Here is a 98,045-nt window from a genome sequence, read left to right as displayed (position 1 = left end):
GTCGCGCCGCCGCCCGCCATCGCGGATGCGCCTGCCGGCCCGGCGCGCGATCAGGCGATCCGCGACGCCTTGGACAAGCAGGCGCCCGACGACCGCCGCCTGGACGCGGTCGTCTTCCTGACCCGCGCGGACGGCAAGCCCGCCGCCCAGGTCTGGACCAGCCGGACCAATGACGACAACGTCGCCGGCTTCGTCCGCGACGCGCTGGGCGACGCTTATCGCGAGGACACGCTGGGCGCCGCCGGCGTGCCGTCGTCCGTCATCGCCGAGGTCGAGGCCTTCCGGCCCGAGGTGAAGGCCTTCTCCCCCAATGCGGCCAGCGGCGGCGAGGTGTCGCTGCGCGACCGGCTGCCGTCCTTCATCGGCCTGGGGGCCGGCTTCATCCTGTGGTCGCTGATCCTGACCGGCGCCTCCATCCTGCTGAACAGCGTGATGGAGGAGAAGTCGAATCGCATCCTGGAGATCCTGCTGTCCTCGGCGTCGGCCACGGAAATCCTGACGGGCAAGGTGCTGGGCGTGGCGCTTCTGACGCTGACGGTGCTGGGGGTCTGGGGCGGCATCGGCGCCTTCAGCCTGCTGTCCGCCGCGCCCGACGTCGCCGTGGACGTGGGCCAGGCCCTGTTGCGCGACGGCATGGTCTTCTACTTCGTCGCCTATATGGTCGGCGGCTATCTGATGTACGCGGTGCTCTTCGCGGCCGTCGGCGCCTTCTGCGAGACGCCGCGCGACGCCCAGACCCTGATGGGCCCGATCATGATGGTGCTGGTCGTGCCCATCCTGGTCATGCAGATGGCCCTGCGCACGCCCGACGCCATCGTGGTCAAGGTGCTGTCGTGGATCCCCTTCTTCACGCCCTTCCTGATGAGCGCGCGCGCGCCGGCCCATCCGCCCTTGATCGAGATCGTGCTGACGCTGATCGGCATGTTCGCTACCGCCGCCGTGATGGTGTGGATCGCGGGCCGCGCCTTCCGCGCGGGCGCCCTGTCGGACGTGAAGCTGAGCTGGAAGACTTTCGGCCGCGCCATCACGGGCCGGGCGTAGGCGACGAAAAAGGCCGCCTCCTTGCGGAGGCGGCCTTCAAATCCTGCGGCTTTCGCCTGGGCCTTTACCGGCCGCCGGGAACCCGGGGCTTCGGCGCGGGCAGCAGACCCTCGCGCTGGGCGCGCTTGCGGGCCAGCTTGCGAGCGCGACGGACAGCCTCGGCCTTTTGACGGGCGCGCTTTTCCGACGGCTTCTCATAGTGCACGTGGCGCTTCATTTCACGGAAGCTGCCTTCGCGCTGCATCTTCTTCTTGAGGGCTTTCAGCGCTTGATCGACGTTATTATCGCGAACGAAAATCTGTACCAGGTTGAACTCTCCTTTGGCCGCCCGCCGCGTCCTGTGAGGGAGACGGGCGAACAAAATAAAATCGTATTCCGCAAGCCGGGCTCTCGGATGAAGGCGCGCTGATACACGAGCCGCCCTGTCCTGTCCAGATCGTCGCGACCATTCTTGAAGGCTCGAAACGCCCGCGCCACAGGCGTATGGTCGGGCCATGACCGACAGCACCGACTGGGCCGAACAGACCGAACACGCCGTTCTGGACGCCGCGATCGCCCGCGCGCCCGGCCTGGGCTGGAACGCCCGGCTGGTCCGCGAAGCGTGCGAGGCGTGCGGCCTGTCGCTTGGCGACGAGGAGCTTTTGCTGCCCAATGGCGCACGCGACCTGGCCGCGCTGCTATCGCGCCGCCACGACGCCCGCGCGCTTGAGGCCCTGGGCGGGATCGACGCCAAGTCCCTGAAGATTCGCGAGCGAATCGCCCGCGCCGTGTCCGAACGGATGGAGGCGGGCGCCGCCGACCTGGAGGCCACGCGTCGCTGCGCCGCCTTCCTGGCGCTGCCGACCAACGCCGACCTGGGGCTGAAACTGGCGTGGGAGACCGCCGACCACCTCTGGCGCTGGGCCGGAGACGAAGCGACGGACTGGAACCACTATTCGAAGCGGACCATCCTGTCGGGCATACTCATCCCCGCCCTGACCATGCGCTGGTTCGAAGGCCGCGAGGCGGCGGAGGCCTTTGTCGCTCGCCGCATCGAGAACGTCATGGCCTTCGAGAAGTGGAAGGCGGGCAAGGACTTCGAGGCGCCGTTCCGGAAGGTCTTGGACACGCTGAGCCGGATGCGATACGGGCCGCGGGTCTAGACCGCCCCCAACACCCGGTTCACATGGGCCATCTTGCGACCCGGCCGCGCCTCGGCCTTGCCGTAGAGGTGGAGGCGTTCGTCGGCCTGGGCGGACAGGGCGCGCCACTGTTCGACTTCGTCGCCCAGCAGGTTCTTCATTTCGATCCGGGCGTGGGCCGACGTCGGTCCCAGCGGCCAGCCGGCGACGGCGCGGATATGCTGTTCGAACTGGTCGCAGACGCAGCCGTCCTGGGTCCAGTGGCCTGTGTTGTGGACGCGCGGCGCGATCTCGTTGACCAGAAGCACGTCGTCCCCCAGGTCGAACAGTTCGACCCCGATCACCCCCACGTAGTCCAGTCCGTCCAGAATGGCCTCGGCTATGGCGCGGGCGCGCACCTGCGTCTTTTCGTCGACGGGCGCGGGGGCCAGCGTGGTGCGCAGGACGCCGCCCTCATGCCGGTTCTCGCCGAGGGGATAGACCGCCATATGGCCGTCCCAGCCGCGCGCGGCGATGACCGACAACTCGCGCACGAAGGTCGCCTTGGCCTCCAGGATAGCCGCGCGACCGCCCAGGCTTTCCAGCGCGGCAGGGGCGTCCTCTATGGCGTGGATCCACACCTGGCCCTTGCCGTCATAGCCTTCGCGCCGGGTCTTCAACAGCGCCGGCAGACCCAGCGCCGTCAGGCCGACGACCAGGTCGTCCAAAGTGTCGACCACCGCGAAGTCCACCGTCGGGGCGCCGACGGCGTTCAGGAAGGTCTTCTCGTCCACCCGATCCTGCGACACCCGCAGCGCCGTCGGCCCCGGCGCGACCAGGGCGCCGGCCTCGGCCAGTCGCTCGATGGAGGCGGCGGGGACGTTCTCGAATTCGAACGTCACGACGTCCGCCGCGCGGCCCAGGGCGGTCAACGCCTCCGGGTCGTCATAGGCGGCGACGATCTGGCGCGCCGAAACCCGGCCAGCGGGGCTGTCGGCCTCGGGATCCAGGATCACTACGTCGAATCCCAGGCGCGAGGCGGCCTGGCTCAGCATGCGGCCCAGTTGGCCACCGCCCAAGATGCCGATGGTCGAACCGGGGGGAAGCGGCAGATCGGGCACTCAGTCCTCGACGGTTTCAGCGATGGAATCGGTCTGGGCGGCGCGGAAGGCGGCTAGGCGTTCGGCCAGGGCGGCGTCCGACAGCGCCAGAATCTGCGCCGCCAGTATCCCGGCGTTGGCGGCCCCCGCCTCGCCGATGGCCAGGGTGGCGACCGGAATTCCGGCGGGCATCTGGACGATCGACAGCAGGCTGTCCATGCCCTTGAGCGCCTTGGACTGAACCGGCACGCCCAGAACCGGCAGTTCCGTCATGGACGCGGCCATGCCCGGCAGGTGGGCGGCCCCCCCTGCCCCGGCGATGATGACCTTGAAGCCCTCGGCCTTGGCGCCCGTCGCGAACTGGACCAGCCGTTGGGGCGTCCGGTGCGCGCTGACGACCCGGGCCTGCCAACCGACGCCCAGTTGGTCCAGCCGATCGGCGGCCAGTTTCATCGTGGGCCAGTCGGACCGGCTGCCCATTATGATCGCCACCGGGGTTTCGGAAGTCGCCATGCGTTCGGGCCCCTCACGGAAAGGCGCCCGTTACAGCACGCGCGTTGCGCCCGCAACCAACGGCGTTAGCATTGCCTTGTCGCGCGACCGACTGAGTCGCGCTCCCCGGAGCCTTGCCGCCCCTTGACCGACGTGGCCGATATCGACCTGAACGCCGAGATCGAGCGCCTGCGCGCCGAGGTCGATCTGCTGCGCCGCCGCGCCGAGGCGGCGGAGGCGGCGGCCGATCATGACGTGCTGACGCCGGCGCTGAACCGGCGCGGATTCGTCGCGGTGATGCAGCGGACCATCGCCTATTGCCGCCGCCACCGCGTTCCGGCCGTGCTGCTCTATCTGGATCTGGACGGCTTCAAGGGCGTCAACGACCGTCTGGGTCACGCCGCCGGCGACGCAGCGCTGGTCCGCGTCGCCGAGCTGATGCTGGCCAACCTGCGGGAATCGGATGCGGTGGGCCGGCTCGGCGGTGACGAGTTCGCGCTCCTGATGCTGAACGCCGGCCTGGAGGAAGGACGCGCCAAGGCCCGCCAGTTGGCGGCAAGGCTGGAAGCCGAGCCGTTTGTCTGGAACGGCGACAGCGCGCCTTTGGGCGGCTCGTTCGGCGTGCGCGCCTGGGACGGCCACGCAGATCCCGAGGTCTGGCTGGCCGAGGCCGACGCCGCCATGTGGGTGCGAAAGAAGGGGCGCTGAGGCCCCTTCCGCGTCCGGCCTAAAGCGGCAGCCGCAGCTGAATTCCGCCCAGGTGGCTGTCGGCGTGGTCGCCGAAGCGGCCGCGATAGCCCACCGTCACCCGGACAGGCCCGACGTCGCCCTCGAAGCCCGCCGAGGCCAGGAACTGGCCGCCGAAGGGCTCCTCGATCTCCCGCTCCAGCACCTGGGCCGGATTGTTGCGAATACCGATGCGCATCGGGTCGGAACTGTCATCCAGCGCGTCTCGATAGCCGCCTTCGGCGAACAGGCCGAAGCCGCCCATTTCCGCCTCGGCGCGCAGGACGACTTCGCCGCTCAGGGCCTTCACCTCGCGGTCCTCATACTCATATTGCGCGGCCAGGCCCTGCTCGTAATAGCCGTCCACCTTGCTGGAGGTCCACGTGACCGCCGCGCGCGGGGAAAGCGCGACGCCGCCCAGATCGAACCAGGTTCCCGCCTGCACTCGCGCGCCGGTGCTGGTCGCCGTGGTTTCGGCGTTCTGCACGATCGGGCCCAGGCCGGTGATGCGCTTCATGTCGTCGATGTTGTCGCGCGCGGCCCCGACCACGCCGTTGACGAAGACGCCCGACGGCGACCGCCAGCCCGCGTACAGATCCAGGCCGAAGGTCTCGACTTCGAAGTTCAGGGCCTGGCTTTCCACATCCGTGACGCGCGCCGTGCCGGCCACGCCGAAGCGCCAGGCCTCGGACGGCCCCGCTTCCAGCGCGATCCGCCCGCCCCAGCCGTCGGACGAGGCGTCCGTCACCGCGCCGCGCGCGTCATAGTCGGCGCTGTCGACCATGGCCGAGCCCGTCAGGGACACGCCCGCGGTCCGGGCCTGACGGCCCGAGAACGCCGCGCTCGCCGCATCCAGCGCGTCCCCGCGATGGCGGAAGGTGGTTTCACCCGCCAGCGTCGCCTGCGAGCCGATGTCGGCATAGAACAGATAGTCGTTGGCCAGCCTCGCAATCAGTTGATGCCCGGTCGCGGTCGGATGCACGCCATCGAAGTAGAAATAGCTGGACGGGTTCGCGCAGACGGTTCGCGTCACCTCGTTGAAGCACGCCTCGGTGACGTTGCTGACGCCGAAGGCCTGCGGGTCCGCGGCGATCGCGTCGCCGATCCTGAACAGGTCCATCAGGATGATGTTGCTGCCCGGCCGGGCCGCAGCGGTCGCGGTCAGCTTGGTCATCAGCGTCGCGTTGAAGTTGCCGGCGGCGGCGTCCGCCAGACCGGCGGCGGGCGCGCCGGCGGGCGAACGGAACTGCGGCGTCAGGCTGAGCTTCGGCAGATTGGCCACCAGGATCGTGCCCGCCCCGGCCCCGGCCACCGTATTGACCAGGGTGTTGACGTTGGTGGAGGCGGTGTTGGTGACGGTGTTCATAAAGGCCAGAGGCGCGGTGGACGCGCCGGCCAGCGCCAGGGTCTGGAAGATGTCGTTGGCGCCGCCCAGCACGGTGACCAGGTCGCCCTCGCCGAAGCGTCCGCCCCGGCCGGTATAGGCGCCCAGTTGCGCTAGCATCCCCGGCGGGGGCGTGGTCGAGGCGTCGGTCCGCGAGCCGCCGAACGCATAGTTGATGCTGCCCGTGACCGGCCCGGTGAAGTTCGCGGCGTTGAAACCCAGCAGTTCGGTCCAGACCGGACCGCTGGAGAAGCGGCCCTGGAAGTATGGCGGCGAGGCGGGCGTCGTCCTTCCGGTCGCCAGATACAGGTTTCCGTTGTCGCTGAGGCTGTCGCCGAAGACGACCAGACGATCATAGGATTGCGCCGAGGCCGCGCCGGCGAAGGCGCAGGCGGCGAGCGCGAGGGCGGCGACGGCGCCGCCGGTGACGAAGCGTGGCATTTATTCCTCCCGCGGCCGTCATGATCGCGGCCGTTGCGGTCACTCTGCGCCTGTTCGCGCCAAGCGCAAGATGCCGCAAGGGAAGGTTTAATGCAGAGTACGGAACTTTAACGTGCCCGGCACCGTCCTCAGCACCCGCAACGCTTCGGGGTCGTAGTCGCGGTCCACGTCGGTGATGACGTAGCCGGTGCGTTCGTCGGTCTTCAGATGCTGACCCAGGATGTTGAGGCCGGCGGCGGCTAGCGCGCGGTTCAGCTCGGCCAGCACGCCCGGCTGGTTGCGGTGGATGTGCAGCAGTCGGTGCGCACCCGAAACCTCGGCCAGTTGGACGTTCGGCAGATTGACGCTGAAGGTGGTGTCGCCCCGGTTCAGATAGCCCAGCAGGCGTTCGGCCGCGAACTCGGCGATGGCCTCCTGCGCCTCCTCGGTCGAGCCGCCGATGTGCGGCGTAAGGATCATGTTCTTCAGGCCCTGCAGCGGGCTTTCGAACGGATCCGCATTGGTGCGGGGCTCCTCCGGGAACACGTCCACGGCCGCGCCCGCGACACGCCCCGCGCCCATGGCCTGGGCCAGGGCGCCGACGTCGACGACATGGCCGCGCGACAGATTGAGGAACAGCGCGCCTTCCTTCATCTGGGCGAACTGGGCCGCGCCGAAAATGGCGTTGTTCTCGCGCCGGCCGTCGACGTGCAGGGTCACCACGTCGCTCTCGGCCAAGAGCGCGTCCAGCGATCGCATCCGCCGCGCATTGCCCAGGGCCAGTCGCTCCGACAGGTCGTAAAACACCACCCTCATGCCCAGGTTTTCGGCCAGGACCGAAAGTTGGCTGCCGATGGCCCCATAGCCGACGATGCCCAGCGTCTTGCCGCGCAACTCCTTCGATCCTGTGGCGGACTTGTTCCACCGCCCCTGGTGCATGGCCGCCGACTTGTCGGGCACGTCGCGCATCAGCACGATCATCAGGCCGATGGCCAGTTCGACAACCGAGCGGGTGTTTGAATAAGGGGCGTTGAACACGGCCACGCCGTGGTCGGACGCCGCCTCCAGATCAATCTGATTGGTGCCGATGCAGAAGGCCGCGACGGCCATCAGGCGGTCCGCCGCCTCCAGCACGCGGCGGCTGACCGTGGTCTTGGAGCGAATGCCCAGGACGTGGACGCCCCGGATCGCCGCGATGAGATCGTCCTCGTCCAGGGCACCCTTGGCGGTTTCCACGGCATAGCCCGCCTCTTCCAGCCGTTCGACGGCGGCAGGGTGGATGTTCTCCAGCAGCAGCATCTTCATGCGGCTGCGTGGAAACGACCAGCGGCCCGCCAGCCCTTCGGCGTGCAGCACCTCGTCCAGCGAGGCGGCTTCGGCATCGGCAGCCTGGACCACCGCGGGGCGCCGCGCCACCTCGGTGAAGGCGTAGAAGACGTCGGCGGCGCCGGCGATCTTGACCTCTGCGTCATTCCACCCGTCGCCGACCATCACCACGCGTCCGGACAGCTTCAAGGCGTGAATCGCCGCCGGCTTGCCGTTGGCGTGCGACAGCGGATTGGCGTCGTCGACGCCCGTCACGCGACCCATATCGTCATAGGTCAGATCGTTGCACAGTACGCGATCGGGTTTGACGCCCAGGGCCTCCGCCACCGGCGCGATCACCTCGCGAAAGCCGCCCGAAATGATGATGACGCGGCCGGCGTTGGCCTGAAAGAACGCTTGGTTCCGGCGCACCGAGGCCGTCAGATGATCCAGCGCCCTCGCCGCCAGCGCCTTAACATGTTCGCGCGTCAACGGCAGCAGCGCCAGTCGCTGGCGCAGGGCGTCGCCGAAGGCGATCTCCCCCGCCATGGCCTGGTTCGTCAGGGTGGCGATCCGCGCGGCGACGGCCTGGCGATCCGACGCGTCCGCCAGGGCGATATCGGCCAGCGCCTCCAGCGTCTCGAAGTCCACCAGGGTCGAATCGAAGTCGAAGATCAGGGTCGGGCGCGCGCTCATGGCGCCCTCTTAGCCGCCTTCGCAGGCGCGGCAAAGCCGAGCGCTGCTGAGAGCGCTCGGCAGCGGAGCTGATTCATGCCGCCGATCGCCAGGATCAGGCGAAGGGCGGCATGGAAATATCAGAATCGCGCGATCCGGCGCACTTGGCTGTCAGGGCGGCGGCTTTCCAGCACGGCCGCGCCGACGACGGCGGCGATGGTGGCGACCGCCAGCAGGGCGCCCCCCTCCCGGCGATGGTCGCGAGCGTAGGCGCCCGCCTCGTCCACATGGCGGCGGGCGGCCTTGCCATGCTTCTTCAGCGCCTTCTTCGAACCCGACCGCGCCGAACGGAACCAGTCGTCGGCATGGTCGCGCGCATCGGCGGCGACGTCGGCGACCCGATGGCGGGCGCCGCGGGTGTAATCCCCGGCGCGCTCACCGAAATCCTCGGCCCCATGACGGAAGGCGTCGAGCGCGTCGTGGAAACGGCCGCGCAGTTCGGCGGTGTCGATCCATCCGCGCGGATCGACGCGGCTCTTCAGGCGCTGGTACCGTGTCGGGCCCGAACGTTGGGTCAGATAGACGGCGGCGGCCGTGCCGAGGATGATCAGCGCCAGCCCTCCGGCGGTGACGCCAGGGTGTTTGCGGGCTTCGGCGAGAGCGCTGAAATTTCGAACCATGGGGTAATGAACCTCTTCATCGAGGCCGTCCTCGGTCGGGTCGTAAAGCCCGTCGTCATACGGCTGGTACGCGGAACGACGGTCCCGCATGAGCGAAGGAGCGAACCGCGCGAAAAGAGGTTCCGCGATCCCCGGCAAAGCTGAGTAGAAAGACGCTATGACGCGCCCCCCGCCGCCCACGGTGATCTCGCGTATCGGGTGGCTGGCGCAGTACAGAATGGTGTCGGCGACCAGATGGGTGGCGTAAACCGGCTGGGGGTTCTGCACCGCCTGCCCCGTCAGGTTTCGGGCGTGGCGATTGTACGGCGTGTCGATCGCCGACGGCTTGACCAGGCTCAGGGCGATCGGGGACCGCTCGCGGATCAGCTCCATCCGCAAGGCGTTGGTGAACCCTTTCACGGCGTGCTTGGACGCGGAATAGACGCCTTGGACCGGCATCGGTGCGTCGGACAGGATGGAGCCGACGTTGATGATCGCACCGCCGCCGGGCCGCCCCCTGAGATGCTCGACCGCCACCATCGAGCCGTTCACCACGCCCCAGTAGTTGGTCTCGAACAGGCGTCTCTGGTCCTCCAGGGTCGTCTCGCGGATGGGACCGAATATCGACACGCCCGCATTGTTCACCCAGGTGTCGAAGCCGCCGAACAGGCGCTGGCACTTGTCCGCCGCAGCGGCCAGCGACTCATAGTCCGCCACGTCGGCGACGGACCAGGCGACCCGCGCGCCTTCGGCCTGAAGCTCCTCGCACAGGGCGCGCAGATCCTGTTCGCCTCGCGCGATCAGGAAGACGCAGGCCCCGGCGCGCGCCGCGCGTCGCGCTGTCGCCAGGCCGATGCCGGACGTTGCGCCGGTGACCACAACGGCCTGCTTGTTCAGCGGCTTCATGGTGGGTTTCACGCGCATCTCCTGCTGGGCTCGTTTCCACGCCGCCTCTGTGCCGAGGCGGATCTATCGGCGCTTTGTGCAGCCGATGGTGCAGCCTTGTCCAATCCGCAACGGGACGCCGCAGCCAGACGTTCCCTGCAGGACGACAGGGTCTTATCATCGCCGCTCCGGGCGCCTAAATAGCCGCGATCCCGAAATGACGACCAGCAAGGACGCCGCCGTGACTGATCACGCGCCCAATTTTTCCATTTCCGACGACCTGGCGGCCGCCTTCCAGATCGAGGGCTGGCCCGTGCGCGGCCGCCTGGTTCGCCTGGGCGCCGCCATCAACACGATCCTGGCCGCCCACGCCTATCCGGAGCCGGTGGCCGCCCTGCTGGGCGAGGCCTGCGCCCTCGCCGCCCTGATCGGCTCCAGCCTCAAGTTCGAAGGACGTCTGCTGGTCCAGGCCCAGGGTGACGGCCCGGTCCGCTATGTGGTCGCTGATTACGGCACGGACGGTTCGCTGCGCGGCTACTGCCGCTATGATCCGCAGGAGGTCGAGGCCGCCTCCGGGGGCTTCGCGCGGCCCGGCGCCCAGACCTTGCTGGGCAAGGGCGTGTTCATCATGACGCTGGACCGCGGCCCGGACTTCGAGCGCACGCAGGGCATCACCCCGATCGAGGGCGAAAGCCTGTCGCTGTGCGCCGAGCATTATTTCGAACAGTCCGAGCAGGTCCCCACCAAGGTCCGCCTGGCAGTCGGGTCGGTTCTGACCGAGGAAGGCGCACAGTGGCGCGCTGGCGGCGCCATGATCCAGGTCATCGCCGGCGACGCCGCGCGCGGCTCCACGGAAGAGGTCTGGGAACGGACCCGGGCGCTGTTCCACACCCTGGGCGACGACGAGCTGATCGACCCGACGATCAGTCCCGAGACCCTGCTGTTCCGCCTGTTCCACGAAGACGGCGTGCGGCTGGAGGACCCCCGCGCCCTGGCGGCGATCTGCCGCTGCTCCAAGGACCGCATCGCTTCGGTGCTGGCGTCGTTCGACCCGAAAGAGCGCCAGGACATGGTCGAGGACGACGGAAAGATTCGCGTCACCTGCGAATACTGCTCCACCGTCTATGCGCTGGAGCCCGACGAAGTGGTGGCGGCGCAGATCTGAGGCGTCGCCGCTCCGTCGTCAGACCAGCATGAAGACGACATTGCCGAAGATGTGCCTGGCCCCTGTCATGAGGCAGGGTAACGCCAGGCTCGCGCGTGCGGCTGGAACTCAGCCTTCCAGATCCAGCGAATAGCCGGCCGAGCGGACGGTGCGGATCGGATTGGCGCTGTCGTCGCCGATGGTCAACGCCTTGCGCAGACGTCCGACGTGGACGTCCACGGTGCGCGCCTCGACATAGACGTCAGAGCCCCACACGGCGTCCAGCAGCTGCTCGCGGCTGAACACCCGGCCCGGATGCTGCATGAAGTGGTCCAGCAGGCGGAACTCGGTCGGCCCCAGGTGCACCTCCTGGCCGGAGCGCTTCACCCGGTGCGACACGCGGTCGATGACGATGTCGCCGTGGTTCAACCGGTCGTCGGCCAGGCCGGGCCGGATGCGGCGCAGGACCGCGCGGATGCGCGCGATCAGCTCGACCATCGAGAAAGGCTTGGTCAGATAGTCGTCCGCGCCAGTGTCCAGGCCACGCACGCGGTCGCTCTCCTCGCCCCGCGCCGTCAGCATGATGATCGGCAGATTGCGCGTCTCGGCCTTGCCGCGGATGCGGCGGCAGACCTCAATGCCTGACAGCTTGGGCAGCATCCAATCCAGCAGCACCAGGTCGGGCAGCCGCTCCTCGACCTGGAGCATCCCCTCCTCGCCGTCGGAGGCGACGGTGACGTCGTAGCCTTCCTTCTCGAGATTGTACTGAAGCAGGGTCGCCAGCGCGTCCTCGTCTTCCATCACAAGGATATAGGGCTGCACGTCGGTTCTCCGGGCTCGGCTCAGTGCGTATCGGTTGACAGGTTGGGGGTCGGGGATTCGTCCTCGGCCGTCGGCATGGCGCGCGGACGGTCGCCGACGATCTCGTCGCCGGTGATCTCATAGTGGACCGTCTCGGCGATGTTGGTGGCGTGGTCGCCGATCCGTTCCAGGTTCTTGGCCATGAACAGCAGATGGGTGCAGGCGCCGATCGTGCGCGGGTCGCCCATCATGTAGGTCAGCAGTTCGCGGAACAGGGCGTTGTAGTGCTCGTCCACCTCGTCGTCGGTCTGCCAGACGGCGACGGCGCGGTCGATCTCGGAGGCGGTGTAGGCGTCCAGGACGTCGCGCAGGCGGTTCGACACCAGCCGGCCCATTCGCTCGATCGAGCGGGTCAGCGGTTGCATCGGCTCCACCTCGGCCAGGATCAACGCCCGCTTGGCGATGTTCTTGGCCAGATCGCCGGTGCGTTCCAGGTCCGAGGCCATCTTGATGGCGCCCAGCGTCTTGCGCAGGTCGCTGGCGACCGGCTGGCGCAGCGCGATCAGCCGGATCGCCTTCTTCTCGATATCGCGATGCAGCGCGTCCAGCTTCAGGTCGCGATCGACGACCGCGCGCGCCAGGGCGATGTCGCGTCGGGCGACGGAGTCGATGGCGTCCGCGACCTGGGCCTCGGCCAGGCCGCCCATGCGGGCGACCTCGGCCGTGATCTGGTTCAGTTCGTCGCCGTAGGCCTTGACCGTGTGCTGGTTCATCGGATTAGCCGAAGCGTCCCGTGATGTAATCGAGCGTGCGCCGCTCGCGCGGATTCTGAAAGATGGTCTCGGTGTCGCCGGTCTCGACCAGGCGGCCCATGTGGAAGAAGGCGGTGCGCTGCGACACCCGCGCGGCCTGGGCCATCGAGTGGGTGACGATGACGATGCAGAAGCGCTCGCGCAGTTCGTCGATCAGCTCCTCGATCCGCGCCGTGGCGATGGGGTCCAGGGCCGAGCACGGCTCATCCATCAGGATGACTTCCGGGTTCACGGCGATGGCCCGGGCGATCACCAGGCGCTGCTGCTGGCCGCCCGACAGCCCCATGGCCGAGGACTGCAGGCGGTCGGCGACCTCGTCCCACAGACCGGCGCGCTTCAGGGCGCTTTCGACGACGCCGTCCATCTCGGACTTGGCGCTGACGAGACCGTGGATCTTGGGCCCGTAGGCGACGTTTTCGTAGATCGACTTCGGGAAGGGGTTGGGACGCTGGAACACCATGCCGACGCGCGCGCGCAGCAGCACGGGGTCGATCGAACGATCGTTGATGTCCTCGTCGTCCATGGCGATCCGGCCGGTGACCTTGGCGCCGGCGATGGTGTCGTTCATGCGGTTCATGGTCCGCAGGAAGGTGGACTTGCCGCAGCCTGACGGGCCTATCAGGGCCGTGACAGTCTTGTCCGGAATGTCCAGCGAGACGTCGTACAGCGCCTGCTTGCCGTCATAGAAGACCGACACGTCACGCGCGGCGATCTTGATCGGCCCCTCGGGCGGGCTGTCGACCACGGTCGGCCCCGTGACGGGCTCGGCGTCTTCCAGACGCTGCTCGGTGCGGCCCTCGTTGCGGGCGGGGGTCGCCTGCGGCAGGACCTGTCCGCCCATGCGCGGCGCCTCGGTCGGATCGCCACCGTCGTTCTGGCCGTCGGGCGCGCGGAAAATACGGAATTTCATTCTCTTACCACCGACGCTCGAAGCGCCGCCTCAGGATGATGGCCGCAGCGTTCATCACGATCATGAAGGCCAGAAGCACCATGATCGCGGCGGCGGTGCGTTCGTGGAACGCTCGCTCCGACGCGTTCTCCCAGATGTAGATCAGCGACGGCAGGGCGCCGACGGGCTGGTCGATGGCGTGCGGCACGCCGGGCACGAAGCTGACCATGCCGATCAGCAGCAGCGGCGCGGTCTCGCCCAGGGCGTGGGCCATGGAGATGATGGCGCCGGTCATGACGCCGGGCATCGCCAGCGGCAGGACGTGGCTGAACACGGTCTGGGTCTTGGACGCGCCCATGGCCAGAGCCGCCTCGCGGATCGACGGGGGCACCGCCTTCAGCGCCGAGCGCGTGGCGATGATCAGGGTCGGCAGGGCCATCAGCGCCAGCACCAGACCGCCGACGATGGGGCTGGCGCGCGGCAGGTGCATCCAGTTGATGAACAACGCCAGACCCAGCAGGCCGTAGACGATCGAAGGCACGGCCGCGAGGTTGTTGATGTTGACCTCGATGATGTCGGTCCAGCGGTTCTTGGGCGCAAACTCTTCCAACCAGACGGCGGCGCCGACGCCCAGCGGGATGGCGATCAGGGCGGTGACCATCAGCATCAGGGCCGAACCGACGACGGCGCCCAGGACGCCGGCGACCTCGGGCTGGGTCGAATCGCCGTTGGTGAACAGGGCGGTGTTGAAGTGCGAACCGACCACGCCTTCGGCCTGCATCCGGTCCAGCCAGGCGATCTGGCGGTCGTTCAGGCGGCGCTGCTCCTGCGGCACGTCGCGGGAGATCTCGCCCTTGAGGTAGAGGTCGGCGTCGTCGGACAGCGGCGCGGCCAGCGGCACCGTCTCGCCAATGACGTCGGAACGGCTGGCGACCAGGTCGGCGGCGACGAACTTGAGCTCGGACGAGAACAGGTTGCGCATGTCGCGCGACACGTCCCCCCGCGCATCGTCGGCGATTCCCCAACGCGCCAGTTGCTGTTCGGCGGCCAACTGCTCGAAGTTGGTGCCTTGCGGATAGGCGCGATCGACCCGCGCGGGGTCCATGTAGACCGGCACCGTCACCGTGTGGGTGTAGAAGGCCGTATGACCCTGCTCGAAGATCCGTCCCAGCAGGATGACCAGGAAGACCACGGCCGCGCCGATGGCCAGTTGGCCGTACAGCTTGAACCGCTTCTCGCGTGCATGGCGCCGCTTCAGGCCGGAGCGCAGGCGCGCAAGGCGCTTGTCCGCGGCCGCGCCGATCTGTTCGGGGCTCGCGTCAGTCATACTGCTCTCGGTAGGTCTGGACGATGCGCTGGGCGACGATGTTCAGCATCAGGGTGACCAGGAACAGGGTCAGGCCCAGTCCAAAGGCCGACAGGGTCTTGGCGCTGTTGAACTCCTGGTCGCCGGTCAGAAGAGTGACGATCTGCACCGTCACGGTCGTGACCGTGTTCAGCGGATTGAGCGTCAGATTAGCGGCCAAGCCGGCCGCCATGGTCACGATCATGGTCTCGCCGACCGCGCGCGACACCGCCAGCAGCAGGGCGCCGGCGATGCCCGGCAGGGCGGCCGGCAGCAGCACGCGCTTAACCGTTTCGGACTTGGTGGCGCCCATCGCAAAGGATCCGTCGCGCAGGCTTTGCGGCACAGCGTTCAGAATATCGTCCGACAGGGACGACACGAACGGGATCAGCATGATGCCCATCACGGCGCCGGCGGTCAGCGCCATCTGGTTCTGGACCAGCGCCAGATACTGGCCCAGCCCGTCAAGCGGGCCGCCGATCAGGAACAGGCCGATCTCGTTGAAGAACACCCGCAGGGCCGGCCCGACGGTCAGGGCCGCGAAGAAGCCGTAGACCACCGTCGGCACGCCGGCCAGGATCTCCAGCACCGGCTTGATCACGGCGCGCGAGGTGCGCCCGGCGTATTCCGACAGATAGATGGCCGACAGCAGGCCGATCGGGGCGGCGACCAACATGGCGATCAGCATGATCAGGAAGGTGCCCGCGAACAGCGGAACGGCCCCGAACGCCCCGGTCGACCCAACCTGGTCGGCGCGGATCGCCACCTGCGGGCTCCACTGCGTGCCGAACAGGAACTCGCCGACCGGAACGTACTGAAAGAAGCGGAAGGCGTCGAACGCCAGCGAGGCGATGATGCCGACCGTGGTCAGCACCGCGACGGCGGAACAGACGAACAGCGCGCCCCAGACCCAGCCCTCGACCCGATTGCGGGCGCGGACCTGAGGGCGGATCTGGGTGTAGGCGAACAGGCCGCCGATGAGCGCGGCCAGCACAGCGGCGATGGCGCCGCCCCACTGAAGCGTTCTTTCCACGCGCACCATACGGCGCGCCTCGACCGGCAGCTGTTCGGCCAGGGGGCGTTCCCAGATCTGCAGGGCGGGCTCGCCGCGGCCCAGCCGGTGGGCGTCGGCGAAGAAGGCCTCACGACGGAAAGGCTCCAGCGCGGCGACGCTGTCCGGCGTTCCTGCGGTGGTCAGCTGCCGCTCCAGCGGCGCGGCGAAAACGCCGGCAAGCAGCAGCACCAGCAGCGCAGGCGCGGCGACCCAGATCAGGGCGTAGGCGCCGTGCTGGCCGGGGCGCGAATGCGCGCGGACGCCCTGGAATCGCCTCTGCGCAAGGGCGCGCGCGCCGATGAAGGCGGCCGCGCCGAGCGCCACAAGGATCAGCAGGGAAAACCAGATCATTCGGGGTCCGGGACGGGCATGCGCGAATCGTCGAGGCGCCCGGAAAATCCGGGTTCAACGTGGCGCGTCTTCTGCCCGCGAATGGTCAGCGGATTAAGACGGCTTCGTGACAGTTCGGTTACAGCGCCAGCGGGTCGAGGTCGGCCGGTCGAGGCGACGCGACGTCGGTCCGCCGTTCGCTCGCCATCGGAAACCATGCGGTGAAGGCGGCCCCCAGGCCGGGCGCGCTTTCGACCACCAGCCCGCCCTGGTGGCGGTTCATGATGTGCTTGACGATCGCCAGCCCCAGGCCCGTGCCCTGGCGATCGCCGCTCTTCTGGCCTTCGACGCGGTAGAACCGCTCCGTCAGGCGGGGCAGGTGCTCGCGCGCCATGCCGGGGCCATGGTCCCGCACCGTCACGGCGGCGTAATGAACGCCGCCGGCGCGATCGGGGGTCACCAGCGGCAGTCGCGTGGCGCCCGGCATCCGTGAGGCCCAGGCCTCTTCGAACGACAGATCGGCGCGCACCGTGATCTCGACCGTTCCGCCCACGGGCGAGTATTTCACCGCATTGTCGAGCAGGTTCTGGACCACCTGAACGATCTCGTCGCGATCGCCGCTGACCGACGCCCTCGCCTCTCCCTGATCCAGGGCGATGGCGACCTCCTTGGCCTGGACGATCACACTGACGGCGTCGACGACGTCACCGGCGGCGCGGTCCAGATCGACGCGGCCCGACGGCGGAATGTGCTCGTTGAGCTCGATCCGGCTGAGCGAGAGCAGGTCCGCGACCAGCCGGCTCATCCGGTCCGCCTGGGCCGCCATGATGTCCAGGAACCGATCCCGCGCGACGACATCATCGCGCGCATGGCCTTTCAGCGTTTCGATGAAGCCGCTGAGCGAGGCCAGCGGCGTGCGCAGCTCGTGGCTGGCGTTGGCGAGGAAATCGACTCGCATCATCTCCATGCGCCGCACGTCGGTCTCGTCACGCAGCACGACCAGCGCCAGGCCGTCGGCGCCCTGTCCCCCCAGCGGCCGGGTCCAGGCGCGCCAGCGCCGGTCCCTCTGCCCGCCCGTCGTATAGTCGGTCGCCCGAGCCACCCCGCCGAACAGGGCTTCGTCCACCGCCTCCAGCACGCCGGGCTCCCGGATCACCTGGACCAGCAAACCGCCCTGCCGCTGGATGCGCAGCAGGTCGCGAGCGGCCTGGTTGGCGATCACGATGCGCCGACCGGCGATGTCGTCGGGTTCTCCGCCGCTGACGATCAGAACGGGATCTTCCAGGGCCTCGAAAACCCGGTCGAGCAGGTCGGCGGACGCCACGGCGGGGGCGGCGTCCATCGCTTCGTCCAGACGAACCGGCTCGATCTCGGCCAGCCGCACCGGCGTATTGAGCAACCACGCTGAGCCCGTCACCACGACCGCACCGCCAATCAGCCACGGCGCCAGCGGGGGGTGCAGCACCGCCAGACTGAGCATCACGGCGACGGCGATCGCCACGGTGGCGCCGATCGTCCACAGGCGCGAAGTGGACGTCGGCGCGACCGGCGATGGCGAAACCTCATAGGGCATGGCAGGCGCGAATCCGAAGAGCAGCGGTTGAGCGGTCATCCTTGCACGGATTTCATGACGGCGCGCCGACAGTGGGAAGGCCGTAAACCTCAGCGCCGCACCTTTTCTTTAGGACTTTCGGCGAAGCTGTCATTCTGGGAAGGGGGCGCCGTGGATAGGGTTCTGCAAAGCCTGACCGAAAGTCATGACTGGCGCCTGATCGCGCTGGCCGCGACCGTGTGCGTCGTGGGGCTCAGCACCGCCTTCTGGTTGATGAACCGGGCGTGGACCTGGGGCGGCGCACGGGGCCGGCGCCCGGGCCGTCTGGCGGCCGTGACCGCCGCCGCTTCGGTCTGGTCCACGCACTGTCTGGTGATGCAGAGCTATGTCGCCGGTCTCGACGAGGCCGTGACCTATGACTTGGCGCTGACCCTGACCTCTTTCGTGCTCTGCATCGGCGCGGTGGCGCTGGGCATCGGCGTGTCCTTCCTGGAGGACAGCCGCCGCATGAAGGCCGCGGGCGGCACGGTGGGCATCGTCGGCGTCGGCGTCATGCATTACGTCGGCCTTGCCGGATTGCGCGCGCCCGCGACGCTGGAGTGGAACCCCTGGGTGATCGCGCTGTCGGTGGTCGTCGCCGTCGCCATCTCCGCCACGGCCGGATACCTCTACCGCCGGGGGGCCGCCCGCCGCCTGGCGGCGCTTGCGCTGGCCAACGCCGGCGCGATCCTGGTGCTGCATCTGCTGGCCCTGTCCGCCGTGACGCTGACGCCGGACGCCGGACGGCCTTACTCGCCTGGCCTTTCGCCCGAAATCGTCAACACCCTGACCCTGGTCGCCGTGATCGGCATAGGCTGGGCCGTCGGGCTGGCCGCCTGGATGAACCACCTTTCGCGCACGGGCGCGCTTCGTCAGCTGCGCGAGGCGGTCGACGCCATGCCCGACGGGCTGGCCTTCTACGATTCGAATGATCGGCTCGTGCTGTGGAACGCGCGCTACGCCGAGGTGAATAGCGAACTGGAAACCCAGCTGTCCGTCGGGCTGTCCTTCCGCGACATCCTGCAAATCGGCCTGGACGAAGGCCGCTACGACGAAGCCGTCGGGCGTGAGGCGGAATGGATGGCCGAGCGGCTGGCCCAGCGCCGCAAGCCGTCCGCCACCCTGGAACAACGTGTACTGGGCGATCGCTGGCTGAGGGTGCAGGATCGCCGTACGGCCGAGGGCGGCGTGGTCACGGTCTGCACCGACATCACGGACCTGAAGCGCGATGCAGCCGCCCTGGTCGAGGCCCGTGACGCCGCCCAGACCGCGAATGTCGCCAAGAGCCAGTTCCTGGCCAATATGAGCCACGAGATCCGCACGCCGCTGAACGGCGTGATCGGCCTGACCCAGGCCTTGGCCAAGACGGAACTCGACGCCGAGCAACGCGAGATGCTGGACCTGATCCAGTCGTCGGGCCGCAGCCTGCAGACCCTGCTGAGCGACATTCTGGATCTGGCGCGCGTCGAATCCGGGAAGCTGGAGTTGACGGAAGACGCCTTCCACCTGGCCGGCGCCGTGCGCGAAGCCGCGCAGCTCTACGCCGAGAACGCCCGCGAGAAGCACCTCGACTTCAATGTCGACATCGACGTGGACGAAGGGATGTGGGTGCGTGGCGACGCAGTCCGCCTGAAGCAGGTGCTCACCAACCTGATCTCCAACGCCGTGAAGTTCACCACGCGCGGCTTCGTCAGCGTGACCGTCCAGATGGGGCCCGAGCGGCATGGCGTCCCCACCTTGCGCTTCGCGGTGGAAGACACAGGCCTTGGGTTTGACGCGGCGACGCGCGCCCGTCTGTTCAAGCGGTTCGAGCAGGCCGACGGCGGCATCACGCGCAAGTTCGGCGGATCGGGCCTGGGCCTGTCGATCTGCCGTCAGTTGGCGGACATGATGGGCGGCGACCTGGATTGCGAGAGCGAGCCCGGCGGCGGGTCCTCGTTCATACTGACGCTGCCGCTGAACCGCTGTGACGCGCCCGAGGCGTCGGCCTCGCCGGTAGCGGCGGCCGTACCGGTGATCTCGCGCATTACGAAGGTGCTCGTGGCGGACGATCATCCGACCAACCGCCGCGTCATCGAACTGATCCTGGCCCAGGCTCCGGTTCAGATCGTGATTGCCGAGAACGGCGCCGAGGCGGTCGAGGCCTTCCGTCGCCACGACTTCGACCTAGTCCTGATGGACATGCAGATGCCTGTGATGGACGGTCTGACCGCCACCCACGAGATTCGCCTGCACGAAGCGGCCATGGGGGCCCCGCGCACGCCGATCGTGATGCTGACGGCCAACGCCATGCCCGAGCATATCGCCGCCGGCCGCGCGGCCGGGGCCGACCGCCACCTGGCCAAGCCTTTCAATGCCGCAGAACTGCTGGCGATGGTCGCCGATCCGGCCGCAGTGGTCCAGGATCAGGCGCAGGCCGCCTGAAACGCGGCCATAGGCGGTTGCGCGCCCGACGCGATGCGTGTAATAGCCCGCGCTCTTGAATTCGAGGGTTCACACCCCCCGCCGCGCGGGCCCTTCCGTCAGCGCGGCGTTACCGTTGTTTGTTGAGGCAGCCAGATGGCCGAGATCATTCTGAACGTGGACGTCCGCGAAGGCGTCGGCACCGGCGGCGCCCGCGCCACGCGTCGCAGCGGCGCCGTGCCGGGCATCCTGTACGGCGGCGACAAGGCCCCCGTCGCCATCTCCGTGAACGAAAAGGACTTCCGCAAGTCCCTCTACACCGGAAAGCTGCTGGGCCACCTGGTGACGCTGAAGTACGGCGACGAGACCCAGCCGGTCATCGCCAAGGACGTGCAGTTCGACCCGGTGTCGGACCGTCCGGTGCACTTCGACCTGATGCGCGTCGACGCCAAGGGCGACATCAAGATCGCGGTTCCGGTCCACTTCAAGAACGCCGATGAAGCGCCGTTCTCGCGTCAGGGCGGTTCGCTGGAAGTCGTGCGCCACGAAGTCGAGATCTCGGTCCGCGCCGACCAGATCCCGGAAGAACTGGTCGTCGACCTGGCGAAGGCTCAGATGGGCGACACCATCCGCATGTCGGACATCACGCTGCCCAAGGGCGCTTCGGCCACCATCACCGACCGCGACTTCGTGATCGCCACGATTAAGGTTTCGTCCGCTGCTCTGTCGGCCGCCGCCGATGAGGCCGCCGAGGCCGCGCCGTCCGAGACGACCGAAGACTGAGCCTTTGGTTCAATCGACAAGGTCAGGCCCCGCCCGGTTCGTCCTGGCGGGGCTTTTCTTTGCCCGACGCAAGCGGCATGAGGACGCCATGATCATCATCGCGGGGCTCGGCAATCCGGGCGCGAAGTACGAAAAGAACCGGCACAACATCGGCTTCATGGCGGCCGACGAGATCGCGCGGCGCTGGCGCTTCGGTCCCGAGCGGGCCAAGTTCCAGTCGATCGTTTCGGAGGGCGAGGTCGACAGCGCCGAGGGGCCGGTGAAGGTCCTGCTGATGAAGCCCCAGACCTATATGAACGAAAGCGGCCGCGCGGTGGGCGAAGCGGCGCGGTTCTACAAGATCAAGCCGTCCGAAGTGATCATCTTCCATGACGAGATCGACCTGGCCCCGGGCCGGTTCCGCATGAAGACCGGCGGCGGCGCGGCAGGCCAGAACGGCGTCCGCTCGCTGATCAGCCATCTGGGCGCCGACTTTCGCCGCGCGCGCATGGGCATCGGCCATCCCGGCGACAAGGCGATGGTCATGCCGCACGTGCTGGGCGACTTCCATAAGGCCGAGCAGCCTTGGCTGAACGCCCTGCTTCAGGCCTGCGCCGACGCCCTGCCCTTTGCAGCGGCGGGCGACGACGAGCGCTATCAGGGCGAGGTGATGCGTCTGGCTCCGGCGCCGAAATTCAGCCCCCGCCAGGCCGCACGCGGCGAACTCTAGGCCGGCCCATGACCGTCGACTGGACCTAGCTCCCGGCCCGGATCGGTTCGGCCGGGGGCTTGCGGGTCAAGGGCACGCCCTTCAGCCACAGCTTCAGCGCCTCCCAGTGTATGGCGGCCACCACCTTGATCGTCAGCAGCGGCATGGCGGCCATGGCGGCCAGAAGCGCGCGATCGCTAAGCGCCCGCCGACGCCCGCGCATCGCCGTGGCGATCAGCAGGCCTTGGCTGTCCAGCCCGTCGATGGCCAGGTCCAGACGTTCGTCGGGGACAGACCCCTTGAACGCATAGCGCATGTCCATGTCCATGAACGGCGAGACGTACAGGCCCTTGCCCGTCGCCTGATCGATCCGCCCTACCCGGCCGTCCTCCGGCGCCACCGGCAAGACATAGGCGCGGCGTTCGCGAAAGGTGCTGGTCACCTCGTAGATCATGGCCGCCAGGGCGCCGTCCGGGCGGTGGCAGTAGTACAGGCTGATCGGGTTGAAGACGTAGCCGAGCACGCGCGGCATGGTCAGCAGGCGGATCGCGCCCGAACCGATGTCCACGCCCCGCCGTTCCAGCAGCCGCGTCGCCTGCACGCGCAAGGGCGTCTCCGACCCATCGCCATGATCGGCGTCATGGAATCCCATCAGGTTGAACCGATTGCGCGAGAAGAACCGAAGACTGCGGCTCATCTGGTCCAGTTCGTCCAAATCAAGCAGCATCCAGAAGACGCGATAGCGCAGCGTGTGCTCTCGCGGCCGGAGACGGTGATGCATCACCTGACCGCTATAGAGCGCCGAGTTCACGCCGCTCTCGCCAACGGCCGGGTTGCCGGCGTCAGATGAATGCGGCCGCTCTCGTTCTCAACAGTCCAGGGACGACGGACGCCGCCCAGCTGCTCGGCGACGGCCAGGCCGGACTGGAGCCCGTCCTCGTGAAAGCCCGCCCCGAAATGGGCGCCGCAGAACCAGACGCCGCCTTGCCCCTGAAGCGTCCACAACGCCTTCTGGGCCTGAACGGCGGCAGGGTTGAAGATGGGGTGATCGTAGGCCTCGGTCCTGAGCAGCGTCTCGGGACGGGGCGGGCGCGGCGGGTTCAGGGTGACAAACAGGTCTCGCCCGGGCAGCCCCTGAAGCCGGTTCATCCAGTAGGTGACGCAAAGTCCGTCATCCGCGCCGATGTAATTCCAGGCGGCCCAGGCGCGACGGCGACGCGGCATCAGGCTGGCGTCAGAATGGAGGACCGTCAGATTTCGGCTGTAGCGGAAGGCGCCGAGCAGGGCCTGCTCTTCGGGCAGGGGCTGATCCAGCATCGCAAGAGCCTGATCCGCGTGCGTTCCGATGACCACATGGTCAAAATGTTCGACGCCCCCCGCCCGATCCTGAACGTCCACGCCCTCGCGGGTGCGTTGCACCCGCGTCGCCTCGCACGCCAGACGCACGCCGTCGCCCAGCGCCGCCGCCAGCTTCGCCACATAGGTTCGGCTGCCGCCGCGGACCGTGCGCCACTGAGGCCGACCGACCAGCTTCAGCAGGCCATGGTTGCCGCAGAAGCGGATGAAGGATTCGGCCGGATAATCCATCAGGGTATGGGCGGGCGAAGACCAGATGGCGGCGGCCATCGGGAGCAGATGGTCATCCCGGAACGCCTCGCTGAAACCCTCGCGCTTGAGATAGTCGCCCAGCGTCAGCGTCGGGTCGGCCAGCCCGGACAGATGGATCGGCGCCTCGCGATAGAAGCGCAGGATTTCCGACAGCATGCCCCAGAATCGCGGACGGAAGGCGTTGCGCCTCTGCGCGAACAGGGCCGGAGCCGCGTACTCGAACGCGCCCCTGTCCAGAGAGACGGCGAAGGACATGTCCGTCGCCTTGGTCTCGACGCCCAGATGTTCGAACAGGGCGATCAGGTTGGGATAGGTGGCGTCATTGAACACGATAAAGCCGGTGTCGACGGGCGTCGCCGCCTCGCCCGGCTGTCGGACGTCGACCGTGTTGGAGTGGCCGCCCAGCCGATCGTCGCGCTCATAGACAACGACATCATGCCGCTGCGACAGCAGCCAGGCGCAGGACAGGGCGGAGATTCCGGAGCCTATGACCGCGATCCTGAGACGACGACCGGGTTCGACTTCACGGGGGAAGGCAGGCATGGAGACTCCAACGAAAACTTCGGCTTCGATACGCGACTATTTCTCGTTCGGATGCTCGCGATCCGTTCAGCCTCGCCGTGCGTAGGAGCAGCATGCATGAACAGGTCGTCGCGTTTCAGAAGGCTCGCCCAGGCATGACCCCGGGCGCAGAGCAGTACGGCCTGCTGATCCAGGCCGTGGCGAGCCGCCGCGATCGCGAGGCGTTCGCCCAGCTGTTCGAATATTTCGCACCCCGCCTGAAGGCCTATCTGATGAAGGCCGGAGCCCCCGCCGGGGCCGCAGAGGATTTCGCCCAGGACGCCATGCTGACGGTCTGGCGCAAGGCTGACCTGTTCGATCCCACGCGCGCCAGCGCCGCGACCTGGATATTCACCATCGCCCGAAACCGTCGCCTGGACGTGCTGCGGCGCGAGTCGCGCGCCCTCCCCGTCCCCGAGATCGCCTTGGCGGCGGAGGAGCCGGAACGCCCCGACGATCATCTGTCCAACATCGAGCAGGCCGGGCTGCTCCGCGAAGCCATGCAGCATCTTTCGCCGGACCAGATCGAAGTTCTGCGTCTCGCCTTCTTCCTCGACAATCCGCACTCCGAGATCGCACGCCAGCTGGACTTGCCGCTGGGAACCGTGAAATCCCGCATCCGAAAGGCCATGATCAAACTGCGTACCTTGCTTGAGCCGTCCAGCGTGGGAGATTTCTCATGACGGCGCATCGCCTGTCCGAAGAGCGTCTTCTCGCCTACGCCGCCGGCGCGATGAGCGCGCCCGAGGCCGTCGTGGTCGCGACGCACCTGGCCATGCGGCCCGAAAGCGCCGCCTGGGTGCATCGCCTGCAGGCCGTGGGCGGCCGGATGCTGGAAGACCTCGATCCCGCGCCCATGGATGATCACGCCCTGGCCCAGGTGCTGGCCCGCGCCGAGGTTGATGGGGGTGAGGCCGAGGCTTCTGCTCCGCTGAACGACATGCCCGAGTTGCCGGAGCCCTTGCGCCGGTACGCCTTGGGCAAATGGCGCTGGATGGGACCGGGCGTGCGCGTCCGCGACGTCCATGCCCCGCGCGAAGGCGAATGCCGCGTCATCTTGCTGGAAATCCAGCCCGGGCGCGAGACGCCGCGCCACACGCACGGGGGCGTGGAGCTGACGTGCGTCCTGTCGGGCGCCTACGCCGTCGGCGACCGCCGTTTCGATGTCGGCGATCTGGAAGAGGCGGACGAAGCCACGCTTCACCAGCCGCGCGTGGTGTCGGAAGAGGCCTGTCTGTGCGTCGCCGCGCTGGATGGCCAGATCCTGCTCGACGGCTGGATGGGCCGGTTGTTCCAGCCCTTCATTCGTCTCTGACCTGCAGGACGCGGGAAAGCATCCGTCGCTTCCGGTCGTTCGTACCTCTGCAAAGGTTGGAGCGGCCATGCTTGTTTTGCTTATCGCGGCCTTCGCGGCGGTCATCGCCATGTCGATCGCCTGGGGCGTTGTCCGGGTGACCGGAGATGGCGGCTGGACCGATGTGGTCTGGCCCCTGTCCATCGGCGCGATCGGCGCCGCGGCGGCGCTCTGGCCCGCGCCGGCCGCCGAGGACGCCCGGCAATTGCTGGTCGCCGTTCTGATCGGTGTCTGGGCGCTTCGACTGGGCGGCTACATCGCCATGCGCACCGCGCGCGCCGAGGCGCCGGACCCCCGGTATGAGCAGTTCAAGAAGGAATGGGGCGGTTGGGGCCTGAAGGCCTGGGCCTTCCTGATGATCCAGGCGGCGACCATCGTCGTGCTGGTCGTCTCTCTCCGCGCCGCCGCGGTCCGGCCTGACGCCGACCTGGGCTGGCGCGACGGCCTGGCCGTGCTGATCGTCGTCGTCGCCGTCGCGGGCGAGGCGTTGGCGGACCGTCAGATGGCGGCGTTCCGAAGCGACAAGTCGAACCGCGGCAAGGTTGCGGACGTCGGTCTGTGGGGCTGGTCGCGGCATCCCAACTATTTCTTCGAATGGATGGCCTGGCTGGCGTGGCCGATCATGGCTCTGGACCCCGGATATCCGTTCGGCTGGCTGTCGCTGCTGGCGCCGACCCTGATGTGGTGGCTGCTGAACCACGTGAGCGGGGCGCCGATGCTGGAGGCCCAGATGCTCAAATCCCGGCCGGACGCCTATCGCGACTATCAGCAGCGCGTGTCCCGCTTTTTCCCCCTTCCGCCGAAGTCACGCTGAACGGAACGCCCATGCCCATCGCCGCCCTTCTCCGATCCATCCAGGATGCACCCGCGCCCGATTTCGTCACCCGCCCCGCCATCGCGGCCATGGTCGCCGGCGCGCGCAAGCGCCTTGTGGACGAACCCGGCCTCGACGCCCGCTTCGCCGAAGAGATGGCCCGGCGCGCCATCGCCGAGCATGCCGACGCGGCCAATGCCCAGCACTACGAACTGCCGCCGGAGTTTTTCCAGATCTGCCTGGGCCCGCGGCTGAAGTATTCGTGCTGCCTGTATCCGTCCGGTGGAGAGACGCTGGCGCAGGCTGAAGAGGCGGCGCTCGCCGAGACATGCGCGCATGCCGATCTGAGCGACGGCCAGAAGATACTCGAGCTTGGGTGCGGATGGGGCTCGCTGTCCCTCTGGATGGCCGAACGGTATCCGGCCGCGGAGATCGTCGCCGTGTCCAACTCCAGCGGCCAGCGCGCCTATATAGAAGGTCAGGCGGCCCATCGCGGTCTGAACAATCTGACCGTCATCACGCAGGACATGAACGTCTTCGACACCGACCGCCGGTTCGACCGCATCGTGTCGGTGGAGATGTTCGAGCACATGGCCAACTGGCGCGCTCTGCTGACCAAGGCCCGCACCTGGCTGACGCCCGAGGGGCGGATGTTCATCCACGTCTTTTCGCACCGGACGACGCCGTATCGCTTCGAGGTTTCCGACACGTCGGACTTCATCGCCCAGCACTTCTTCACCGGCGGGGTGATGCCCAGCCACAACCTGATGCGCCAGTATGCGGACCTGTTCGTCGTCGAGCAGGAATGGCGGTGGAGCGGCGCCCACTACGAAAAGACCGCCCGGCAATGGCTGGCCAACATGGACGCCGAGCCCGAGAGCGTCGGTCGCATCATGCGGGATGTCTATGGCGATGACGCGGCCCTGTGGACGCGGCGCTGGCGACGTTTCTACCTGGCGACGGCGGGCCTGTTCGGGGACAGCGGCGGGCGCGAATGGGGCGTCAGTCATTACCGCCTGCAGGCGGCTTGAAGGAGGAGAAGACCGATGAAGTATCTGATCGCCTACCTCGGGACCGGCCTGGTCATGGGCGTTCTGGACGCCATCTGGCTGGTTCTCGCCGGACCGCGTCTCTATCGCCCCGCGATCGGTTCGCTGCTGGCCGACAAGCCGGACATGCGCGCCGCCGTGGCCTTCTATCTCATCTATGTCTTCGGCATCGTCATGCTGGCCGTGCTGCCCGCGCTGCGCGAAGGCGCCATGAGCCGCGCGGCTCTTTCCGGGGCGGTGCTGGGCCTGGTCGCCTACGCCACCTATGACCTGACCAATCAGGCGACGCTGAAGATCTGGCCCGTGCACGTCACCCTGATCGATCTGGCCTGGGGCACGATCGTCACCACCGCGGCGGCGGTGGGCGGCTACTGGCTGACGCAGCGGTTCGGCTGACCGAAAGATGTGAACCTTGGCCGCACGCGGACCGTTGGGACAGGACACCTGTCTGGAGTCGCGTCATGTCCTTCCGCAAAGATCGCCTGTCCCGTCCGATCTATCACTGGGCCAAGTCCGTCCTGCCCGAGATGTCCGCGACGGAAGCCGAGGCGATCGATGCGGGCGACGTCTGGTGGGACGCCGAACTGTTCACAGGCGCGCCGGACTGGGAGGTCTTCCTCGACATCCCGCCGGCCGAGCTGACGGACGAGGAGCGCGCCTTCCTGGACGGCCCCGTCGACCGGCTGTGCGCCATGCTGGACGACTGGAAGATCACCTGGGAGGACCAGGACCTTTCGCCGGAAGTCTGGGCCTTCCTGAAGCGCGAGCGCTTCTTCGGCATGATCATTCCGAAGCGTTACGGCGGGCTGGAGTTCTCGGCCTACGCCCACTCGGAGGTCGTGCGAAAAATCTCGACCCGGTCGACCTCCGCCGCCGTGACGGTGATGGTGCCGAACTCGCTTGGGCCGGGCGAGTTGCTGATGCAGTTCGGCACGGACGAACAGCGGGATTACTGGCTGCCGCGACTGGCTGACGGTCGTGAAATCCCCGCCTTTGGCCTGACCAGCCCCGAGGCCGGGTCCGACGCCGCCTCAATGACCGACGAGGGCGTGATCTGCGAGGGCGAATACCAGGGCCGCAAGGTTCTGGGCATGCGGCTGAACTGGAAGAAGCGATACATCACCTTGGGGCCGATCTCGACCGTGCTGGGGCTGGCGTTCAAGATGCGCGATCCGGATGGCCTGCTGGGCGGCGAGGAGAACCTTGGCATCACCGTCGCCCTGGTTCCGACCGACACGCCGGGCGTGACCATCGGCCGTCGCCACCTGCCCTCGATGCAGGCCTTCATCAACGGACCCAACGAGGGTCATGACGTCTTCTTGCCGCTTGACGCCGTGCTGGGCGGTCAGGAGCGTATCGGCCAGGGCTGGATGATGCTGAACGCCGCGCTGGCGGCCGGGCGCGGCATCTCCCTGCCTTCGCTGTCGGCGGCCGGCGCGGCGCTGGCCGCGCGCACCACCGGCGCCTACGCCCGCGTGCGTCAGCAGTTCCGCATTCCGATCGGCGAGTTCGAAGGCGTGCAGGAGCGCCTGGCCCGCATCGCCGCCAACGCCTATCTGCTGGACGCCGCGCGGCGCTTCACCTGCTCAGGGCTGGCGCTGGGCCATCACCCGTCCGTCGTCTCGGCCATCATGAAACACGGCGCCACCGAGCGGATGCGCACCGCCGCCAACGACGCCATGGACGTTCACGCCGGCAAGGCCGTCATCGACGGGCCCAGCAACTATCTGGGCAACTTCTATCGCGCCGTGCCCGTGGGCATCACGGTCGAGGGCGCCAACATCCTGACGCGCAGCCTGATCGTGTTCGGCCAGGGCGCCATCCGGGCCCACCCCTACATCCTCAAGGAGATGCAGGCGCTAGCCGACCAGGACGTCGAGAAGGGCCTTGCCCAGTTCGATGCGGTGTTCTGGACCCACGTCGTCCACACGCTGAGGACCGCGCGACGCGCCTTCGCGAGCGCCTGGACCGACGGCCTGTTCGGCGAGTCCCCCGTGGGAGGGCCGACACGGCGCTATTATCGTCGCATGGGTCGCTACGCCGCCGCCTTCGCCCTGGCGTCGGACATGGCGCTGCTGACCATGGGCGGCGAACTGAAACGGCGCGAGATGCTGTCGGCGCGGTTCGGCGACATCCTGTCCGAGCTTTACATGATGAGCGCCGCCCTTAAGCGGTGGGAGGACGAAGGCCGCGAGGTCGAGGATCTGCCCCTGCTGGACTACGTCATGCAGGACGGTTTCCTGACCATCGAGCGGCGGCTCAAGGAAATCCTCGACAACTTCCCGAACCGCCCTGCCGCCTGGCTGCTCAAGGTCTTCGTGCTGCCGTTCGGCGTGATCCGCACCGGTCCGCGCGACGCGACGGTCCGTGCCTGCGCCCGCCTGATCATGGAGCCGTCGGCCACGCGCGATCGGCTGACCGAGGGGGTCTATATCGGCGATGAAGCCGTGGGACGCCTGGATCGCGCCTTCGACCTGGTGGTGCGCAGCCAGCCGATCCACGACCGGCTGAAGGCGCGCCGTATCCGCCACTGGCGCGTCGCCGCCGAGCAGGACTTGCTGACAGGCGACGAACTGGCGCTGCTGGAAGAGGCCGAGGCGGCCATCGCGGGGGTCGTCGCCGTGGACGACTTCGCCCCGGAAGGGCTGGCGCGCGTCGCGTCGGGCCGATCCGCGCCCCGGGCCGCCGAGTAGCGGGCGTCCCAGCAGCGGGCGGTCGGGAGCGCCGGCCGCGACCTCAGATCGGCGCGCGCGCCTGTTGACCCAGACGCGCCGCCTGGGCCTCCATCTCGTCGGCCTGGGCAGGCAGGCTGACGCCGAGCGCCTGCAAGTCCGCATCGGTCACCATGCTCCCTGGCGTGCGGATGAACTTGGCGACAGGGTCGCCATCGCGGTTCAAGCGTGCGAAGCAACCGCCTGAAGACACGGGAGACGACATGACGGGCTGGCGCTTCTGGATCGATCGCGGCGGCACCTTCACCGATGTCGTCGCGCGTGCGCCGGACGGCGCGCTACGGACGATGAAGCTGTTGTCGGTGAACCCGGAGCAGTACGTCGACGCGGCCGTAGAGGGCGTCAGACGCATTCTGGGCGCATCCGCCGGGCCTCTGCCGGCGGGCTTGGTCGACGAAGTGCGTATGGGCACCACCGTGGCGACGAACGCCTTGCTCGAACGCAAGGGCCAGCCCACGGTGCTCGCCATCACCGCCGGCTTCGGCGACGCGCTGCGCATCGGATGGCAGAGCCGGCCTGCGCTGTTCGCGCGCAACATCGTGCTGACGGACCAGCTGTACGATCACGTGGTCCAGATCGACGAGCGGATCACGGCCGACGGCGCGATCGATCGCCCCCTGGATGAGGGCAAGGCCCACGCAGATCTGGCTGCGGCGTATGCGGCGGGTTTCCGGTCAGTCGCTGTGGTTCTGGTGCACGGCTGGCGCTTCGTCGGTCACGAGGTGCGGCTGGCGGAGATCGCGCGCGAGATCGGCTTCGAACAGGTCTCGGTCAGCCATGAGGTCGGGGCGCTGATCAAGCTGGTTGGGCGCGGGGACACCACGGTGGCGGACGCCTATCTGTCGCCGATCCTGCGAGCCTATGTCGATCGGGTCGGCGCCGACCTGGGCGGGGCGACGCCTCTGCAGTTCATGAAGTCGTCCGGCGGTCTGACGGCGGCCAGCGCCTTCCGGGGCAAGGACGCCATCCTGTCCGGCCCGGCGGGCGGTGTCGTCGGCATGGCCGAGACCGCGGCGGCGGCGGGGTTCGACCGCGTCATCGGCTTCGACATGGGCGGCACCTCGACCGATGTGTCGCATTTCGCCGGAGATTACGAGCGCACCTCAGACGCCGTGGTGGCCGGGGTGCGGCTGCGGGCGCCGATGCTGGCGATCCACACCGTCGCGGCCGGCGGCGGGTCGATTTGCCGCTTCGACGGCGGCCGCCTCCGGGTCGGGCCGGAATCGGCGGGCGCGGTTCCGGGACCAGCGGCCTACCGGCGCGGCGGACCGCTGACCGTGACCGACTGCAACGTCATGCTGGGCAAGCTGGACCCGGCCTTCTTCCCCGCCGTCTTTGGCCCGGACGGCGACCAGCCCCTGGACGCCGATGCGGTGCGAGCGCGGTTCCAGACCCTGTCGTTTGAGGTGGCCGAGGCGACCGGCCGGGCCGGCGCGCCGGCCCAGCTGGCCGAGGGCTTCGTCACCATCGCCGTGCAGAACATGGCCGAGGCCATTCGCTCGATATCGATCCAGCGCGGCTATGACGTGACCCGCTATGTGCTGAACTGCTTCGGCGGCGCCGGCGGCCAGCACGCCTGCCTGGTGGCGGACGCCCTGGGCATCACCCGCGTGATGCTGCATCCGTTCGCCGGCGTGCTTTCGGCCTACGGCATGGGTCTGGCCGAGGTGCGCGCCATTCGCCAGGCGACCGAGGCCGCGCCTCTGGCCGGGGAGCGGGACGGGGTTCTGGCCGAAAGGGTCGCCGCGCTGGAAATCGCCGCGCGCGACGACCTGGCGGCGCAGGGGATTGCGCGCGAGGCCGTGACGACCATCGCGCGCGCCGAGATCAAATTCGCAGGTTCGGACACGCCCCTGGTCGTGCCGTTCGGGCCGGCCGAGGCCATGGCCGAAGCCTTCGAGGCCCTGCACAGGCGACGTTTCGGCTTCTTCGCCGAGGACAAGGCGCTGGTGGTCGAGGCGCTGGAGGTCGAGGCCGTCGGGCGATCCCGCGCCTCCTCCGCGCCATCTCTTGCAAGCGGCGAAGGCTCCCCTCTGTCAACCGTCACGCGCCTAACGGTTCGCATGGCGGGCGAAGACCGCGACACGCCGGTCTATCGCCGCGAGGCGCTGACGCCCGGCGTCGCGGTCGACGGCCCCGCGATCCTGCTGGAAGAGACCGGAACGACCGTGGTCGAGCCCGGCTGGCGCGCCTGCGTCGACGCCGCGGCGAACCTGCTGCTGGAGCGGGTCATACCCTTGCCGGCGCGCGTCGCAATCGGCGCCGCGGTGGATCCGATCATGCTGGAGGTGTTCAACAGCCGCTTCATGGCCTGCGCCGAACAGATGGGCGAGGCCCTGCGCGCCACGGCCTATTCGGTGAACATCAAGGAACGACTGGACTTCTCCTGCGCCGTCTTCGACGCGACCGGGGCCCTGATCGCCAATTCACCGCACATCCCGGTCCACCTCGGCTCGATGGGCGAAAGCATCCGCACGGTCATCGCCTCCCGCGGCGAAGGGGCGGACGGACGCGGCATGCGGCGCGGGGACGTCTATATGCTGAACGCGCCCTATAACGGGGGCACGCATCTGCCGGACATCACCGTGATCATGCCGGTCTTCCTGGAGGCGGATCAGACGCCCGCCTTCTTCGTGGCCGCGCGAGGCCATCATGCCGATGTCGGCGGCCTGACCCCGGGATCGATGCCCGCCTCCTCGCGCACCGTGGAAGACGAGGGCGTGCTGATCGACGACTTCCTGCTGGTGGACGCCGGCCGGTTGCGCGAGACGGAAACGCGGGCCTTGTTCGCCTCGGGCCGCCACCCCTCGCGCAATGTCGATCAGAACATGGCGGACCTGAAGGCCCAGGTCGCCTCGTGCGCGCGCGGAGCCGACGAGCTGATCCGCATGACCGGCGAGTTCGGCCGCGACGTCGTCGCCGCCTATATGGGCCACGTCCAGGACAATGCCGAAGAGGCGGTCCGCCGCGCCGTCGCCGCCCTGAAACCGGGCGCCTTCGCCTATGAGATGGACGACGGAGCCGTCATCCGAGTGCGCATCGACGTGGACGTCCAGGCCCGAAGCGCCGTGGTGGATTTCACCGGCACCAGCGCGCAGCGGCCGACGAACTTCAACGCGCCGCTGTCGATCACGCGGGCGGCCACCCTCTATGTCTTCCGCACCCTGGTGGAAGACGCCATCCCGCTGAACGAGGGCTGCCTGAAGCCGATCCGGCTGATCGTGCCGGAAGGGTCGATGTTGAACCCGCGCTATCCCGCGGCCGTCGTCGCCGGCAATGTCGAGACCAGCCAGGCGGTGGTGGACACGCTGTACGGCGCGCTGGGCGTGCTGGCCGCCAGCCAGGGCACGATGAACAACTTCACCTTCGGCGACGACGTGCGGCAGTATTACGAGACCATCGCCGGCGGCTCGGGCGCGGGGCCGGGCTTTGACGGAACCAGCGCGGTGCAGACGCACATGACCAACAGCCGACTGACGGATCCGGAGGTGCTGGAGACTCGCTTCCCGGTTCTGCTGGAGGAATTTTCGATCCGGCGGGGCTCAGGCGGCGCGGGGCGCTGGCGCGGCGGCGATGGGACGGTGCGCCGCGTGCGTTTCCTGCAGCCGATGACGGCCGCCATTCTGTCCAATCATCGCAGGGTTCCGCCTTCTGGGGCGGACGGCGGCGAGCCTGGCGCGACGGGCGTGAACCGGGTGGAACGGAAGGACGGCGCCGTGGACGTTCTGGACGCGACCGCCGAGGTCGCCATGGCGACCGGCGACGTCTTTGTGATCGAAACGCCGGGCGGCGGCGGCTTCGGCGCAAAAGGCGCTTCCTGAGGACGCCGAACCGCGCGACCATCCATCGGGGGAGAATGAACCATGCTGGTGCTCTTGGGGATCGCGGTCGTGGTCGTGGGCTTCGTCGCCCGGATCAATCCGCTGGTGGTCATTCTGGTCGCGGCCCTGACCACCGGAGTGCTGGCGGCCGTCGGTCCGGGCGTCGATGGGCGCGCCCTGCTGGCGGCCGGAATAGACACGATCAGCCGTTTCGGAGAGGCCTTCAACGACAACCGCTACTTCCACATCACCTGGCTGGTGCTGCCCGTCATCGGCCTGCTGGAGCGCGCGGGCCTGCAGGAGCGCGCGCGCGAACTGGTCACGCGGTTCAAGGCCGCGACCGCCGGTCGACTGATGCTGGCCTATCTTCTGGTGCGGCAGGCGACGTCGGCGTTGGGCCTGACGTCGCTGGGCGGTCATCCGCAGATGGTGCGCCCCCTGATCGCGCCGATGGCCGAGGGCGCGGCGGAGGCGGAGCATGGACCGCTGACCGACAAGGCGCGTTTCCGCATACGCGGCATGGCGGCGGGCACGGACAACATCGGCCTGTTCTTCGGCGAGGACATCTTCATCGCCATCGGTTCGATCGTCCTGATCGTAGGCTTTCTCGAACAGGCCGGCGTGCGGGTGGAGGCGCTGCACGTCTCGCTGTGGGCCATCCCGACCGCCGTCGTCGCCTTCCTGGTCCACGGGGCGCGGCTGGCGATGTTCGACCGGGCGGTGAGGAAGGATATGACCGCCTCCGAAACGGCGGACCAGGCAGAGGCCGGCCGATGATCACGCTGGAGCACGCCTACGTCGCGACCGGGCTGATGTTCGCCGCTTTCTCGATCCTCAGCCTGCGCGACCCGTTGAACCCGACGCGGTTCCGCAGCGCCGTGTTCTGGGGCCTGGTCGCCCTGTCGATGCTGTTCGGATCGTGGCTGGGCGGCCTCGGCAATGGTCTTCTGGTCATCGCCCTTGTCGCCATCGGCGCGACGGGCAAGCTGGGCGTCGGCCGGCCCGCCACCACCACGTCGGAGCAGCGTCAGGCGAGCGCGGCGCGGTGGGGCGACGCCCTGTTCGTTCCGGCGCTGATGGTGCCGCTCGTCGCGGTGGGCGGCACGCTGCTGGCGAAATACACGCCCGCCGGCGCCTGGTTGATCTCGCCGGTTCAGACCACGCTGATCTCCTTGGGGCTGGGCTGCGTGATCGCGCTGGCGGTCGCCATGGCCTGGTTCCGGCCGCCCGTCATGGCGCCTGTGCAGGAGGGGCGTCGGCTGATGGACTCCATCGGCTGGGCCGCCCTGCTGCCGCAGATGCTGGCGTCGCTGGGCGCGATCTTTCTGGCCGCCGATGTGGGGCAGGTGGTGGGCGACCTGATCGCGCGGGTGATCCCGCTGACCTCGGCCTTCCTCGCCGTCTTCGCCTATTGCGCGGGGATGGCGCTGTTCACCATCGTCATGGGCAACGCCTTCGCCGCCTTTCCGGTGATGACCGCCGCCATAGGTCTGCCGATCGTGGTGCGTCAGTTCGGCGGCGACCCCGCCATCGTCTGCGCCATCGGCATGCTGGCCGGCTTCTGCGGAACGCTGATGACGCCGATGGCGGCCAACTTCAACGTGGTGCCGGCCAATCTGCTGGAACTGCCCGACCGCAACGCGCCCTTGAACGGCGTCATCCGCGCCCAGCTGCCCACCGCCGCGATCATGCTCGTGGCCAACATGCTGCTGATGTATTTCCTGGCCTTCCGGTTCTGATCATGACCCAGCTCGATGCCGCCCTCGCCTCCCGTTTCGCCGCGACGGCCCTGGGCCATGTGACGCGGGAGTATCCGAACCACATCATGCATGTGCTGACCGGACCGCAGGACGCCCTGACGCCGCGCGAGATGCACCCGATCTTCTTCGGCAGCTTCGACTGGCATTCCTGCGTCCACGGCTGGTGGACCCTGTTCACCCTCTATCGCCTGTACCCCGACATGCCCGAGGCAGCGGCTATCCGCGCCCTGGCCGACGATCTGTTCACCGCCGAGAAGGCGGCCGACGAGGCGGCCTATCTGTCACGCCCGGAAAGCCGCGGCTTTGAGCGTCCTTACGGCTGGGCGTGGCTGTTGATGCTGGCCGCCGAGCTGGCCCGACACCATACCGAGGAAGGCCGGCGCTGGTCCGCCACGCTGGCGCCCTTGGCCACGATCTTCGCCGAACGCTTCAAGGCGTTCCTGCCGCTGGCGGACTATCCGGTGCGGGTGGGCACGCACTACAATACGGCCTTCGCCCTGCGCCTGACGCTGGACTATGCGGACGTGTTCGATCCGGAACTGGCGGCCGCCTGTCGCGCCGCCGCCGCCCGCTGGCACGAGGGCGACCGGGACTGCCAAGCCTGGGAGCCCTCGCAGGACGAGTTTCTGTCGCCGACGCTGATGGAGGCCGCGCTGATGCGACGCGCCCTGCCGCCCGCCGATTTCGCCGCCTGGTTCCACGCCTTCCTGCCGCGCCTGAGCGACGGTCAGCCGGCCACGCTGCTGTCCCCTGCACGGGTCAGCGATCGGACCGATGGCAAGATCGCGCATCTGGATGGTCTGAACCTCAGCCGCGCCTGGTGCTGGCGCGAAATCCTCGACGGACTTCCCGACGCGGACGAGCGGCGCGCCGTCATGGCTCAGGCGGCCGAAGTCCACCTGGACGCCGCCTTACCCCATGTGACGGGCGACTACATGGGCGAGCACTGGCTGGCCAGTTTCGCTCTACTGGCGCTTATGGACGGCGCCCCGGTCCCTTCGTCCTGAGGGACGTCACGACCGGACGACCCCGAAGGCGTTCGTCCGGTCGTGATGCAGGCCCTGACCTCAGGCGATCAGGCCGACGGACAGACGGCGTCGCCGTTGTTCGGCGCCAACCGCACGTTCTCCACCGTGATGGCGAAGGGCGCGGCCGTACGCAGGCCCCAGGGTTGGTCGACGGCGCTCAGATTGGCGCCCGCTTGGGCCAGGCACGACAACCGCACCTTGGCCTCGCGCCACTCGCCGACGCCGCCCGTCAGCAAGGCGGTGATGTCGACCGCGCCCGCGCCGCTGGTCAGGAACACCGGAGCCTGCGGCGCAGCGCCGACACGATACCGGAAGGAGATCGCCATTTCGCCGTTCGACTGGCGGGTCAGATCGACCGCGCCCCCGCTGATCAGGGCGTCGCCACCGTTCGCGCCGAACGTCAGGGTGCGAGCCGATTCCTGCGCCACGCCGTCCGCCGGCCGGACCGACACGCCGCCGCGGGGGCTGGCGCCGGACGTCTCAAGACCCAGCCGCACTTCTCCGCCCGCATCGCGCAGCGCCAGGCCCCACGGAGCGATGAAGCGGCCATCGACGAAATAGCGGTCCAGGCTGCCGGCGGCGCCGACCACCCCGCTTTCCTCGGACAGGGCGGCGACCGTGGCCGGGCGCGCATAGCTGAGGCCGTAGCCATAGGCGAACTGCGGGTCGTAGCCGGGCTGACCGACGTTCAGCGGCACGCCCTTGGCGTCCTTGGGCCAGCTGAACGACAGCTTGCCGGTGAAGTCGTGGCGGGGCTGGCCCGAAGCGTCGGCGACCAGAACGTCGGCGACGCCGCCGCCCTCCGTGCCCGGCAGCCAGGCGGCGACGAAGGCGTCGGAGGCGTTGATCTCCGGATTGGTCCACATCGGCCGCCCCGACAGGAAGACCGACACGGTCGGGATGCCCGCCGCCTTGAGGCGCTTCAGGGTTTCGAGCGGTTCGGTCGGCAGGAAGTCCAACGTCTCGACGTCGCCCTGGAACTCGGCATAGGGCGTCTCGCCGAAGACGACGATGGCCACGTCAGGTTTTTCGGTGAAGGCGCCGTCGGCGCTGAGGGTCGCGGTTCCGCCGCCGGCGCGCACGGCCTCCTCCACGCCGGCCCAGATCGACTGGCTGTTGGGGAAGTCGCTGTTCTTGTTGCCGGTGCCCTGCCAGCTGATCGTCCAGCCGCCGGCCGCCTGACCGATATCGTCGGCTGCCGTTCCCGCCACCAGCACGCGGGCGTTGGCGCGGATCGGCAGGACGCCTTCGTTCTTCAACAGGACCAGTGACTTGCGCACCGCCTCGCGCGCCAGGGCGCGGTGTGCTGGCGAGCCCAGCTCACCCAGGCGCCCCTCGAGCGGACGCTGGTCCTCGAACAGCCCGGTCTTGACCTTGACGCGCAGGATGCGGCGCACCGCCTCGTCCAGCCGCGCCATCGGGATCTCGCCCGAGCGGACCTGCGCCAGGGTGCTCTCGTACAGCGGCTTCCAGCTGTCGGGCGCCATGAACATGTCGATGCCGGCGTTGAACGCCAGGGCGCAGCTCTCGTTGGTGCAGCCCGGCAGCTGGCCATGGGCGTTCCAGTCTGACACGACGAAGCCGTCGAAGCCCAGCGGTCCGCGCAACACGTCCGTCAGTATGGTCTCGTTGCCCGAATGTTTGGCGCCGTTCCAGCTGGAGAAGCTGGCCATGATCGACAACACGCCGGCGTCGATCGCCTGAGTGTAGCCCGACAGGTGGACGTCGATCAGCTCCCGTTCGGTCCCCCTGAAGTCGCCCTGGTCCTGACCGCCGGCCGTGCCGCCGTCAGCCAGGAAGTGTTTGGCGGATCCGGCGATATGGCCGGCCCCCAGCGGACCGTCCGCCGACAGCGGCCCCTGCAGGCCCAGGGTCATCGGCCCGGCGTAGCTCTGCGCCACTTCAGGGTGTTCGGCGTAGCCCTCGTAGGCGCGGCCCCAGCGGTCGTCGCGGGGCACGGCCAGGGTCGGGCCGAAGGTCCAGTCGGCGCCGGTCACGGCCACCTCGACCGCCGTCGCCTGGCCGATCCGACGGATCAGGTCGGGATCGCGCGCGGCGCCCAGGCCGATGTTGTGCGGGAACAGCGTGGCGCCGATGATGTTGTTGTGCCCGTGCACCGCGTCGATTCCGTAGATCAGGGGAATCTTCGCGCCCGGGCGTTGGGCCGCCGCCGCCCGGAAGGCGCGGGCCAGGTCGACCCAGGCCTGGGCTCCGGTGCGGTCGTCTCCGTTCGGGCCGGAACTGCCGCCCGCCAGGATCGAGCCGAGCGGATAGGTGGCCAGGTCTTCGGGCTTGATCGAGGCGATGTCGGCCTGGATCGTCTGGCCGACCTTCTCCTCAAGCGTCATCCGGCTCATCAGCTCGGTGACGAACGCTTCCGTTCGGGCGTCGGTCATGGCCGCGGGGGATGCGGCGCTTGGCCACAGGTCCGGATGGGCGCGATTCGCGTCCGTGACGATCGACGCTTCCGCCGTGACCGCATGAACGACGCCGCCAGCAGGCGCTACCGCCGATGTCGTCGCGCAGGCGCCAGCGCCGAGCGCGAGAGCAAGCGCAAGGGCGGAAACGCCGCCTCGGCGGCGGATTGTGAACGTTCGCAAAGTCATTCCAGGGTCCAATCAGTAGGCAAGAGTCGGGGAACTTAGAGGGACAGCGCGACGGGGAGGAAGGCTTGAACGACGTTCGCCATACCTACGGCAAAGATCAAGCGCGGAGCGTCGCCCGACCTTCACAAAAGGCTACGATGGCTCTGCCGACGTTCAGTTCGCCGTCAACGAGCCTTCCAGCGTAAGGGTGGCGTCGGCGTTCTCGACGACACTGAGGCTCGAGACGTCCACCTCCTTGTCGTGCAGGGCGGACAGCCAGCCGAAGGCGGCGGCGGTCTGAACGTTCGCCAGACTGAACCCCAGTCCTCCGTCGGGCGCCATGCCCATCACCGGCGAAACGCCCGCAGCGGCGCCGGCGGCCTCCACGGCGCGCTGAATGTCCACGCCGCCGCCAGACCTCTCGCCCTCCAGCTCGGCCGTCGCCGACCGGACCAGCAGCAGTCCGTTTTCGGCGCGCAGACGGTCCGATGCGGCCGTTTCTCGCCAGATGTGAAGCGGCCGCACGATCACCAACCAGACGACCACCGCCAGAATCAACACCGCCATCGCCGCCAGCATCCGCTGCTCGCGCAGGGTGCGGCCTTCCCACCAGGCCAGGGCCGTCGACGCCATGCGGTTCATGACCGACCTCCCACGACGACTTCGCTGACGACGCGGCCGCCGTCCTCAACCGTACTGGTGTCCGACAGGCTGAGGCCCAAGCTCTCCACGGCGGCTCGGACGGCGTCCAGATCCTGAAAGGCCGGATAGCTGAGGGTGGCGCGCAGCCCCTGTTCGGAATCCGCGGACAGTCCGTCCAACTCGGCGCCGTCCACCTGTTCGACCGCCGCGAACAGGGCGGCGGACCCGGCCGCGACACCGCCCGGCGGAAGCGCGACAGCCAGGCGTCTCCGCACCTCGGCGACGGGGTCTTCGGCCTCGGCGGCTTGCGGCAGATGCTCGGCGATCAGGGCGCGCGCCTGTCGATCCGCACGGTCGGCGGCGACGCTGTCACGCACGGCTGCAACCGCCGTGATGACCAGAGGCGAGATCAGAACGGCGGCGGCGAGACCGGCGGCCAGGCGCCAGCCGCCGCGCGAGGCTGCGCGCGGCCGGGCGACGGCGGACAGCAGGTCGACCGGGGGGCGGAGCGCGCTCAGTGCCAACCGCTCCTCGACGGCGTCCTGGCTTTCGATCAGCGAGATGGACCGTCCCGCCGCCACGGTCTCGGCGAGGTCCGCCTGCACCGAGGCGGCGAAGGCCGCGCCGCGCATCGCGATGTCGCCGCCGAAGCGGATGGCGTTCAGCGTTCCTTCGGCGTCGGGCGCCGGCGGCGTCAGGCAGTCGGGAACCACGGCCGCGGGTTCGACGCCCAGCGCGCGCAGATAGTCGACCCAGGCCTCCAGCAAATTGGCGGACACCGCCGCGACCAGGCGTGGACCGCCCTCGGCGACGGGCGCTCCGAGCGCGACCGCAAGCCGTTCGGGATCTGCGGCCAGATGCTCCTTCAGCATCCAGCGCGCCGCGGCGCGAAGCTGGGCCGCGCCCCCGACGGGCAGGTCCAGCCATCGAACCAGGACGTCCGCGCCAGGGGCGATCGCGACGGTTCGCAGATCGAGGCGCGGGTCGGCGTCCTCAAGCGCCAGCGAGCCGCGCTGAAGCACGCGTCCGTGCGGATCGACAACGAGGAAGGGCGCCGGCATGGCAGCCGTCGGCGGGATCAGGACGATGCGGGTCTGGGTCATTCTTCGGGAATCCAGCGACGGATGACGGTGCGCACGCCGCCGTCGGGCGCGGCGTGGATCAGGGCGGTGCGGACCGCGCGCGCGCCGCCGTAGTCGACGTCGATGCGCAGGTCATAGAAGCGGGTCATGAGGGAGACCTGGCCGCGCGTCGCCTCGTCTGGCGAGACGCCCCGCAGCGCAGGCTGGGCCCAGAAGGCGTCGGTGCTGGCCCACCCCCCGGGCGGGCGCGCGGCGATGGCGGCCTTGGCGCCGTTCAAACCCAAGGCGCCGCCAGTCAGCATGACCAGCAGCGGCGCCTGCGCGGGCGTCAGGGTGTTGGCGTTGATCGGCGAAAGGCCGGCGGTCGGAAGAGCGCAGACGAAGGGCAGAAGCCGGCGATAGAGGCCGTCGTCCATGCCTGCGACCGCGCGCATCTCGCTGACGTCGGCCAGCATGACGCCGCCCGTCCGGTACGGCGCAGCCAGGCCGGCGTAGCGCGCGTCCTCCGCACCGCCGGGGCGCGCGTCCGCATCGCCGTCCATCCAGTCCGTTAAGGCCGCCGCCAGCGCCGTCATTCGCCCGCGCGGCAGGCCCAGGGCGGCGCCCAGCGCCAGGAACTGCGCCTGACCCTCAGGGTTCGCGACCAGATCCTCGTCCTGACCCAGGACAAGACTGTTCAGATTGAAGCAGGCCTGGCCGTCGGTGACCACGGCCTGGATCGAGCCGTCCTCGATGGGGAAGCTGAGAACGCGGCCGTTCCAGCGTGGCTCCAGCGGCGTGCGGGCGGCGTCGACCGCCATCAGGTCCGCGATCTGGCGACGCGCCAGGGCCTCGGCGCCGGCGGCGTACCACTGGGCCTGGGCCTGCGTCTCCACATTGGTGGTGCGGCGAACCGAAAAGCGGATGTCGTCGAGGATCAGCACCGCCACCGCCGCCATCACCGCGACCAGCAGCAGGACGGTCAGCAGGGCCATGCCCTCGCGCCTGTTTGAGGGGCGCGTCATGCGGCGGAGACCGGGAACAGTTGCTCGACGCGGCCGAGGCCGTCCAGGGTCATGACGATGCGCACTGCCTGCGGCAGCGGCCGATCGCGGCTGGCGAGGAAGGCGGGCGCCTCCGATCCGTCCTGCAGGAAGGTGACGACGACATTGCTGACGCCGCGATAAAGCACCTGCGGCGGTCCCGCCCGGGCGCCGTCGAGATAGGTCGAGACGCGGCGCTCCAGCCGGCCGTCGACCACGCGATATTCGACCCGCTGCAGCGAAGGGCGAGGCGCGCCGTCGGGATTGCTCCAGCCGGCGCGGGCCAAGACCAGAACGGGATCGCCGGGAAGGGCCTGCCCCATGATCGCGCGCGGCAGCGGGCGACCGGTGGGGGCGCGGGTCCGGCGCGGAGCCGCCTGCGCCAAATCGGCCTTCAGAAGGGCCCGCATCCTTTGAAGCTCGGCGATCCGCTCCGAATGCTCGTGGATGGTGAAGCGGGTGTCGATGGTGCGCGCCAGCACCAGGACGCCGGCCGCCGCAATCAGGGCGAAGACGGCCAAGGCCACCAGCACCTCGACCAGGGTGAACCCTTGCCGTGGCCGGCTCACGCGCCCGCGCTCCGGAACAGGGTCCGATCGGCGGCCAGGCCTTCGTCGGAAAAGACGGCGATGTCTATGCGGCCCATGCCCGGGACTTCGGTTCCCGTGACGATGCGACGCCAGCGCCAGGCCTGACCGGCCAAATCGACCTGACCCGAGGTTTCGCCGACAGGCAGGCTCGGGGCCGTCATGGCCTCGACGGCCAGGTTCTCGGCGACGATGCCGCCCAGCGTGCGCGTCTCCACCCGCGCGGCCGAACGCGCGCCCTCGCCCGACAGGTTGAGCAGAGCCATGGCCGCCAGCGAGAACACCGCCAGCGCGACCAGCAGTTCGATCAGGGTGAAGCCGGGCCGGTCAGCCATCGATCGTCACCTCTCCGGCGGCGTCGATCTGAACGGATACCGTGCGGCCCTCGCGCGACAGCGAGACTTCGGCGGGGTCGGCGCCGCCCGTGGCGTCGAAGACGATGCGTATCGTGCGGCGCGGGGCGACGACGCCCTCGTCCCAAGCCTGGCGCGTGAAGGGGCCGTCCAGCGGGGTCCAGTCCGCGCCGTCGAAACTGGCGAACCGATAGCCGTCCGCATCGGCCGAAGCGGCGACGATGCGGTTGGTCAGGATGGCTTCCTCGCGCGCGCGGACCAGCCGGGCGGCGAACCGCTCGGCCGTCTCGCCGACGGCGGGCCGAGCATCGGGCATGGACAGGACGACGGCCCCGGCCGCCAGACCGATCACGACCAGGGTCATCATCAGTTCGACGAGTGTGAACCCGGCCCGCTTCCCGTTTGCGCCAGCGCTCGCCGCGCGGCGGCTCGCGGCTTGAGCGCCGTCAGCCCTGCCAATTGCCGAGGTCGGCGTCATCGCCCTCGCCTCCCGCCTTGCCGTCCGCGCCGAAGGAGAAGACGTCGAACTGGCCGCCATGGGCGCTGCTGCGCCGGTACTGATAGGGATTGCCCCAGGGATCGGTCGGCAGGCGACGGACATAGCCGCCCTCGCGGTAGCGCTCCGGCCGGGCCAGGTCGGCGGGCGCCGACACCAGCGCCTCCAGCCCCTGCTGGTCGGTAGGGAAGGCCAGGTTGTCCAGCCGATAGGTCTCGACGGCCTGTTCCAGCACCGAGATGTCGGCCTGCGCCTTGCCCACCATCGCTCGATCCTGGCTGGGCAGGACGTTTATCGCGACCACCGTCGCCAAAAGCCCGATGATGACGATCACGACCATCAGCTCCACCAGGGTGAAACCCTGGCGGGCGTTTCGCGCCTTACCGTCCGCGGCGCGCCGGCTGACTGCGTGAGCGCGGGCCCTCAAGAAGCGAAGCGCCGCGCGCTGAGCGTTGGAACCAGGGAACATGAGCAACTCCTTCACCCCATCGCCAGGGTGTTGATCTGAAGGATCGGCAACAGGATCGACAGGACGATCAGGGCGACGACGCCGCCCATGACCACGATCACCGCAGGCTCGAGCAGGCTGAGCATCACGGCGGTGAAGGTGGCGAACTCGCGTTCCAGGTAGTCGGCGGCGCGCTCCAGCATCGGCTCCAGCCGACCGCTGCTCTCGCCCGAGGCGGTCATGTAGACGAGGATCGGCGGGAAGACTTCGGCGCGGCGCATGGCGGCCGAAAGACCGCCGCCCTCGCGCACCGCCTCGGCCATGTTCTCGGTGGCCTGACGCAGGGCCCGGTTGGAGACGGTGCGGGCGGTGATGGTCAGCCCCTCCAGCACCGGCAGGCCGGCCGCGATCATGGTCGACAGGGTTCGGGCCATCTTGGCGCCGTGCAGATCGCGGGTCAGTCGCCCAATCAGCGGCGCGCGCAGTCGCCAGCGGTCGAAGCGCATGCGGATCGTCGCATCACGCAGAGCGGCGGCGCCTGCCGCTGTCAGTCCCGCCAGCACCAACACGATCAGCCAGCCCCAATGCCGCATCAGCTCAGACAGGCCGATCACCATGCGCGTCAGCAAGGGCAGGGTCTGGTTCATGCTGTCGAACTGATCGACGACCTTGGGCACCACGAAGACCATCAGCGCCGCCACCACGCCCAGGGCCACGACGGCCAGGACGGCCGGATAGACCATGGCGGTCACGACCTTGCCGCGCACCTGCTGGTCGCGCTCCATGTCGTCGGCCAGCCGCTCCAGGATCGGCTGCAGCGTGCCGGACCGCTCCCCGGCCGAGACCATGGCACGGTAAAGCGGCGGGAAGGCTCGGCCCTGCTGTCCCATGGCGTCGGCCAGAGGGCGGCCCTCCAGCACTCCGGAGTGAACGCCTTCCAGAACGCGTCGAACGACCGGTCGGTCCGCCTGAAGCGCCAGTGTGCGCAAGGCCTCCTCAATGGGCGAGACGGACACCAAGGTGGCCAGCTGCCGCGTGGTCAGGGCCAGCGCCTTGGGGGTCAGCTTTCCCGACTTGCCTTTGGGCCGGTCGGCGCGGGCCGTCATGCGGGCAGGCGTGACCTGGAGCGGCGCCAGCCGGCGGCGGCCCAGTTGGCCGCGCGCGGCGGTCTCATCGGCCGCTTCCACTGCGCCCGTGACGGTGCGGCCGGCGCCATCCACCGCGACATAGTCGAAGGCCGGCATCAGGCCGCCTCCGCCGGATCGGCGGCGGTTTCCTGCCGGGCGACGCGCACCGCTTCCTCGACCGAGGTGACGCCCGCCAGCACCAGATCGCGGGCGCGGTCGGACAGGGTTCCGCACTGCTTGAAGGCGGCCTCGACGATCGCGTCCTCACCCGCCTCCGCCGCGATCAGGCGACGGACCTTGTCGTCGACCTTCAGCACCTCGTACAGGCCGACACGGCCGACATAGCCTGTGCTGGCGCAATGGGCGCAGCCATGCGGACGCCAGATGCGCGCGCCGGCGCTGACCCCGATCAGCCGGGCCGTCGGCTTGTCCGCTTCCTCGGCCACGCGGCAGTGTTCGCACAGACGCCGCACCAGCCGCTGGGCCACGACGAGGCGAAGCGTCGACGCCAGCAGGAAGGGCTCCACCCCCATGTCACGCAGTCGGGTGACGGCGCCGGCGGCGTCATTGGTGTGGACGGTGGACAGCACCAGGTGGCCGGTCAGCGAAGCCTGGACCGCGATGCCCGCCGTCTCCACGTCGCGGATTTCACCGACCATGACGACGTCAGGGTCCTGGCGCAGGATGGCCCGCAGGCCGGCGGCGAAGGTCATGCCGACCTTTGCGTTCACCTGCGTCTGGCTGACGCCGTCGATGGCGTATTCGACCGGATCCTCGACCGTCAGGATGTTGCGGGCGCCGTCGTTCAGCAAGGCCAGACCCGCATAGAGGCTGGTGGTCTTGCCCGAACCGGTCGGGCCGGTGACCAGGATGATGCCGTTCGGCTCCGCCAGCGCCGCGCGGAACGCCGCCAGCGCGTCCTCGGACATGCCCAGCCGATCCAGGGTCAGCCCCGCCTGATCCTTGTCGAGAATGCGCAGCACGACCCGCTCTCCACCCCGCGACGGCAGGGTGGAGACGCGCACGTCCAGCGTCTTGCCGCCCAAGGCCAGCGGAATGCGTCCGTCCTGCGGCACGCGTTTCTCTGCGATGTCCAGCCGCGCCATGACCTTGATGCGCGACACCAGCAACGGCGCGATGCGGGGGTTCAGGCTCAGCGCCTCCCGCAACACGCCGTCGATCCGCATCCGCACGACCAGGGCGCTCTCGTAGGACTCCAGGTGGATGTCCGAGGCGCCGGCGCGTACGGCCTCGGCGATGACGCCGTTGATCAGACGGATGACCGGCGCGTCGTCGGCCGTGTCCAGCAGGTCGGCGGCGGCCGGGATGTCGTCGATCAAGCTGTCCAGCCCAGCCGGCATGTCCAGGTCGTCGTCGGCTGCGTTGAGGTGGTCGCCTGCGTAGATTTCCGACAGCTGGCGGTCGAAGGCGGCGGCGCTGAGCGGTTCGACCGCCAGCGGACGACCCAGGGCTCGGCGCGCCTCGACCAGCGCCGCGGGGTCCGCCCCTTCCCGGACGCCCACGCGCGCGATGTCGCCGGCGTCCAGCAGCAGGACGCCGTGGCGCTTGGCGAAGCCATAGGCGAGCGTTGGGCTGACCAGGGTGATCATGGCTCAGGACCCGGCGGGCGGCAGTAGCTGAGCGGCGACGGGCGCGACCGGGGCGATCACGGTCGGCTCTCCCGCCGCCGGAGCGGCCGGCGGCTGGGTGCGCATGTAGTCGCGCACCAGAGCGTCCAGGCTAGGCTCGCGATCGGGCTGAACCGCAAGTTGCTGGTCGCGCATATAGCCCCAGCGATCGGCGGCGAGGCCCTGGGCCTGCTCCGGGGTGCCCACGATCGTGGGGCGCAGGAAGACCATCAGATTGGTGCGGCCGCGCTGGCGGCTGGTCGAGCGGAACAGGGCGCCGACGCCAGGAATGTCGCCCAGGCCCGGCACCTTGTCGTTCCGCAGCCGGTCGTTCTGGTCCAGCAGGCCGCCGGCGACCGCGATGTCGCCGTCGTCGACCACCAGCGTCGTCTCCAGCTCGCGCTTGTCCAGCACCAGGTCCGAGGCCCCGTTGCTCAGCACGCCGTTGATGGCCGAAACCTCCTGACGCAGCGTCAGGGTGATGGAGCCGCCGGCGTTGATCTGCGGCTTCACCGTCAGGCGCACGCCGATGTCCTTGCGGTCGGTCGTGGTGAAGGGGTTGGAGTTGCCGTCCAGCAGCGTCTGGCCCGTGGTGATCGGCACTTCCTGGCCGACCAGGAAGGTGGCTTCCTCGTTGTCCAGCGTCATGATCGACGGCGTTTGGAGCAGGTTGGAGCCCTCGTCGGTCTTGGCCGCGTTGATGATGAAGCCGAACAGGCCGTCGCCGAGCCGGCCGCCCGCTCCGCCGACGAAGCCGTTCGCGCCCAGCAGGGTGTTCAGGGCCAGGTTCTGCAGCTGCTCGCGAAGCGGATCGTCCTCGTCCAGCTGGCCCGCAGCCGCGCCGCCTGCGATCGGGACAAGGGGCGTGGCGGTGTCGGAATAGTTGGTCAGGCCCACGCCGTTGTCGCCGCCGTACAGCCATTGCACGCCTAGCTCGCGCACGGCGTTGTCACTGAGTTCGACGACGATGGCCTCGATCAGCACCTGCTGGCGACGCACGTCCAGGCGGCGGATGACCTCCGACAGGGTGCGCTGCATATCGGCGGGGCCGGAGATCACCAGTGCGTTGGCGCCGGGGAAGCGGGCGATGGTGGCGCGCTGGCCGGTGGCGGTGATGGTGGTGGAGCCGATCGGCCCCGCATCTTCGTCATCCGCCGTGGTCAGGCCGGCGCGCAGGCCGCCTGAGGCAGAGCCGTTGGTCGCGGCGCGGGCGGTCTGGAGACGCGGCCCCTGGTCGCCGCCGTCGCCGCTGACCGGCTGACCCACGATCTGCTGCAGCACGGGCAGAAGCTGCTCGGCGTTGGCGTGCTCCAGGAAGATGACGTTGACGTCTTGGGCCGACCGCGACCGGCCGTCCAGGTCGTGGATCAGGCCGCGCACGCGGTTGAGGGCCTGGGCGTCGCCACGCAGTACCAGAGAATTGGAGCTTTCGACGGGGGTGACCGACACCATCCCCTGCCCGCCCCCGCCAGGCGCGGCCAGCACCGACTGCAGCACGCCCGCGATCTCGCGCGCGGAGGCGTTCTCCAGCGTCACCACCTCGTAGCTGGACCGGTCCACGTCGATGCGCGCGATCAGCGAGCGGACGCGCGCCAGATTGTCGGCGAAGTCGGCGACGACGACGCTGTTGGCGCCGGGGTTCGCCAGCACCTGGCCCTGGGCCCCGACCAGCGGACGGATGGTCTCGGCGGCGGATGCGGCGTCGATGTTGCGAAGCGGGAAGACCTCGGTGGAGAAACGCTCTGCGCCGACCGTAGCGGGCCCCTGGGCGGCGCCCTGGGCGGGGCTGATGCGATAGGCGCCCGACCGGGTCGGCGTGACGACCAGGCCGTTGGCGCGCAGGGTCGACAGGAAGACCTCGAACAGCTGGGCGCGGCTCAACGGCCGGTCGCTGGTGACGGTCACCGTGCCGGTCACGCCCGGATCGACGATGAAGGTGCGGCCGGTGGTGCGCGCCACGTCCTGGATGAAGGCGCGGATGTCGGCGCCCTGGACGTTCAGGGTCTGGCCCGCCTGGGCCATGGCCGGCGCGGCCGCCAGCGGACCCTGCGCGGCCAGGATCGCCGTCAGGGCGCCGACCAGGGTGTTGCGGATGCGGGCGTTCATGGACGCGTCCTTATGGTGGTGGTGCGCATCTCGCCGTTGCGCTCGTACTGGATCTCGGCCGAAGGGGCGCTGGCCAGCTGGCCACGCAGCGCGCCGATGGCCTGCGGACTGTTCAGCGCCGTGCCGTTGACCGACAGGATGACGTCGCCGGCCTGAAGGCCCGCGGCGCGCAGCTCAGAGGCGTTGCCGGCCGAAGAGACGGTGAAGCCGTTGACCCCCAGTCCCTGGATGCGAGGCCGCAGGGAGGCCTGGGCCATCAGGCGCTGGGGATCGACCACGGCGCCGGCCGAGGCGTCGGCCGAAGGCGTGACGACCTGTTCGGTGGCCGGGGGCGGGGGCGGAGGCGGCGCGCCGACCGGCGCCTCTGTGAAGGTCAGCCGAGACAGGGATTCGCCGCGCGCAAGGGTGACGAAGTCGGGCCCGACCTCACGCAGGACCAGGCCAGGCTCCACCTCCTCGCCGACGCCGACCGACAGCTGGCGACCGTCGGCCAGGCCGATGATGGCCGAGCCGCCGCCGCCGCCCGTGCGGACGCCGAACAGGCGCAACTGACTGGCTTCCGCCCCGGAGGCGCCCGCCAAGCTCGACGGCGCGCCGGTGCGGAAGAAGGCGTCGAAGCGGGTCAGGACGCCCATGTCCACCGGTTTGGCGGGAGCGGCTCCGGCCGTCTCAAGCGCGGGCGTCGGCGCGACGAACAGCCAGACCAACCGCCCGATCTGGATAAGCAGGATGGCCGCCAGCACGGCCTCGGCGACGCGACGCCAGGGCGCCTGGCGCAGCCCCTCGCGGATCGTGTCCGGCCTCAGATTTCGCAGTGTCGCGATCACGGCGCCTGTCCAAGCGGCCCCCCGAGGACCGACTGCGCGCCATTAGACCAATCGTCCGTATGCGGGCCTCACGGCTGCATGACGAGGCGAAGAACTTGTCGTGACGGTTAAGACCGGAACGGACAATTTTTCACAAAAACGACCGGAAGACCCAAGGGTCTTCCGGTCGCGCTTGTCGTCCCCGCCGTGGATCAGAAGCGGGCGGTCAGGCTGACCGACGCGCTTTGCCCCAGCTCGTAGTTGTTGATGCGGATCTTGTTGCCAAGCTCCTGGTACTCGTCAAAGTCGGTGCCCAGCAGGTTGCGCAGTTCCAGGGCGAAGCCCAGGTCGCGGTCCATAACCGTGAAGTCCTTGCGGTACACGAAGTCCAGGAAGACGCCAGGCTCCTGGACGTAATCCGGCTCGCGGCTGGCGCCTGTGCCTGCGCCGCGGGCGGTGATCCGTTCGCTGACGTAGTTGACGATGAAGGTCGCCTGCGAGCGCGCGGTGTCGTCTTCCCAACCCAGTTGCAGGTTGGCGACGTGCTCCGACTGTCCCTGAAGGCGGCTGCCGTCCTGGATGAAGAAGTTCGCCGGCTCCGGCGAACCGGCGCCGCCCAGGGTCAGGACGGTGTCGTCCTCGCCCACCGTGACCTCGGAATCCGACCAGGTGTAGTTGGCCTGGACCAACCAGCGCTTGTTGGAGACGAAGGCGTTCTGGTCGGGGAACTCGAAGTACTTCTTCACCTCGAACTCGGCGCCGAAGATGGTGGCTTCCGGCGCGTTCAGGAACGATTGCTGGCGCTGGTTGCCGACATCGACGATCACCGCTTCAACCGGCTTGTCCAGGTTCTTGTAGAAGACGCCGGCGGTCACGAACTGCTGGCGGGCGAAGTACCACTCGTACCGCGCGTCCAGGTTCAGGATTTCGGTGTCCACCAGGAACGGGTTGCCGATGAAGATGCGGTCGCTCTCAGGATCGGTGTAGGCCTGCGGGGCCAGTTCGCGGAACTGCGGCCGACCGATCGTCTGGGACGCGCCCACGCGCAGTTGCTGGTCCTCGGCGAAGTTCCAGGTGCCGGTGAAGGACGGCAACCAGTACTGCTCTTCGATCTCGGTCGGCTGGTAGGGCGCCGCCCCGCCGAACAGGTCGCGCGGCGTGACGCTCTGCTGGCCGTCCTCAAAGCGGACGCCGACGGTAGTGCGGACCAGCGGGATCAACTCCGCGTCGGCCATCACATAGGCGGCGTTGACCTGCAGCTCGGCGTCGTAGGCGCTGGCGCCGTTGATGCCCGCGATCTCGCGCAGCTGCAGCGTGCTGGGGTTGATGTTGAAGTCCGAGAACAGATAGTCGATGCGCGACTGGCGCTGCTCTTCCGTCAGGCCGTTGACCGCCTCGAACTGCAGATCGTGACGCTCGGCCTCTCGATTGTTGTCGAACGACGACACGCCGGCGCTGAAAACGACCTCGCGAGCGTTCGACAGCGGCACGGTGTAGGCGATGTCCGCCCCGCCCGAGACGATGTCGTCATCCAGCTCGCTGAACGAGATCAGGTTGCCCTGGACGTTGTGGATGAAGTCACCGTCCGCGTCGACGCCGTACTGGAAGCGCGATTCATACGGCGCGTCGCGCGACGTCTTGGCGTAGGCCGCGCGCCAGTCGATCTCCAGCAGACCGTCCATGAAGTGGTGCTCGCCGGCCAATTGGCTGGTGAACAGCTGGCGGACGAACCACTCGGTGTAGTCGTTGCGGATCACGCCGCCGCCGGCGTCGAAGTCCGGGCCGGCCGTCGAACGTGCTTCCTTGGACGTGTTGCGGACGTACAGGTTGGTCCACTTCACCTCGTGGTCGTCGGTCGACAGCGACAGGCCGCCGAGGAAGTTCAGGCGGATGTCGTTCTGGTTCGACTGGACCGCATAGGTCGAGACAGGAACCAGCTCCTCGCCCTGGAACTGCCCTTCTTCCTGGACGCCTTCACGGGCGCGCCAGCTGTTGTCGTAGCCGGCGACCGCGATGATCCCCAGCGTGCCCAGACCGGTGTCCTGCGAGAACCCGCCTGCCAGTTCCAGGCCGCCGTCGATCGGCGTCTTCTCGCGCTGCAGCAGGCGAAGCGGCGCGTTGACCAGCGAATGGCCCATGGCCTGCAGCTGCTCGGCGGTGAAGTTGGCGCGATTGATCTGCTGACCGCTGGCGAACGCGATGCCGATCAGACCCGGAACCTCGCGCGTGTCATCGTCGAAGCCGGTGAAGTCGGTGCGCGAGCCGTAGTAGATCAGGTTTTCCTGACCGGTCGACTCGGTGTTTCCGCCCAGCGACAGCTTCATCGTGAAGAACGGATCGGCGGGCGCGTCGACCGTGTGCAGGTCGATGACGCCACCGCCGAACTCGCCGGGGAAGTTGGCCGAATAGGTCTTCTGAACGGTCACGCCGTCCAGGATGCTGGAGGGGAACAGGTCCAGCGGAACGACGCGCTGCAGGGGCTCGGGGCTGGGCAGCGGCGAGCCGTTCAGCAGAGCGGACGAATACCGCTCGCCCAGACCGCGGACATAGATGAAGCGACCTTCGACGATCGACAGGCCGGTGACGCGAGTCAGGGCGGCTGCGGCGTTGCTGTCGCCGGTCCGTTCCAAGTCTTCCGACGTCAGGAAGGCCGCGACTTCGGAGCTTTCGCGATTGGGTTCGGGGATGTAGCGGCCCAGAACGACGATCTCGTCGACCGTCGACGGCTCGGCCTGCTCGGCCGGGGTCTGCTGGGTCGGCGCGGTTTCGGTTTGAGCGAATGCCAGACCCGGCGCGATCAGCGCGCTGGTGGCCAGCAGGACCCCGCTCAGGGTCATCGTCAGTTTCTTCATTGTCTGAGCCTTGGTTCGAGAGACGGCAGGCGCCCAAAAGGGGCGGCGGCGGCTCCGGAGCGGAGCCGCCGCCTGCTTCAGCTCAATCAGCAGGTCGAACCCGAGGTCAGGCCGCAGGTCCAACCCTGCCACCAGGTGTCGGACGCGTTGCGCACGGCGCCGATGTAGGTGGTGGTGTCGAAGAAGGAGTAGACTGCCTTCGCATCGACCGCCGTCACGGCGTTTTCGTTCGCGCCGTTGATGAAGGCCAGGTTCTGGTTGGAGATGGTCGTGCCGGAAGCCGGCGCCGTCAGGGTGGAAGCGCCGTTCGCCGTCACGTTCGTGTTGCGGGCGTTGGTGAACACCGCCGTGGAGCGGGCCGCGTTGGCCGGACGGTACGAGATGCCGCAGGACATGTAGACCGAGCGGATCGTCGGGCTCGAACCGCCGTCGAAGCTGGTCGCGGTGTCCGCGTCGGCGATGTCGAAGCAGCCCGCGGCCGAGCCGGTCGTGCTGGTGGCGACGATGTTCAGCAGCGTCGGGTTGGTGCCGGTGTCGAAGTGCATCACGGTGTGGGCGTCGGTCGGCGAGTTGCGGCCGACCAGGGTCCAGTTGGCGATCTTCGGCTGCGACAGGTAACGAGCGGCGTACGGAGTGGAGGTCGGAGCCGAGGAGAACTCGAAGCCGGCCGAACGGCTGGTGGAGTTCGGCGCGCGCTGGGTCACGATGCCGAACTGGGCGCCGCCGCGCCAGCCGGTGTCGGTGTCCAGGCCGTCGTCGTCCGCGCCGTTGATGACGATGTACTTCAGGTTGGCGTTGCCGCCGAAGATCTCGATGCCGTCATCCGAGGAGTTGTAGGACTGGACGTGATCGATGACCGTGCCCGAGCCGACGCCGGCGAGGGTCAGGGCCTGCAGCTCGTTGCCGGTCGAGATCTCGAAGCCCGAGTACTTGATCTGGACGTAGCGCAGACGGCCCGAGTTATCGGCCGGGGTGTTGCCGCCGTAGAAGGCGTTGGTGCCCTCGACCTGGCCGGTGCAGGTGACCGGCGCGGTCAGCTGGCAGTTGGCCTGAGGCGCGCGGCCGGCCAGGACGATGCCGCCCCACTGACCCTGCGACCCTTCGGTGGCCGAACCTTCAACGTTCTGACGGCTGGTGAAGATGATCGGGTTGGTCGCCGTGCCTTCGGCGAAGATCTGCGAACCGCGGTTCACGATCAAATAGTCGCCGCCACCCGAGGCGAAGATGCGCACGCCCGGCTCGATGGTCAGGATGCCCTGGCTGCCCGTGGTCGACGCCGGATCGACGCCGCGGTCGGTGCCGACTTCCGTGCGACCCGTGATCGAATAGATGGTGCCGGCGCGGACGGCCAGCGTCAGGTTGCCGAGGATCTGCTGAGGCAGCTGGCAGACGCGCAGGGTGTTGTTGGCGATGGTGCCGACATTGGCCAGACCGGTCGGGCAGTCGGCTGCGGGCGTGCCCGGGGGCGGGGTGGTCGGACCGCCGCCGCCGCCACCGCCGGTGCCGCCGCCGAAGTCGCCTTCGCCCGGCGAGGCCACCTCGGACGAACCGCAGGCGGCGAGCGCAAGGGCGCTGGCGGCGACCACGAGCAGGGATTTCATCTGTTGGCCGGTCATCATCAGTCCACCGTGTCTGATCCAAAGAGCTATGACAGGGGACAGCCGGACCCATGCCCGACCGTGACGACGCGTCGCCCCTCCTGCCCAGCGTGGATGAATAGTCAGCACACGTGACGGCGCTTGCGCTTCTTCGTGAAACTTAGCCGGAGGTTTTTTGGCGTTTCCGACGCGGTTTCACGACGATCGATCCGGTGACGGCGGAAACGTCACAATCCACTTCGGCGCTGTCCACCTGGATAGGCGCGCGCAGCTGTGCTACCTTTGGTTGAATATGAAGGACCGAAACCGCAGCGTCGAACGGGCCCGTAGGGCGCGGCCTTGGCTGGCCGCAGTCGGCGTCGGCCTTTGGCTGGCGGTCGCTGGCGGGACGTTCGCCCTTGCGCGCTGCTTGACCGGCTAATCCCCGGTCCAGGGCGTCAGACGCACCGGCGCGCCTCGCCCTCCGACAGACAGGGTCCCCTCGATCACGGGCGTCTGGTCGCCAAGGTTGCGGCGCGCGGTGGCCAGCGCGCCCTGATCCAGCCGGGCGTTCAGCGTCACGCTCAGACCCTTGATCCCCACGCCGTGGAAGCGAACCGCGTCATCGGTGATCTGATAAGACAAGGGCCCCACGCTCATCCGGCCGCCCGGCGTGGTCAGGACGACGACGACAGGGGCCGACCCGCCCCTGCCCTGCTCCCAGGCCTCCAAGGCCGCGGTCTGGCCGATGAAGACGCTGTCCAGGCCGACTTCGCCGATCTGGACGGGCGCCACGGGACGATACTCGCCCGAGACATCGCCTGACAGCGCGTGTCGGAACGCCTCGTTCGCCGCGATCTTTTCCGCGGGAGCCGACGGCCCCTCGCAGGCGGCCAGGGCGGCGGCGCAAAGCACGACAACAGCGGCTGCGGCCCGCCTCATCGGTCCAGCGACCTGTCTAACGCCCGGAAGGCCGCGATCGCCAGAGCGGTCGAGCTGGCGAAGACCGACGGCGTGATCCGTTCGAAGTCGTCGCTCGGGCGGTGGTAGTCGGGGTGATAATCGACGCCCAGATAGAGGAAGGGCACGCCCGCGGCATGGAAGGCCGCATGGTCGGACGCGTCCACCCAATTGTTCTCGCCCTCGTCCTGTGGCGTGTCCTTGCCGAAGGCGAGAGAGACCTGGCCGTTCGCCGGCACCGCTTCCAGGATCGGGCGCAGGGCGGGATGCTGATAGGAGCCGGTGACCCACAGGCGGCCGTCCGTCTCCGCCCGCGCGGTCATGTCGAAGTTCAGGTTCAGGCTGATGGCCGACAACGGCACAGGCGGCGCCGAAACGAACTCTCTCGCCCCCAGCAGCCCTCGCTCCTCTCCGTCCAGAGCGACGATCAGCACGCTGTGCTCCGGCGGCTGGGCCTTCAGGGACGCCGCCAGCGCCAGCATCGTGGCGACGCCCGAGGCGTTGTCGTCGGCGCCGTTATAGATCTGGCCGTCAGATATCCCGACATGGTCGTAATGGGCGGTGACGACGATGTAGCGGTCCATCGTCCGTGACCCGGGAATCAGGCCGACGATATTGACGCCGTCGAAGGTCTTCACGCCCTCACGCGTCCGCCCTTGCGCCTCGAACGGCTGCAGCCGACCGAAGGGCGCGGGCGCGACGCCCATGGCCTCCAGCCGGGCGACGATATAGTCGCGCGCCTTCCGCCCTCCGGCCGATCCGGTGTCGCGGCCCTGCATGTCGTCAGCAGAAAGGATTCGCACATCCTCCAGGAGCTGCGGGTCGATCGCCTGCGCCGGCGGAAGGGCCGCAGACGGCGTTGGCGTGGTCTGCGGGGCGCAGGCCGTCCCGACGACGGCGGCGGCGCAAAGGAGCGCGGTGCGAGTGGCGGAACGGATCATGTGGACTCCGGAAGCGGGCGCTCAACCTATCGTTCCGGAGACCCGGCGTCAGCATACCGATCTGTCATCTGATCTCGCCGGCCTGCACAGCCGGGCGGGCGGTGGTATGGGGAGAGATGGCCGCGAATCCTTCCTCCAGTCCTGTCGAAGATCTGTCCCCCGAGGCGGCGGAAGCGGAGCTGGCCTGGCTGGCGGAGGAGATCGCTCGCCATGATGCGCTGTATGGTGAGGCCGCTCCGGAAATCTCGGACGCCGACTACGATGCGCTTCGCCTGAGAAACAGCGCCATCGAGGCGCGCTTCCCGAAACTGATCCGGTCGGATTCGCCGTCCAGCAAGGTCGGGGCCGCCGCTTCGAGCCAGTTCGCAGAAGTGCGTCACGGCGTGCCGATGCTGTCTCTCGACAACGCCTTCGACGAGGGCGAAGTCCGCGATTTCGTGGCGCGCATCGCACGCTTCCTGAAGCTGCCCGCCGACGAACCGATCGCTTTCGTGGCGGAGCCCAAGATCGATGGGCTGTCGGCCAATCTGCTCTATGTCGACGGCCGGCTGACCGTCGGCGCCACGCGGGGCGACGGCCGGACCGGCGAAGACGTCACCGCGAATCTGAAGACCATCGCCGACGTGAAACAGAGCCTGGCCGGGGATGCCTGGCCTGACCGCATCGAGGTGCGCGGCGAGGTCTATGCCCCGAACGACGCCTTCGCCGCCTTTAATGCCGAGGCCGAGGCCGAAGGCAGGCGCACCTATGCCAATCCCCGCAACTTCGCCGCGGGTTCGCTGCGCCAGAAGGACGCCGCCATCACGGCACGGCGGCCTCTGAACTTCTTCGCCTACGCCTGGGGCGAACACTCAACCGACTTCGCCGAAACCCAGTGGGAGGCCCTGCAGCGCCTGAAGGCCTGGGGTTTCCCGGTCAACGAACGATCCCGCCGCGTCGAAGGCGCCGAAGGTCTGATCTCCGTCTATCGCGAGCTGGAGCGCGACCGCGCCACGCTGGGCTATGATATCGACGGCGTGGTCTACAAGGTCGACCGCCTGGACTGGCAGCGGCGCCTGGGCTTTGTGGCCAGAAGCCCTCGCTGGGCGATCGCCCACAAGTTTCCAGCCCAGCAGGCGACTACGATCCTGGAAGGGATCGACATCCAGGTCGGCCGAACGGGCTCGCTGACGCCGGTCGCCCGGCTGCATCCCGTCACGGTGGGCGGCGTTGTCGTCCGCAACGCGACCCTGCACAACGAAGACGAGATCCAGCGGCTGGATGTCCGGATCGGCGACACCGTGCGGCTGCAACGCGCGGGCGACGTGATCCCGCAAATCCTCGGCGTCGTCCACGATCTGCGTCCGGCGGACGCCGCACCCTACGTCTTTCCCGATCGCTGCCCGGTCTGCGGCTCGGAAGCGGTGCGTGAAGGCGACGAGGTCAAGCGGCGGTGCACGGGGGGCCTGATCTGTGACGCCCAGATCGTGGAGCGCCTCAAGCATTTCGTGGGTCGCCGCGCCTTCGACATCGAAGGGCTGGGCGAAAAGCAACTGGTCGCCTTCCATTCGCGCGGCTGGATCCGGGAGCCGGCCGACATCTTCCGCCTGGCGCGCGACGAGGCCAAGCTGGCGGAACTGGCCGACGAGGACGGCTATGGCGAGACCAGTATCCGCAATCTGGTCGCGGGCATCGACGCTCGCCGCGTCATTTCGCTGGATCGCTTTCTGTTCGGCCTGGGCATTCGCGAGATCGGCGAACAGACGTCCATCGTTCTGGCCCGCGCCTTCGAGAGCTGGAGCTTGTTGAAGGCGGCCTGCCTCGAGGCCGCAGCCGGCGTGCCGTCGGCCGCCTGGACGCAGTTGGCCGCGGCCCATGCGGTGTCGCCGCGGGTCCTGACCCTGATGGCCGAGGCCGCGCCGCCGGCCGCCGACCCCTGGCCCGAGGCCACCATGGACATGAAGATCAGCCAGGCCTTCCCCGGCATGGCCGCGCCGGCGCGGCGGTCGCTGGCGGCGATGGTGGACGACTGGTCCGGTCTGGTCCAACTGGCTCACGTGGCGCGCGAGGAAGGCCCATCTGAAATGCTGAACCAGATCGGCGGCGTGACCGGCGTCGGCCCGGTCGCCGCGCTGGCGCTGGCCCACTTTTTCCATGAACCGCACAATCTCGAGGTCGTCGCCGCGCTCGAGGCCGAACTGACCGAGATCATCGACGCCGAACGACCGCGCGCCGACACCCCCGTGGCCGGCAAGACCGTGGTCTTCACAGGCGCGCTGGAACGCTTCACCCGCGATGAGGCAAAAGCGCGCGCCGAAAGTCTGGGCGCCAAGGTTTCGGGCTCTGTCTCGAAAAAGACCGACTACTTGGTCGCCGGCCCAGGGGCGGGGTCCAAGCTCAAGGATGCCGAGAAGCACGGCGTCCAGGTTCTGACCGAGGAAGAATGGCTGGCGCTAATCGGCGGCTGAACTTGACCTAACGTCCGGTTTTCGTTGGAGATCGCCGTCCGATTCAGCCTTGTTTTGAACCGAAACGCGGATCACCCTGCGTCGCAACGGGCCGGCTTCGACCGTCCCGAGCAAAGGGAACGACTATGAAGACCAAGATCCTGCTGGCCGCCGCCACGTTGGCGGCCGCCCTCGCCTCCCCCGCGCTGGCCGCCGATCCGACCGGCCTGTGGCAAACGCCTACCAACGGCGGCCAGGTTCGCATCGTCCGCTGCGGCCAGGCCCTGTGCGGCACCCTGGTGACGTCTGACCATATCCGCCGTGACGCCAACGCTCGTGACGAACATAACCGTGACGAACGGCAACGCAGCCGCACCCTGCGAAACCTGCCCATGCTGACCGGATTCACCGGCGGGCCCACCGAATGGCGTAACGGCTCCGTCTATAATCCGGCCGACGGGCGAACCTATCGCGGGACGATCACCCTGCAGGGCGACAACGCGTTGCGCCTTCGGGGGTGCGTCGTCGCGCCCTTGTGCAAGACCCAGACCTGGACCCGCATCCAGTAAGCGACGCCATACGAAAGTTTTGCCCGGCCTGAGCGATCAGGCCGGGCTTTTTCATGCGGCGCGGGTCACCGGTTGAGCGCCGACCGCGCCGCCTCGGCATAGCGATGGCCGGACGCCGCGCCCTTGGGAAAGACCGCATCGATCCGTGCCAGGTCTTCCGGCGTCAGCACCAGATCAACCGCAGCCGCATTCTGCTCCAGGGTGGGGATGCGGCGGGTGCCGGGGATCGGGACCAGATCGTCCCCTTGGGCCAACACCCAGGCCAGGGCCAGCTGCGCCGCCGTCACGCCCTTGTCGGCGGCGATCGTCTTCACCGCCTCGACGAGGTCGAGGTTCTTCTGGAAGTTCTCGCCCATGAAGCGGGGATTGGAGCGGCGGAAATCGTCAGGCGCCAGGTCGTCGATCGATCTGATGTCGCCGGACAGGAAGCCGCGCCCCAGCGGGCTGTAGGGCACGAAGCCGATCCCCAGCTCACGCACGGTGGCGAACAATTCGTCCTCGGGCTCGCGGCTCCATAGCGAATACTCGGTCTGAAGCGCGGTGATCGGATGGGTCGCATGCGCCTTGCGAAGCGTCCCGGGCGCCGCCTCGGACAGCCCCAGGAACCGCACCTTCCCCTCCCGCACCAGCTCGGCCATGGCGCCGACCGTGTCCTCGATCGGCGTGTCGGGATCGACGCGGTGCAGATAATACAGGTCGACGTGGTCGACTCCGAGGCGCTGAAGGCTGCCTTCGATGGCCCGGCGCACATTCTCCGGGCGGCCATCGACAGCCAACCTGGTGCGGTCGGCGTTATAGCCAATGCCGAACTTCGTGGCGAGGAACGCCTGGTCGCGGCGGCCTTTGAGCGCCTTCCCGACCAGCACTTCATTGGTATGCGGGCCGTACATTTCCGCGGTGTCGAGCAGGGTCACGCCGAGATCGAGCGCGCGGTGAATGACGGCGATCGACTGCGCCTCGTCGCCGCCGCCGTAGAAGGCGCTCATGCCCATGCAGCCCAGGCCGATTGCTGAAACCTCGGGACCGTTCGGGCCCAACGTGCGCGTTTTCATGGCGCTCTCCTGTCGATGGTGAATTTAGCGCCATAGCCGCCGATGACAGGGATGTGGGGATGCGAGGGTCGGCTGCAAGCTGCGACCCGCATCACGATGGTACCGCCTCTCAGGCTTGAACTGAGGACCTCCGGCTCCACAAACCGGCGCTCTAACCAACTGAGCTAAGGCGGCCCGCGCATCGCGAGGCGCGTTGTCTAGCGGCGGCTTACGCTTGGATCAAGTCAGAGAGTGTGATCGCGCAAACAAAAACGCCCCGGCGTGAGCCGGGGCGTCTTCAACCGCATAATGCAGTCTACTGAAGTCGGAACCGCACGGTGAATCTTGCCTGTCCACCTTGCGCGACGCCATCCACGGTGCCCGGCGCAAAACGCGCGGACCGCATGGAGGCAAGAGCCTCGCGACCAAAGCCGGCGCCCGAAGGCGTTTCCGACACCACGCTGCAGTTAGTCGCCGCACCGTTGGCCTGAACCGAGCAGAGCAGAACAACCGTGCCCTCCTCAATCCCGCGTTCCTGAGCGCGCACGGGGAACTCCGGGCGAGGCTGGCGCGACCACGAAACGTTCGTGATCGTAGCGGGACGCGGCGGAGCCGGGGGAGCGGGCGGAGGCGGCGGACCGGGGACGATGACGGGCGGGCCCGAATATTCGACGCGGTCTTCCTTCTTCGTCGGCTCGATCGGCAGAGTGACCGGCGGCGGCGGAGCCTGGGTGTTGAGCACCGGCTCGCGCACCTGGAGCTTGGGCGGCGGAGGCGTGTCCGGCGGCGGGGGCGGGGGCGGAGGCGGCGGAGGCGGCGGAACCGGCTCGACCAACTCGACCTCAACGGCCTCGTCGACGTAGTTGAACTCCTTCAGCTTGAACTTCGCCTGCTGCAGATAGAACAGAAGAAGCGCGAACAGAATGGTGACGACCAGCAGGCAGACCAGGAGCACGGGGGTCGAGACCCCCATGAAGCCCTTCTGCTTCGGCGCGTCATAACGACTGCGGTGATAAGTGACGTCTGTCATTGCACCTCGCCTACTGCGACTGGTCTTCGCCGACCAGGGCGACGCTGTAGAAGCCGTTATCCTGCAGGGCGTTCATGACCTGCATGAAGTCGCCGTAGCGGGTGTTCTGGTCGCCACGAATGAAGATCCGCTCATCCGCCGGGTTCCGCGTGCCGATCTGTTCTTCCAGGTCCGCCCCGAGCGAGCCGACGTCGGAGCGGAAGTCGCCCACGAAGACGTCGCCGTCGTTCTGGATCGAAATATAGACCGGCTTCGGCGGGTTCTGGGCCGGCGGGGCCATTGCGATCGGCAGTTCCACTGGCACCGACACGGAGGCGAGCGGGGCCGCCACCATGAAGATGATCAGGAGGACCAACATGACATCAACGAAAGGCGTAACGTTGATCTCGCTGTTGGCCTCGATCTGGTACTTGCCACCGCCGCCCGATGAAAGCTTGGCGGCCATCTGGATTACGCTCCCTTGTCGAGTTGACGCGAGATGCCGTTGATCAGTTCAGCGTTGAAGCCGTCCGCGCGGGTGCCGTAGGCGGCGATGCGGGTGTTGAAGTAGTTGTAGAAGATAACCGCCGGGATAGCGGCGAAGAGGCCGATACCGGTGGCCAGCAGCGCCTCGGCGATACCGGGGGCGACGACGGCCAGGTTGGTGGTGTTCGATTCCGCGATGCCGATGAACGAGTTCATGATGCCGTACACGGTGCCGAACAGACCGACGAACGGACCGGACGAACCGACCGAGGCCAGGAACTGCTGACCGCCCGAGATGCGCTTGGCCAGACCGGCCTGAACGGCGGTGACGGCGGCTTGGGCGCGAGCCAGGGTGTCGTGGCGGTGATCGCCGGTGACCGAAAGGCCGGCCTGACGCGACAGGTCGACTTCTTCGGTGGCCGCGGCGGCCATGTCAGCCAGCGGGTTGCCTTCATACTCTTCGGCGGTCGCGACCGCCTTCATGTCGGCGATGGTGCGGGCGCCACGGAAGTTCTCGAGGAAGGCGTCCGTCTTGCGGTTCAGAGCGCCGAACTCGAACAGCTTGATGAGCAGCAGCGTCCACGAGAAGATCGACGCCAGCAGCAGGCCGGCCATGACGACCTTAACGACCACGGTCGCTTCCATGAACATCGAGATCGGGGTGATGCCGCCGCCGTGACCGCCGCCGACGGCTTCGCTCATCGACGCGGGATCGGCTTCCGGAGCAGCCGCATCGGCGGGCGCAGCGGGAGCCGCGGCCGGCGCGGCGGCCGGGGTGGGCTCGGCCGGCGCTTGCGCCAGAACGGGCGTGCTCGCCATGAGGACGGCGACGCCGGCCATGGCGAGGAGGGTGTTGGTCTTCTTGCTGATCAGCATAATTCGCCAGTTCCTGCTTGGTCTGACTCGTGGAACCAAAGGTTCGGCCATGTCACCGGCCGTCCCCCAACCTGAGATGTTTCCTTCAACGCCCCCCGTCCCAATCTGGAACCAGAGTCCGCTGAAAACGAGCGAGAACCCGTCCGGTTGCCCGGAAGGCCCCCCGCCGATGATTGAAGCGTCGGAATCTGATCCTCGGCCTCGTCGAACTCCACCCAGAAAGTTTACTCTGGGAAGGCGTCCCGAAACCCTTTGGCGAACCGTTACCAGAGCGTCAAGGGCGAAGCGCGCGATTTCGCCACCGATGGGGTTGCGGGCGAACTCGTGCGCTGGGACGCATCTAGTCGGCCAAACGCGACAATTTCATGATTGTCGATCGGCGAACGGCGCAAGCTTGTTCGATGGGAGGGGGGCGCCGACGATGAGGGGGAAAATGGTGCCTGGAGGCGGATTCGAACCACCGACACGCGGATTTTCAATCCGCTGCTCTACCAACTGAGCTATCCAGGCGCCGCTCGGCGTCGCGAGAGCGGCGTCTATAGGCGAGCCGGTTTCGGGTGTCCAGCGTCGGTTTCAGTCGTTTTGCGGTTCTTCGTCGGAACCCTCGTCGGCCTCTCCCGGGATGACGTAGGAACCCGCAAACCAACGCTGCAGATCGACGTCGGAGCAGCGGCGCGAGCAGAACGGTCTGTACTTGGGATCGGCTTCGGATTTCCGGCAGATGGGACAAAGGGCCACGGTCATGCCTCCTCTATGCGGCTGCGCCCAGGAGCCAAGGCTGCGTCGGCCCTGACCAGGACGCGTGGGCCCAGTTGGGCCGCCAAAGGCGCCGCGACGACAGCTTCGTCAGGCGCAGAATAGGCGACGACGCGCGCGGATGTCGTGTCCGACAGGATATGTCGCCTCAACTGACGGACCAGCGCCTGCGCCCGTGTTCGCACGCCCGGCGCCAGGACTTCCTCAATCGGGGTCCGCTTCCAGGGCGTCGACAGCTGGATAAGGCCGAAGCGGCTGACCGGGCCAAACACGGCCTGCGGCTCATGTGTGAACGCGGCTCGCGCGGTCTTGAGCAGCGCCTCCCCGTCCCGACCGTCGCCCGCGACATCGATGACGACCAGGCCGCCCCACCCCTTCAAGCCGATCAGCCGCGCGGCCTGCCGCAACGCGTGGGCGTTCGCGGCGGCCCTGCTCCTGGAGGGATCGCGACCCGGCTCCGGCGCATGGTCCACATCGACCGCGACAAGGGCGCGCGTGCGCTGGATCGCCAGGTCCAGACCCTGGGCGGGAAACGTGAAGTGATCGGACAGCGCCTCGTCCTGCGCCTCGTCAGCGGCGTCCAGGGCGGCGAGCCCCCCGACGATCGGCACGCCGGGCGCGATCATACGCAACCGATCAGCGATCGAAGGGGCCGATTCGAGCAGCCGGACCTCCCCTTGCCCCGGCCCGAGGCGACGAACGGCCGCACCCTTCCCGCGCCGCGGCTCGGCGGTGACCACGACCTCCAGGCGCTCGCCTTGAGTCACCGATTCGTTTCGCGCCAGGTGCAGGAATGCGTGTGCCTCGCCCCCCACGTCGATGAAGGCTCCGCGCAGGCCAGGAGCCGTTTCGGCTACTCGCCCCAGCACTCGCGCGCCCAGCCTGAGCTGAGGCGCGTCGTCGTCACGCGTGATGAACAGGTGAATCGGGCGACCGCCGCGCACAACGACGCCGCGCGTCTCGCCAGGCGTCTCGTCAAGGAAGAGTTCCAGGTCGCCTTGGCCGGTCACGGTCGCCAGCCGGCGCCGTTCAGCAGTTGCACCGCTTCATAGATCGGCAGGCCCATCACAGACGGATGGCTGCCGACGATTCGTTGCACGAAGGCCCCCGACGGCCCTTGGATGCCATAGCCGCCGGCCTTGCCGCGCCAGTCGCCGGTGGCGACATAGGCTGCGATCTCGCCGGCCGACAGCGGCTTGAAGCTGACACGGGTTTCGTTGATTCGCACCGACAGGCGTCCGTCTCGGATCACCGCGACACCGGTGTGGACACGGTGGTTGCGACCGGAAAGAAGCGTCAGGAAGCGCGTCGCCTCAGCCTCGTCCGCAGCCTTTTCGAGAAAGCGACGGCCGACGGACACCACGGTGTCGGCGGCGATGACCACGGCGTAGGGATGCCGGGCCGCCACGATCTGGGCCTTGGACGAGGCGAGCCGCTGCGCCAGGCGCGGCGGCGTTTCGCCTTTCAGCGGCGTCTCGTCGATGTCGGCGGGGTCGATGTGGTCGGGGCGTATTCCGACCTGCGCCAGCAGTTCGATGCGGCGAGGGCTGGACGACGCCAGCACCAGTTCGGGGCGGCTCACGCGAGCCGTCCCTTACTTGAAGCGATAGGTGATGCGGCCCTTGGTCAGGTCATAGGGCGTCATCTCGACCAGGACCTTGTCGCCGGCCAGCACGCGGATACGGTTCTTGCGCATCTTGCCGGCCGTGTGGGCGATGATCTCGTGATCGTTCTCGAGCGTCACGCGGAAGGTGGCGTTCGGCAGCAGTTCGCTGACGGTGCCGGGAAACTCGAGCAGTTCTTCCTTAGCCATGCGGCCTCTCGCGCCCGTCGAAAACGACTTCAGCCCCACGCCGGGCGGGCGCGTGGGGCGGAATGGACGGGCCTAATGCCCGAAATTGCGTAGATAGTCGAGGTCAGCCTCGACGGTAGAGGGCGCAGACCAGCGTGAACAGCCGCCGCGCCGTCTCGCGATCCAGCACCACCTTGCCGTCCAGACGCTGGGTCAACTGGTCGGCTCCTTCGTTGTGCAGGCCGCGCCTGCCCATGTCCACCGCCTCGATCTGGCTGGGCGACGAGCCGCGAAGCGCCTCGTAATAACTGTCGCAGATAAGCAGATAATCGCGCAGAACCGTCTTCAACGGTGTCAGGCTGAGCGCATAGGTGCGCGCGAACTCCGGCCCGGTGATGTCGAAAACCAGGCGGTTGTCCTGCAGCGACAGTTTCAACGCATACGGCCCGCCCTGGGCGTCGACCGGCTGAAAGCTGTTCTTCTCCACCAGGTCGAAAATGGCCACGCGACGCTCGTGCTCGATCTCGGCGGTGGCGGCCGGAAGCGTGGCCGCGTCCAGGTCGACGGAGGCCAGGACGTGGGGACCGCTCATGCCTCCACCTCGCCCAGATGGGTCGGCGCCACCCGTGCGGGCCAGCGTTCGGAAATGTCGGTCACCACGGCGTCCAGACATTCGACGTCGATACGCAGGTCACCCCCGCCGGCGAACATCAGGATGACCTTGCCGCTGGGCGCCTCTGTCGGCAGGAAGTCCAGCGCAAGCAGTTCCAGCGAGGCGTCGGGGTTTCGCGGCAGCCGTCGGCTCTTCACCGCCAGCACGTCCCCGAACTGCATGGCCGACATCACCCGCGTGCCGCCGCATTCCCAGCAGAAGCGGCTGAAGGCGATGGTCAGGGTGCGGGCCTGCTTTTCCCACACGATGTCGATGGGGCGCAGGATGGCGTCCTGCAGCGCCGCAGAGATGATCTGCAGATCGTCGGCGTCCTCGGCCAGCAGGCGCAACGGTTCGACCGTCGCGGCGGGCGTTGACGGAACGGCGTCGATCTCAGTGTCCATCACCCCATCCCATCGTCTTGGCCCTTGATACGGCGGATCGAAGCTCCGCAGGCGCCGAGCTTTTCCTCCAAACGCTCGAAACCGCGATCCAGATGATAGACGCGGCCGATCGTCGTCTCACCTTCGGCCACGAGGCCCGCGATGACCAGACACATCGAGGCGCGAAGGTCGGTGGCCATCACCTGGGCGCCGTGAAGGGTTTCGACGCCGTTGACGTGCGCCTCGCCCGCATGGACCGAGATGTCCGCGCCCAGACGCGCCAGTTCCGGCACGTGCATAAAGCGGTTCTCGAAGATCGTCTCGCGGATCGTGCTGGTTCCCTCCGCCGTCGTCATCAGGGCCATGAACTGGGCCTGAAGATCAGTGGCGAAACCCGGATAGATCGCGGTTTCCAGATCCACCGCCTTCAGCCGCTGGGCCGGATCGCGCTTGATGAGCACGCCGTCGGCGGTGGAGGACACCTCCACCCCGGCTTCGACCATCTTGTCGGTCAGAGCCGAGATCAGCTCCGCGCGCGCCGTGGTCAGACGCACCTCGCCGCCCGCCATGGCGACGGCGACGGCGTAGGAGCCCATCTCGATCCGATCGGGAATCACCGGCCAGGTGGTCCCGCTCAGCGACGACACGCCCGTGATGGTCAGGACATCGGTGTCGATGCCCTCGATCTTTGCGCCCATGGCCGTCAGGCAGCGCGCCAGGTCCCCGATCTCGGGCTCGCGCGCGGCCCGACGCAGAACGGTCGTCCCCTGCGCCAGCACGGCGGCCAGCAAGGCGTGTTCGGTGGCGCCGACGGAGACGAAGGGGAACTCGATCTCGGCCCCGCGCAACCCCTTGGGCGCGATGGCCGAGACATAGCCCTCCTCCAGCTCGATCGAGGCGCCGAGCGCCGTCAGGGCCTGCAGATGCAGGTCCACCGGCCGCGCGCCGATGGTGCAGCCGCCCGGCAGCGACACCTTGGCGTGACCGGTCCGCGCCAGCAGCGGGCCCAGAACGTTGAACGAGGCGCGCATCTGGCGAACCAGGTCATAGGGCGCGAAGGTCGAGGTCAGATCGGCCGCGTGGAACAGGCTTTCCTGGCCGTCGGCGCCGTCGCGTTCGGTCACCTCGACACCGAACTGGCGCAGCAGTTGTCCCAGGAACCGGGTGTCGGCCAGCCGGGGCATGTTGGTCAGCAGCAAAGGCTGATCCGTCAGGATCGAGGCGGCCATCAGCTTGATGGCGGAGTTCTTGGCGCCGCTGACGGGAATGTCCCCGTAAAGCTGGGCGCCGCCCTGAATGGCTATGCTGTCCATGACGTCCTTGAAGCGCCCGGGTCGAAAAATGGCGCCGGGGGACGGCTTCTCTAGCAAGCGGTCGCCCCGCCGGGAAAGGCCGCGTTCCGATGAACTTCAGTTGCGGTCGCGAACCTCGGCGGGCGCACGGGGCGCCTTTCGCCGACGCAGATTGTCCCTCAGCGCGGACGCCAGCCTGGCGGCGCGCTCGATGCGGGCCCTCTCCGCCGGCGAAGGGCCTGATGATTCGGCCGGATTCGACATGACCTCCCGCTCGGGCGGCGTATCGGCGTCGTGCGGCGGTTGGCTCATGGCGCGATCATGCCGTTATCTCCGATCTTGTCCAAACTTTCTTTCCCACCATCAAAAACGGGCTTCCATCGCCGGGAGGGTTTGGCTATACGGCCGCTTCCTCAGTCGGGGCCGCCGTAGCTCAGTGGTAGAGCGCATCCTTGGTAAGGCTGAGGTCGGCAGTTCAATCCTGCCCGGCGGCACCATCTGAGACCCTTGCAGCAAGGGATTTGAGCGGGAGACCTCATCCCACTCCCCAAGCTGCGAAGGAGAACGAAACAGGCTCTTCCCGCCCCAAACCTGGGGAAAATCCGGGAAGAGATGTTCCGAATTCGTTCTCCCGCTTCCGGCCCTCACCGAACCGTGGCATCATCAGCGCATGGAGCAAATGCTCATGGCTGAGGTGATCCCCTTTCCGCTGGCGCGACGGGTCGACCTCGTGCGCCGTCATGCTGATCGCGTCCTCGAGCTTACGCCGGATGCTGGCGAGCGCCACCTTCTGCGGCAGGTCGATGTCCAGCGACAGGCCCTCCTCCGAAAGGGGTGCGACCCTGACGTGGTGGAGGCGGTGTGCCGAGACCTTGAAGGCGCGATGCGCGCGGAGATCTGGAAAATCGTCCTGACAGGCCACGGGGGCGCGGCTTGACAGCAGCCGTTCTCCCGCTCCGCGAGACAAGCCCCTTCCAGCAGTGGCAACCTTTGTATGCCGCGCTCGGGATTCCGATCTTCCCCGTCGACATGGGACCAGACGGTGGGCGGAAGAAGCCCCTGCCGGTCGGCTACCTTGGGACGACGCCGGGTCGCAGCCTTGCTCACCTCTCCCGCTGGCCCGACGCGGAGGCCTTCGGATTTGTACCGGGCAAGGTGGGGATCACAGTTCTCGACATAGACACCCAGGACGAGGTGTTCCTGGCCGACCAGATCGCGCGCTATGGGCACCCCCGCGTGATCGTGAAGACCGCATCAGGCAAGTGGCACGGCTATTACAGGAACACGGGCGAAGAGGATCACATTCGGCTCTTTGGCCCCGACGTGCCGATTGACCTCAAGGGCAGCAGCAAAGGATACATCGTCGCCCCAGGATCACGGACAGCGTACGGCACATACGAGATCGTCTTCGGCGCATTGGAAGACCTCGCCAGCCTAACGCCCATGGGCGCTCACCAGTCCACGGCGCGAACGATCGAAGTAGCCGCCCGCCCCAAGAACGAACATTCGGCGTCCGCAAATGATGACGGGGTGCGGATCAAGGCAGGCTCCCGCAACTCGGCGCTCTTCGATCACTGCTTGGCGCAAGAACCTCACTGCGAAGCGCTCGAGGATCTGATCGATGTCGCGCGCTACTTCGCCTCGACCGTCTTCGACGATGCGATGCCCGAGGATGAGGTGCGTAGGACGGCCGTCAACGTCTGGAACAACTACAGCGGCGACCGGAACTGGAAGGCAAAGTCGCAGAACGGGAGACAGAAGGTGCAGCTCTACGGAGACGACATCTCGGAGCTGATCGCGTCCGACAAGAACGCCCTAGTCCTGTATGCGCTGCTCAAGCGGCTGCACCCCAGTCCAACCGAAACCTTCCAGATAGCAAACGGACTAGCGGGCCAGACGTGGGCGGGCGCCATGTCGCGACGCGAACTCCAAAATGCTCGCAAGACGCTGGTGGAGAAGAAGAAAGTCCGGTGCGTCGTCGGGGCAAGCTCAAAGCGCGGCCCGGCTTTGTTCCGGTGGTCGAGTTAAGAGTGACCAGAACTGGTCAGGGATAATAACTAAACACCCCTCCCCCGCTCCCCTTGCCCTAAAACGCCCTCCAGCAGCGCACGGCCCGATTTCGGCGTCTGCTTCGAGGCTCAGAACCCCGGAAAATGGCCCTCCGAGAAAAATTTGGCGGCGTCGTGGAGGGGGTTCAAGGCCTCAGCGTCACCGGGCGTCACGTGACCGTCACGCCCGCGTCCCCGCCATGTCCCTCACCCGTCCCTAGGGACACCTTTCGCCAACCCATCAAAATCGGCAGACTGTCACGCCGAGATTTCAGGGGCAGCGAAATGTTTGAAGCGGTATTCGGGGCAGCGGCATTTGCGCTGGGGGCCACACAGGACGGCTACCAACCCCCTTGGCCAGCGGACGACGGCCTTGAGGCATCAATAGCTTGGCAGGTCGAACACTTGGACATCGCGCCTGCGGCTATCGTTTGGCTGGATGAAACCATGGTTGCTGTGATGAGGCGGGAAACCTTGCAGCGTACCGGGAACACGGCCCGCGCATGGTTCCACTGGGAAGCCCTCAACGCGGATCAGGCTCAGGCTTGGGGAGGTCGATCTATGCTCCTCCTAAGAGAGATGGACTGCGAGCAGCGCCGAACCAGGATCATAGCGGCCAGCAGCTACTCGGGCACAAACCTCACAGGGCGGCACACGGACCACAACTCATCGCCCAGTGAGAGAGAGTGGGTATATGATCGGCCTGGGATGCTAGGAGCGGCACAGACAGCAGCCGCCTGTGACGGCCAGTTCTTCCTGCGCGATCTACTTGCCGATTGATGAAGACCGGAGGGGGACTCCAGACTTCCGGCTCTTGCTTAGGGACCGGCGGGGGGCGACAAAACGAAAAGTCATCGGATTGGTGGTTTTTCCGGCCTGCCTAAGATTGCCGACTACTGCCTAATGTTGCCGAGTGGGGTCCCTGACCTTGGCGAATAGATCGACAATGGCCTCGTCAAATCACTGGCGGGGCCATTTTGCTGCAAGCTGCTGCACGACTTCTCGGGATGGAGGCGAAGGCCTCTCCCTCTGTCGCGCCTGACGCCCAGGACACCGAGTCCGCCTCCTGGCTGGCTGAGATCTTCGGCGCCCAGCGTGGGTTGACGGGTGTGTCGGTCACGCCCGAGACCGCCCTCAAGAACCCGACCGCCTACGCCGCCGTGGCGGTGATCGCCCAGGCGGTCGCCCAACTGCCCCTGCACCTGTACCGGCGCACCGCTGACGGCGGGAAGGAGCGGGCCTCCGACCACCCCCTGTCCGTCTTGCTGAACGATCAGCCGAACGACTGGACGAGCGCCTACGACTTCCGCCTGTCGATGACCTCGGCGGCGCTGCGCTACGACCAGGGCGCGTTCGCCTGGATCGGCCGGGCCGGCGGCGAGATCATGGAGCTGGTCCAGATCCCCTCGCAGAGCGTCACGGTCGAGACCGATCCTCTGACCCGCGAGCCGACCTATCGCGTGACCGAACGGAACGGGCGCCAGCGCGCCTACGACCGGTTCGACATCCTGCACATCCGGGCCATGGACGGGGTCGCCCCGATCACGGCCGCGCGGGAGGCCATCGCCATCATGACGGTGATGGAGCGCCACGCCGCCAAGCTGTTCGGCAAGGGCGCCCGCCCCTCGGGCCTGCTGAAGGCTCCCAAGGGCCTGTCGGTGGACGCCATGAAGCGGGCCGTCTCCTCCTGGAACAAGGCCCATAGCGGCGACGGCGGCGGCGGCACGGCCTTCCTCGAGAGCGATTGGGAGTGGGTCGCCACCCAGCTTTCCAGCGTCGACGCCCAGTTCATGGAGCTGCGCGGTCAGCAGGTGGTCGAGATCGCCCGCCCCTTCCGCATCCCGCCGCCCATGCTCCAGGACTACGGCCGGGCCACCTGGTCGAACCAGGAGGAAGGCGGACGCCAGTTCCTGACCTTGGCCCTGATGCCCTGGCTGAAGGTCTGGGAAGGCGCCATCCGCCGTTCGCTCCTGACCCGCGACGAGCGCGAGACCTACTTCGCCGAGTTCCTGGTCGATGACCTGGCCCGCGCCAACCAGGCCGCCCGGTTCGAGGCCTACGCCAAGGCCATCACGAACGGGATCCTGAACCCGAACGAAGTCCGCGCCATGGAGAACCGCCCGCCCTACACCGGCGGAGACGAGTTCCGCCTGCCCCTCAACACCGAAGCACCGGGGGCCGCCAATGGCGAATGAACTGCCTCCCATCGAACTGAAGTCCCTCGGCGAGGATGGCGTGATCGAGGGCTACGCCTCGGTCTTCGGCAACCGTGACCTGGTCGGCGACATCGTCCAGCGCGGCGCCTTCGCCCGATCCCTGAAGGGCCGCCCGGCCGGCGAGATCGCCATGCTCTGGGCGCACGACGGCAAGCGCCCGATCGGCGTCTGGGACGAGGTGGCCGAGGACGCCATCGGCCTGAAGGTGAAGGGCCGGATACTCACCGCCACGCGCGACGGTTCGGACGCCTTCGAGTTCGCCAAGGCCGGCGCCGCTCGAGGCCTGTCCATCGGCTACCGCACCGTGAAAGCCCGCCGCAGCACGGAGCTGAAGGCCCGTCTGCTGGACGATGTCGACCTCTTCGAGATCAGCCTCCTCCCCGTCCAGGCGAACAGCCTGGCGCGGGTTGAGCGCGTGAAATCCCACTGCCCCGACCGCGCGCGCCGGCTGGTGGCCCAGATCAACGCGGCGTCTGACGCCCTGCGCGCCGGAGAAACCCAATGATGCTGAAGACCCCCTTTCCTCTCGAGACGAAGGACGCCGGCGACGCCGACGATCTGGAGGTCAAGGAGGCGCTGGATCGGCTGGAGAAGTCCGTCGATGACCGCGTGAAGACCGCCGTTGCCGAGGCCGCCAAGGGCTCCGCTGACGAGATCAAGGGCCTGAAGGCCGAGATCGCCGCCCTCAAGCGCCCCGGCGCGGAGAGCGAGGACGAGGAGCCCGCCGAGGCCAAAGCCTTCTGGGGCTTCGTCCGCAGCGGCACCGAGTCCCTGGAGCCCGACGAGCGTAAGGCCCTGATCGTCTCGGACGACACGCGCGGCGGCTTCCTGGCCCCCGAGCAGTTCGAGGCCCAACTGCAGAAGGAGCTGGTCGAGATCAGCCCGATCCGCGCCGCCGCCCGCGTCACCCAGACGACGGCCGGCCGGGTGGTCTGGCCCAAGCGCACCGGCACCATCACCGCCAAGTGGGTCGGCGAGACCGAGGAGCGCCCGAAGACCGAGCCGACCTATGGCCAGGCCGCGCTCGAGGTCCACGAGATGGCCGCCTACATCGACGTGTCGAACTGGCTGCTGGAAGACAGCGCCATCGACCTGGCGTCCGAACTGGCCAGCGACTTCGCCGAGGAGTTCGGGCGCCTTGAGGGCGTCGCGTTCATCGACGGCGATGGCGTCAAGAAGCCGGTCGGCATCCTGAACGATCCGTCGATCAAGACCGTCGCCAACGGTCACGCCGCCAACGTCTCGGCCGACGCTCTGATCCAGCTCATGTACGACCTGCCCCCGACCTATCGGAACCGTGGGTCCTGGCTGCTGAACGGCGCCACCATCGCCGCCTATCGCCTGCTGAAGGACGGCAACGGCCGGTTCCTCTGGCAGGACTCCATCCAGGTCGGTCAGCCGGCGACCCTGCTGGGCCGCCCGGTGGTCGAGGCGGTGGACATGCCGGGCATCGAGGCGGACGCCACGCCGGTCATCTACGGCGATTTCGCCACCGGCTACCGCATCGTGGACCGCGTCGGCCTGTCGGTCCTGCGCGATCCATACACCGTCGCCACCGAGGGCCTGGTCCGCTTCCACGGCCGTCGCCGGGTCGGTGGTGGCGTGGTCCGCCCCGACGCCTTCCGCAAACTCAAGATGGCCACGAGCTGAGGAGAGCCCTGATGCGCGAGCAATCCAACACCCTGAAGATCGTCTCGGCCGTCGCGCCGGGCGCCTACACCGCCGATGTCACGCCGGTCCAGATCGACCGGCAGGGCTTCGGATCGGTCACTTTCGCCGTCCACGTCGGCGCCGGCGGGATCACCTTCACCGGCACGAACAAGATCGAGTTCGTCCTGGAGGAAAGCTACGACGGCGAGGACTGGACTGACGTTCTGGCCAAGGATGTCGCCGGCCTGGACCTGACCGCCGACGACGGGATCGTGCTGGCCCTGAAGACGGCCCACGCGAACCCGACCGTCACGAAGTTCGGCTACATCGGCGATGCTCGCTACGTCCGCCTGACGACGGATTTCAGCGGCACCCATGGGACGGGGACTCCCCTGTCCGCCCTGGCCATCATGGGCCGCCCCGCTCACGCGCCGGTGGCCTGATGCCGATGCGGGCGCCGAGCATCTGCGGCTGTGGTCGCGTGGCCCAGACGGGGCGTTCCTGCCTCGCCTGCACGGCCGCGCGCGCCAAGGCCTATGAGGCCCGGCGCCCATCCGCCCGCCAGCGCGGGTACGATTCGAAGTGGGAGCGCGAGAGCAAGGCCTTCCTCGCCCAGCCCGAGAACCGGGTCTGCGCCTGCGGCTGCGGTCGCAAGGCCGACATGGTCGATCACATCATCCCTCATCGTGGCGACAAGGCGCTGTTCTGGCGCCGGTCGAACTGGCAACCCATGGCGTCCTCGCCCTGCCACGCCTCGATGAAGCAGAAGCAGGAGCGCGCCCATGGCTAACGCCGTCGTCGGCGCCCTGCGCGTCACCCTCGGCCTGGACTCGGCCGCCTTCGAGAACGGTCTGACCGGCGCCCAGAAGAAGATGCAGGACGTGGGCGGTCGCCTGCGCGGCATCGCCACCACCATGGCCGGGGTCGGCGTCGCCATCGGCGCGGCCCTCGGCGGCGCGTTCGCGGCGGTCAACGAGATCACCGGCGGCCTGGTCGAAATGGGTCGGGAGGCCGAGACGGCCGGCGTCGCCTTCGAGGAGTTCCAGAAGCTCAAGTACGTCGCCGAACAGGCGGGCGTGAGCGTCGAGGCCCTGACCGACGGCATGAAGGAGATGCAGCTCCGCGCCGACGAGTTCGCCACGACCGGCGGCGGATCGGCGGCTGAGGCGTTCCAGCGCATCGGCCTGACCGGCGCCCAGTTGACCGAGGCCCTGAAGAACCCTGCGGCGATGTTCGATGACATCATCGCCCGCATCTCGAAACTCGACACGGCCGCCCAGATCAGGGTCGCCGATGAGATCTTCGGCGGCACCGGCGGCGAGCAGTTCGTCCGCCTCCTGGACATGGGCGCCGAGGGCATCGCCCAGCTCAAGGCGGAGTTCGTCGCGAACGGCGGTCTGATCCCGGAGGAACAGCTCAAGAAGGCCGAAGCCTTCCGCCAGTCCATGGACAAGATCAAGGCGAGCCTGAGCGGGCTGGCCATCAACGCCCTGGTCGACAGCGGCCTGCTGGAATGGTTCTCCGCCGCCATCCCGAAGGTGATCGCCTTCGGCCGGGCCGTGGTGGACTACCTCGGCCCCAAGCTGATGCCGATTTTCGACGCACTGGTCGGCGTGATCCGGAGCGTCGCGGAGGTCGTGATGTCCATCTTCGGCGACAGCGGCGAGGCGTCGTCGGGGGTCATCACCTTCGGTGAGATCATCAAGCGCATCTTCGAGGCCAGCCTGACCCTGATCCAGGGCGCGCTCGAGGTGATCGCGGACCTCCTGTCGGCCTTCGGCGCGCTGCTGAGGGGCGATTTCAGCGCCATGTGGGGTCACCTCGGCGACGCGGTTGCGGCGGTGGTGGCGGGCATCGGACGCGCGTTCGCCGCTCTGTTCCCCGAGGTGGTGAACTGGGTCCGCCAGACCTACGAGGGCGTGCGCCAATGGCTGCTGGAGCGCTTCACCGCCCTGGTCCGATCCGTGATCGAGAAGATCCAGTCGGTCGGCCAGGCCTTCTACGACCTCTACGACAAGGTGGTCGGCAACTCGTACATCCCCGACATGGTCATCGCCATCGGCGACTGGATCGGCCGGCTGGACGACGTGATGGTCAACCCCGTCCAGGACGCCACCGCCCAGGCGGCGGACGCCTTCAGCGGCCTGTCCAGCAGCGTGGAGAGCAGTCTCGAGGGCATCATCCAGTCCATCGGCTCCAAGGACTGGAGGGGCGCGCTCGGCGGCATCTTCGACATCGTCGGCGAGAAAGGTTCGGGCGGCTGGTCGAAATGGGCCAACGTCGGCTCCAGCCTCCTGAAGGCCCTGCCGGGGTTCGCGACGGGCGGCTCGTTCAAGGTCGGTGGTTCCGGCACGGTCGACTCCAAGCTGGTCGCATTTCGCGCCACGCCGGGCGAACGGGTGGACATTTCCACGCCGGGCCAGCAGCGCCAGCAGGGCGGCGGTGGCATCGCGCAGATCGTGCCTTCCCCTTACTTCGACGTGCAGGTTCTCAGGACCACCCAGCCGGCCATCGCTGAGGCTGAGCGGCGGTCCAACGCCTGGGCGGCGGCCAACATCCCCGGCCTGACCCAGAACCAGATCGCCGCCCGCCAACGGTACTCGACCGGGAGGATCGTGCGATGACCGTCAACGTCGCCGACGCCAAGGCGCATCTCGGCATCCTGGATGACCATCAGGACGAGCTGATCGACGCCCTCCTGAAAGCCGCCACCGACGCCTGCACCCGATACATCGGGACCGACGACCAACCGGACCCGCTGCCGCCGATCTTTGACCAAGCGGTGAAAATGACCGTCGCCGCCCTCTACGAGGGCCGGGAGGGCGCGACCGTGCCAGAGGAGGCGCAGGCGTTGCTCAACGACCTTCGTCCGTGGGTGTTCGGATGAAGCTCGGCCGGCTGGATACCCGCATCGAGATCGTGCGCGACGGCGAGATCGGCCGCGACGAGTTCAATGCCCCGATCACCGGCGAGATCGTGGTCACCACGGCCATGGCCGAGACGGTGCAGCAGAGCGGGCGGGAATATCTCGCCGCCGATGGCGTCCAGGCGTCGCGCCGGATCGTGTTCCGCACCCATCGCCAGCCCGACATCCGCCTCACCGATCGTGTCCGCATGGGCGGGGCCTTCCTCAATATCCGGGAGGTCCGCCCGCTGGGTCGCCTCCACATGGAACTGCACACCGAGGGAGCCGCGTCATGAGCCGGTCCCGCGTGAAGGTGGAAGGGCTGCGCGAACTGGACCGCGCCCTGGGCGACCTGAAGCTGTCCACCGCCCGCAACGTCGGCCGGCGCACGTTGAAACAGGCGCTCGAGCCGATGGCCGAGGCCGCCCGCCAGAACGTCGCCAAGGACCGCTCGGGCGAACTGCGCGCCAGCATCGGCGTCACGTCCGGACGGCCCAAGGGTCGGGGGTACCGGCGTCAGGACCGCATCGAGGCGCACATGGGGCCGGGCCAGTTGCCCCAGGCCATCCAGGAGGAGTTCGGCAACCGGCGCCAATCGCCGCGGCCGTTCATGCGCCCCGCCTGGGACGCCGGGAAGGGTCTGCTGCTCGAGAACGTCAAGACCATCCTCTCCGAGGAGATCGCCAAGGCCGTCCAGCGCGCCGCGCGCAAGGCCGCCCGCCAAGCCGCCAAGGGAGGGAAATGATGGAAGAGGCCATCGCGAACCTGCTGCTGAATAACCCCGCTGTCGCCGCCATCGCCGGAGATCGCGTGAACTGGTCCGCCCGTCCGGACGACGACGCGCTCCCGGCCGTGACCCTGCACCGCATCAGCGGCGCCCACGACGCCACCATGGCGGGGCGTTCCGGCCTGATCGCCAGCCGCGTCCAGATCGACGCCTGGGGGCGGACCTACCGGGAGGCCAAGCTCTTGGCCCGCGCCATCGTCCCCGCCCTGCCTCACGCCCGCACCCTGACCGGCGGCGTCGTCCTGCAGGGCATCTTCATCGACACCGAGAGCGACACCTTTGAGGGCGACGACCCCGAGCCGCTCTACCGCACCCGCATCGACATTTCCGTCTGGCACAAGGAGGCCGAACAGTGACTACCCAAGCGTCCATCGGGAACGGCGCGCAGTTTCAAATCGAAAGCGCCACTCCCGGCACCTACACCGCCATCGCCGAGGTCTTCGACATCACGCCGCCGAACGAGACGACGGACGTGATCGACGCCTCGCACATGGGGGCTCCGGACCGTCAGTTCATCATGGGACTGACCGACCCCGGCGAGACCTCGTTCGAGATGAACTTCGTCCCCGGCTCCACGAGCGAGGGCCTGATCCTGGCGGCGAAGGCTTCCCGGCAAGCCAAGAGTTTCCGGATCGTCTTCCCCAACGCCGCGACCTGGACCTTCTCGGGCCTGCTGACCGGCTACGAGCCGGCCATGCCCAACGACGACAAGATGACCGCCACGGTGACGATCAAGGTCACCGGCGCCGTCCTGCGGGAGGCTGAATAATGGCCAATCCGATGAAGGGCGAAGTCAGCTTCGAGGCCGGTGGCGACCGCTATGTCCTGGCCTACACCATCAATGCCCTGGTGACGCTGGAGAGCAAGCTGGGCGTCACCACCACCCAGCTCGGGGAGCTGCTGGGCGCCAACCTGTCGATGGGGAACCTGCGGACCCTGTTCTGGGCGGGCCTGCTGGCCAACCACGACTGCACCGAGGAAGAGGCCGGCAACCTCATCAGCGACATCGGCATCACGCGCGCCGGCGAGCTGATCGGCGAAGGTCTGACCAAGGCGTTTCCGGAGGCCGGCAAGTCCACCGCCCGCCCTCGGCCGGCGGCGGCTGGGACTGGGAAGACCTCCTGATCGGCTGGTGCGAGATGGGCGGCTGGCCAGACGGATTTTTCGCCACCACGCCACGGCTGTATGTCGCGGCGGTGGAGGGACGGACGCGCGCTGAGAGGCGTCGCTTCCGCATGGCCGGCTGGATGGCCCACACCCTGGCCTCGCTCGAACGCGCCAAGAAGATCCCGGCGCTGGAGAAGCTGGTCGGTGGTGACGACATCACGCCCCGCGCAGCCGAGCCCCGCACGCCCAACATGCTGCTGTCCCTCGCCCGCCGGTGGCAGGTCGCCCTCGACGGGAGGCCCCCACATGCGGGGTGACAAGCCGAACTTGAAGCAGGACCGGGCGCCGCTTACCACGGCCCCGGCCCCGCCTTCCTGGCTTCCGAAGGCCGCGAAAGCCGAATGGAACCGGAGCGCGCCGGTCCTGGCCGAGCGCCGCATCCTGACCGAGGGCGACCTCGGCAGTCTCGAAAACTACTGCCTGGCGATCGGGCAGGTCCGCTTCTGCCAGGAGACCCTGGCCAAGCTCGAGAGCCCGTTTTTCGCGGGCGACAACGGCGCTCCACGGCCGCACCCCGCTCTGCGCGTGATGCACACCGCCATGACCCACGCTCGCCAACTGGCGGCGGAACTGGGCCTTACGCCCGTCTCCCGTTCCCGCCCGGCCATCAGCGACGAGGGCGACGACAACGGGGGATTCGGTGACCTGGTGGACTGACGACAGCCCCATACCCGACCCCGAGGGCAAGGGCGCCCGCGCGGTGAGGTTCATCCAGATGCTCAAGCTGCACGAGGGCAAGCTGGCCGGGCAGCGGTTCAGGCTGGCCCGGTGGCAGCAGCGGATCGTTCAGCGCATCTATGGCGACACCCGCGAGGACGGAAAGCGCCGCATCAGGACGGTGTTCATCCTCCTGCCCCGAGGCAACGGCAAGACGACCCTCTGCGCCGGCCTTGGCCTGCTGCACCTGACCGGCCCGGAGAAGGAAGCCGGGGGGCAGGTGATCGTTGCCGCCGCCGACCGCGAACAGGCGTCCATCGCCTACAATGCCGCCTCGGGCATGATCGCCCAGGAGTCGGCCCTGAAGCAGCGGACGAAGGTTCTCCCGTCCTACAAGACGATCCAGCACGCCGGCTCGCGCTCGACCCTGAAAGCCATCTCGCACGAGGCCTATTCCAAGCACGGCCTGTCGATCTCCTGCCTGATCGCCGACGAGGTCCACGCCTGGCCCAAACGCGAACTGTGGGACGTGCTGCGCCAGTCGATGGGTAAGCGCGAGGAGCCGCTGACCATCGTCATCACCACGGCCGGCTCCGGCGTCCACGGCCTGGCCCATGAGCTGTACGACTACGCCCGCAAGGTCGCCTCCGGAGAGGTGGAGGACGAGACGTTCCTGCCGATCCTGTTCGAGGCCCCCAAGGATGCCGATTGGCAGGACGAGGCGGTGTGGAAGGCGGTCAACCCCGCCATCGCCGCCGGCTTCCGGTCGCTGGAGGAAATGCGCGTCACCGCTCGCCAAGCCGCCCAGATCCCGGCCCAGCGCGAGGCCTTCAAACGCTACTACCTCAACATCTGGTCCGACGGCGCGCCCGATCCCTGGCTGGATATGGACCTCTACGACAAGGGCGGCGCCCCGCTGGACCTGGAGGCCCGCGAGGGCGAACCCGTCTGGCTCGGCGTGGACCTGTCCAGCACTCAGGACCTGACGGCCGTGGTCGCCTGTCTTCGTGATGAAGATGGCGGTTACACCGTGGCGCCGTGGTTTTTCTGTCCCGCCGACAACCTGGCCAAGCGCCAGGAGCGCGATCAGGTCCCATACCTCCGCTGGGCCGAGGAAGGCCATCTGACCCCGACGCCGGGGAACGTGGTCGACTACGCCTTTCTCGAGGAGACCATCGCCGAGATCGCCGAACGGTTCAGCGTCCAGGAGCTGGCCATCGACCCGGCCATGTCCGCCGGCATCGTCCCGCGCCTTCAGGACCGAGGCCTGAACGTCGTCCACTTCCGGCAGGGCTGGATCAGCATGACGCCGGCCATCAAGGAAACCGAGCGCGCCCTGCTCGCCGGCAAGGTGCGTCACGGTGGTCACCCCGTCCTGCGCTGGAACTTCGGCAACGCCGTCATCGACAACGGCCCGACCGGCGACACCGCCCGGTTCAGCAAGGCCAAGAGCGCCGAGAAGATCGACGGCGCCGTAGCGGCCGCCATGGCCATCGCCCGCGCCCAGGCCTCAGAGGCCGGCCCCTCCATCTTCGAGTCCGAATGGATCGAGGAAATCAACTTCGCTTAGGAAAGGATGCCTATGTCTATCACCATCACCGGCCTCAAGACGGTCGATTACACCACCAAGACCGGGACACGCTTTCTCGCCAAGTTCGACGTGCAACTGGACGGCCTGCTGACGCTCCCCGGCCTATCCCTGGTGCACAAGGACGTGTCCAACTATCACGTCCTCCCACCAGAACTAGCTGCCGGTCAGGTGCGCCTTTGCAAGACGCTGCGACAAGCCATCTGTCACCAAGCCCTGGTCGCCTACAACGCTTTCCGAGAGGTCCAGGACAGCCCGCATAAGCCGGAGCTGTCGGCCGCCGTCGCCCTGGTGCGCGAACTCGAACAGCGGGACGCCGCCTGATGCCGGTCATCCTCCCATCGTCTCCCGCGCCCAGGTCGGCGAACGTCCGCCTGGTGACCTCGGTCGCGGAGCTGAGGTCAGCCCTCGGCGGCTCGATCCAGCGCATCAACCGGAAGGGCTCTCACTTCGCCATCGACTATGTGATGCCGCCCATGGAATACGATCAGGCCATGACCTGGATTGGCCTCCTGGCTGCAGCCATGGCGGACACGGTCATCATGCCCTTCCCCCAGGGCGCGTTCGATGCCGGTCCTGTCGGCTCGCCGGTGGTGGATGGATCGGGCCACGGTGGGACCATGCTACCTATCCGGGGCCTGACGCCCGCCACGCCCATCGTCACCGGTCAGGTCTTCACGCTGGTCAAGGCGGATGGGCGCTACAACTACATCGTCACCCAGGCCACCACGGCGGACGGCGACGGCAAGGCCACGCTCCGGTTCGCACCCATGCTCCGCCGACCTCCTGCCGATGGTGACCAGGTTCTCATCGCCGCGCCGGAGATCGAGGGCTTCGCGACGCCGGCGGGATCGGGATGGGCCATGGATACGGCCCGCCATGTCGGACTGGCGTTCACCATCGAGGAGCGGAACTGAGGTGTTGCCGTCATGGCAACACCCCCCTTTCCGCTGTCCAGGTTCAGCCCATTAGCGACTTGATATACCCATAGGCTGCCGGGCGCTGCTTCAGCGCGAACTCGAGCAGTTCCAGCGTCTCTCGCAGATGCGCGACTTTTCGCAGTTCGTGGTCGCCGCCGGTCTTGGCGAGCGCGTAACCCGCCGCCACGATTTCGAGCTTCAGCGCATCAATGCGCTCACTTATGGCCGTTGCTTCCTGATCGGCCTTTTCCAGTGCTTCGTCAGACATCCAGTGCCTCTTTCCTTGCCATTCGGTTGGGAGTTATGCCACTACGACGAGCGTAGGCGTTCCCGTTCCGTTCGGACAAGCTACTTGTCGGAGGCTTTTGCCGAGACTTCGCTCGGGTCTTTCTTCGCCACCGGCTGTTCAAGACTCTCCATGGCGGCGGTTAGTAGAGCACAGCCTCCAAACATGACACAGATTGAGCTCCACATAGTTGCGGAGCCAATGCGTCGATTCGTCTTGAGTTCGTCGTCTCGAGCCTTTTGCAGCACCTTGTCGCTCACCGGACCGAACACCTTGTTGTCGGGCCCGAACCTTGCATGCAGGGCCGCCTGGCGTTCAAGGTTTCGTCGAATCCCTCTCTGATATCGAAACGTCTGAGCGTGCGTTAGGCCAGTCCATGCAATAACGGCACCGACGAACAAGAGCATCAACCCAGCGCCGACTATCCATTCGCTGACCTTTTTATCGGTCGCCATCAGAGCGGTTAATGCGCCGGCTAAGGCCGCCAGAGATCCGTAGAGCGTGAGTCTCGCTCTTTCTACCTGCAGGACTGTGGCCTGTTCCTCATCGGTTTCTATACCCGGCCGGAAATAGGCATCGATAGAATCGATAGCGCTGCGGCGCTCGATCGGGTCAATCACCGAACTTTTCCCGAAGCAGTTCCCTTATAGCGTGAGCGCGGCTGTTCGGCGCGTCTAAGCCTTTGTGCCTAGCCTCCGCACCAAGCCAAGCGTCCAGCTTCTCGAGCATGTCAGGGTGCAGCCTGACACCTACGAGCGTGCCCTGCCCGGTCGGGGCCGGACCTCGCCTCTTCTTTGTTATCAAGGTATCTTTACCATCCATGCTTACTCTGTTATCAGAGTAGCAGGCCGGAGGGAAGTTGGAGCTTCCCCCCAGCCCTAACCGCAACCGATCCTTGGGAGATCAGGTCATGGCCTTTGACGCCAATAGCACACCCGCGCCCATAGTGCAGGTGATCGAACACCCCTCAATCAGCCGCGCTCGCCTTCACCGGCGCCTGTCGGTGTTGGTGGACCGCCTCATCACGATCATGGACGGCCTGGACGCCGATCCCGATTTGGAGCCCAACCTCGCCCACCCCCAGGTCGACCACTGGCTGAGCCAAGCCCACAGCGCCAAGACCCTGCCGCTGGGAGGGGAGGAATGGACCGATCTCGAGGAGGCCTGCGAAGACGAGGGTGCCATCGAGGAGGATGACGACCGGGAGACCGAGGCGAGCCTCTGTGGCGTCACCTTCGGCCACGGCCATGCCGTGAACCTCGGCCCCTACGGCGGCGGCTTCACCTATGACCTGGAAGACCAGTGCGAGGACGAAGGCCACGACAGCGACCGCGAGCCCAGCTTTGGCGGCGTGCGCATGGTGGGTCTCGGCGTGGACGAGTCGGCCGAAGGCTGTTCGCCTGAAACCGGGGAGGGTCCGCAATGATCCCCGACAAGCTGACGCCGGAGCAGGAAGCGGCCCTCGAGGAGCTGTTCCACCAGTGCGATCTCATCAGCGCGCGGCCCCTGCCCTGCGAGATCGAATGGGTGCTGCAGAAAAACGGGGGAAACCCATGATTCGAGGCGAGAAAGAACCTCTCGCCTATTGGCGAATTTTGGAAAATGAGGGATGGTGGAACCCCGGCTCAAAACGGGAACAAAAGCCCGCGCTCATGGGGGAGCGAAACTGGAAAGGAAGCCATCCCCATGGCCGAAAGCAATGTTCTCTACGGCGCCAAGGCGATAGCCGCGCACCTCTTCGGCGACGAGGCGAAGTGGTCGCGGATCATCGACATGAACCGCCGGCTGGATGTCCCCCATCGGTTCCCGATGTTCTATCTCGGCGCCACCCTCTGCGCCCGGAGGTCTGCGATCGACGAATGGATCGCCCAACGGGAGGCGGCGAACTGCAACGCGCCGGCCATCCGCGATGAGGCCGCCTGAGATGGGTTGGCCTGTCATCAAGACGGCCCAGGCGCTGATCGCCGAGGAGATCGTCCCCTGTTCACAGGCCACGCTCATCAGCCTGGCCAAGGCGCATGGCGTCGGCCGCAAACTCGGTCGCGCCTATGTGTTCACGCCTGACGACGTCCAGGCCCTTCTGGAGGCTCTACCATGCCCCTCACCCTCAAACGACGACACGGCTCCCCGAACTGGTACCTACGCGGGTCCGTCAGGGGCATCCTCGTTGACGAAAGCACTGGCACTGGCGACCGTAAAGCGGCCGAAGAAATCCGCGCGGTCCGCGAAGCCGAGCTGCTCAAGCGATCGGTCCACGGTGATTCCGCTACCCGCACGTTCGCCGAAGCGGCGCTGAGCTACATGGAGGCTGGGGGCGAGCGGGCGCACCTCAGTCCCATCCTGAAGGCGTTGGGAACGAAGCCGTTGGCCAGCATAGGCCAGGCCGAAATCGACGCGTTGGCCAAGAAGCTGAAGCCTGGCGCCGCGCCCTCCACGGTCAACCGGCACGTTTACACGCCGGTCTCGGCGGTGCTGCACCATGCCGCTCGCAAGCGGTGGTGCGACAAGCCTGTCCTAGCGCGACCGAAGGAACCGAAGGGCCGGATCCGCTGGGTGACGCATCAGGAGGCCAATCGACTGATAGAGGCCGCCGCCCCACACCTGAAGCCGTTGGTGATCTTCCTGTTCTCCACCGGCGCACGTCTATCCGAGGCGCTGTACCTGGACTGGAGGAACGTCGACCTGAGCCGCGCGCACGTCGAGTTCATCGACACGAAGAACGGCGAGGCCCGAGGCGTTCCGCTCCATCCGCGCGCCCTGGCGGCCCTGGCTAACCTCCCGCACCGCGAGGGAGCGGTATTCCGCCGCGCCCTGCCCCGCACGAGCGCGAGGGGCATCACTCGGCCCTTGGGCGAAGCCTACGAGGTCCGCGAGGGAGGCGGTGGCCAGATCAAGACGGCGTGGGCCGGGATGCTGCGCCGCGCCGGGATCGAGGACTTCACGCCGCACGACTGCCGCCACACATGGGCGACCTGGCACTATCGGGCCAATCGCGACCTGACCGCCCTTATGGAGCTGGGAGGATGGAAGAGCGCAGCGATGGTGATGCGCTACGCCCACGTGAATACGTCGCATCTGGCCGGGTCGATCGGCGCAGTCTGGGAGGACAGCGCAGAGCCCAAATCTGGGGACGAGACGGGGAGAGACGAGATGCCCAACCTGAAAGTGGTTGGATCATAGGAGGAAAACGGATGCACCCTTCGCCCTTGGTAAGGCTGAGGTCGGCAGTTCAATCCTGCCCGGCGGCACCATCTGAGAACCCCTGACAATCAAAGACTTAGTGCATTGTCAGGGCCTCTCGCCCTACCTTTGAAAATCTTGTCGCTACCAAATCGCTACCCAGCCGGGGAGCGTCAGCCGCGCTTGGGCGGAGCGTTATGCTTGATCTTTCGAGGGCGCCTCCCGGCCCTCGCCGAGGGATCGGTAGACGAGGGTCGCGCAAGTCGCGCATGCCTTCCCCTTCCGCTCGACAAAGGCTGTGCGCGAGACGCGCGTCTGGCCGGGTAACTGGACCCTGCAGAGCAGTCACGAATCCAAAGCAACTCCCTATCGCACCAGCCACCCATTAGGAACGAACGACGACCTCGGTCATTGGGAGAGTGGACCAGCCCGGGCCAACGGCCGTGTCGAGGACTGCCGCGTCCTCGGGGAAACCCACCCAGGACTGGGTTCGCCCGCACGGCGGTCGCCTGATGCAGGAAACTGAAGTCGCCCCTGGGAATCGCGACATTCAGTTCGCCCGAACGATTCAGTTCCTTCCCTGAGCCGGCACAGCGTCCGAGTTGTAGCTCTCTGGCGCCAGTGCACCGGGCGGGTGACCCTTCACTTCGTCGCCTGCGGACCGCCGGCACGCTTGAGATTACAGGGCGGCAGATCTCTATCGCGCAGCGTGAAACTGGGTCAGGCCGTCGCGAACGATCGCCTCGCCTTCCGGGCAAGGTTTAAGCTCCGACACCGCCAGATACATCTCGCCATCGCGATAAAACCAGACATCGAAGCCTCGAAGGCCAGCAACACGGAATGTGTGGAAAGTCCCGCAGACCCGCTCGCCGAGCGTGTCGGGGCTGCTTGTCGCCCGCTCGAGGCTGACCGGCGCCTGGACAAAACCGCCCAAAAGGGCCTCGATCCGCGCGCGCCGCACGGCGTCCTCGGACGAAACCTGCGGCTCGTTGGGGGGCGCCGCGGATCGGTTCGACGCGGCGGGGCGCGGCGCCACGAGAATGGCGACCGAAGCGCCCGCGACCATGACCAGGACGGCGGCGATGAGAGCGTGCTGACGGGTCAATCCGGCCTCCTTGGCGCAGGCCTAGCCGTTGCTGCGAAGGAAGGCGCTAAGAAACACGCTGAACGACGCCTAAACGCGAGCCGGCGCTGGGTTCGTCTTGACCCTCCTGATGGACAAGGGAAGAGTTGAGCCGGCACCGACATGCTCGGGGCCTTACCGGGACTTGATCGTCATGCAAATCCGACCGAAGGCGGACCCGTGGTTGCGGCGGGCCTGGCTCGCCCCGCGCGCATCCGAGGGCGGGTCACATCATGCATGAGCGGGCGGGTCTGCCCGCGCGCGCCGAAGATCTGGTCGATCTCGACGCACTCGCCTCCGCTTATGAAACGATCATCCCCGACCCCGACCAGCCGAGCCAGGCGGTCGCGTTCGGCACGTCGGGCCACCGAGGGAGCAGTCTGGACGGGGCCTTCAACCGCACTCACCTCCTGGCGATCGTACAGGCCGTAGCCGACCACCGTCGAATGCAGGGCGTCCGGGGCCCGCTGTTCCTCGCCCGAGATCCGCACGCTCTGTCCGAACCCGCCTGGCGCACCGCCATCGAGGTGCTGGCGGGCAACGACGTCGAGGTCCTGATCGACGTAGGGGACGGCTTCACGCCCACGCCGGCAGTGTCGCACGCCATCCTGCGCCACAACCGGACCCGGCCGGCCGATGATCCGGGTCGGGCCGACGGCCTGCTGATGACCCCGTCCCACAACCCGCCGCGCGACGGGGGCGTGAAATACAACCCGCCTTCCGGCGGCCCCGCCGACGACGCCGCCACGCGCGCCATCGCCAGCCGAGCCAACGCCCTGATCCGGTCCGGCCTGACGGACGTGCGCCGCCTTCCGTTCGAGACTGCCGTTCGACGCGCCGGCCGATACGACTTTCTGACGCATTATGTCGACGATCTTGCCTCCGTCGTCGACCTTGAGCGGGTGCGCGACGCCAGAGTGCGGATCGGCGCCCACCCGCTCGGCGGCGCGGCTACGGCCTACTGGGCCGCGATCGCGGACAGGCACCGGCTGGATCTGACCGTGGTCGATCCAACGATCGATCCGCGCTGGGCCTTTATGCCGCTTGATGCAGATGGGGCCATCCGCATGGATTGCTCCTCGCCCTGGGCCATGGCAGGCCTTATTGATCTGATGCGACGCGGCGCCGCTTATGACGTCGCGGTGGGGAACGACGCCGACGCGGATCGCCACGGGATCGTCACGCCCGACGGCGGCCTTATGAATCCCAACCACATGCTCGCCGCCGCAATCGCCTACCTGCTGCCGAACCGGCCGGGCTGGTCGTCGAAGGTGGGAATCGGCAAAACCTTGGTGTCCTCCTCGATGATCGACCGGGTGGTGGCCGACCAAGGCCGCCGCCTGACCGAGGTTCCGGTCGGTTTCAAGTATTTCGTGGAAGGCCTTGGCTCCGGCTCCTTGGCTTTCGCCGGTGAGGAATCCGCCGGGGCGGTGTTTCTGCGGCGCGACGGGACCCCCTGGTCGACCGACAAGGACGGCCTGATCCTGGGCCTTCTGGCCGCCGAGATCCAAGCGAACACCGGAGAGAGCGCCAGCGCGCTCTACGGCCGCCTTGCGGCACAACATGGCGCGCCGGCCTACGCCCGCGTGGACGCCCCGGCGACGGCGGCGGAAAAGGCCCGGCTGGCCGGTCTCAGGCCGGGCGATCTGCGCATCGATCGCCTCGCCGGAGAGCCGGTGCGTGACGTTCTCGTGCGCGCGCCCGGCGACGACGCGCCGATCGGCGGCGTCAAGGTCGTATCCGACAACGCCTGGTTCGCGGCCCGCCCGTCCGGCACAGAGGCCGTTTACAAGATCTACGCGGAATCCTTCCTCGGCGCCGCTCATCTGGCGCAGGTTCAGGCGGAGGCCAGCGCTATGGTGGGCCAGGCGATCGCGCCCCCTTCTACCGATGCCTGACCGGTGGGAGCGCTCGGCGGAGTGGGGTTCTGCGCCGAGGTGGAACCCGGCCCTAGCCGCCCAGCAGGGCGTCCCAGGCAGACGCGAAAGCGGAGGGCGGCGCAGGGTCTGCAAACGCCGGCCCCGAAGGGAGAAGGGCGGCGTTAGCGTCATGCGAGGCGGCGAACCAGTGCTCGAGAAAGCCGTCGTCCAATCGAGCGGCCGGATGTTCGGCCCAGACCGGCGTCGGAGCGTCTGCGCCAGGACGGCCCGGAAGCCCAACGGTTGATCGGGAGGAAGTCATCGGGATGGGATACGGGCGTCGAGGAGACGGCCGTCGGAGGATCAGGGAACGCCTCGTGGGCTTTCCAAAGGGTGAACCCGGAGCGGAATCTCCGCCCCGTCCGCTGGACTCAAGCCGGAGGGCGCGTCTCCGGGGTGAAATCCGAGGGGAGCCGGCTCGCCGGAATGCGCGGCGTGAGCGGGGGCGTTCGACCGGTGCGGGGGCCGACGGCCCGCCGCGCGTCCGCCGCCGCCAGATACCCCATGGCGGCGATGGCCACGATCAGCACCGCGCCCAGGGTGAAGGGGCCCAGCACCAGCTCGACCTTGGCGCGGATCATGGTCGCCACCCCAAGGGCGGCGAAGAACATCACGGTCAGCGGGGCCTGCCGCCGGATCGCCTGGAGAACGGTCGCGAGCAGGCCCCGAAACAGGACGATCGCAACGAGCACGGCCCCGACCAGGCCGAAATCCACCGCCCATTCGCGATAAGAGTCGTGGAAGTTGAATCCCGCGCCGTCTGTCAGGCCGGCCCAGCGCAGCAAGCCGATCGTGTCGGCGCTGTCGCTCAGCCAGGTCGAGCGATAGCCATAGCCCAGAAGCGGCCGTTCGGCGATCATCCGGTCTGCGTGGGCCCACAGATAGTCGCGCCCCGTCAGCCCCGTGTCCTTGCCTAGGACATCGACCACGAAGTACTCCCAGTAGCCGGCCAAATCCTCGCGCACCATCCACAGGGGCGCCAGGAGCGCGAGCAGTAGCAAGACAAAGGCGAACTGGGTCGTGGGGGGCAGCCGCGAGGCCACGCAGAAGGCGCAGACCAGCCCTGCGAACATCAGAGTGACCAGCACTGCGCCGGTGGCGAAGCTGCCCATCAGCACATAGGCCGCCAGCAGGACCGCGGGGACTGCAGCCAGGCGGACAAGGCGAGACTCCGCGCCGCAGGCCGCCAGCACGCCGCCGCTGCAGATGATCTGGCTGCAAAGGGCTCCCATGGCGTTCTTCGACCCGACGATGCCGATCAGGACCGGTCCGCCCTGCGACTGGCCCTGCCGGCCGGACAGAAGGCACAGGATCAGGATGAACAGGCCGCTCAGAAAGAGGGCCCGGATCGTGGGCAAGGGCGCAAGGACCCCCGCCAGCACGATCCCCGCGCCTACGGTGATCGCCAGCTGCGCCCCGTACCGCAGGCTGACCCCGGGCGCCGTGGACCATAGGGCCGACAGACACGCCAGGAGACCGATGACGAGGAGCGGCCAGCAGCGCAACAGGCTCGCCGCGGCCCGTTCCGGAGCAAGGGCGAAAAGCCCCGCTGCGGCGGCCATGAACAACAGCGGCGCGAGCGGGCCCAGCACCCCCATCCAGCCCGACGCCAACAGAAAGAAGGCGGCGATCTGCAGAAGCAGCTCGCGTTGCGCCTCGGTGAGCCGGCGCCCGCCACGGTACGCCGGCGGGCTGAGGCGGCGGGTGGACGCCGAAGCCTCGGACGAGGCGGGACGGACGGCCGGACGCGCCATCAGACCGCGGCCCGACCGGCGGGCGCGGCGCGGCCCTTCAGGAAGGCCCGGAAGTCGTCATCCAAGCGCCCGACGGTTCGGATCAGCAGCCCGCGCGCGCGGAGCGCCAGACGGCGGCGCAGCGCCACCGGCCCGCCGGCTGGCGCGGGCAGAAGCGCCTTCAGCAGCCCTTCGATCCGCGCCCCCGGCGCTGCGGCGAACCGGTCGCTCGTCGAGTAGCTCCGTCGCAGCGCGGGCCCGGCCTGCCGCCAAGCCAGTCGCTGCAGCGTCTGGATCCGGCGCTTGAGGTCGATCTCGCGCCGGAACCAGCCGGCGCGGTCGCCCAGGTCCCGCGTAGTCTGGACGCCGTTTTCCGCCCAGACGGCGGCTGGCTCCATCACCACCAGGATCGGCTCGCGAATGGAGAAGGTGCGCATGTATTCCTGGGCGGTTGCGCCGCAGGCATGGCCGATCTCCAGCGGCGAGATCGCGTGACGCGACCAGAACAGCCCGCCGTTGGAGACGCCGATGCCCGCAATCAGGGCGAGGCGGAAGGCGTCGGGCGAATAGAGATCGTCGACGAACTGGTCGTCCAGGACCCCGACGGTGTCGAGCCGCGCCTCGTCCGTCCCGGCCGCGCGTTCGATAAGCTGGTTGCGCAGGACGACCTCGCAGCCCGCGGCGCGCGCCCGCGCGATGTTGTCGGCGAGGAAGTTCGGCAGGAGATGGTTGTCGTCCTCCAGCACGCAGAAAAAGTCCGCGTCGTGCGGATTCCGCGATGAGAAGCATTGATCGATATTGGCCGAGGCGAACTTCTGGGGGCGGTTCGCCGTATAGCGGATCCGGGCGTCGCCGAACGCCTCGCAGACGGCGCGCCCGCTCTCGTCGGGGTCGTCGTCGAAGACATCGCACACCCAGTTCGGCCAGGTCTGGGCGCGCAGGGACGCCAGACTGCGCGCGAGCAGAGCCGGTCGCCGATAGGTCGGCGTGCGGACGTGGACAAGAGCGGGGTCGCGGTCGGACATCGAGCCTCCAGGGCGAGGGCCAGCCTCACCACGCCCGGCGCAGCAAAGCAAGCGCCAGGACAAAGCGAGCGCATCGACGGCGTTGACACGCCCCGCGCCGCCGCTCAACTGGGCGCGACCAGGAGAGGGACGCCCATGACGCCGACCGTCAGCGTGATCATGCCGGCGCGCGACGTGGAGGATCTCGTCGGCGCCGCCCTCGCCTCCGTCCTGTCCCAAAATGCGCCGCTGGAGGTCCTGGTGGTCGACGACGCGTCCCGGGACGGCACAGCGGCGACAGTGACGGCGGTCGCGGCCGGCGACCCCCGCGTGCGGCTACTCCAGGGCGCCGGGGCAGGTCCGGGGGCGGCCCGCAACCTCGCCCTGCGGGCGGCGCGCGCGCCCTGGGCGGCGGTCGTGGACGCCGACGACCTGATCGCGCGAGGCCGGCTGGCCCGGCTGGTGGCGCTCGGTGAAGACCTTGGAGCGGATCTGGTCGCGGACAATCTGACCGCCTTCTATCCGGATGAGACCCCCGACCATTCCTGGCTGTCGACCCCGGCCTGGGCGATCGCGCGACCCATCGATCTTCGCGCCTACCTCGAGGCCGGGGTCGGCGAGGCCCGCGCGGACCAGCTCGGCTATCTGAAGCCGATCATGCGCACCGCCTTTCTGCGCCGGCATGGCCTGGCCTATGACGAGACCCTGACGATCGGCGAGGACTTCGATCTGGTGCTTCGGGCCTTGGCGGCCGGGGCCGTCTACCGCTACTCGCCGGAGTGCGGCTACCGCTATCGTCGCCGCGCCGGGTCGATCTCCCACAGGATCGACACCGAGCAACTGCAGCGCATGTCGACCGCCCTGGCGGCGACCGTGGGCGCCCTGCCCGCGGACGCTCGCCCTCTGGCGGCGCGCCGGCTGGCGGTGCTGAAGGCCGATCTTCAGTTCGCGCGTCTGGTCGCCGACCTGAAGGCCGGGGCCGTCGCGCCCGCCGCGCGGGCGCTGCGGTCGCGCGAGATGCGGATGCGGCTGCGCCAGGCGGCGAGGGAGGGTTTCGCGGCGCGCCTTCGCCGAGTGCGACGGCGGCTCCAGCCGGGTTGATCACTTCAGCGCAGGCCAGGCTCAAGTATCGCCGCGGCTAAGATGACAGCTTGACTGTTGCATTCGCCGGCCTCGACTGGCGAATGCGGCTGAAAAGTCGCGCAATCGGGGAATCTGTCATAGATTCGGCATGAATATTGCCACCGAATCGCCGTTCGCCTTGACTTAGGTTACCAGTGCGTTAACACACCCACGGAACAACGTTCCACTTGGCTATGGAGGCTTTGATGAAGACCGCCTACGAGACGCCCTCGATCGCCGATCTCGGCACCTTCGAGGAAATCACCCAGGGCTCGTCCACCGGCTCCACCTTCGACGGCAACTACGTCGCGGGTCAACCGGTCCCGGATCCCCTGGACATCTTCAGCTGATATTCAGCTCGATCAAGGCGGACCGTCCTCGACGCGCCGCCTGGAGAGAACGGGACCTCGGTCCCGTTTTTTTTGCCCGCGGCCCGACGCTTGCATCGGCCGACTCCCGCCTGATCGTGTGATGGATCCGCCCCGTTGATGTCCTCGTCTCCCCGCTTTCGCGCCCGCCCCGACGTCGTCGTCGCCGAACTCGACGGCGGCTCCGTCCTGCTGGATTTGACGACCAGCGCCTACTACAGCCTCAATCCGGTCGGCCTGTTCCTCTGGCGCGAACTGGAGGAACCGCGCGCGGCGGGCGAGCTCCAACTGGCGGTCCGGGCGGCTTATGACGTGGACGAGGCGGTCTGCGCCCGGGACGTGGACGCGCTGCTCGAAGCGCTCCAGGCGCGCAAGCTTCTGCTGCGGGAGCCCGACGCTGCGTAGCGCGGCCCGGCTCGCCGATCTCGGCCATTTCATCATGGCTTTGGCCACGCTCGTCTTCTTCTCCGCCGCACTTCGCGTCGCGCCCTACCGCCGTCTGGCGCGCTGGCTGCCGCGCGCCGGGACACAGCCGGCCGAGGCCTGGCGCAAACGTCGCCTCCATCGCCACGTCACCCGGGCGGCGCGCTGGACCCCGGGGGCCAGCTGCCTGCCCCAGGCGATGACCGGCTACCTCCTCTTGGCGGCGCGAGGACGCGAGGCCTTGATCCGCATCGGCGTCAAACAGCCGCCGGGCGAAGCCTTCCGCGCCCACGCCACCCTGGTAAGCGGCGGCCACGTCCTCCTCGGCGGAGACGGGGACGCGGACACCTTCCACCCGCTGACCGACCTCCAGCCGGGCAGATGAGGCGCGGGCTGGCGGGCGTGGTGGCGACCGGACGCAGCCGCCCGGCGGCCCGCGATCCGCAGGCCATGCTGGCCGCGCTCGGTCGGGGGGCGGTCCGGCGCGTCGCCGGCTCGGGCCCGGCGATCATCGCGCAGGCCGGCGGATCGGAGGTCGCTCCACCCGGTGGGGCCTGGCGGCCGCCGACGGGGTGGCTGGTCGCGGCCGACGCCCGTCTCGACGATCGCGCGCGGCTGGCGCGCGATCTGGACTGCCCCGACCTCGATGAAGCGGTCATCCTCGCCGCCTATCGCCGCTGGGGCGACCGCTGCCTGTCGCGCCTCGGGGGCGAGTTCGCCTTCGCCCTCTGGGACCCCACTGACGGCCGCCTGCGGCTCGGCCGCGATCTTTTCGGGTCGAGGGCCCTGATGTATGCCGAGGGGCCGGCGGGTCTGGCCTTCGCTTCCGAGGCCAAGGGCCTGCTCGCCCTGCCCTGGGTCCCGCGCGTCAGCCCCGAGCTGCGGATCGCCGAATTCCTCCACGGCCGGATGCCCGGACCAGAGGACACCATGTTCGAGGCAATCCGGCGCGTGCCGGCCGGCGGTTGGCTGATCTACGGTCCCGAGGGGGCTCGCCTCGCCCGCGGGGACGACTGGACCCTGCCGCCGCCGGCGCAGGCGCGAGACCTTCCCGAACAACTCGCCGCCCAGTTCGACGCGGCCGTGCGTCGCCGCACGCCAGCCGGGGAGCCGGTGGCGGTGACGCTGAGCGGCGGCCTCGATTCCTCCTCGATCGCCGTCACGGCGGCGCGGTTCGCGGACCAGCCCCTGCCCACGCTGTCCCTGGTTTTCGACGCCTTCCCCGAGGTGTCCGAGCGCCCCTTCATCGAGGCGGTGGTTCGGACGGGCCCGTTCGACCCTCTGTACGTCGATCCCGGCCTCCAGGATCCGTTCGCCGACTTCCAGGCCCTCCTGCGCATCCAGGACGGCCTGTGCCTGGCGCCGACCATGGCGATGACCGACCGGCTGTTCGACGCCATGCCCCGGGGCTGCATCCTTCTCGACGGCCATGGCGGGGACGAGGTGATCTCCCACGGCTACGAACGCCTCCACGACCTGGCGCGCACCGGCCGCTGGGGCGCCCTCTGGCGGGAGGGACGCGGCGCGGCGCGCGTCACGGGGACCTCGCCGCTGGCTGTCTGGCTCGGCTACTATAAGCTCTACGGGCCAGGCGGGCGGCGTCTGCAGCGGCTCGAGGACCAGTGGCCGCGCCGCGACGGCCGTCCGGCGACCGCCGGGCTCGCCCCAGGCCTAGCGACGCGCACCCAAGCGCGGCTGGCCGCGGGACGCCGGCGCGCGCCGGCCGACTTGACCGGCCGCGAGCGCCACCTTTGGACGCTCTCGGATCCCGCCCAGGCCTATGCCCTGGAGGCCTTGGACCGGCGCGCGGCGCACCGCGAGGTGGACCTGCGCTGCCCGTTCTGGGACAGGGATCTGGTCCGCTTCATGCTATCGATCGAACCGGATCAGAAACTGGCGGACGGCTGGACCCGGGCGATCATGCGGCGAGCGATGCAGGACCGATTGCCCGACACCGTGCGCTGGCGGCGCGACAAGCACGATTTCGCCCACCATCTGACCCGCGGCCTGCGGGCGAGCCCCGCGGCTTCGGCCGCGCGTTTCGCCGCGGACGCGGATCGGCTCTCGCAATATCTCGATCTCGCCGCCGTCGATCAGGCCCGCCGCACCGTCCTTACGGCGCCCGGCGCCGCGCCCGGCGCTGCGCTCCAGACCCTGTGGCGGGCGACGGCTGTGGCCGAATGGCTGGATTTCGCCGAGACCCATGCCATCAGGATCAGCTCATGACCGTCTCCTCGCGCCCCGATGGGGTTCCGACCGGCGCCGATCACCGCCGCGCCTTCGGCCTGACGATCGCGGCCGACCTGCCCCTGGACGACCTTGCGGCGGCCCCGCCCGACGCCGCGCCGGACCTGCGGATTGTTCGACGCCCGGGCGTGTTCCTCCCCTGGGACGGGGGCTCCCCGCTCCGCTTCGCCTTCGGGACCGGCGAGACAGGGACGATCGACCAGCTGGACTGGCGAGACGTGGGCGGCTTCCGCATTGAGCACGGGCGCACCGTCGCCTATGAGCCCGGCTCCCGGGTGAGCGACGACCTGGTGACCCTGCCCCTCCTCGGCACGGTGATGGCGGTGGTCCTGCAGCGCCGCGGGCGGATGGTGCTTCACGGCAGCGCCGTGGCCCTCGGGGGGAAGGCCTGGGTCTTCGTCGGCGACAAGGGCGCGGGCAAATCCACCACCGCCGCAGCCTTGATCAGCGCCGGTCGCCCGCTGCTCACCGACGACGTGGTCGCGCTGGAGATCGGCGCGGACGGACGACTGCTGGTCGCCCCCGGCTATCCGCAGGTCAAACTCACCGACAGCGCGACCGCGGGCATGGCGCTCGCGGACGCCGAGGTCCTTCCCACGCCCTATGCCGCCTACACCAAGCACCGTCACGCCCTGACCGCGCCCTTCGACACCCGGCCGGTCGAACTGGGCGGCGTCTTCGTGCTCCATCGCGGCGCCCGCTTCGATCTCACGCCCTTGGCGGGCGCCGCCGCGGTCCAGGCCCTGATGCGTTTCGCCTATCTGACCCGGTTCGGCGGTGCCTTGTTCGAGGGGGAGGACGCGCGAGCGTTCCTGGATTGGTGCGGCCGCGTGGCGCGCCAGGCGTCCGTGGCTCGTCTGGAGGTCCCTACCGGCTTCGAGGCGCTGAAGGCCCTGGACGCCTATCTGTCGAACGTCGCGGATTCGGGCGGCCGGCCATGAGCGAAGCCGCGCGCCATGGCTTGAGGGGGCAGGCCGACCGGATTCTGCGCGTCACCCGCTTCGTCTGGCCCTATGCGCGCCAAAGGGTGGTGGCCACCTTCGCCCTGCTGATGGCCGCGGGCCTGACCGAAGGGGTCTCGATCCTGCTGTTCGTGCCCGTGCTGGCCGCGCTCGCGCCCGGCGGCGGCGGCGACCTGACCTTCGGCGGCGTCCTCCCAGCCTGGGTGGGCGGCCCCCTGCTGCACCTGGGCCTGGCGCCGCTCCTGGCCCTGATGGCCGCGGCGGTCATCCTGCAGGCGCTGCTGTCGCGCCTGAGCACCCTTACCCTCATCGACACGGCCCTCACCGTGGCGAACGCGGTGCGCGCGCGACTGTTCGAGACGGTCGGCTTCGCACGCTGGGGGCGGATAATGACCGCGCGCCACGCCGACATCAGCCACGCCCTGACGATGGACGTGGACCGGATCCAGGCCGTCCTGAACAGCCTGCTCTACATCCTCCAGGCCGTGCTGATGCTCGTCCTCTACATTGGCTTGTCGTTCCTGGTCTCCCCCGCCATGACGGCGGCCGCGTTCGTGGCGGGGGCTCTGTTCCTAGCCGCCCTTCATCCCTTGCGGGCCTTCGCCTCCCGCTACGGGGAGGCGCTCAGCCAGCAACGCCAGGTCCAGTACCGCACCATCGGCGAGTTCCTGGGCGGTCTCAAATTCGTCAAGAGCATCAACGCGGAGGCGCGCTACGTCCAGCGCTTCATCGACAATTCGGCGGAACTGACCCAGGGCGTGCGGCAGCTGTCGCGCGTCGCCGCCCTTCCCGGTCTCCTGTTCCAGGCCGGTAGCGCCGTCGGCGCGGCGCTGTTCATCTACGTCGGCTATGCCCGTCTGGACCTACCCGTGGAACAGATCGCCGTCATGCTGTTCCTGTTCCTGCGGGTTTCACCGCGTTTCACCAGCTTGCAGACCCACTACCACACGCTGATCCTCAACGTCGGGGGCTACGACACCGTGCGGGAGGTGCTCCAGGTCTATGAGGACGCTCAGGAGCCGCCAGCGGCCGGTCCAGCGGCGCGCCTGCCGCTCGAGCGCGCGATCACGTTCGAGCATGTGTCGTTCCGCTACGGCCCCGAAGGGGAAGCCGTGCTCGACGATGTCAGCTTCACTCTGACGGCGGGGGAGATCACCGCGCTGATCGGCGCCTCTGGCAGCGGCAAGAGCACGACCGCGGACCTGCTTCTGGGTCTGCTGGAGCCCATCACGGGCGTCGTCCGCATCGACGGGGTGGCCCTCGACGCCGAGACCCGACGCCGCTTCCGCGAAGGCGTCGCCTATGTGCCCCAGGAGGTCTATCTGGCCAACGGTTCGATCCGCTACAATCTGACCCTGGCCGCACCGCTGGCGGACGACGCCGCCATGTGGCGGGCGCTGGAGCAAGCCCAAGCCGCCGAGGTGGTCCGCCGCCTGTCGGGCGGACTGGACGGCCGCATCGCCGACCAGGGCGTCGGCCTGTCGGGAGGCGAACGGCAGCGGATCGCCCTGGCTCGGGCTTTGCTGCGAGAGCCCGATCTGCTGGTGCTCGACGAGGCGACCAGCGCGCTGGACTGGCGCAACCAGCAGCTCATCGCCCGCGCGGTCGAGGATCTGCGGGGCCGGATGACTGTCGTGACCATCGCCCACCGCCCGTCGATGATCGGCTTCGCCGACCGGCTGATAGCCCTGGATGCCGGTCGGGTGGTCGAGGTCGGCCGCTACGCCGAACTGGCGGCGCGACCCGACAGCCGCCTCTCTCGGCTCCTCGCCGGCGAGGGCGGCGGGCCGATTCCGGATGTCGCGGAGGCCGCCGGGTGATTGATCGATCGAAGCCCATGGCCGCGCTCCCCCCGCCGGTCGCACCCTTGCCTGAAGGCGCGGCGCGGAAGGCCGTCGACGCCCTGCTGCTCGACTGGGTCGCCGCCGCTCTCGCGGGCGAGACCCGCCCCCCCCTGCGGCTTGACGCCGCGGCCTGGGACGATCTGGTGGCGCAGTTGCGGATCCATCGGCTCGTGGGCCTGATTTGGCCGGTCGTCTCGGCGAGCGCCGGGGCGATGCCCGCCTCGGTGCTCGCTCGTCTGGCGACGTTCCGCGATCTCGCCACCCGGATGAACGGCGCGAACCTGATGACCATGCGCCGGGTGCTGCCGGCCTTCGCCGCCGCAGGGCTCCCCGTCGTGGCGTTTAAGGGTCCGCTGATCCAGCAGGCCGCTTACGGCGGACTGTTCATCCGACCGTCCTCCGACATCGATCTTTTGGTTCATCCGCGGGATTTCGACCGCGCCGCCGCCCTGCTCGACGCGGAGGGGTACGGCCTGGCCCCCCGGTGCCGATCGCTCTGGTGGCGGCTGTTCCTGGGCGAGCGTCATTTTCTGCCGCGCCGACCCGCGGAGGCGACCATCGACCTGCATCTTCGACTGCAGCAGCCCGGCGCCCCCCTGCCCCGGCTCGCCGCGGCCTTTCTCGAGGCCCGCGAGGTATCAGTCGTGGGCGGGGCGCCCCTGCCCGTGCTCTCGGCGCGCCATCAGTTGCTCCTGTGCGCCATGAGCTTCGTCAAGGCGCTCCACCACCGCGAGCCGGCGCTCCGTTACGTCGTGGACTACGCCGCCCTCGCGGCCCGGCTCGACCCAGCCGCCGATCAGGCCCTCGAGGCCGAGGCGGCCCGACAGGGCCTGCGCGCGAGCCTGGCGCTCACCCGTCGCGCCGCGGCCGTGCTGACGCTGGCGCCGCCGCGCCCATCTCCGTCCGCCTCGCGGTGGGAAGGCCCTCCGACGGCGCCGGCCTGGCTGTCTGACGCGGACCTGCGGGCGCTGATCCTGCGCCCTGACGCTCCCGACGCCCCCTGGCCCCGTCGGCGGCGGCTGCTCTGGGCGCTCAGCGACCGACCAAGCGAAGCGCTC

General features: G+C 68.3%; 101 protein-coding genes, 3 tRNA genes and 1 pseudogene. 54 read left to right on the top strand and 51 right to left on the bottom strand.

The window, feature by feature from the left end:
- Positions 1-1,041 (top strand): ABC transporter permease (locus tag ACE3PU_RS12735; RefSeq protein WP_374390338.1); only part of this gene is annotated, 1,041 nt, incomplete at its 5' end.
- Between the two features lie 64 nt (positions 1,042-1,105).
- On the opposite strand, the gene rpsU is transcribed toward ACE3PU_RS12735, so the two are convergent.
- Positions 1,106-1,348, bottom strand: a complete 243-nt coding sequence (gene rpsU, locus ACE3PU_RS12730) for a 30S ribosomal protein S21 (protein WP_087120183.1) — start codon at positions 1,346-1,348, stop codon at positions 1,106-1,108.
- A 187-nt stretch (positions 1,349-1,535) separates the two neighbouring features.
- On the opposite strand from rpsU, the gene ACE3PU_RS12725 reads away from it, so the two are divergent.
- Positions 1,536-2,183, top strand: coding sequence for a COQ9 family protein (locus ACE3PU_RS12725; protein ID WP_374390336.1), 648 nt, complete (start codon positions 1,536-1,538; stop codon positions 2,181-2,183).
- On the opposite strand, the gene ACE3PU_RS12720 is transcribed toward ACE3PU_RS12725, so the two are convergent.
- A complete protein-coding gene (locus ACE3PU_RS12720) occupies positions 2,180-3,262 on the bottom strand; it encodes a 5-(carboxyamino)imidazole ribonucleotide synthase (RefSeq protein ID WP_374390334.1) in 1,083 nt (360 codons plus the stop codon). The two genes, ACE3PU_RS12725 and ACE3PU_RS12720, sit on opposite strands and share 4 nt — an antisense overlap.
- Complete coding sequence (purE, locus tag ACE3PU_RS12715) at positions 3,263-3,754, bottom strand: 5-(carboxyamino)imidazole ribonucleotide mutase (protein ID WP_374390332.1); 492 nt, start codon at positions 3,752-3,754, stop codon at positions 3,263-3,265.
- A 132-nt stretch (positions 3,755-3,886) separates the two neighbouring features.
- On the opposite strand from purE, the gene ACE3PU_RS12710 reads away from it, so the two are divergent.
- Positions 3,887-4,441 (top strand): GGDEF domain-containing protein, encoded by a 555-nt coding sequence (locus tag ACE3PU_RS12710; RefSeq protein WP_374390348.1) that lies wholly within the window; start codon positions 3,887-3,889, stop codon positions 4,439-4,441.
- Positions 4,442-4,460: 19 nt separating this feature from the next.
- Here ACE3PU_RS12710 and ACE3PU_RS12705 read toward each other — a convergent pair whose 3' ends face one another.
- The 4 genes and pseudogenes from ACE3PU_RS12705 to ACE3PU_RS12690 form a co-directional block, all read right to left on the bottom strand.
- Positions 4,461-6,284 (bottom strand): autotransporter domain-containing protein, encoded by a 1,824-nt coding sequence (locus ACE3PU_RS12705; RefSeq protein WP_374390329.1) that lies wholly within the window; start codon positions 6,282-6,284, stop codon positions 4,461-4,463.
- 87 nt (positions 6,285-6,371) lie between these two features.
- The gene (serA, locus tag ACE3PU_RS12700; RefSeq protein WP_374390346.1) at positions 6,372-7,601 is read right to left on the bottom strand and encodes a phosphoglycerate dehydrogenase; all 1,230 of its coding nucleotides are present in this window, start codon (positions 7,599-7,601) and stop codon (positions 6,372-6,374) included.
- A 135-nt stretch (positions 7,602-7,736) separates the two neighbouring features.
- Positions 7,737-8,264, bottom strand: a pseudogene (locus tag ACE3PU_RS12695) (HAD-IB family phosphatase); the annotation flags it as partial.
- 119 nt (positions 8,265-8,383) lie between these two features.
- Positions 8,384-9,826, bottom strand: coding sequence for an SDR family oxidoreductase (locus ACE3PU_RS12690; RefSeq protein WP_374390327.1), 1,443 nt, complete (start codon positions 9,824-9,826; stop codon positions 8,384-8,386).
- A 202-nt stretch (positions 9,827-10,028) separates the two neighbouring features.
- On the opposite strand from ACE3PU_RS12690, the gene ACE3PU_RS12685 reads away from it, so the two are divergent.
- The gene (locus ACE3PU_RS12685; RefSeq protein ID WP_374390344.1) at positions 10,029-10,952 is read left to right on the top strand and encodes an Hsp33 family molecular chaperone; all 924 of its coding nucleotides are present in this window, start codon (positions 10,029-10,031) and stop codon (positions 10,950-10,952) included.
- Between the two features lie 108 nt (positions 10,953-11,060).
- Here ACE3PU_RS12685 and phoB read toward each other — a convergent pair whose 3' ends face one another.
- The 6 genes from phoB to ACE3PU_RS12655 all read right to left on the bottom strand — a co-directional run bounded on the left by phoB (position 11,061) and on the right by ACE3PU_RS12655 (position 17,735).
- Positions 11,061-11,753 carry a phosphate regulon transcriptional regulator PhoB gene (gene phoB / locus ACE3PU_RS12680; RefSeq protein ID WP_374390325.1) on the bottom strand — a complete coding sequence of 231 codons (693 nt, stop codon included), beginning with the start codon at positions 11,751-11,753 and terminating at the stop codon, positions 11,061-11,063.
- A gap of 20 nt (positions 11,754-11,773) precedes the next feature.
- Positions 11,774-12,505: a phosphate signaling complex protein PhoU gene (gene phoU / locus ACE3PU_RS12675; RefSeq protein WP_249750862.1), complete on the bottom strand. Its 732-nt coding sequence runs from the start codon at positions 12,503-12,505 to the stop codon at positions 11,774-11,776.
- A gap of 4 nt (positions 12,506-12,509) precedes the next feature.
- Positions 12,510-13,454: a phosphate ABC transporter ATP-binding protein PstB gene (gene pstB / locus ACE3PU_RS12670; protein ID WP_374390322.1), complete on the bottom strand. Its 945-nt coding sequence runs from the start codon at positions 13,452-13,454 to the stop codon at positions 12,510-12,512.
- A gap of 4 nt (positions 13,455-13,458) precedes the next feature.
- Positions 13,459-14,760, bottom strand: coding sequence for a phosphate ABC transporter permease PstA (gene pstA, locus ACE3PU_RS12665; protein ID WP_374390320.1), 1,302 nt, complete (start codon positions 14,758-14,760; stop codon positions 13,459-13,461).
- Complete coding sequence (gene pstC, locus ACE3PU_RS12660; RefSeq protein ID WP_374390318.1) at positions 14,753-16,183, bottom strand: phosphate ABC transporter permease subunit PstC; 1,431 nt, start codon at positions 16,181-16,183, stop codon at positions 14,753-14,755. The genes pstA and pstC overlap by 8 nt, the downstream gene beginning before the upstream one ends.
- A 118-nt stretch (positions 16,184-16,301) precedes the next feature.
- The gene (locus tag ACE3PU_RS12655) at positions 16,302-17,735 is read right to left on the bottom strand and encodes a sensor histidine kinase (RefSeq protein ID WP_374390342.1); all 1,434 of its coding nucleotides are present in this window, start codon (positions 17,733-17,735) and stop codon (positions 16,302-16,304) included.
- Positions 17,736-17,885: 150 nt separating this feature from the next.
- On the opposite strand from ACE3PU_RS12655, the gene ACE3PU_RS12650 reads away from it, so the two are divergent.
- The 3 genes from ACE3PU_RS12650 to pth all read left to right on the top strand — a co-directional run bounded on the left by ACE3PU_RS12650 (position 17,886) and on the right by pth (position 21,648).
- Positions 17,886-20,177: an ATP-binding protein gene (locus ACE3PU_RS12650; protein WP_374390316.1), complete on the top strand. Its 2,292-nt coding sequence runs from the start codon at positions 17,886-17,888 to the stop codon at positions 20,175-20,177.
- A gap of 135 nt (positions 20,178-20,312) precedes the next feature.
- A complete protein-coding gene (locus ACE3PU_RS12645; protein WP_374390313.1) occupies positions 20,313-20,939 on the top strand; it encodes a 50S ribosomal protein L25/general stress protein Ctc in 627 nt (208 codons plus the stop codon).
- An 88-nt stretch (positions 20,940-21,027) separates the two neighbouring features.
- The gene (gene pth, locus ACE3PU_RS12640) at positions 21,028-21,648 is read left to right on the top strand and encodes an aminoacyl-tRNA hydrolase (RefSeq protein WP_374390311.1); all 621 of its coding nucleotides are present in this window, start codon (positions 21,028-21,030) and stop codon (positions 21,646-21,648) included.
- A 25-nt stretch (positions 21,649-21,673) separates the two neighbouring features.
- Here pth and ACE3PU_RS12635 read toward each other — a convergent pair whose 3' ends face one another.
- Both ACE3PU_RS12635 and ACE3PU_RS12630 read right to left on the bottom strand, forming a co-directional pair.
- Positions 21,674-22,438, bottom strand: a complete 765-nt coding sequence (locus ACE3PU_RS12635; RefSeq protein WP_374390309.1) for a DUF1365 domain-containing protein — start codon at positions 22,436-22,438, stop codon at positions 21,674-21,676.
- Positions 22,435-23,778, bottom strand: a complete 1,344-nt coding sequence (locus tag ACE3PU_RS12630; protein WP_374390307.1) for an NAD(P)/FAD-dependent oxidoreductase — start codon at positions 23,776-23,778, stop codon at positions 22,435-22,437. The genes ACE3PU_RS12635 and ACE3PU_RS12630 overlap by 4 nt, the downstream gene beginning before the upstream one ends.
- A gap of 134 nt (positions 23,779-23,912) precedes the next feature.
- On the opposite strand from ACE3PU_RS12630, the gene ACE3PU_RS12625 reads away from it, so the two are divergent.
- The 6 genes from ACE3PU_RS12625 to ACE3PU_RS12600 all read left to right on the top strand — a co-directional run bounded on the left by ACE3PU_RS12625 (position 23,913) and on the right by ACE3PU_RS12600 (position 29,706).
- Positions 23,913-24,479, top strand: coding sequence for a sigma-70 family RNA polymerase sigma factor (locus tag ACE3PU_RS12625; protein ID WP_374390305.1), 567 nt, complete (start codon positions 23,913-23,915; stop codon positions 24,477-24,479).
- Positions 24,476-25,111, top strand: a complete 636-nt coding sequence (locus ACE3PU_RS12620) for a ChrR family anti-sigma-E factor (protein WP_374390303.1) — start codon at positions 24,476-24,478, stop codon at positions 25,109-25,111. The genes ACE3PU_RS12625 and ACE3PU_RS12620 overlap by 4 nt, the downstream gene beginning before the upstream one ends.
- Positions 25,112-25,178: 67 nt before the next feature.
- A complete protein-coding gene (locus ACE3PU_RS12615) occupies positions 25,179-25,964 on the top strand; it encodes a DUF1295 domain-containing protein (RefSeq protein ID WP_374390301.1) in 786 nt (261 codons plus the stop codon).
- Between the two features lie 11 nt (positions 25,965-25,975).
- The gene (locus ACE3PU_RS12610) at positions 25,976-26,995 is read left to right on the top strand and encodes a cyclopropane-fatty-acyl-phospholipid synthase family protein (RefSeq protein ID WP_374390299.1); all 1,020 of its coding nucleotides are present in this window, start codon (positions 25,976-25,978) and stop codon (positions 26,993-26,995) included.
- Positions 26,996-27,010: 15 nt separating this feature from the next.
- Positions 27,011-27,409, top strand: a complete 399-nt coding sequence (locus tag ACE3PU_RS12605) for a DUF2177 family protein (protein ID WP_374390297.1) — start codon at positions 27,011-27,013, stop codon at positions 27,407-27,409.
- Positions 27,410-27,474: 65 nt separating this feature from the next.
- Positions 27,475-29,706 (top strand): acyl-CoA dehydrogenase, encoded by a 2,232-nt coding sequence (locus ACE3PU_RS12600; protein WP_374390295.1) that lies wholly within the window; start codon positions 27,475-27,477, stop codon positions 29,704-29,706.
- A 43-nt stretch (positions 29,707-29,749) separates the two neighbouring features.
- On the opposite strand, the gene ACE3PU_RS12595 is transcribed toward ACE3PU_RS12600, so the two are convergent.
- Positions 29,750-29,911 carry a hypothetical protein gene (locus ACE3PU_RS12595; RefSeq protein WP_374390293.1) on the bottom strand — a complete coding sequence of 54 codons (162 nt, stop codon included), beginning with the start codon at positions 29,909-29,911 and terminating at the stop codon, positions 29,750-29,752.
- A 37-nt stretch (positions 29,912-29,948) separates the two neighbouring features.
- Between ACE3PU_RS12595 and ACE3PU_RS12590 the strand changes: the two genes are divergently transcribed.
- From ACE3PU_RS12590 to ACE3PU_RS12575, 4 genes are read left to right on the top strand one after another with little or no spacing between them, the layout of a single operon-like run.
- Positions 29,949-33,566, top strand: a complete 3,618-nt coding sequence (locus ACE3PU_RS12590; protein WP_374390290.1) for a hydantoinase B/oxoprolinase family protein — start codon at positions 29,949-29,951, stop codon at positions 33,564-33,566.
- A 42-nt stretch (positions 33,567-33,608) separates the two neighbouring features.
- Complete coding sequence (locus ACE3PU_RS12585) at positions 33,609-34,343, top strand: DUF969 domain-containing protein (RefSeq protein WP_374390288.1); 735 nt, start codon at positions 33,609-33,611, stop codon at positions 34,341-34,343.
- Entirely contained in the window at positions 34,340-35,305 is a 966-nt protein-coding gene (locus ACE3PU_RS12580) for a DUF979 domain-containing protein (RefSeq protein WP_374390286.1), read from the top strand. Before ACE3PU_RS12585 ends, ACE3PU_RS12580 begins: the two co-directional genes overlap by 4 nt.
- A 2-nt stretch (positions 35,306-35,307) precedes the next feature.
- On the top strand, positions 35,308-36,333 hold the full coding sequence (locus ACE3PU_RS12575) for a DUF2891 domain-containing protein (RefSeq protein ID WP_374390284.1): 1,026 nt from the start codon (positions 35,308-35,310) through the stop codon (positions 36,331-36,333).
- Between the two features lie 68 nt (positions 36,334-36,401).
- On the opposite strand, the gene ACE3PU_RS12570 is transcribed toward ACE3PU_RS12575, so the two are convergent.
- The 16 genes from ACE3PU_RS12570 to ACE3PU_RS12495 all read right to left on the bottom strand — a co-directional run bounded on the left by ACE3PU_RS12570 (position 36,402) and on the right by ACE3PU_RS12495 (position 55,566).
- A complete protein-coding gene (locus ACE3PU_RS12570; protein ID WP_374390282.1) occupies positions 36,402-38,750 on the bottom strand; it encodes an exo 1,3/1,4-beta-D-glucan glucohydrolase in 2,349 nt (782 codons plus the stop codon).
- A 363-nt stretch (positions 38,751-39,113) separates the two neighbouring features.
- Positions 39,114-39,581: a type II secretion system protein GspM gene (gspM, locus tag ACE3PU_RS12565; protein ID WP_374390280.1), complete on the bottom strand. Its 468-nt coding sequence runs from the start codon at positions 39,579-39,581 to the stop codon at positions 39,114-39,116.
- Positions 39,578-40,684: a type II secretion system protein GspL gene (gene gspL, locus ACE3PU_RS12560; protein WP_374390278.1), complete on the bottom strand. Its 1,107-nt coding sequence runs from the start codon at positions 40,682-40,684 to the stop codon at positions 39,578-39,580. Before gspL ends, gspM begins: the two co-directional genes overlap by 4 nt.
- The gene (gene gspK, locus ACE3PU_RS12555) at positions 40,681-41,667 is read right to left on the bottom strand and encodes a type II secretion system minor pseudopilin GspK (RefSeq protein WP_374390276.1); all 987 of its coding nucleotides are present in this window, start codon (positions 41,665-41,667) and stop codon (positions 40,681-40,683) included. Before gspK ends, gspL begins: the two co-directional genes overlap by 4 nt.
- Positions 41,664-42,254, bottom strand: a complete 591-nt coding sequence (gene gspJ, locus ACE3PU_RS12550) for a type II secretion system minor pseudopilin GspJ (RefSeq protein WP_374390274.1) — start codon at positions 42,252-42,254, stop codon at positions 41,664-41,666. Before gspJ ends, gspK begins: the two co-directional genes overlap by 4 nt.
- The gene (gene gspI / locus ACE3PU_RS12545; RefSeq protein ID WP_374390272.1) at positions 42,251-42,607 is read right to left on the bottom strand and encodes a type II secretion system minor pseudopilin GspI; all 357 of its coding nucleotides are present in this window, start codon (positions 42,605-42,607) and stop codon (positions 42,251-42,253) included. The genes gspJ and gspI overlap by 4 nt, the downstream gene beginning before the upstream one ends.
- The gene (locus ACE3PU_RS12540; RefSeq protein WP_374390270.1) at positions 42,600-43,103 is read right to left on the bottom strand and encodes a GspH/FimT family pseudopilin; all 504 of its coding nucleotides are present in this window, start codon (positions 43,101-43,103) and stop codon (positions 42,600-42,602) included. Before ACE3PU_RS12540 ends, gspI begins: the two co-directional genes overlap by 8 nt.
- Positions 43,072-43,590 carry a type II secretion system major pseudopilin GspG gene (gspG, locus tag ACE3PU_RS12535; protein ID WP_374390268.1) on the bottom strand — a complete coding sequence of 173 codons (519 nt, stop codon included), beginning with the start codon at positions 43,588-43,590 and terminating at the stop codon, positions 43,072-43,074. Before gspG ends, ACE3PU_RS12540 begins: the two co-directional genes overlap by 32 nt.
- Before the next feature lie 11 nt (positions 43,591-43,601).
- Positions 43,602-44,813, bottom strand: a complete 1,212-nt coding sequence (gspF, locus tag ACE3PU_RS12530) for a type II secretion system inner membrane protein GspF (RefSeq protein WP_374390266.1) — start codon at positions 44,811-44,813, stop codon at positions 43,602-43,604.
- Positions 44,813-46,306 carry a type II secretion system ATPase GspE gene (gene gspE / locus ACE3PU_RS12525; RefSeq protein WP_374390264.1) on the bottom strand — a complete coding sequence of 498 codons (1,494 nt, stop codon included), beginning with the start codon at positions 46,304-46,306 and terminating at the stop codon, positions 44,813-44,815. Before gspE ends, gspF begins: the two co-directional genes overlap by 1 nt.
- A 3-nt stretch (positions 46,307-46,309) precedes the next feature.
- Complete coding sequence (gene gspD, locus ACE3PU_RS12520; RefSeq protein ID WP_374390262.1) at positions 46,310-48,430, bottom strand: type II secretion system secretin GspD; 2,121 nt, start codon at positions 48,428-48,430, stop codon at positions 46,310-46,312.
- The gene (locus ACE3PU_RS12515) at positions 48,427-49,257 is read right to left on the bottom strand and encodes a type II secretion system protein N (protein WP_374390260.1); all 831 of its coding nucleotides are present in this window, start codon (positions 49,255-49,257) and stop codon (positions 48,427-48,429) included. Before ACE3PU_RS12515 ends, gspD begins: the two co-directional genes overlap by 4 nt.
- Positions 49,258-49,448: 191 nt before the next feature.
- Positions 49,449-52,088 (bottom strand): TonB-dependent receptor domain-containing protein, encoded by a 2,640-nt coding sequence (locus tag ACE3PU_RS12510; protein WP_374390258.1) that lies wholly within the window; start codon positions 52,086-52,088, stop codon positions 49,449-49,451.
- A gap of 86 nt (positions 52,089-52,174) precedes the next feature.
- A complete protein-coding gene (locus tag ACE3PU_RS12505; protein ID WP_374390256.1) occupies positions 52,175-53,689 on the bottom strand; it encodes a hypothetical protein in 1,515 nt (504 codons plus the stop codon).
- Positions 53,690-54,103: 414 nt separating this feature from the next.
- On the bottom strand, positions 54,104-54,607 hold the full coding sequence (locus tag ACE3PU_RS12500; RefSeq protein ID WP_374390254.1) for a hypothetical protein: 504 nt from the start codon (positions 54,605-54,607) through the stop codon (positions 54,104-54,106).
- A complete protein-coding gene (locus ACE3PU_RS12495) occupies positions 54,604-55,566 on the bottom strand; it encodes a M28 family peptidase (protein ID WP_374390252.1) in 963 nt (320 codons plus the stop codon). Before ACE3PU_RS12495 ends, ACE3PU_RS12500 begins: the two co-directional genes overlap by 4 nt.
- Positions 55,567-55,682: 116 nt before the next feature.
- Here ACE3PU_RS12495 and ligA point away from each other — a divergent pair, with 116 nt between their 5' ends.
- Together ligA and ACE3PU_RS12485 are read left to right on the top strand one after the other, a co-directional pair.
- Positions 55,683-58,013, top strand: coding sequence for an NAD-dependent DNA ligase LigA (gene ligA / locus ACE3PU_RS12490; protein ID WP_374390250.1), 2,331 nt, complete (start codon positions 55,683-55,685; stop codon positions 58,011-58,013).
- A gap of 125 nt (positions 58,014-58,138) precedes the next feature.
- Positions 58,139-58,561, top strand: a complete 423-nt coding sequence (locus ACE3PU_RS12485; protein WP_374390248.1) for a DUF2147 domain-containing protein — start codon at positions 58,139-58,141, stop codon at positions 58,559-58,561.
- A 65-nt stretch (positions 58,562-58,626) separates the two neighbouring features.
- On the opposite strand, the gene ACE3PU_RS12480 is transcribed toward ACE3PU_RS12485, so the two are convergent.
- From ACE3PU_RS12480 to ACE3PU_RS12445, 8 genes are all read right to left on the bottom strand, one after another.
- Positions 58,627-59,613, bottom strand: a complete 987-nt coding sequence (locus ACE3PU_RS12480) for an aldo/keto reductase (RefSeq protein ID WP_374390246.1) — start codon at positions 59,611-59,613, stop codon at positions 58,627-58,629.
- Between the two features lie 97 nt (positions 59,614-59,710).
- A tRNA-His gene (locus ACE3PU_RS12475) sits at positions 59,711-59,787 on the bottom strand.
- A 121-nt stretch (positions 59,788-59,908) separates the two neighbouring features.
- A complete protein-coding gene (locus tag ACE3PU_RS12470; RefSeq protein WP_374390244.1) occupies positions 59,909-60,622 on the bottom strand; it encodes an energy transducer TonB in 714 nt (237 codons plus the stop codon).
- Between the two features lie 10 nt (positions 60,623-60,632).
- Positions 60,633-61,067 (bottom strand): biopolymer transporter ExbD, encoded by a 435-nt coding sequence (locus tag ACE3PU_RS12465; RefSeq protein ID WP_374390242.1) that lies wholly within the window; start codon positions 61,065-61,067, stop codon positions 60,633-60,635.
- A 5-nt stretch (positions 61,068-61,072) separates the two neighbouring features.
- Complete coding sequence (locus ACE3PU_RS12460; RefSeq protein ID WP_374390240.1) at positions 61,073-61,963, bottom strand: MotA/TolQ/ExbB proton channel family protein; 891 nt, start codon at positions 61,961-61,963, stop codon at positions 61,073-61,075.
- Positions 61,964-62,397: 434 nt separating this feature from the next.
- A tRNA-Phe gene (locus tag ACE3PU_RS12455) sits at positions 62,398-62,473 on the bottom strand.
- A gap of 63 nt (positions 62,474-62,536) precedes the next feature.
- Positions 62,537-62,707, bottom strand: a complete 171-nt coding sequence (locus tag ACE3PU_RS12450; RefSeq protein WP_374390237.1) for a DNA gyrase inhibitor YacG — start codon at positions 62,705-62,707, stop codon at positions 62,537-62,539.
- Positions 62,704-63,345 (bottom strand): ribonuclease E/G, encoded by a 642-nt coding sequence (locus ACE3PU_RS12445; RefSeq protein ID WP_374390340.1) that lies wholly within the window; start codon positions 63,343-63,345, stop codon positions 62,704-62,706. Before ACE3PU_RS12445 ends, ACE3PU_RS12450 begins: the two co-directional genes overlap by 4 nt.
- 51 nt (positions 63,346-63,396) lie before the next feature.
- Between ACE3PU_RS12445 and ACE3PU_RS12440 the strand changes: the two genes are divergently transcribed.
- Entirely contained in the window at positions 63,397-63,771 is a 375-nt protein-coding gene (locus tag ACE3PU_RS12440) for a hypothetical protein (RefSeq protein ID WP_374390235.1), read from the top strand.
- Here the strand turns inward: ACE3PU_RS12440 and ACE3PU_RS12435 are convergent.
- The 6 genes from ACE3PU_RS12435 to ACE3PU_RS12410 form a co-directional block, all read right to left on the bottom strand.
- The gene (locus tag ACE3PU_RS12435; protein ID WP_374390233.1) at positions 63,726-64,301 is read right to left on the bottom strand and encodes a nucleoside triphosphate pyrophosphatase; all 576 of its coding nucleotides are present in this window, start codon (positions 64,299-64,301) and stop codon (positions 63,726-63,728) included. The two genes, ACE3PU_RS12440 and ACE3PU_RS12435, sit on opposite strands and share 46 nt — an antisense overlap.
- A gap of 12 nt (positions 64,302-64,313) precedes the next feature.
- Positions 64,314-64,532 (bottom strand): translation initiation factor IF-1, encoded by a 219-nt coding sequence (gene infA / locus ACE3PU_RS12430; RefSeq protein WP_008261544.1) that lies wholly within the window; start codon positions 64,530-64,532, stop codon positions 64,314-64,316.
- Positions 64,533-64,635: 103 nt separating this feature from the next.
- Positions 64,636-65,103, bottom strand: coding sequence for a UPF0262 family protein (locus ACE3PU_RS12425; RefSeq protein WP_374390231.1), 468 nt, complete (start codon positions 65,101-65,103; stop codon positions 64,636-64,638).
- The gene (locus tag ACE3PU_RS12420) at positions 65,100-65,567 is read right to left on the bottom strand and encodes a DUF2948 family protein (protein WP_374390229.1); all 468 of its coding nucleotides are present in this window, start codon (positions 65,565-65,567) and stop codon (positions 65,100-65,102) included. The genes ACE3PU_RS12425 and ACE3PU_RS12420 overlap by 4 nt, the downstream gene beginning before the upstream one ends.
- The gene (gene murA, locus ACE3PU_RS12415) at positions 65,567-66,859 is read right to left on the bottom strand and encodes a UDP-N-acetylglucosamine 1-carboxyvinyltransferase (RefSeq protein WP_374390227.1); all 1,293 of its coding nucleotides are present in this window, start codon (positions 66,857-66,859) and stop codon (positions 65,567-65,569) included. Before murA ends, ACE3PU_RS12420 begins: the two co-directional genes overlap by 1 nt.
- A gap of 96 nt (positions 66,860-66,955) precedes the next feature.
- Positions 66,956-67,150 (bottom strand): hypothetical protein, encoded by a 195-nt coding sequence (locus ACE3PU_RS12410; protein WP_374390225.1) that lies wholly within the window; start codon positions 67,148-67,150, stop codon positions 66,956-66,958.
- Between the two features lie 110 nt (positions 67,151-67,260).
- Between ACE3PU_RS12410 and ACE3PU_RS12405 the strand changes: the two genes are divergently transcribed.
- The 21 genes from ACE3PU_RS12405 to ACE3PU_RS12305 all read left to right on the top strand — a co-directional run bounded on the left by ACE3PU_RS12405 (position 67,261) and on the right by ACE3PU_RS12305 (position 80,773).
- Positions 67,261-67,335: transfer RNA gene (locus ACE3PU_RS12405), tRNA-Thr, on the top strand.
- A 173-nt stretch (positions 67,336-67,508) separates the two neighbouring features.
- Positions 67,509-67,775 carry a DUF6074 family protein gene (locus tag ACE3PU_RS12400; protein ID WP_374390223.1) on the top strand — a complete coding sequence of 89 codons (267 nt, stop codon included), beginning with the start codon at positions 67,509-67,511 and terminating at the stop codon, positions 67,773-67,775.
- A complete protein-coding gene (locus ACE3PU_RS12395) occupies positions 67,772-68,866 on the top strand; it encodes a bifunctional DNA primase/polymerase (protein ID WP_374390221.1) in 1,095 nt (364 codons plus the stop codon). Before ACE3PU_RS12400 ends, ACE3PU_RS12395 begins: the two co-directional genes overlap by 4 nt.
- A 125-nt stretch (positions 68,867-68,991) precedes the next feature.
- Positions 68,992-69,666: a surface-adhesin E family protein gene (locus tag ACE3PU_RS12390; RefSeq protein WP_374390219.1), complete on the top strand. Its 675-nt coding sequence runs from the start codon at positions 68,992-68,994 to the stop codon at positions 69,664-69,666.
- A 227-nt stretch (positions 69,667-69,893) separates the two neighbouring features.
- Positions 69,894-71,081: a phage portal protein gene (locus ACE3PU_RS12385; protein WP_374390217.1), complete on the top strand. Its 1,188-nt coding sequence runs from the start codon at positions 69,894-69,896 to the stop codon at positions 71,079-71,081.
- Positions 71,071-71,607 (top strand): HK97 family phage prohead protease, encoded by a 537-nt coding sequence (locus ACE3PU_RS12380; RefSeq protein WP_374390215.1) that lies wholly within the window; start codon positions 71,071-71,073, stop codon positions 71,605-71,607. Before ACE3PU_RS12385 ends, ACE3PU_RS12380 begins: the two co-directional genes overlap by 11 nt.
- Positions 71,607-72,752 (top strand): phage major capsid protein, encoded by a 1,146-nt coding sequence (locus ACE3PU_RS12375; RefSeq protein ID WP_374390213.1) that lies wholly within the window; start codon positions 71,607-71,609, stop codon positions 72,750-72,752. The genes ACE3PU_RS12380 and ACE3PU_RS12375 overlap by 1 nt, the downstream gene beginning before the upstream one ends.
- 11 nt (positions 72,753-72,763) lie before the next feature.
- Complete coding sequence (locus ACE3PU_RS12370) at positions 72,764-73,195, top strand: hypothetical protein (RefSeq protein ID WP_374390211.1); 432 nt, start codon at positions 72,764-72,766, stop codon at positions 73,193-73,195.
- Positions 73,196-73,200: 5 nt separating this feature from the next.
- The gene (locus tag ACE3PU_RS12365) at positions 73,201-73,542 is read left to right on the top strand and encodes a hypothetical protein (protein ID WP_374390209.1); all 342 of its coding nucleotides are present in this window, start codon (positions 73,201-73,203) and stop codon (positions 73,540-73,542) included.
- Positions 73,535-75,376 carry a hypothetical protein gene (locus ACE3PU_RS12360; protein WP_374390207.1) on the top strand — a complete coding sequence of 614 codons (1,842 nt, stop codon included), beginning with the start codon at positions 73,535-73,537 and terminating at the stop codon, positions 75,374-75,376. Before ACE3PU_RS12365 ends, ACE3PU_RS12360 begins: the two co-directional genes overlap by 8 nt.
- Entirely contained in the window at positions 75,373-75,639 is a 267-nt protein-coding gene (locus ACE3PU_RS12355; RefSeq protein WP_374390205.1) for a head-tail connector protein, read from the top strand. The genes ACE3PU_RS12360 and ACE3PU_RS12355 overlap by 4 nt, the downstream gene beginning before the upstream one ends.
- Positions 75,624-75,953: a head-tail adaptor protein gene (locus tag ACE3PU_RS12350; protein WP_374390203.1), complete on the top strand. Its 330-nt coding sequence runs from the start codon at positions 75,624-75,626 to the stop codon at positions 75,951-75,953. Before ACE3PU_RS12355 ends, ACE3PU_RS12350 begins: the two co-directional genes overlap by 16 nt.
- On the top strand, positions 75,950-76,402 hold the full coding sequence (locus ACE3PU_RS12345) for an HK97-gp10 family putative phage morphogenesis protein (RefSeq protein ID WP_374390201.1): 453 nt from the start codon (positions 75,950-75,952) through the stop codon (positions 76,400-76,402). The genes ACE3PU_RS12350 and ACE3PU_RS12345 overlap by 4 nt, the downstream gene beginning before the upstream one ends.
- Positions 76,402-76,800, top strand: a complete 399-nt coding sequence (locus ACE3PU_RS12340; protein ID WP_374390199.1) for a DUF3168 domain-containing protein — start codon at positions 76,402-76,404, stop codon at positions 76,798-76,800. Before ACE3PU_RS12345 ends, ACE3PU_RS12340 begins: the two co-directional genes overlap by 1 nt.
- Positions 76,797-77,213 carry a phage tail tube protein gene (locus ACE3PU_RS12335; RefSeq protein ID WP_374390197.1) on the top strand — a complete coding sequence of 139 codons (417 nt, stop codon included), beginning with the start codon at positions 76,797-76,799 and terminating at the stop codon, positions 77,211-77,213. The genes ACE3PU_RS12340 and ACE3PU_RS12335 overlap by 4 nt, the downstream gene beginning before the upstream one ends.
- Positions 77,213-77,569 carry a GTA-gp10 family protein gene (locus tag ACE3PU_RS12330; protein ID WP_374390194.1) on the top strand — a complete coding sequence of 119 codons (357 nt, stop codon included), beginning with the start codon at positions 77,213-77,215 and terminating at the stop codon, positions 77,567-77,569. Before ACE3PU_RS12335 ends, ACE3PU_RS12330 begins: the two co-directional genes overlap by 1 nt.
- 14 nt (positions 77,570-77,583) lie before the next feature.
- Positions 77,584-77,868 (top strand): hypothetical protein, encoded by a 285-nt coding sequence (locus ACE3PU_RS12325; protein ID WP_374390192.1) that lies wholly within the window; start codon positions 77,584-77,586, stop codon positions 77,866-77,868.
- Entirely contained in the window at positions 77,858-78,268 is a 411-nt protein-coding gene (locus ACE3PU_RS12320; protein WP_374390190.1) for a phage terminase small subunit P27 family, read from the top strand. The genes ACE3PU_RS12325 and ACE3PU_RS12320 overlap by 11 nt, the downstream gene beginning before the upstream one ends.
- On the top strand, positions 78,252-79,838 hold the full coding sequence (locus tag ACE3PU_RS12315) for a terminase large subunit (protein ID WP_374390188.1): 1,587 nt from the start codon (positions 78,252-78,254) through the stop codon (positions 79,836-79,838). Before ACE3PU_RS12320 ends, ACE3PU_RS12315 begins: the two co-directional genes overlap by 17 nt.
- 6 nt (positions 79,839-79,844) lie before the next feature.
- Positions 79,845-80,180, top strand: coding sequence for a hypothetical protein (locus ACE3PU_RS12310; RefSeq protein WP_374390186.1), 336 nt, complete (start codon positions 79,845-79,847; stop codon positions 80,178-80,180).
- Between the two features lie 53 nt (positions 80,181-80,233).
- Positions 80,234-80,773 carry a hypothetical protein gene (locus ACE3PU_RS12305; RefSeq protein WP_374390184.1) on the top strand — a complete coding sequence of 180 codons (540 nt, stop codon included), beginning with the start codon at positions 80,234-80,236 and terminating at the stop codon, positions 80,771-80,773.
- A gap of 43 nt (positions 80,774-80,816) precedes the next feature.
- On the opposite strand, the gene ACE3PU_RS12300 is transcribed toward ACE3PU_RS12305, so the two are convergent.
- Positions 80,817-81,044, bottom strand: a complete 228-nt coding sequence (locus tag ACE3PU_RS12300; protein ID WP_374390182.1) for a hypothetical protein — start codon at positions 81,042-81,044, stop codon at positions 80,817-80,819.
- Positions 81,045-81,124: 80 nt separating this feature from the next.
- Positions 81,125-81,682 (bottom strand): hypothetical protein, encoded by a 558-nt coding sequence (locus tag ACE3PU_RS12295; protein ID WP_374390180.1) that lies wholly within the window; start codon positions 81,680-81,682, stop codon positions 81,125-81,127.
- A 290-nt stretch (positions 81,683-81,972) separates the two neighbouring features.
- On the opposite strand from ACE3PU_RS12295, the gene ACE3PU_RS12290 reads away from it, so the two are divergent.
- The 4 genes from ACE3PU_RS12290 (at position 81,973) to ACE3PU_RS12275 (ending at position 84,242) form a co-directional block, all read left to right on the top strand.
- Positions 81,973-82,488, top strand: a complete 516-nt coding sequence (locus ACE3PU_RS12290) for a hypothetical protein (RefSeq protein ID WP_374390178.1) — start codon at positions 81,973-81,975, stop codon at positions 82,486-82,488.
- Positions 82,485-82,619 (top strand): hypothetical protein, encoded by a 135-nt coding sequence (locus ACE3PU_RS12285; RefSeq protein ID WP_374390176.1) that lies wholly within the window; start codon positions 82,485-82,487, stop codon positions 82,617-82,619. The genes ACE3PU_RS12290 and ACE3PU_RS12285 overlap by 4 nt, the downstream gene beginning before the upstream one ends.
- A gap of 129 nt (positions 82,620-82,748) precedes the next feature.
- Positions 82,749-82,985, top strand: coding sequence for a hypothetical protein (locus tag ACE3PU_RS12280; protein WP_374390174.1), 237 nt, complete (start codon positions 82,749-82,751; stop codon positions 82,983-82,985).
- A gap of 171 nt (positions 82,986-83,156) precedes the next feature.
- Positions 83,157-84,242 (top strand): tyrosine-type recombinase/integrase, encoded by a 1,086-nt coding sequence (locus ACE3PU_RS12275; protein ID WP_374390172.1) that lies wholly within the window; start codon positions 83,157-83,159, stop codon positions 84,240-84,242.
- A 697-nt stretch (positions 84,243-84,939) separates the two neighbouring features.
- Here the strand turns inward: ACE3PU_RS12275 and ACE3PU_RS12270 are convergent.
- Positions 84,940-85,347, bottom strand: coding sequence for a hypothetical protein (locus ACE3PU_RS12270; protein ID WP_374390170.1), 408 nt, complete (start codon positions 85,345-85,347; stop codon positions 84,940-84,942).
- A gap of 251 nt (positions 85,348-85,598) precedes the next feature.
- Between ACE3PU_RS12270 and pgm the strand changes: the two genes are divergently transcribed.
- A complete protein-coding gene (pgm, locus tag ACE3PU_RS12265; RefSeq protein WP_374390168.1) occupies positions 85,599-87,263 on the top strand; it encodes a phosphoglucomutase (alpha-D-glucose-1,6-bisphosphate-dependent) in 1,665 nt (554 codons plus the stop codon).
- A 392-nt stretch (positions 87,264-87,655) separates the two neighbouring features.
- On the opposite strand, the gene ACE3PU_RS12260 is transcribed toward pgm, so the two are convergent.
- Both ACE3PU_RS12260 and ACE3PU_RS12255 read right to left on the bottom strand, forming a co-directional pair.
- Positions 87,656-89,038 carry an O-antigen ligase family protein gene (locus ACE3PU_RS12260; protein WP_374390166.1) on the bottom strand — a complete coding sequence of 461 codons (1,383 nt, stop codon included), beginning with the start codon at positions 89,036-89,038 and terminating at the stop codon, positions 87,656-87,658.
- Positions 89,038-90,042, bottom strand: a complete 1,005-nt coding sequence (locus tag ACE3PU_RS12255; RefSeq protein ID WP_374390164.1) for a glycosyltransferase family 2 protein — start codon at positions 90,040-90,042, stop codon at positions 89,038-89,040. The genes ACE3PU_RS12260 and ACE3PU_RS12255 overlap by 1 nt, the downstream gene beginning before the upstream one ends.
- A 135-nt stretch (positions 90,043-90,177) precedes the next feature.
- On the opposite strand from ACE3PU_RS12255, the gene ACE3PU_RS12250 reads away from it, so the two are divergent.
- The 8 genes from ACE3PU_RS12250 to ACE3PU_RS12215 form a co-directional block, all read left to right on the top strand.
- Complete coding sequence (locus ACE3PU_RS12250) at positions 90,178-91,122, top strand: glycosyltransferase family 2 protein (RefSeq protein WP_374390162.1); 945 nt, start codon at positions 90,178-90,180, stop codon at positions 91,120-91,122.
- A 227-nt stretch (positions 91,123-91,349) separates the two neighbouring features.
- Positions 91,350-91,493, top strand: coding sequence for a lasso RiPP family leader peptide-containing protein (locus tag ACE3PU_RS12245; RefSeq protein ID WP_374390160.1), 144 nt, complete (start codon positions 91,350-91,352; stop codon positions 91,491-91,493).
- 138 nt (positions 91,494-91,631) lie between these two features.
- Positions 91,632-91,916: a PqqD family protein gene (locus ACE3PU_RS12240; RefSeq protein WP_374390158.1), complete on the top strand. Its 285-nt coding sequence runs from the start codon at positions 91,632-91,634 to the stop codon at positions 91,914-91,916.
- A 34-nt stretch (positions 91,917-91,950) separates the two neighbouring features.
- Complete coding sequence (locus ACE3PU_RS12235) at positions 91,951-92,319, top strand: lasso peptide biosynthesis B2 protein (RefSeq protein WP_374390156.1); 369 nt, start codon at positions 91,951-91,953, stop codon at positions 92,317-92,319.
- Positions 92,316-94,160 carry an asparagine synthase-related protein gene (locus tag ACE3PU_RS12230; protein ID WP_374390153.1) on the top strand — a complete coding sequence of 615 codons (1,845 nt, stop codon included), beginning with the start codon at positions 92,316-92,318 and terminating at the stop codon, positions 94,158-94,160. Before ACE3PU_RS12235 ends, ACE3PU_RS12230 begins: the two co-directional genes overlap by 4 nt.
- Positions 94,157-95,122: a hypothetical protein gene (locus ACE3PU_RS12225; RefSeq protein ID WP_374390151.1), complete on the top strand. Its 966-nt coding sequence runs from the start codon at positions 94,157-94,159 to the stop codon at positions 95,120-95,122. Before ACE3PU_RS12230 ends, ACE3PU_RS12225 begins: the two co-directional genes overlap by 4 nt.
- On the top strand, positions 95,119-96,963 hold the full coding sequence (locus tag ACE3PU_RS12220; RefSeq protein ID WP_374390149.1) for an ABC transporter ATP-binding protein: 1,845 nt from the start codon (positions 95,119-95,121) through the stop codon (positions 96,961-96,963). Before ACE3PU_RS12225 ends, ACE3PU_RS12220 begins: the two co-directional genes overlap by 4 nt.
- Before the next feature lie 17 nt (positions 96,964-96,980).
- The coding region (locus ACE3PU_RS12215) for a nucleotidyltransferase family protein (RefSeq protein ID WP_374390147.1) at positions 96,981-98,045 on the top strand (1,065 nt) is incomplete at its 3' end.

The organism is Brevundimonas sp., from assembly GCF_041911375.1.
GTDB lineage: Bacteria > Pseudomonadota > Alphaproteobacteria > Caulobacterales > Caulobacteraceae > Brevundimonas.
This window is presented reverse-complemented; position numbering and strand designations above follow the sequence as displayed.

Bases quoted from the DNA above. Each gene is read 5' to 3' on its own strand.
- gspI (WP_374390272.1), bottom strand. From the start codon at position 42,607: ATGGCTGACCGGCCCGGCTTCACCCTGATCGAACTGCTGGTCGCGCTG.
- ACE3PU_RS12220 (WP_374390149.1), top strand. From the start codon at position 95,119: ATGAGCGAAGCCGCGCGCCATGGCTTGAGGGGGCAGGCCGACCGGATT.
- ACE3PU_RS12485 (WP_374390248.1), top strand. From the start codon at position 58,139: ATGAAGACCAAGATCCTGCTGGCCGCCGCCACGTTGGCGGCCGCCCTC.
- gspD (WP_374390262.1), bottom strand. From the start codon at position 48,430: ATGAACGCCCGCATCCGCAACACCCTGGTCGGCGCCCTGACGGCGATC.
- ACE3PU_RS12225 (WP_374390151.1), top strand. From the start codon at position 94,157: ATGACCGTCTCCTCGCGCCCCGATGGGGTTCCGACCGGCGCCGATCAC.
- pstB (WP_374390322.1), bottom strand. From the start codon at position 13,454: ATGAAATTCCGTATTTTCCGCGCGCCCGACGGCCAGAACGACGGTGGC.
- ACE3PU_RS12310 (WP_374390186.1), top strand. From the start codon at position 79,845: ATGCCTATGTCTATCACCATCACCGGCCTCAAGACGGTCGATTACACC.
- ACE3PU_RS12375 (WP_374390213.1), top strand. From the start codon at position 71,607: ATGCTGAAGACCCCCTTTCCTCTCGAGACGAAGGACGCCGGCGACGCC.
- gspG (WP_374390268.1), bottom strand. From the start codon at position 43,590: ATGTTCCCTGGTTCCAACGCTCAGCGCGCGGCGCTTCGCTTCTTGAGG.
- gspM (WP_374390280.1), bottom strand. From the start codon at position 39,581: ATGAACCGCATGGCGTCGACGGCCCTGGCCTGGTGGGAAGGCCGCACC.
- ACE3PU_RS12340 (WP_374390199.1), top strand. From the start codon at position 76,402: ATGGAAGAGGCCATCGCGAACCTGCTGCTGAATAACCCCGCTGTCGCC.
- gspF (WP_374390266.1), bottom strand. From the start codon at position 44,813: ATGCCGGCCTTCGACTATGTCGCGGTGGATGGCGCCGGCCGCACCGTC.
- ACE3PU_RS12585 (WP_374390288.1), top strand. From the start codon at position 33,609: ATGCTGGTGCTCTTGGGGATCGCGGTCGTGGTCGTGGGCTTCGTCGCC.
- ACE3PU_RS12580 (WP_374390286.1), top strand. From the start codon at position 34,340: ATGATCACGCTGGAGCACGCCTACGTCGCGACCGGGCTGATGTTCGCC.
- pstA (WP_374390320.1), bottom strand. From the start codon at position 14,760: ATGACTGACGCGAGCCCCGAACAGATCGGCGCGGCCGCGGACAAGCGC.
- infA (WP_008261544.1), bottom strand. From the start codon at position 64,532: ATGGCTAAGGAAGAACTGCTCGAGTTTCCCGGCACCGTCAGCGAACTG.
- ACE3PU_RS12630 (WP_374390307.1), bottom strand. From the start codon at position 23,778: ATGCCTGCCTTCCCCCGTGAAGTCGAACCCGGTCGTCGTCTCAGGATC.
- ACE3PU_RS12510 (WP_374390258.1), bottom strand. From the start codon at position 52,088: ATGAAGAAACTGACGATGACCCTGAGCGGGGTCCTGCTGGCCACCAGC.
- ACE3PU_RS12285 (WP_374390176.1), top strand. From the start codon at position 82,485: ATGATCCCCGACAAGCTGACGCCGGAGCAGGAAGCGGCCCTCGAGGAG.
- ACE3PU_RS12245 (WP_374390160.1), top strand. From the start codon at position 91,350: ATGAAGACCGCCTACGAGACGCCCTCGATCGCCGATCTCGGCACCTTC.
- ACE3PU_RS12400 (WP_374390223.1), top strand. From the start codon at position 67,509: ATGGAGCAAATGCTCATGGCTGAGGTGATCCCCTTTCCGCTGGCGCGA.
- ACE3PU_RS12390 (WP_374390219.1), top strand. From the start codon at position 68,992: ATGGCCCTCCGAGAAAAATTTGGCGGCGTCGTGGAGGGGGTTCAAGGC.
- ACE3PU_RS12575 (WP_374390284.1), top strand. From the start codon at position 35,308: ATGACCCAGCTCGATGCCGCCCTCGCCTCCCGTTTCGCCGCGACGGCC.
- gspK (WP_374390276.1), bottom strand. From the start codon at position 41,667: ATGACGCGCCCCTCAAACAGGCGCGAGGGCATGGCCCTGCTGACCGTC.
- ACE3PU_RS12465 (WP_374390242.1), bottom strand. From the start codon at position 61,067: ATGGCCGCCAAGCTTTCATCGGGCGGCGGTGGCAAGTACCAGATCGAG.
- ACE3PU_RS12620 (WP_374390303.1), top strand. From the start codon at position 24,476: ATGACGGCGCATCGCCTGTCCGAAGAGCGTCTTCTCGCCTACGCCGCC.
- ACE3PU_RS12235 (WP_374390156.1), top strand. From the start codon at position 91,951: ATGGCTTTGGCCACGCTCGTCTTCTTCTCCGCCGCACTTCGCGTCGCG.
- ACE3PU_RS12410 (WP_374390225.1), bottom strand. From the start codon at position 67,150: ATGAGCCAACCGCCGCACGACGCCGATACGCCGCCCGAGCGGGAGGTC.
- ACE3PU_RS12255 (WP_374390164.1), bottom strand. From the start codon at position 90,042: ATGTCCGACCGCGACCCCGCTCTTGTCCACGTCCGCACGCCGACCTAT.
- ACE3PU_RS12325 (WP_374390192.1), top strand. From the start codon at position 77,584: ATGGGCGGCTGGCCAGACGGATTTTTCGCCACCACGCCACGGCTGTAT.
- ACE3PU_RS12445 (WP_374390340.1), bottom strand. From the start codon at position 63,345: ATGATCGCGCCCGGCGTGCCGATCGTCGGGGGGCTCGCCGCCCTGGAC.
- pgm (WP_374390168.1), top strand. From the start codon at position 85,599: ATGCATGAGCGGGCGGGTCTGCCCGCGCGCGCCGAAGATCTGGTCGAT.
- ACE3PU_RS12370 (WP_374390211.1), top strand. From the start codon at position 72,764: ATGCGCGAGCAATCCAACACCCTGAAGATCGTCTCGGCCGTCGCGCCG.
- ACE3PU_RS12540 (WP_374390270.1), bottom strand. From the start codon at position 43,103: ATGACGCCGACCTCGGCAATTGGCAGGGCTGACGGCGCTCAAGCCGCG.
- ACE3PU_RS12290 (WP_374390178.1), top strand. From the start codon at position 81,973: ATGGCCTTTGACGCCAATAGCACACCCGCGCCCATAGTGCAGGTGATC.
- ACE3PU_RS12320 (WP_374390190.1), top strand. From the start codon at position 77,858: ATGCGGGGTGACAAGCCGAACTTGAAGCAGGACCGGGCGCCGCTTACC.
- ACE3PU_RS12625 (WP_374390305.1), top strand. From the start codon at position 23,913: ATGACCCCGGGCGCAGAGCAGTACGGCCTGCTGATCCAGGCCGTGGCG.
- ACE3PU_RS12590 (WP_374390290.1), top strand. From the start codon at position 29,949: ATGACGGGCTGGCGCTTCTGGATCGATCGCGGCGGCACCTTCACCGAT.
- ACE3PU_RS12705 (WP_374390329.1), bottom strand. From the start codon at position 6,284: ATGCCACGCTTCGTCACCGGCGGCGCCGTCGCCGCCCTCGCGCTCGCC.
- ACE3PU_RS12385 (WP_374390217.1), top strand. From the start codon at position 69,894: ATGGAGGCGAAGGCCTCTCCCTCTGTCGCGCCTGACGCCCAGGACACC.
- ACE3PU_RS12505 (WP_374390256.1), bottom strand. From the start codon at position 53,689: ATGAAATCCCTGCTCGTGGTCGCCGCCAGCGCCCTTGCGCTCGCCGCC.
- ACE3PU_RS12495 (WP_374390252.1), bottom strand. From the start codon at position 55,566: ATGATCCGTTCCGCCACTCGCACCGCGCTCCTTTGCGCCGCCGCCGTC.
- gspE (WP_374390264.1), bottom strand. From the start codon at position 46,306: ATGATCACCCTGGTCAGCCCAACGCTCGCCTATGGCTTCGCCAAGCGC.
- ACE3PU_RS12420 (WP_374390229.1), bottom strand. From the start codon at position 65,567: ATGGACACTGAGATCGACGCCGTTCCGTCAACGCCCGCCGCGACGGTC.
- ACE3PU_RS12615 (WP_374390301.1), top strand. From the start codon at position 25,179: ATGCTTGTTTTGCTTATCGCGGCCTTCGCGGCGGTCATCGCCATGTCG.
- ACE3PU_RS12345 (WP_374390201.1), top strand. From the start codon at position 75,950: ATGAGCCGGTCCCGCGTGAAGGTGGAAGGGCTGCGCGAACTGGACCGC.
- ACE3PU_RS12725 (WP_374390336.1), top strand. From the start codon at position 1,536: ATGACCGACAGCACCGACTGGGCCGAACAGACCGAACACGCCGTTCTG.
- ACE3PU_RS12330 (WP_374390194.1), top strand. From the start codon at position 77,213: ATGGCCAATCCGATGAAGGGCGAAGTCAGCTTCGAGGCCGGTGGCGAC.
- ACE3PU_RS12450 (WP_374390237.1), bottom strand. From the start codon at position 62,707: ATGACCGTGGCCCTTTGTCCCATCTGCCGGAAATCCGAAGCCGATCCC.
- ACE3PU_RS12470 (WP_374390244.1), bottom strand. From the start codon at position 60,622: ATGACAGACGTCACTTATCACCGCAGTCGTTATGACGCGCCGAAGCAG.
- ACE3PU_RS12500 (WP_374390254.1), bottom strand. From the start codon at position 54,607: ATGAGGCGGGCCGCAGCCGCTGTTGTCGTGCTTTGCGCCGCCGCCCTG.
- ACE3PU_RS12355 (WP_374390205.1), top strand. From the start codon at position 75,373: ATGACCGTCAACGTCGCCGACGCCAAGGCGCATCTCGGCATCCTGGAT.
- phoU (WP_249750862.1), bottom strand. From the start codon at position 12,505: ATGAACCAGCACACGGTCAAGGCCTACGGCGACGAACTGAACCAGATC.
- ACE3PU_RS12360 (WP_374390207.1), top strand. From the start codon at position 73,535: ATGGCTAACGCCGTCGTCGGCGCCCTGCGCGTCACCCTCGGCCTGGAC.
- ACE3PU_RS12655 (WP_374390342.1), bottom strand. From the start codon at position 17,735: ATGCCCTATGAGGTTTCGCCATCGCCGGTCGCGCCGACGTCCACTTCG.
- ACE3PU_RS12645 (WP_374390313.1), top strand. From the start codon at position 20,313: ATGGCCGAGATCATTCTGAACGTGGACGTCCGCGAAGGCGTCGGCACC.
- gspL (WP_374390278.1), bottom strand. From the start codon at position 40,684: ATGACCCAGACCCGCATCGTCCTGATCCCGCCGACGGCTGCCATGCCG.
- ACE3PU_RS12460 (WP_374390240.1), bottom strand. From the start codon at position 61,963: ATGCTGATCAGCAAGAAGACCAACACCCTCCTCGCCATGGCCGGCGTC.
- purE (WP_374390332.1), bottom strand. From the start codon at position 3,754: ATGGCGACTTCCGAAACCCCGGTGGCGATCATAATGGGCAGCCGGTCC.
- ACE3PU_RS12380 (WP_374390215.1), top strand. From the start codon at position 71,071: ATGGCGAATGAACTGCCTCCCATCGAACTGAAGTCCCTCGGCGAGGAT.
- ACE3PU_RS12605 (WP_374390297.1), top strand. From the start codon at position 27,011: ATGAAGTATCTGATCGCCTACCTCGGGACCGGCCTGGTCATGGGCGTT.
- ACE3PU_RS12425 (WP_374390231.1), bottom strand. From the start codon at position 65,103: ATGAGCGGTCCCCACGTCCTGGCCTCCGTCGACCTGGACGCGGCCACG.
- ACE3PU_RS12365 (WP_374390209.1), top strand. From the start codon at position 73,201: ATGCGGGCGCCGAGCATCTGCGGCTGTGGTCGCGTGGCCCAGACGGGG.
- pth (WP_374390311.1), top strand. From the start codon at position 21,028: ATGATCATCATCGCGGGGCTCGGCAATCCGGGCGCGAAGTACGAAAAG.
- murA (WP_374390227.1), bottom strand. From the start codon at position 66,859: ATGGACAGCATAGCCATTCAGGGCGGCGCCCAGCTTTACGGGGACATT.
- ACE3PU_RS12240 (WP_374390158.1), top strand. From the start codon at position 91,632: ATGTCCTCGTCTCCCCGCTTTCGCGCCCGCCCCGACGTCGTCGTCGCC.
- ACE3PU_RS12275 (WP_374390172.1), top strand. From the start codon at position 83,157: ATGCCCCTCACCCTCAAACGACGACACGGCTCCCCGAACTGGTACCTA.
- pstC (WP_374390318.1), bottom strand. From the start codon at position 16,183: ATGATCTGGTTTTCCCTGCTGATCCTTGTGGCGCTCGGCGCGGCCGCC.
- ligA (WP_374390250.1), top strand. From the start codon at position 55,683: ATGGCCGCGAATCCTTCCTCCAGTCCTGTCGAAGATCTGTCCCCCGAG.
- ACE3PU_RS12230 (WP_374390153.1), top strand. From the start codon at position 92,316: ATGAGGCGCGGGCTGGCGGGCGTGGTGGCGACCGGACGCAGCCGCCCG.
- ACE3PU_RS12480 (WP_374390246.1), bottom strand. From the start codon at position 59,613: ATGAAAACGCGCACGTTGGGCCCGAACGGTCCCGAGGTTTCAGCAATC.
- ACE3PU_RS12300 (WP_374390182.1), bottom strand. From the start codon at position 81,044: ATGTCTGACGAAGCACTGGAAAAGGCCGATCAGGAAGCAACGGCCATA.
- ACE3PU_RS12260 (WP_374390166.1), bottom strand. From the start codon at position 89,038: ATGGCGCGTCCGGCCGTCCGTCCCGCCTCGTCCGAGGCTTCGGCGTCC.
- ACE3PU_RS12690 (WP_374390327.1), bottom strand. From the start codon at position 9,826: ATGCGCGTGAAACCCACCATGAAGCCGCTGAACAAGCAGGCCGTTGTG.
- ACE3PU_RS12570 (WP_374390282.1), bottom strand. From the start codon at position 38,750: ATGACCGACGCCCGAACGGAAGCGTTCGTCACCGAGCTGATGAGCCGG.
- ACE3PU_RS12610 (WP_374390299.1), top strand. From the start codon at position 25,976: ATGCCCATCGCCGCCCTTCTCCGATCCATCCAGGATGCACCCGCGCCC.
- ACE3PU_RS12280 (WP_374390174.1), top strand. From the start codon at position 82,749: ATGGCCGAAAGCAATGTTCTCTACGGCGCCAAGGCGATAGCCGCGCAC.
- ACE3PU_RS12600 (WP_374390295.1), top strand. From the start codon at position 27,475: ATGTCCTTCCGCAAAGATCGCCTGTCCCGTCCGATCTATCACTGGGCC.
- ACE3PU_RS12250 (WP_374390162.1), top strand. From the start codon at position 90,178: ATGACGCCGACCGTCAGCGTGATCATGCCGGCGCGCGACGTGGAGGAT.